We start from the raw sequence: 104381 nt of genomic DNA, 5'->3' as shown, positions 1-104381 counted from the left end.
CGGCAAGGAAACGACCCTTGCCAGCGTCTCGCGCCTTGCCTGGCACGCTCACAGTTCCAACGCGATCCGTCATTAACCGTCATCACGACCTAGTAGGAGCACCCATACATGAGCTTCGGCGCCGATGAAGAAATCCTTCAGGATTTTCTGGTTGAGGCCGGCGAGATTCTAGAGCAACTGTCCGAACAACTGGTCGAGCTGGAAAGCCGGCCGGACGATGCGGATCTGCTCAACGCAATTTTTCGCGGTTTTCACACTGTAAAAGGGGGCGCCGGCTTCCTCCAGCTCAACGAGCTGGTGGAGTGCTGCCACATCGCCGAGAACGTGTTCGACATCCTGCGCAAGGGTGAGCGTCGCGTCGACGCGGAACTGATGGACGTGGTGCTCGAAGCGCTGGACGCGGTGAACGGCATGTTTGGCCAGGTGCGCGAGCGTACCGAGATCACCGCCGCCACTCCGGAACTGCTGGCGGCCCTGGCCCGCCTGGCCGAGCCTGCCGGAGCCGAGGAGGTCGCCGCGCCGGTGGCCGAGGTTGAGACAGTTGTTGAGCCGGTTGCCGAATCGGCCGAAAGCGAGTCCGGCGATATCACCGACAGCGAGTTCGAGCAGCTGCTCGATTCGCTCAATGCCGCCAAGGCCGAGGCCGAAGCCCCGGCCGCTGTTGCCCCTGCTGCACCCGCAGCCGGTGGCGAAGCAGCCAGCGACGAAATTACCGACGCCGAGTTCGAGTCGCTGCTCGACCAATTGCATGGCAAGGGCCAGTTCGCACCGGATGCGGTGGCACCTTCGGCCACGGCGCCCGCTGCGGAAAAAGCCGCGGCCAGCGACGAAATCACCGATGACGAATTCGAAGCACTGCTGGATCAGTTGCACGGCAAAGGCAACTTTGCGGTAGAGGCGCTGGATTCCGCAGTGGCCGCGGCGGTACCGCCGGCTGCACCGAGTGCGGCCGCCGCCGGTAGCGACCTGATCACCGACCAGGAATTCGAATCCCTGCTCGACGAGCTGCATGGCAAGGGCAAGTTCTCTGAAGTAGCGGCTGCCGCCGCGACCAAGGGGAGCGCAACGGCGGTCACGGCTTCGGCGCCTGCCGCTGTCGCCAAGCCGGCAGTGAAGAAAGCCGAAGCCAAGGTCGAAGCACCGAAACCGGCAGCCGCCGCTGCTCCGGCACCTGCTCGTGCTCCGGCAGCCGCCCCGGCGGAAAAGCCGGTCAGCGAAGCCGAAACCACGGTGCGGGTCGATACCGCGCGGCTGGACGAAATCATGAACATGGTCGGCGAGCTGGTGCTGGTGCGTAACCGCCTGGTGCGCCTGGGGCTCAACAGCGGCGACGAAGCCATGTCCAAGGCCGTGTCGAACCTCGACGTGGTCACGGCCGACTTGCAGACCGCGGTGATGAAGACCCGGATGCAGCCGATCAAGAAGGTCTTCGGGCGCTTCCCGCGCCTGGTTCGCGACCTGGCCCGCCAGCTCAAGAAAGAGATCAACCTGGAGCTGGTCGGCGAAGAGACCGACCTCGACAAGAACCTCGTCGAGGCCCTGGCCGACCCGCTGGTGCACTTGGTGCGCAACGCCGTCGACCACGGTATCGAGTCGCCGGAAGAGCGCGAGGAGGCGGGCAAGTCCCGTGGCGGCAAGGTGGTGCTGGCGGCCGAGCAGGAAGGCGACCACATCCTGCTGTCGATCTCCGATGACGGCAAAGGCATGGACCCGAACGTCCTGCGCGCCATTGCGGTCAAGCGTGGGGTGATGGACAAGGATGCCGCCGATCGCCTGAGCGACACCGAGTGCTACAACCTGATCTTCGCCCCGGGCTTCTCGACCAAGACCGAGATCTCCGATGTGTCCGGCCGCGGTGTGGGCATGGACGTGGTGAAGACCAAGATTTCCCAGCTCAACGGTTCGATCAACATCTACTCGACCAAGGGCCAGGGCTCGAAGATCGTCATCAAGGTGCCGCTGACCCTGGCGATCATGCCGACCCTGATGGTGATGCTGGGCAACCAGGCTTTCGCCTTCCCGCTGGTCAACGTCAACGAAATCTTCCACCTGGACCTGTCGCGCACCAACGTGGTCGACGGCCAGGAGGTGGTGATCGTTCGCGACAAGGCGCTGCCACTGTTCTACCTCAAGCGCTGGCTGGTCAGTTCCGCGGCTCACGAAGAGCAGCGCGAAGGCCACGTGGTGATCCTTTCGGTCGGCACCCAGCGGATCGGCTTCGTCGTCGATCAACTGGTCGGCCAGGAAGAAGTCGTCATCAAGCCATTGGGCAAGATGCTCCAGGGAACTCCGGGCATGTCTGGCGCCACCATCACCGGTGACGGCCGCATCGCCCTGATTCTCGATGTTCCGAGCATGCTCAAGCGTTACGCCGCACGGCGTATTTGAATACCGGAGGGGCGGGGCCATTTGCCTTGCCCCGCCTAACGGAGTGTTTATGGCAGTCAAGGTCCTGGTGGTGGATGATTCGGGTTTTTTCCGCCGCCGCGTCTCGGAAATTCTTTCAGCGGATATCAATATCCAGGTCGTCGGTACCGCGACCAACGGTAAAGAGGCGATCGATCAGGCTCTGGCGCTCAAGCCGGACGTGATCACCATGGACTACGAGATGCCGATGATGGATGGCATCACGGCGGTGCGGCACATCATGCAGCGCTGCCCGACGCCGGTATTGATGTTCTCCTCGCTGACCCATGAAGGCGCCCGGGTGACCCTGGATGCGCTGGATGCCGGTGCGGTGGATTTCCTGCCGAAGAACTTCGAAGACATCTCGCGCAATCCCGAGAAGGTCAAGCAACTGCTGTGCGAGAAGGTCCACAGCATCTCGCGCAGTAACCGTCGTTTCAGCAGCTACAGCGCGCCGGCGCCACAACCGGCGGCGGCACCTGCGCCTGCTCCATCGAGCTCCAGCAGTTTCAGCGGCACGGCCCCGGCGCGTCCGGCTCCGGCGCCGGTTCCTGCCCGCGCGGCAGCCACTGGCTCGTCGGCGGCCCCCAAGCGCAAGGCCTACAAGCTGGTGGCCATCGGTACTTCCACCGGTGGCCCGGTGGCCCTGCAGCGGGTGCTGACCCAGTTGCCGGCCAACTTCCCGGCGCCGATCGTGCTGATCCAGCACATGCCGGCGGCCTTCACCAAGGCGTTCGCCGAGCGCCTGGACAAGCTCTGCCGGATCAGTGTCAAGGAAGCCGAGGATGGCGACATCCTGCGTCCGGGCCTGGCGCTGCTGGCACCGGGTGGCAAGCAGATGATGGTCGACGGCCGTGGCGCGGTGAAAATCCTCCCTGGCGACGAGCGTCTGAACTACAAGCCGTGCGTGGACATCACCTTCGGTTCGGCGGCCAAGTCCTACGGTGACAAAGTTCTGGCGGTGGTGCTCACCGGCATGGGCGCCGACGGTCGCGAAGGCGCGCGCCTGCTCAAGCAGGGCGGCAGCGCGGTCTGGGCCCAGGATGAAGCGAGCTGCGTGATCTACGGGATGCCGATGGCGATCGTCAAGGCGGAGCTGGCGGATGCGGTGTACGGCCTGGACGACATCGGCAAGCACCTGGTCGAGGCCTGTCTCTGATGGATGTGCTAAGCCTCATCGGGATCATCATGGCGTTCGTCGCCATCATCGGTGGCAACTACCTGGAAGGCGGTCATCTGTCGGCCCTGGCCAATGGTCCGGCGGCGCTGATCGTGCTGGGCGGGACCATCGGTGCGGCGTTGCTGCAGTCGCCGCTGAGCGCCTTCAAGCGGGCCATGCAGATCCTTGGCTGGATCCTGTTCCCGCCGCGGGTCGACCTGCCTGGCGGCATCGATCGCGTCGTCAACTGGAGCCTGATCGCCCGCAAGGAAGGCCTGCTGGGCCTGGAAGGCGTGGCGGATGCCGAGCCCGACACCTACTCGCGCAAGGGCCTGCAACTGCTGGTGGACGGCGCCGAGCCGGAATCCATCCGCAGCATCCTGGAAGTGGATTTCTACACCCAGGAAAGCCGTGACATCGAAGCGGCCAAAGTCTTCGAAAGTATGGGCGGCTACGCGCCGACCATCGGCATCATCGGTGCGGTCATGGGCCTGATCCATGTCATGGGCAACCTGGCCGACCCGTCGCAGCTGGGCAGCGGTATCGCCGTGGCCTTCGTCGCGACCATCTACGGCGTGGCCAGCGCCAACCTGGTGTTGTTGCCGATCGCCGCCAAGCTCAAGTCCATAGCCTTGCGGCAGTCGCGTTATCGCGAAATGTTGCTTGAAGGAATCCTGTCGATTGCCGAAGGTGAAAACCCTCGTTCCATTGAGTTGAAGCTGCAAGGCTTCATGGATTGATGGGAGTAATGGACTATGTCCCGTCGTCGCCGGCATGAAGAACATGTCAACCATGAACGCTGGCTGGTGTCCTACGCGGACTTCATCACCTTGCTGTTCGCCTTTTTCGTGGTCATGTACTCGATCTCCTCGATCAACGAGGGCAAGTACAAGGTCATTTCCGAAGCGCTGATCGGTGTGTTCACCGACTCGGACCGCGCCCTCAAGCCGATTCCCATCGGTGAGGAGCGGCCCCAGACCGTGACCCCGGCCAAGCCGCTGGTCAAGGACAGCGAGCAGACCGATGCCGGTATCGCCGGCGCCAGCGACCCGCTGAAAAGCATCGCCGACGATATCAGCGCAGCCTTTGGCGACCTGATCAGCTCCAACCAGATGACCGTGCGCGGCAATGAGCTGTGGGTCGAGATCGAACTCAACTCCAGCCTGTTGTTCGGCAGCGGCGATGCCATGCCCAGCGACCTGGCGTTCAACATCATCGACAAGGTGGCGGCGATCCTCAAACCCTTCGACAACCCGATTCACGTCGAGGGTTTTACCGACAACCAGCCGATCCAGACTGCGCAGTACCCGACCAACTGGGAGCTGTCGTCGGCCCGTTCGGCGAGCATCGTGCGGATGCTGGCGATGCAGGGGGTCAATCCGCAGCGCCTGGCGTCGGTCGGCTACGGCGAGTTCCAGCCGGTAGCCAATAACGCGACGGCCGATGGCCGTGCCCGCAACCGTCGGGTGGTGCTGGTGGTGTCGCGCAATCTCGATGTACGCCGCAGCCTGACAGGCACCGGCACCGCCCATGCAACACCGGATGCGGCATTGAAGCGGGCTGGCACACAAACTGCACCTACGCCAGTCAAGACGCCGGGACGCGAGAGTGCCGTCAATTCTCCGTCACCGGCTTTATAACTGGGTGCTATTTCTCGGTCGGCCCGCGCCTGCCGGGAGGAACAATCTGAATGAGAGTCTGGGCAGTTGCCAATCAAAAGGGTGGCGTCGGTAAGACCACCAGTTCCATCGCTTTAGCCGGGTTGCTGGCCGAGGCGGGCAAGCGCGTGGTCGTGGTCGATCTCGACCCCCACGGCTCCATGACCAGCTATTTCGGCTATGACCCCGACAGCCTGGAACACAGTAACTACGACCTGTTCCTGCACAAGGGCAGCGTTCCCGAGGGCTTGCCCGGGCAGTTGCTGCTGTCGACCAGCGACGAACGTATTTCCCTGCTGCCATCGAGCACCGCGCTCGCCACCCTGGAGCGCCAGTCGCCGGGGCAGAGCGGCCTGGGCCTGGTGATCGCCAAGAGCCTGGCGCAGCTGTGGCAGGATTTCGACTATGCGGTGATCGACAGCCCGCCGTTGCTCGGCGTGCTGATGGTCAATGCCTTGGCGGCGAGCCAGCAACTGGTGATCCCGGTGCAGACCGAGCACCTGGCGGTCAAGGGCCTGGAGCGCATGGTCAATACCTTGGCGATGATTAACCGCTCGCGCAAACAGGCGCTGCCGTTCAGCATCGTGCCGACCCTGTTCGACCGCCGGACCCAGGCGTCCCTGGGCACCTTGCGGGTGTTGCGCGACAAGTTCCCGGATGAGATCTGGCAGGGCTACATCCCGGTCGACACACGCCTGCGCGATGCCAGCCGGGCCGGGCTGACGCCTTCGCAGTTCGACGGCAAGAGCCGTGGCGTACTGGCCTATCGCGCCTTGCTCAAGCACTTGCTGGCCCAGCAACTTGTCCCGCAGGTGGCCTGACGTGGCGGAGCATTCAAGTCTGCTGCCGGTCTGGCCGATAAACCCTACAGGTCACTGTGCTGGGTTTTATCCGTGGGCATCCTCATGAACCGTCCTGTCGACGTTACGTCCCGGCCGCAGCTGGCGCTGCAGTCCTACCTGGACGCGTTGCTGCAGGACGCCACCGAAGAAGAATTCGCGGTTCCCGAAGCACTGCCGCAGGTTCAGGCAGCGGTAGAAGCAGTAGCGGTGTCGAGCGAAGTCCTGGATGAGTTCCAGGCCGCGGTGCTCGAAGAACAGGCTCGCGATGCCCGGGTCCAGCGTACGCCGCCAGCCGCGGCTGTAGTCGCGCCGGTAGCGCCGGTCGAGGAATCCGTGGTCGTCCCCATGCTGGAGGCGCCCGCGCCATTGCCGGCCACCTTGTCGACCGTTGCGCCCTTGCTGCAAGGCCTGGTCGAGCCGGTGGTCGAGGTGCATCGGCCACCCAGCAGCACACCACCCCCGGTGGCGGGTGACGACCGGCCGAGCTGGGCGGCGGAACCCTTCGAGTGCCTGCTGTTCGATGTCGCCGGGTTGACCCTGGCGGTGCCGCTGGTCTGCCTGGGGTCGATTTACTCTCTGGCGGGGCATGAACTGACGCCGTTGTTCGGCCAGCCGGAATGGTTCCTCGGGATCCTGCCGAGCCAGGCCGGCAACCTGAAGGTGCTGGATACCGCGCGCTGGGTGATGCCCGACCGCTACCGCGACGACTTCCGCCAGGGCCTGCAATACGTGATCTCGGTCCAGGGCTACGAGTGGGGGCTGGCGGTGCATCAGGTCAGCCGCTCGTTGCGCCTGGACCCGAACGAAATCAAATGGCGCAGCCACCGTGGCCAGCGGCCATGGCTGGCGGGTACGGTCATCGAGCACATGTGCGCGCTGCTGGACGTTTCCGAGCTGGCCGAGCTGATCGCCAGCGGCGGGGCGAAACACATGGCTATCAGCAAACCGGCGCCGAAGCCGATATAGACCAACAACAGGCTGCGCCGACGGTGCAGCCACACAGAACACACACCGTTTCCAACGGTTTTTTGAGGGGTCAGGGGTATGAATAAGTCGTCGTCTGCACAGAGTTCCGAAGATCCGATCCTGCAATGGGTAACCTTCAAGCTGGATAACGAGTCCTACGGCATCAACGTGATGCGCGTCCAGGAAGTCCTGCGCTACACCGAGATCGCGCCGGTGCCGGGTGCCCCGAGCTACGTGCTGGGCATCATCAACCTGCGCGGCAACGTGGTGACCGTGATCGACACCCGCCAGCGTTTCGGCCTGGTGCCGACCGAGGTCAACGACAACACCCGCATCGTGATCATCGAAGCCGACAAGCAAGTGGTCGGGATCATGGTCGACAGCGTGGCGGAAGTGGTTTACCTGCGTCAGTCGGAAGTCGAGACCGCACCGAACGTCGGTAACGAAGAGTCGGCCAAGTTCATCCAGGGCGTGTGCAACAAGAACGGCGAGCTGCTGATTCTGGTTGAGCTGGACAAGATGATGAGCGAAGAAGAGTGGTCGGAACTGGAGAGTATCTGATTGATTCTCGAGGTTGCGGTTATTGTCCTGTTCCTCTTTTGGGCAGGCACGCTGGCGATGTTCCTGGCCTACATCCGCGCTCAGCGGCAGATCGCCGCCCAGCAGGCCCATGGCGATGCGCTGCGCGATCAGCGCATCAAGGACCTGGCCAAGCGCGTCGACGATTACCAGAACGGTACGGTGCGCATGGGCGAGGACCTGCATGAGCTGCGCGCGGTGGTCGGCCCGTTGCCGGACAAGCTGGCCCAGCTGGAACAGCGCGATCCGTCGAGCCTGTCCTTCGCCCAGGCCGCGCGCCTGGTGGGCATGGGCGCCAGCGTCGACGAACTCACTCAGTCCTGCGGCTTGACCCAGGCCGAGGCCGAGTTGATGAGCAAGTTGCACAAAGGGTAAGAGCAAGCTTCAAGCTGCAAGTTATAAGCTGCAAGCTTGAAGCTTGCAGCTCCCACCCCTTCAGTAATCATCCCCGCTTTGCGTCACATCCTTCTCCAGCGCCGCTTCCTGCGGCTCATGCCCGGCCGGGAACTTGCCCTTGAGGTTCCAGGCGAAGGCGATGATTTCGGCGATGGTCCGATACAACTCCTCGGGAATGCTGTCGCCCAGTTCCATGCGCGCCAGCAGTTTCACCAGTTCGGCGTTCTCATAGATCGGCACTTCATAGTCGCGGGCGATTTTCAGGATGGCTTCGGCCAGTTCGTCGTCGCCCTTGGCGGTCAGCGTGGGGGCGTGCTGGCCGTCGTACTTGAGGGCGATGGCCTGGCGTGGCGGGTTGGGATTATTCATGCGGTTTCATCGACCCAGCGTTGTTCCAGTCGGGTTTTCGGGCCTTGCGGCGGCGTGCCGAGGTGACAGTCCAGGTCGCCGACATCCAGGCCGGACGCCAGCAGCCGTTCACGCAGGCTGCCCAGATGGCTTTCGATCAGGCTCGCGGTAAACGGTCGCTCGGCCCAGAGCTGGCTGGACAGGCGGCCCTTGAGCAATTGCGCCTGCACCTGCAGCGGGCCCAGGGGTTCGAGGTCGAACGCCAGTTCGACGCGCCACAGCTGCTGCTTCGGTTCGCGTTCCTGGCGTTTTTCCTCGGGCGGTTTTTCCGCCGGGTCTTCGCGCTGGAACTTGACCTGCAAGGGCACGACGTCCTGCATCGTGCGCATCGGGATTTCCAGTTGCCAGGTGGTCAGCAGCCGGCCGTCATCGGTCAGGCCGCTCTGTTCCAGGCTCGCCAGCTGATGGCTCTGCAAGCGCGAAACAGCGGCCGCGGCCAGGCGCAGCAGATGTTCCAGGTCGCCTTCCTCTTCGAGGCTTTGCAGCAGCCGCGAGGGCAGGGGGAAACCGCCCGGCTGGGGCCTGGCGCTGACCTGGCCGAGGGTGCCCAGGGCGCTGCGGACAAAGCTCGGCAGCACCTGGGCCAGGGTGTTGGCGGCAATGATCGCGTTGAAACTGGTGCTGCTCGGCAGGCCCGGCGTCATCTGGGCGATCAGCCGTAGCAGGTTGCCTTTCAGGTCGCTGGCCAGTGCCGGATTGTCACCGGCCAGCAGCCGCGATTCGAGGAAGGCGCCGCTGTTGCCCAGGGCCTGGGCCAGCGCCTTGGGGTTGCTCAGTTGCTGCAGGTCGGGCAGGCCGGCGAGCAGCTTGTCCACCGCGGCACGCAGCTCGCTGGAGGTACTGTCGGACGGCGGCAGATTCTGCAAGGCATTGATCAGGCCGGTCAGCGAGGCCTGGCGGCTTTGCTGGGTGGCCAGTTGCTGGGCGATCGCCAGTTGCTCCTGGCGCCCGCTCAGCTGAACGAAGTTCAAGCTCTGTGAGCCCTGCACCAGGGCGCTCAGCAGGCTGCCGATGCGCAAGGGCTGCGGGCTGTCGATGCTCAGGGTGCTGCCGCTCAGGGCGGTGTTGAGCAGACTCACCAGCGAGCGGTAGACCGCCGGTTGTCCGGCTGCCTGGGGTTGCAGCTGGGTGGTCAGCACCTTGCCTTGCAGCAGGGTGCCCACTGGAAGCTGCGCGGTGTCGATACGGGTCAGGGTGGCGACGCTGGCGGCAATCGCCTGCTGCACGGTGATGGCCAGGTTGCCGGCCGACGGCTGGGTCACCGCCAGGCTGGTGCCCAGGGGCAGCGGCTGGCTGCTGGTGGCCTGGACGGTGGTCTGCCGGCCGCTGTCGAGGGTCAGCTTGAGCAACAGCTGGAACGTCTGGTCCGCCTGCTTGAGCGACAGCACTTCGGCCTTGGCCGATTGGCCGGCGGCGATCAGGCCTTCCAGCGGCTGCAGCAATTTGAGCAGCTCACCGCTGATCGGCAGCGCGCGCACGGTTCCCGGCGTCAGCTGTGGCAGCGGAGGAAGGGTGATTTCGCCTGTCATCTGGACACAACCTGTGGAGAAATAAGCCCTCTTGAGAGTAGGGCATCGCATGTATAATGCCGCCCGTCTTCGGGGGGCGTGGCGAAAACATCGCAAAAGTTTGACGCAGCTCTCTGGAACAGGCCGCCGATGCGTTTATTCTGCATCTCTTTAACGGCTGCTCCACTGCCGACTTGAACCGTAAAGGCCCGCGATCATTTGACCAGTCCTCTTCTAGAAGCCGTAGCGCTTGCCTGTGAGCGCGACCTGCGGCTGCTCTTCGAAAAGCTCGAACTGCGTCTGGCCAGCGGCGACATGTTGCAGATCAGCGGCCCCAACGGCAGCGGCAAGACCAGCCTGTTGCGCCTGCTGGCAGGGCTGATGCAGCCGACCAGTGGCCAGGTGCTGCTCAATGGCCAGCCGCTCAACGCCCAGCGCGCGGAGCTGGCGCGCAACCTGCTGTGGATCGGCCATGCGGCCGGGATCAAGGACTTGCTGACCCCCGAGGAAAACCTCAGCTGGCTCTGCGCCCTGCATCAGCCCGCCGGGCGCGAGGCGATCTGGCAGGCCCTGGCGGCGGTCGGCCTGCGCGGCTTCGAGGATGTGCCCTGTCACACCCTGTCCGCCGGCCAGCAGCGCCGGGTGGCGCTGGCCCGGTTGTACCTGGACAGCCCGCCGCTGTGGGTCCTCGACGAACCCTTCACCGCCCTGGACAAGCAGGGCGTGGCGCAACTGGAAGAACACCTGGCCGGCCATTGCGAACGTGGCGGCATGGTGATCCTCACCACCCACCACACACTGAGCCGCATGCCGGCCGGCTATCGCGACATCGATCTGGGGCATTGGGCCGTATGAGTGTTTTCGGACTGCTGGTTGCCCGCGAATCCCGGCTGCTGTTCCGCCGTCCCGCCGAACTGGCCAACCCGCTGGTATTTTTCGCGATTGTCGTCTCACTGTTCCCATTGGCGGTGGGACCTGAGACACAATTGTTGCAAACCTTGTCTCCAGGGCTAGTCTGGGTAGCGGCCTTATTATCGGTTTTGCTCTCGCTGGACGGGCTTTTTCGCAGTGATTTCGAGGACGGATCCTTGGAACAGTGGGTCCTTTCGTCGCACCCCCTGCCTCTTCTGGTTCTGGCCAAGGTACTGGCACACTGGGCCTTTTCCGGCCTGGCACTGGTATTGCTTGCGCCCCTGTTGGCATTGATGCTCGGTCTGCCCACAGCCTGTCTGCCGGTGCTGTTGCTGTCCCTGTTGCTGGGCACTCCGGTGCTCAGCCTGCTGGGAGCGGTGGGCGCGGCGTTGACGGTAGGACTCAAGCGTGGCGGCCTGTTGCTGGCGCTGCTGATCCTGCCCCTGTACATCCCGGTATTGATTCTCGGCAGCGGCGCCTTGCAGGCGGCCTTGCAGGGCATGCCGGCGACCGGTTATCTGCTGTGGCTTGGTAGCCTGACCGCCCTGGCAGTAACCCTGACACCTTTTGCAATAGCAGCTGGCCTGAAGATCAGCGTCGGCGAATAATGAGGTCTGATCAAATTTTGATCAGTAAAGACCCTGGCCGTACGTGACAACGCGCGGCACCCGTGATGGAAACAGTATGAACTGGACCTGGTTTCATAAGCTCGGCTCGCCCAAGTGGTTTTACGGCATCAGCAGCAGGCTGTTGCCCTGGTTGAGCATCGCAGCGTTGCTGCTGATCACCGTCGGCGTCATTTGGGGCCTGGCCTTCGCGCCGCCGGACTATCAGCAAGGCAACAGCTTTCGCATCATCTACATCCACGTTCCCGCCGCCATGCTGGCCCAGTCGATCTACGTGATGCTGGCGGTGTGCGGGGTGGTGGGCCTGGTGTGGAAGATGAAACTGGCCGACGTCGCCCTGCAATGCGCGGCGCCCATCGGTGCCTGGATGACCGCCGTGGCGCTGGTCACCGGGGCCATCTGGGGCAAGCCGACCTGGGGCTCGTGGTGGGTCTGGGACGCACGCCTGACCTCCATGCTGATCCTGCTGTTCCTGTATTTCGGCCTGATCGCCCTGGGCAACGCCATCAGCAATCGCGACAGCGCCGCCAAGGCCTGCGCGGTGCTGGCCATCGTCGGGGTGATCAACATCCCGATCATCAAATACTCGGTGGAGTGGTGGAACACCCTGCACCAGGGCGCGACCTTCACCCTCACCGAAAAACCGGCGATGCCCGTCGAGATGTGGCTGCCGCTGTTGCTGACGGTGCTGGGCTTCTATTGTTTCTTCGGCGCCGTGCTGTTGCTGCGCATGCGCCTTGAAGTGCTCAAGCGCGAAGCCCGCGCCAGCTGGGTCAGGGCCGAAGTGCAGAACAGCCTGGAGGCCGCATCATGAGTTTCGCTTCCTTCGCCGACTTTCTCGCCATGGGCCATCACGGCCTGTATGTCTGGTCAGCCTACGGCATCTGCCTGGTGGTGCTGGTCCTCAACGTGGCGGTGCCGTTGCTGGCCCGCAAGCGTTACCTGCAACAAGAGGCGCGTCGTCTGCGCCGGGAGAACAATCAGTGAATCCGCTGCGTAAAAAGCGTCTGTTGATCATCCTCGGCGTGCTGGGCGGCGTGGGCGTTGCCGTCGGCCTGGCGCTGAGCGCCCTGCAACAGAACATCAACCTGTTCTATACCCCGACCCAGATCGCCAACGGCGAAGCCCCCCATGACACACGGATCCGCGCCGGCGGCATGGTGCAGATGGGCTCGCTGCAACGCTCGGCGGATTCGCTGGACGTGCGTTTCGTGGTCACCGACTTCAACAAGGCCGTGACCATCACCTACCGCGGCATCCTCCCGGACCTGTTCCGCGAAGGGCAGGGCATCGTCGCCCTGGGCAAGCTCAATGCCGACGGCGTGGTGGTGGCCGACGAAGTGCTGGCCAAGCACGACGAGAAGTACATGCCGCCGGAAGTGACCAAGGCCCTGAAAGACAGTGGGCAAATGGCGCCGGCTCCGGCCAAGGAGGGCTGACCGATGACATCCGCAATCTTCATTCCCGAGCTCGGCCATCTGGCGATGATCCTGGCCCTGTGTTTTGCCCTGGTCCAGGCCGTGGTGCCGCTGCTCGGCGCCTGGCGCGGCGACCGCCTGTGGATGGGCCTGGCGCAGCCCGCGGCCTGGGGCCAGTTCGCCTTCCTGACCTTCGCCTTCGGCTGCCTGACCTACGCCTTCATGGTCGATGATTTCTCGGTGGCCTATGTCGCCAGCAACTCCAACAGCGCCTTGCCCTGGTACTACAAGTTCAGCGCGGTGTGGGGCGCCCACGAGGGCTCGTTGCTGCTCTGGGCACTGATCCTCGGTGGCTGGACCTTCGCCGTGTCGGTGTTCTCCCGGCAGTTGCCGCAAGTGATGCTGGCGCGGGTGCTGGCGGTGATGGGCATGATCAGTACCGGCTTCCTGCTGTTCCTGATCGTCACTTCCAACCCCTTCGCGCGGATCCTGCCGCAGGTGCCCGGCGATGGCCGCGACCTCAACCCGCTGCTGCAGGACATCGGCCTGATCGTGCACCCGCCGATGCTCTACATGGGCTATGTCGGTTTCTCCGTGGCCTTCGCCTTCGCCATCGCCGCGCTGCTCGGCGGTCGCCTGGACGCGGCCTGGGCGCGCTGGTCGCGGCCCTGGACCATAGTCGCCTGGGCATTCCTCGGCATCGGTATCACCCTCGGCTCCTGGTGGGCCTACTACGAACTCGGCTGGGGCGGCTGGTGGTTCTGGGACCCGGTGGAAAACGCCTCCTTCATGCCGTGGCTGGTGGGCACCGCATTGATCCACTCGCTGGCGGTCACCGAAAAGCGTGGTGTGTTCAAGAGCTGGACCGTGTTGCTGGCCATCGCTGCGTTCTCCCTGAGCCTGCTGGGAACCTTCCTGGTGCGTTCCGGGGTGCTGACCTCGGTCCACGCCTTTGCCTCGGACCCCGAGCGCGGCGTGTTCATCCTGATCTTCCTGCTGTTCGTGGTCGGCGGTTCGCTGACCCTGTTCGCCTTGCGCGCGCCGGTGGTCAAGAGCCAGGTCGGTTTCAACCTGTGGTCGCGGGAAACCCTGCTGCTGGGCAACAACCTGGTGCTGGTGGTGGCGGCCTCGATGATCCTGCTGGGCACCCTGTACCCGCTGGTGCTGGACGCCCTGACCGGGGCCAAGCTGTCGGTCGGCCCGCCGTACTTCAACGCGCTGTTTATCCCGCTGATGGCGCTGCTGATGGTGGTGATGGCGATCGGCGTGGTGGTGCGCTGGAAAGACACCCCGGTCAAATGGCTGGTGAGCATGCTGACTCCGGTGCTGCTGGGCAGCGCCGCGCTGGCGGTGGTGGCCGGTATCGCCTATGGCGACTTCAACTGGGCGGTGCTGGCGACCTTCATGCTGGCGGCCTGGGTATTGCTCGCCGGGGTCCGCGACATCTTCGACAAGACCCGCCACAAAGGCCTGATCAAGGGCCTGCCGGGCCTGACCCGCAGTTACTGGGGCATGCAGCTGGCGCACCTGGGCATCGCGGTCTGCGCCCTGGGCGTGGTGCTGTCGAGCCAGAACAGCGCCGAGCGCGACCTGCGCCTGGAGCCGGGCGAGTCCATGGACCTGGCCGGTTATCACTTCATCTTCGAGGGCGCCAAGCATTTCGAAGGCCCCAACTTCACCTCCGACAAGGGCACGGTGCGGGTGGTCCGCGACGGCAAGGAAATCGCCGTTCTGCACCCGGAAAAACGTCTCTACACGGTGCAGAACTCGGTGATGACCGAGGCCGGGATCGACGCCGGTTTCACCCGTGACCTCTACGTCGCCCTCGGCGAACCGCTGGGCGAGGGCGCCTGGGCCGTTCGGGTGCACGTCAAGCCATTCGTGCGCTGGATCTGGTTCGGCGGCCTGCTCACCGGTTTCGGTGGCCTGCTGGCGGCCCTCGACCGGCGTTATCGGGTCAAGGTGAAGACCCGGGTGCGCGAAGCCCTGGGCATGACAGGAGCCACTGCATGAGACGCTGGATAATGTTGTTGCCGCTGGCGCTGTTCCTGCTGGTGGCGGTGTTCCTGTACCGCGGGTTGTACCTGGACCCGGCCGAGCTGCCGTCGGCGATGATCGACAAGCCGTTCCCGGAGTTCTCCCTGCCGTCGGTGCAGGGCGACAAGACCCTGACCCGCGCCGACCTGCTGGGCAAGCCGGCGCTGGTCAACGTCTGGGGCACCTGGTGCATTTCCTGCCGGGTCGAGCACCCGGTGCTGAACAAGTTGGCGCAGCAGGGCGTGAACATCTATGGCGTCAACTACAAGGACGTCAACGCCGACGCCCTGAAGTGGCTGGCCGAGTTCCACAACCCTTACCAGCTGGATATCCGCGACGAGGAGGGCACCCTGGGCCTGAACCTCGGGGTGTACGGCGCGCCGGAAACCTTCTTCATCGACGCCAAGGGCATCATCCGCGACAAATACGTCGGGGTGATCGACGAAACGGTGTGGCGCGAGAAACTGGCTGCCAAGTACCAGGCCCTGGCCGATGAGGCCAAGCCATGAAGCGCTGGCTGGCCGCGGCCGTCCTGGGCCTGAGCATCGCCGGTGTGGCCCACGCGGCGATCGATACCTACGAGTTCGCCAACGATGCCGAGCGCGAGCGCTTTCGCGAACTGACCAAAGAGCTGCGTTGCCCCAAGTGCCAGAACCAGGACATCGCCGACTCCAATGCGCCGATCGCCGCGGACTTGCGCAAGGAGATCTTCCGCATGCTCGGCGAAGGCAAGGACAACCAGCAGATCATCGACTTCATGGTCGACCGCTATGGCGACTTCGTGCGCTACAAGCCGGCCCTGACCGGCAAGACCGCCTTGCTTTGGTTCGGCCCCGCCGGCCTGCTGCTGGGGGGCGTGGTGATCATCGCCGTGATCGTCCGGCGTCGGCGCGTAGAGCGCAGCGACAGCCCGAGCACACTTTCCGCCGAGGAGCGTCAGCGCCTCGACCAACTGTTGGATAAAGACCGCGAATGATTGATTTCTGGCTCGCCGCAGGCCTGCTGCTCCTGGTAGCCCTGAGTTTTCTGCTGATCCCGGTTCTACGCGGCCGTCGCGCCCAGCGTGAAGAGGATCGTACCGCGCTGAACGTGGCGCTTTATCAAGAGCGCGTGGCCGAGCTGCAAGGCCAGCAGGCCGAAGGCGTGCTCAGCGCCGAGCAGATGGACAGCGGCCGGGCCGAAGCCGCGCGCGAACTGCTGGCCGACACCGAGGGCGCCGAACCGGCCCGGGTGTCTGGCCTGGGCAAGCCGCTGCCGTTGCTGGCGGCGCTGCTGGTGCCGCTGTTGGGTCTGGGTCTGTATCTGCATTTCGGCGCCAGCGACAAAGTCGAGCTGACCCGTGAGTTCGCCCAGGCCCCGCAATCCATGGAAGAGATGACCCGCCGCCTCGAGCGCGCGGTCGCCGCCCAGCCGGATTCCGCCGAGGGCCTGTACTTCCTCGGTCGTACCTACATGGCCCAGGACCGCCCGGCGGACGCGGCGAAGATCTTCGAGCGTACCGTGGCCCTGGCCGGGCGCCAGCCGGAACTGCTCGGCCAGTGGGCGCAGGCGCAGTACTTCGCCGACGGCAAACAATGGTCGGACAAGGTTCAGGCCCTGACCGACGAAGCGCTGAAGGCCGACCCGAAGGAAGTCACCAGCCTCGGCCTGCTGGGGATCGCCGCCTTCGAAGGCGAGCGTTATCAAGAGGCCATCGACTACTGGAACCGCCTGCTGGCGCAACTGCCGGCGGACGACAACTCGCGCGCCGCGCTGCAGGGCGGTATCGACCGGGCGACCGAGAAGCTGCTGGCCAGCGGCGGTAAAGTGGCCCAGGCGCCCGCGCCCAAGGCCGCCGCGCTGCTCAAGGTGCGGGTCGACCTGGCCGCCGATCTGAAAGCCAAGGTGCAGCCGGGCGACAGCGTGTTCATCTTTGCCCGCGCCACTTCCGGGCCGCCGGCGCCGCTGGCGGCCAAGCGCCTGACCGTGGCCGACCTGCCGGTGACGGTGGAGCTGGGGGATGCCGACGCGATGATGCCGCAGTTGAAACTGTCGAACTTCCCGGAAGTCCAACTGGTTGCACGCATTTCCCGCGCCGGCCAACCGACGGCCGGCGAGTGGGTCGGTCGCAGCAAGCCCCTGGCCAGCAGCACCACCGCGCCGCAACAACTGACCATCGACAGCCCGGATAAATAAGAGAAGCCGCCATGACCGCCATTGCCCGCATCACCCTGTTAACACTGGTCCTGGGGTTGAGCGCCTGTGCGGTCCAGGAGCCGATGCCGCCCGAGACCCTGCCACCGATTCCGCCCGCGCAGCCCAGCACCAAGCCGACGCAGCCCAGCACCCCGAGCAAACCCGCCACGCCGATCAAGCCGGCCAAGCCGCTGCCGCGCACTTCCGCGAGCTTCGCGCCGCCGCCGGGTGGCAATAGCCACTGGGATCCGCGCCTGGGCGTCTATGTGCTGGATAACCAGACCAACACTTTCTACCGCCAGCGCACCTACTACCGCTGGAACAACGGCTGGAGCCGTTCCATCAGCCCCGACGGGCCATGGGAAGAGACCGATATCCACGGCGTGCCGTCGGGGCTGGGGCGCCAGTTCCAGTAAGCGGCTTGCGGTAAGCCGCGACCACTGAGCGGACCGCGGGCGGGTCCGGTTCAAGCAGCCGGTTGGATGGCCGATACCCCGGGGTGTTCCTGAGTATCGCCATCCGAGCGCCCGATGAAGAAAAGCCTGAACAAACCCTATTTCGCGCCCATGGCCTTCTGGCTCTGTGTTGTCGCTGTCCTGCTCGCCCTGCATGGCTTCGCCGATGTCGAAGTGCCGCAGTTGATCTACTTCTCCCTGGCGCCGGTGTATCTGCTGGTGCTGTTCATCTTCCTCTACTACTTCTTCTGCTGGAGCTTCATCTCGGTCTTTCCCCTGGGCGAGGTCGGCTGGAAGCGCGTGGACTACGGCTGGCTGCTGCTGGCTTCGCTGGCGCTGATCAGCGAGACCCAGAACGTCAGGACCGAATGGTTCCAGAGCGACTATCGACTGGCCGAGTCCAATGAAGCCGCGACCCAGAGGCGCCTCAAGGCCGAGATCGACGATCTGTTGGGGCCGGATCATTGTCGTGCCGCCGCGACTGTCCATAGTGCCGCCGATGCCGCGCAGGTGAACGCGCTCTGTCAGCGTTTTGCTGCCCTAGAGAGAACGGCGCAGGGACAGCTGACGGCGCTCTCGGTGGGGACGGTGGTCCAGGCGCTGGATGAGCTTCGCGCCCGGTATTCGGCGCCGCCCGTCCTGGCCTGGCTCGGCCGGCTGGATGAAACCCTGGGCGACCAGCGCAAGGCCCGGGGCGAGGTGTCCAGGCTGTACCAACTGACCCGCGCCACCAACGCCGAGACCGTCTATCGCTACTTCGTTCCGGTATTGCTGGTAATTGCCCTGGCCCTGCGCGCCTCGAAGGTCACCGGCGAGGTGCTGCTCAAGGCTCCGCGCAAGCGCAAGGTGTGGATGATCATCAACCGGCGCATGGTGATCGACGGCCTGGGTTTTGTCCGCGGCGCCCGCAGCCGCTTCGACGAAGCGCTGCACAACTGGCGCGTGGCGAAGTGGGACGTGGTGCACCTGGCCTGTCCGTTCCTGCCCGAGGTCAGCGCCCAGGACACCCGGGTCGCGGTGGCGCCGGGGTTCTATGAAAACGAGTTCCAGCTGGCGTCTGTCAGCACCTTCGAGCAGTGCGGCTTCGTCGAGTGGGCGGCCAGGCAGTCGATCGAGACCCTGTACCTGGTGGGCGAGACCGATCTGGCGCTGATCGAGCGGGTGCGCCAGTGGGGCGAGGCGGCCAAGGTCGAAGTGCTGGTGCGCGAGCGGATCTGAATCCGCGCGCACCCCGGCTCAGCCTTGGGCAGCGTCTGGCCCGGGGCTGGCCAGTTGCTGCTGGACAAACTCGACGAAGGCCCGGGCCTTGGCGCTGGTCAGCCGTCCGGTGGGAAACACCGCCCATAGCTCCTGGCGGGGCAGCGTCCAGTCCGGCATGGCCTCGCGCACCGCGCCGCTGGCCAGCTCGGGAGCGAACATCCATTGCGAGGCCAGGGTCAGCCCCTGGTGGGCCAGCACCGATTCGCGCAGCCCCTCCGCGGCACTCACGCGAATCCGCCCGCGGACCGTCACCGACTGCTGTTCGTCACCCCGTTCGAAGCGCCAGTGGGCACCGCCGCCGAGGCTGTAGATGATCGCCTGGTGCTGGCCCAGGTCGGCGGGGCAGGCGGGTTCGCCGTGGCGGGCGAAGTAGTCGGGGGTGGCCAGCACCACGCGCCGGCATTCGCCGATCCGCCGCGCGGTCAGCCCGGAGTCGCTCAAGGGCCCCATGCGCAGGGCGACGTCGATGCCGGCTTCCACCAGATTGATATTGCGGTCATCCAGCACCACGTCGATGTCGAGGTCGGGATGGCGATCGAGAAAGGCCCCCAGGCGCGGCACGATATGCAGGCGGGCGAAGGTCACCGCGGCGCAGATCCGCAGCGTGCCGCTGAGCCCCGAACCGGCCCCACGCGCCGCGAGATCGGCTTCGTCGGCCTCTTCGAGGGCCCGCCTGGCGCGCTCGAAAAATGCCATGCCGGCCTCAGTGGGCGTCAGGCCGCGGGTCGAGCGCAGCAACAGCCGTACCGCCAGCCGCGCCTCCAGCTGGGCGATGGTTTTCGACACGGCCGGCTGGCCGATATCCAGAAGCCGGGCGGCGGCGGAAAAAGACCCGCTTTCCACCACATGAACGAAGGTTTGCATGGCTGCCAGCCGGTCCATCGAGACTCCTTGTGTTTGAACGATCGAGCATGGCCCCCCGGTTTGCGATCCGAGAGGATCAGGATGCACTCAGGCCGTGACGGGCAGGGCCTTCTGCGAGGTGCTCAGGAAACGCAGCAGGGCCAGCAGCGGCAAGGCGCTGCCGACACCGACTATGCCCAGCCAGCCGGCGTGTTCGTACACCGCGCTGGCAATCGACGAGCCGACGGCGCCGCCGATGAAGATGCTGGTCATGTACAGCGCGTTGAGGCGGCCGCGGCTATGGGCATCCAGCGCGTAGACCGCGCGCTGGCCAAGGACCATGTTCATCTGCACGCAGAAATCCAGGACCACGCCGGTCACCGCCAGGCCGATGACGCTGTAGGCCGGGTGGATAAAGGCCGGCAGAAAGCTCAGGGCGGCGAACAGCATGGCCAGCAACGAGGCGACGCGGGTGTGGCCGGCATCCGCCAGGCGCCCGCTGATGGGTGCGGCAATGGCCCCGATGGCCCCGACCAGGGCGAACAGGGCGATCTGGCTTTGCGACAGGCCGTGGTTGCGCGCCAGCTCTAGCGGCACCGCGGTCCAGAACAGGCTGAAGGTGGCGAACATGCAGGCCTGGTAAAACGCTCGCTGGCGCAGTACCGGTTGCTGGCGCAGCAGGGTGCCCAGCGAACCCAGCAGCTGGCCGTAGGTGGCGCTGTGGGCGGGCTGGCGCTTGGGCACGGTCAGCAGCAGGACCACACTGATGGCGGCCATCAGCACCGCGGCGGCAATGAACATCGCGCGCCAGCCGAACAGGTCGGCCACCACGCTGGACACCGGACGCGCCAGCAGGATGCCCAGCAGCAGGCCGCCCATGATGCCGCCGACCACCCGGCCACGGGATTCCTCCGGCGTCAGGTGCGCGGCCAGGGGAATCAGGATCTGCACCGACACCGAGCTGAAGCCGATCAGCAGCGAGACCAGCAGAAAGGCATTGGGCTGCTCGGTGAACGCGGCGCCCAGCAGGCTGGCGATGGCCACCAGGCTGGTGAGGATCATCAGCCGGCGGTTTTCCAGCAGGTCGCCCAGGGGCACCAGGAAGAACAGGCCCAGGGCGTAGCCGATCTGGGTCAGGGACACGATCAGGCTGGCCATGGTGCTGCTCAGGCCGATGTCCGGGGCGATCAGCTCGATGATCGGCTGGGCGTAGTAGATGTTGGCGACTATGGCGCCGCAGCAGAAGGCGAACAGCAGCACCATGCCGCGGGTCATGGTCGTGGTGGCGGCAGGCAGCCGCTGGGTCGTGGCAGTCATGGCGATTCTCGTTGCAGCGAAAGGGATGCGGGCGAGGCTAAGGGGCTGGCCCGTGACGCGGTAGAAGCTGACGAGCGATAGCATTCATGCCGTGCAGGAATAAATGCCTGGCGAGACCGGCGCAGAGCGGCAGACGACCGGTCTCGCGTTGCGATGATACATTTACTTACATTCAGTTCCATAGCTCGCTCATTGTCCCGCGGACGCTGGAGTGCTTTCGTTTCGACGTCTGTACCACCTTTCATCACAGGAAGTCCGTCCCATGAATCTGTGTCTTCGCCGCCTGCTCGGCGGCGCTCAAGCGATCACCCTCGGTGCACTGCTGCTGGCCGGCCCGGCCCAGGCCCAGGACGCGCCGGGCATGCGCATCGGCGTGCGCGGGGAAATCACCAGCATCGCCGGCGACGCGGTGCGGGTCCACGTCAACAGCGGCGAGAACGTCACCATCAACCTCACGCCGCAGACCCAGGTCCGCGCCGTGACCCTGGCCAACATCGAGGACATCAAGCCCGGCAGCTACATAGGTTCGGCCGCCGTGCCGCAGGCCGATGGCAGCCTCAAGGCGCTGGAGGTCCATGTGTTCCCGCCGCAGATGGCCGGCACCGGCGACGGTCATCGGCCCTTCGACCTGGTCACGGGCAGCAGCATGACCAATGGCAGCGTCGGCGACCTGGTGGTGAGCAACGGCCGGACCCTGACCGTCAACTACAAGGGCGGCCAGCAGACGATCCTGGTGCCGGACGATGTGCCCATCGTCAACCTGGTGCCGGGCGACCGCAGCCTGCTCAAGGTCGGGGTCAAGGTGGTGATGTTCGTGTCCCAGAGCGCGGACGGCACACTCACCGCGCAGTCGATCTCCGCCGGCAAGGATGGGGTGACGCCGCCGATGTAGCTGGCAGGCTGTTACGTTGCCGGGTGTTTCAACGGCCTGGTTTCGGATGGCCTTGGGCAGGGGCTTGGTTTAGGGTTTGCGGTCGTCTATCGCAGCGGAGTTCCCATGCACAAGTCAGTCTTCAATCCGCCCAGTGTCTTCAATTCCCTGCAGTACGGTTTCAGCCAGGCGGTGGAGGTACGCGGTGGGCGGCGCCTGCTGCTGTCCGGCCAGGTGGCTGTCGATGAGCGCGAGGTCTGCGTCGGCCCGGGGCTGCGCGAGCAGACCGAGCAGAGCTTCGACAATATCGCCCGGGTCCTGGCGGCGGCGGGCGGCGATCTGAGCCACGTGGTCATGCTGCGGATCTACATCGCCGAAGCGGCCCGCGAGCAGCAGGAGCAGATCAGCCAGGTGCTGCTGCAGCGTTTCCCCCAGCAGCCGCCAGCGTCTTCATGGATCATCGTCAGTGGCCTGTCCTTGCCCGAGTGGCTGATCGAGATCGAGGCCGAGGCGATGTTGCCGGAGCTGCAGCAGGCGGGGAAGGCAGTGTTGTTCGAAGCTGCCGCCGGGCTTTAGATCCCAGGCGACCCGAGCGTTAATACCAGTCAGTCAAGCGAAGGTGATTCTCTGTAGGAGCGAAGCTTGCTCGCGATGGTCGTTAACGATAGCGCGCACTTACTGGGTAAACGCAGTGCTCTCAAGTCCATCGCGGGCAAGCCTCGCTCCTACAATTTCCTTATTTTCAATTGATGGGCATTAACCCGAAGGTCGCTTTTTATGGCCGGCTGGTTATTTCCCACCGTAGATCTGGTCGAAGACCCCGCCATCGTTGAAGTGGGTCTTCTGCACGGTGCGCCAGTCGCCGAAGGTTTTTTCCACCGACAGGAAGTCGACTTTCGGGAAACGATCGGTGTACTTGGCCAGGACTTTCGGGTCCCGTGGGCGCAGGTAGTTGTTGGCGGCGATTTCCTGGCCTTGCGGCGACCACAGGTACTTCAGGTATTCCTCGGCCGCGGCGCGCGAGCCTTTCTTGTCAACCACCTTGTCGACCACCGATACCGGCGGCTCGGCTTCGGCGGAGACGCTCGGGTAGATGACTTCGAACTGATCGCGGCCGAATTCGCGGGCGATCATTTCCGCTTCGTTCTCGAAGGTCACCAGCACGTCGCCGATCTGGTTGGTCATGAAGGTGGTGGTGGCGGCGCGGCCGCCGGTGTCGAGCACCGGCGCCTGCTTGAACAGCTTGCCGACGAAGTCCTTGGCCTTGTTCTCGTCGCCGCCGTTCTTCAGCACATACCCCCAGGCCGACAGGTAGGTGTAGCGGCCGTTACCCGAGGTCTTCGGGTTCGGCACGATTACCTGCACGCCATCCTTGAGCAGGTCCGGCCAGTCTTTCAGGGCCTTGGGGTTGCCCTTGCGCACGATGAACACGGTGGCCGAGGTGAAGGGTGCGCTGTTGTTCGGCAGGCGGGTCACCCAGTTGTCCGGCACCAGCTTGCCGTTGTCCGCCAGGGCGTTGATGTCGGTGGCCATGTTCATGGTGATGACGTCGGCCGGCAGGCCGTCGATCACCGAGCGCGCCTGTTTGCTGGAGCCGCCGAAGGACATCTGCAGGGTGATGTTCTCGTTGTGCTCGGCCTGCCAGTGCTTCTGGAAGGCCGTGTTGTAGTCCTTGTAGAAGTCTCGCATCACGTCGTAGGAAACGTTGAGCAGGGTCGGGGCGGCCTGGGCGACGCTGCCCAGTGCCAGGCCGGCGGCCAGGAGAGAGGCGCTAACGAGTTTTTTCACTGCACATTCCTTTTTGTTGAGAGTGAAGTATTCGAGAGTGAAGGCAATTTGCCGCCGACTATAGCCGGGGCGGTATATCTCTTTAAAGATTAAAAAGTGCTTTGCTTATTCAGTTTTCATGGACCACTTTCGGGAACAACGCATTGCCACATCGCGAGCAGAACGCGGCGCCGTGCTCATGGTCGTTCTTCCTGCACACCGGGCAGTCGTGCTTGAGCTGTTCGCCGCGCAGGGCATTGGCCAGTTCCGCGGTGAAGATCCCGGTGGGCACGGCGATGATCGAGTAGCCGGTGATCATCACCAGGGACGAAATCACCTGGCCCAGCGGCGTCTTCGGCACGATATCGCCAAAGCCCACGGTGGTCAGGGTGACGATGGCCCAGTAGATGCCCTTGGGAATACTGGTGAACCCATGCTCGGGCCCCTCGACCACATACATCAGGGTGCCGAACACCGTGACCAGGGTCGACACGCTGAGCAGGAACACGATGATTTTCTGCTTGCTGCCGCGCAACGCCGACATCAGGTAGTTGGCCTGCTTGAGATACGGGCTGAGCTTGAGCACGCGGAAGATGCGCAGCATGCGGATCACCCGGATGATCAGCAGGTACTGGGCGTCGCTGTAATACAGGGCGAGGATCCCCGGCACGATGGCCAGCAGGTCCACCAGCCCGTAGAAACTGAAGGCGTAGCGCAGCGGCTTGGGCGAGCAGTACAGGCGCAGGCCGTATTCGATGGCGAAGATCAGGGTAAAACCCCATTCGATATAGGCCAGCACATTGGCGTAGTTCTGATGCACCTCGTCGATGCTGTCGAGGATCACGATCACCAGGCTGGCGAGGATGATCAGCAACAGGGTGCTGTCGAAGCGTCGACCGGCCACGGTGTCGGTCTGGAAAATCATGACGTAGAGACGCTCACGCCAGTGCCGGTTGTTGTCCGTGTTGCTGTCCATGCTGTTCGCCTGAATGGAAGGTCAGCGAAGCCTAGGGGGATTGGCCCCGGTAGCGCAAGGCGTGCTGTCCACGGCGGCCTGGCGCAGCACCCGCAGCGCGGCGCGGACCAGCCAGCAGGCGAGGATAAAGGGTGCGGTCAGAGCGGGCAGGCCCAGCGCGGCGAAGCCCGGGGTGAGCAGCAGCGCCAGGAGCATACCTGGCAGCGCCAGCCAGGACCGGCGGTGGTCCTGGCTCAGGGCCAGGGCCACCAGGGCGCTGTTGTAGCCGCCAAGGCCCAGCAGGGCGCCGGTAGGTTCCTGTTGCAGCAGGGCGAAGCCCAGGCCCGCCGCCGAGCCGAACAGCGCCCAGGCGACCGCCCGGCGATCAGCCAGCAGCAACCCCAGGGCAATCAGCACCCCGGCCAACGGATGTTCGAGGAACATCACCTGGCCGAGCCCCTGGAGCAGTACCTGCAGCAGCGCCAGCGCATTGGGTTCGGCCCAGGGCGCGTCGACGCTGGCGGGCAGCGGTGCGGCCAGGCCCAGCAGCAACCAGCCGAGGCCGACGAAGGGCGCGGTGTAGGCCGGTAGACAATATTGATCGCGGGCGCGTTTGAGCCATTGCTGGGTGAGGATCGCACTGAGGCCGCCGCAGGCGATGATCAGCGGTGGCAGCAGCACCGACCAGTCGAAGCGCAGGCCCAGGAGCAGGCCGAGCAGGACCCCGTTGTAGCTGAACAGCCCGGCTTGCCGGTCGGCCTTGGCATAGCCCCGGCGCTGTGCGGTGAGCAGCCCGGCCACGCCGCCCAGCAGCGCACCGCCGAGCAGCGCCGGAGCGCTCAGCAGGATGGCCAGCATGCACAGCAGGCCGCACAGCGGATGGCGCTGGAGGAAGATCTGGCTGAAGCCGTTGAGCAGGGCGGTGGCCCAGTCGGGGCAGTGGGCGTTGAAGTGTTCTGAAGGCATGGAAAGTTGACTCCTGTAGCCGCTGCCGAGCCTGCGAGGCTGCGATCGGGCGCGTAGCGGCCGTCAATCAGGCAATGCCGTGTTCCAGGCAAGTCCAGTGCTCGGGCCTGGCGAGGACTGCGTCGGAGTGCCGCCCACTTCGATCGCAGCCTCGCAGGCTCGGCAGCGGCTACAGGGCTCAGATCAGGGTTTCGATGCGCAGCGAGTTGGTCGAGCCCGGCTGGCCGAATGGCACGCCTGCGGTGATCAACAGGGTGTCGCCGCGTTTGGCCATGCCTTGCGCCTGGGCGATTTCCAGGGCGGTGGAGCAGACCTCGTCGACCTGGCGCAGGCGGTCGTTGACCACCGAGTGCACGCCCCAGGCCACCGTCAGGCGACGCGCGGTGGACAGGTTCGGCGTCAGGTTGAGGATCGGCACCGTCGGCCGTTCCCGGGCCGCGCGCAGGCTGGAGCTGCCGGACTCGCTGTAGTTCACCAGCACCGCCACCGGCAGGATGCTGCTGATGCGGCGGATCGCGCAGCTGATGGCATCGGACACCGTGGCTTCGGCCTGGGGCCGGCTGACGTCGAGCTGGGTCTGGTAGTCCGGGCCGCTTTCCACCTGGCGGATGATCTTGCTCATCATCTGCACCGCCTCCAGCGGGTATTCGCCGGAGGCGGTTTCCGCCGAGAGCATCACCGCGTCGGCGCCTTCGGCCACCGCGTTGGCCACGTCCGTGACCTCGGCCCGGGTCGGGGCGGGGGAGAAGCGCATGGATTCGAGCATCTGCGTGGCCACCACCACCGGCTTACCCAGCTGGCGGCAGGTGCCGATGATGTTCTTCTGGATCTGCGGCACGCTTTCGGCCGGCACCTCCACCCCGAGGTCGCCACGGGCCACCATGATCGCGTCGCTCAGTTCGGCGATCTCGCGCAATTGGGTGACGGCCGAGGGTTTCTCGATCTTGGCCATCAGGAACGCCTTGTCGCCGATTAGCGCGCGGGCTTCATGAATGTCCTCGGGGCGCTGCACGAACGATAGGGCGACCCAGTCCACCCCCAGTTCCAGGCCGAAGTCCAGGTCGCGGCGATCCTTGGCGGTCAGCGGGCTGAGGTCGAGCACCGCTTGCGGGACGTTGACGCCCTTGCGGTCCGACAGTTCGCCGCCGTTGAGCACCGTGGTGTCGATGGCGTCGGCGTGTTTGGCGGTGACCCGCAGACGCAGCTTGCCATCGTCCAGCAGCAGGTCCATGCCCGGCTCCAGGGCTTTGAGGATTTCCGGGTGGGGCAGGTTGACCCGGCGCTGGTCGCCCGGGGTGCTGTCCAGGTCCAGGCGCAGGGCCTGGCCGCGATGCAGCTGGACCTTGCCTTCGGCGAACGTGCCGACCCGCAGTTTCGGGCCTTGCAGGTCCATCAGGATGCCCAGCGGGTAGTTCAGCTGTTTTTCGACTTCGCGGATCCACTGGTAACGCTGGGCGTGATCGGCGTGGTCGCCATGGCTGAAGTTGAGGCGAAAGATATTCACCCCGGCCTGCACCAGCTCGCGGATGTCGTCGATGCCGTCGATGGCCGGGCCGAGGGTGGCGAGGATTTTGACCTTTTTGTCAGGCGTCATGTTTGGGGCTCTCGAGGATCAGGATGGCGCGGAAGTCGTTGACGTTAGTGCGGGTCGGTTCGGTGACGATCAACCCGTCCAGGGCCGCGAAGTAGCCATAGCCGTTGTTGTTGTCCAGCTCGTCGCTGGCACTCAGGCCCAGGGCGGCGGCGCGGGCGTAGCTGTCCGGGGCCATGATGGCGCCGGCATTGTCTTCGGAACCGTCGATGCCGTCGGTGTCGCCGGCCAGGGCGTAGACGCCGGGCAGGCCCTTGAGGCTTTCGGTGAGGCTCAGGAGGAACTCGGCATTGCGCCCGCCGCGGCCATTGCCGCGCACGGTGACCGTGGTTTCACCGCCGGACAGGATCACGCAGGGCGCCGCCAGCGGCTGGCCGTGCAGCACCACCTGGCGGGCGATGCCGGCGTGGACCTTGGCCACCTCGCGGGACTCGCCTTCCAGGTCGCCGAGGATCAGCGGGCTGAAACCGGCCTGGCGGGCTTTCACCGCGGCGGCCTCCAGCGACTGCTGTGGCCGGGCGATCAGCTGGAAGTGACTGCGGGCCAGGCTCGGGTCGCCGGGCTTGACGGTTTCCGACTCCGGGCTTTGCAGCCAGGTGCGCACCGCCGCGGGTACCTCGATGGCATAACGCTTGAGGATCGCCAGGGCCTCGGCCGAGGTGCTGGGGTCGGCCACGGTGGGGCCGGAGGCGATGACCGTGGCCAGGTCGCCCGGTACATCGGAAATCGCGTAGGTGTAGAGGGTGGCTGGCCAGCAGGCCTTGGCCAGGCGGCCGCCCTTGATCGCCGAGAGGTGTTTGCGCACGCAGTTCATCTCGCCGATGCTGGCGCCGGACTTGAGCAGGGCCTTGTTGATCGACTGCTTGTCCGCCAGGGTGATGCCCGCAGCGGGCAGGGCCAGCAGGGCGGAACCGCCGCCGGACAGGAGGAAAATCACCCGGTCCTGTTCCGACAGGTCGCTGACCAGTTCCAGCACGCGCTTGGCCACGGCCAGGCCAGCGGCATCGGGTACTGGATGGGCGGCTTCGACCACTTCGATTTTTTCGCAGGGGGCGCCGTGGCCGTAGCGGGTGACGACCAGCCCGCTGACTTCACCCAACCAGCAGCGTTCGACCACCTGGGCCATGGCCGCGGCGGCCTTGCCGGCACCGATGACGATCACCCGGCCGCTGCGGTCGCTGGGCAAATGGGCTTCGAGGACGTGCTGCGGGTGGGCGGCGTCGATGGCTGTGGCGAACAGCTCACGGAGGAATTGTTGCGGATCGACCGGCATGGCGGGCTCCCGGATTTCTTGTTATTCGAGGTGTGGCTGTCACGCAACCTGTAGCCGCTGCCGAAGGCTGCGATAAGGTTCGAAGAACCTTCCTGCGATGTGCAAGTGCACGCCTGCTGCGTCGGAGTGCCGCCCAAGTCGATCGCAGCCTTCGGCAGCGGCTACAGGGGATTTGCTGGCGTTCTCTTACTTGTCGCGGATCGAGAAGTTCGCCATGTGTTCCAGGCCCTTGATCAGCGCCGAGTGGTCCCAGTTGCTGCCGCCGATGGCCGCGCAGGTGCTGAACACTTGCTGGGCGTTGGCGGTGTTGGGCAGGTTGATGTTCAGCTCCTTGGCGCCTTGCAGGGCCAGGTTGAGGTCCTTCTGGTGCAGGCTGATGCGGAAGCCCGGGTCGAAGGTGCCCTTGATCATGCGCTCGCCGTGCACCTCGAGGATCTTCGAGGAGGCGAAGCCGCCCATCAGCGCTTCACGTACCTTGGCCGGGTCGGCGCCGTTTTTCGCGGCGAACAGCAGGGCCTCGGCCACTGCCTGGATGTTCAGGGCGACGATGATCTGGTTCGCCACCTTGGCGGTCTGGCCGTCGCCATTGCCGCCGACCAGGGTGATGTTCTTGCCCATGGCCTGGAACAGCGGCAGGGCACGCTCGAAGGCCTGGCTGTCGCCGCCGACCATGATGCTCAGGGTCGCCGCCTTGGCGCCGACTTCACCGCCGGACACCGGGGCGTCCAGGTACTGCGCGCCTTTCTCGTTGATCCTGGCGGCGAAGGCCTTGGTCGCGGTTGGCGAGATCGAACTCATGTCGATCACCACCTTGCCCGGGCCGACGCCCGCGGCCACGCCGTCGGCGCGCAGCAGCACGTCGTCGACTTGCGGGGTATCCGGGACCATGACGATGATGAATTCAGCTTCCTGGGCCACTTCCTTGGGGCTGGCCAGGGCGACCGCGCCGGCGGCGACCAGGTCGGCCGGGGCCGCGTCGTGGTGCTGGGACAGGAACAGGCTGTGACCGGCTTTTTGCAGGTTGGAGGCCATTGGGTGACCCATGATGCCGGTGCCGATGAATCCGATTTTAGCCATGAGAAAATCCTCTTTTTGTTAGGTAGCACGCCCTCTGTAGGAGCGAGCTTGCTCGCGAAAAATGGCAGGGCGCCGTGTTCATTCAGGATGCCTGCGTCATCGTTGACGACCTTCGCGAGCAAGCTCGCTCCTACAGCGATGAACGATGACGCGGTGTGCGATCAGATTGCGTTGTGGCTCTTGAGCCAGCCCAGGCCGGCTTCGGTAGTGGTCAGCGGCTTGTATTCGCAGCCGACCCAGCCCTGGTAGCCGATCTTGTCCAGGTGCCCGAACAGGAAGTGGTAGTTGATCTCGCCGGTGCCCGGTTCGTTACGCCCCGGGTTGTCCGCCAGCTGGACATGGTTGATCGCGTCCAGGTGGCCGGACAGGGTCCGGGCCAGGTCGCCCTCCATGATTTGCATGTGGTAGATGTCGTATTGCAGGTACAGGTTGCTGCTGGCGACCTGCTCGCGGATCGACAGGGCCTGGGCCGTGTTGTTCAGGTAGAAGCCCGGGATGTCGCGGGTGTTGATCGCTTCCATCACCAGCTTGATGCCCGCGGCCTGGAGTTTCTCGGCGGCGTACTTGAGGTTGGCGATAAAGGTCTTTTCCACCGTGGCATCGTCGACGCCTTGTGGGCGGATGCCGGCCAGGCAGTTGATCTGGGTATTGCCCAGTACCTGGGCGTAGGCGATGGCCAGGTCGACCCCGGCGCGGAACTCTTCGACCCGGTCCGGCAGGCAGGCGATACCGCGCTCGCCCTTGGCCCAATCGCCCGCAGGAAGGTTGAACAGCACCTGGGTCAGGCCGTGGGCGTCGAGTTGCGCCTTGATCTCGGCGGAGCTGAATTCGTAGGGAAACAGGTATTCGACACCACTGAAGCCTGCCTCGGCGGCGGCCTTGAAGCGGGCGAGGAAGTCCTGTTCGGTGAACAGCATGGACAGGTTGGCGGCAAAACGCGGCATGGTGGTCTCCTGTAGAGGTATCAATCCCTGTAGCCGCTGCCGCAGGCTGCGATAAGGCCGAAGGCCTTCGACGATCCTGAGATCTTGCGCATCCTGCGGATGCGATCGCAGCCTTCGGCAGCGGCTACATAGGGGTGTCAGTCAAGCAGGGAAATCGCAGTGGGGGCGTCGTTGCCAACCAGCGCCAGGTCTTCGAATTCGTTGACCGCGTTGATCTCGGTGCCCATGGAGATGTTGGTGACACGCTCCAGGATGATCTCGACGATCACCGGCACCTTGAACTGCTCGAGCATTTCCTGGGCCTGGCGCAGGGCCGGCTGGATGCCCGCGGGCTCGAATACCCGCAGCGCCTTGCAGCCCAGGCCTTCGGCGACCGCGACGTGGTCCACGCCGTAGCCGTTGAGTTCCGGGGCGTTGAGGTTGTCGAAGGACAGCTGCACGCAGTAGTCCATGTCGAAACCGCGCTGCGCCTGGCGGATCAGGCCCAGGTAGGAGTTGTTCACCACCACGTGGATGTACGGCAGCTTGAACTGCGCGCCCACGGCCAGCTCTTCGATCATGAACTGGAAGTCATAGTCGCCGGACAGCGCCACCACCTTGCGGCTCGGGTCGGCCTTGACCACCCCCAGCGCCGCCGGAATGGTCCAGCCCAGCGGGCCGGCCTGGCCGCAGTTGATCCAGTGGCGTGGTTTGTACACATGCAGGAACTGCGCGCCGGCAATCTGCGACAGGCCGATGGTGCTGACGTAGCAGGTGTCCTTGCCGAACACCTGGTTCATCTCTTCATACACACGCTGCGGCTTGACCGGCACGTTGTCGAAGTGGGTCTTGCGTTGCAGGCTCGACTTGCGCTGCTGGCAATCCTGCAGCCAGGCGCTGCGGTTCTTCAGCTTGCCGGCGGCCTGCCATTCGCGAGCGACTTCGATGAACACGGTCAGCGCCGAGCTGGCGTCGGAGACGATGCCCAGGTCCGGGGTGAACACCCGGCCGATCTGGGTCGGCTCGATGTCCACGTGGATGAACTTGCGACCCTCGGTGTAGACGTCCACCGAACCGGTGTGGCGGTTGGCCCAGCGGTTGCCGATGCCCAGGACCGCATCCGACTTGAGCAGGGTGGCGTTGCCGTAGCGGTGGGAGGTCTGCAGGCCGACCATGCCGACCATCTGCGGGTGATCGTCGGGGATGCTGCCCCAGCCCATCAGGGTCGGGATGACCGGGATGCCGGTCAGTTCGGCGAATTCCACCAGCAGTTCGCTGGCATCGGCATTGATGATGCCGCCTCCGGCAACCAGCAACGGCCGCTCGGCCTGATCCAGCAGGGCCAGGGCCTTTTCGACCTGGACTCGGCTCGCCGACGGCAAGGCCCGCGGCAGCGGCTGGTAGGCGTCGATGTCGAATTCGATCTCGGCCATTTGCACGTCGAACGGCAGGTCGATCAGCACCGGACCGGGACGGCCGGAGCGCATTTCATAGAAGGCTTTCTGGAAGGCGTAAGGCACCTGGCCCGGTTCCAGGACGGTGGTCGCCCATTTGGTCACCGGCTTGACGATGCTGGTGATGTCGACGGCCTGGAAGTCTTCCTTGTGCAGGCGGGCCCGCGGGGCCTGGCCGGTGATGCAGAGAATCGGGATCGAGTCGGCCGAGGCGCTGTACAGGCCGGTGACCATGTCGGTGCCGGCAGGGCCGGAGGTGCCGATGCACACGCCAATGTTGCCGGCTTTGGTGCGGGTGTAACCCTCGGCCATGTGCGAGGCGCCTTCAACGTGGCGAGCGAGGACGTGATCGATGCCGCCGACCTTTTGCAGGGCGGAGTACAGCGGGTTGATGGCGGCACCCGGGATGCCGAAAGCGGTATCGACCCCTTCACGGCGCATCACCAGAACGGCGGCTTCGATTGCTCTCATTTTGCTCATGGTTTTGTGCCTCTTACGTTTTGTAATTGTATACAAGTGGCTTTGCGCTGAGTGTATTCATGGCGAGTGTCGCAGGTCAATCCATTTTCTCTCGCGCTTGGATGCGTTCGTCCGGTGCCGATAAACAGGCTGCTTTTCGTCGGAAGCAGGGATTTGCGAAAATTATTGTATACAAAAACAAAGTTTGTTGTGTTCTATTTGTTGTATCGATCTTCTTATCGGAACACCCCAATTTTTCCCAATAACAAAATAAGGACGGCACCCATGAGCGCTTTAACCTTGAACGTTGCAGTCAGCCTGGCCGGCAAGGCCCTGGCCTTTGGCCGTGAGATCAGCGCGGCACCCTTGACCATTGCGGTGCTCGATGCCGGCGGGCATCTGGTGACCTTGCAGCGCGAAGACGGGGCCAGCCTGCTACGGCCACAGATCGCCATCGGCAAGGCCTGGGGCGCGATCGCCCTGGGCAAGGGCTCGCGCCTGCTGGCGCTGGATGCGCAGCAGCGGCCGGCCTTTATCGCCGCGCTCAATAGCCTGGGGCAGGGCAGCGTGGTGCCGGCGCCGGGTGGGGTGTTGATTCGTGATCAGCAGGGGGTGGTGGTGGGTGCGATCGGCATCAGTGGCGACACCTCGGACATCGACGAGCAATGTGCGATCAGCGCCATCGAGGCGCAGGGCTTGCGGGCGGATGCGGGTGTGAGTGCCTGATCTGTAGCCGTGTAGCTGCTGCCGCAGGCTGCGATCGCACACCACGGGTGCGCAAGATCTGAAGATCGCTGAAGACCTTCGGCCTTATCGCAGCCTGCGGCAGCGGCTACAGGGGCTGGCTTACTGGTCCGTTTCGCAGCCCTTGAGCACCAGGCGGATGATGGTCTGGGCGGCGGCTTCGTAATCGGACTCGTCCAGCTTGGCCTTGCCGGTCACCACCGAGATCTGCCAGTCGAAGTCGGCGTAGGTCTGGGTCGCGGCCCAGATGCTGAACATCAGGTGGTGCGGGTCGATGGGCGCGATCTGGCCACGATCGATCCAGGTCTGGATGCAATCGATGTTGTGCTTGGCCTGGGCGTTGAGCTGCTCGACCTGGTCCGGGCTCAGGTGTGGGGCACCGTGCATGATCTCGCTGGCGAACACCTTGGAGGCGAAGGGCAGGTCGCGGGAGATGCGGATCTTCGAGCGGATGTAGCCGCTCAGTACTTCGCTGGGCACGCCGTCGGCGTTGAACGGGGTCGAAGCCTGGAGGATCGGCTCGATGATGCTTTCCAGGACCTCGCGGTAGAGGTTTTCCTTGGATTTGAAGTAGTAGTAGACGTTGGGTTTGGGCAGCCCCGCCTTGGCCGCGATGTCGCTGGTTTTGGTCGCAGCGAAGCCTTTGTCGGCAAACTCTTCACTGGCGGCACGCAGGATCAGTTCTTTGTTGCGCTCGCGGATGGTGCTCATAAACCAGGTGATTCCTTGCCTGTTCGGGCGGTTGCGCATGGTAGCACCGGCCTTGCGCGAGGCTCAAGAATGCCCCGCCGGCCCTCGTTGCGCGCTATGCTTCGCAACATTTATGACCTCAAGGAACCCTGATCCATGGCCGGAAGCAGTTTGCTGGTGCTGATCGACGATATTGCCACGGTACTCGACGACGTGGCGCTGATGACCAAGATGGCGGCGAAGAAGACCGCCGGGGTGCTGGGGGACGACCTCGCGCTCAATGCCCAGCAGGTTTCCGGGGTGCGCGCCGAGCGCGAATTACCGGTGGTCTGGGCGGTGGCCAAGGGCTCGTTCCTGAACAAGCTGATCCTGGTGCCCGCGGCGCTGGCCATCAGTGCCTTCGCGCCCTGGCTGGTGATACCGCTGCTGATGCTCGGCGGTGCCTACCTGTGCTTCGAGGGCTTTGAAAAACTCGCCCACAAGTTTCTCCACAGCAAGGCCGAGGATCAGGCCGAGCACCAGCAACTGATCGAAGCCGTGGCGGACCCGGCCACCGATCTGGTGGCCTTTGAGAAGACCAAGATCAAGGGCGCGATCCGCACCGACTTCATTCTCTCGGCCGAGATCATCGCCATTACCCTGGGCACCGTCGCCGACGCGCCGTTGATGCAGCAGGTGGTGGTGCTTTCGGGCATCGCCATCGTCATGACCGTCGGCGTGTATGGCCTGGTGGGCGGCATCGTCAAGCTCGACGACCTCGGCCTGTGGCTGACGCAGAAGCCGGGCCAGGTCGCAAAAAGCATCGGCGGCGCGATCCTGCGCGCAGCGCCCTACATGATGAAAAGCCTCTCGGTGATCGGCACCGCGGCCATGTTCATGGTCGGCGGCGGCATCCTGACCCACGGCGTGCCGGCGGCGCATCACTGGATCGAGACTGTCACGGCGCACACGGCCGAGGTGGTTGGCGGGTTTTCGCTGATCATGCCGACGCTGCTCAATGCCGTGGCCGGCATTATCGCCGGCGCCGCGGTACTGGTCGTGGTGTCGCTGGGTGGCAAGCTGTGGCGCGCGGCCAGGGCCTGATTCGTTGAAGGCCCTCGCCGCTGCAGGACGAGGGGCGAGGGCGAGGGTCTGTCAGGCAGGGAGCAGTTGCGCGACCGCCAGGCCGATCTTGTTGATCGCCTGTTCGATCTTGCGGTTGGGCACGCCGGCAAAGTTCAGCCTGAGGCAATTGCGGTACTTGCCGGCCGCGGAAAAGATATTGCCGTTGGCGATCTGGATGTCCTCGGCTTCCAGCAGCCGGTTCAGGGTGTAGGTGTCGAACTCGTCCGGCAACTCCACCCACAAAGTGAACCCGCCCTGGGGTTTGCTGACCCGGGTGCCTTCCGGCAGGTAGCGGCTGACCCACTCGGTCATCAGGTCGCGATGGCGTTGGTACTGTTTGCGCATCCGTCGCAGGTGCGGCAGGTAATGACCCTTGGCAATGAATTCGGCCACCGCCAGCTGCGGCTGGGTCGCGGTGGTGCCGGAGCCGACGTATTTCATGTGCAGCACTTGCGGCAGGTAACGCCCCGGGGCGATCCAGCCGATCCTCAGGCCCGGCGCCAGGGTTTTCGAGAACGAACTGCACAGCAGCACGCGCCCGTCGTCGTCGAATGACTTCAGGGTGCGCGGCCGCGGGTAGCGGAACGCCAGGTCGCCATAGATATCGTCTTCGATGATCGGCACGTCGTAGCGCTGGGCCAGGCGGATCATCGCGCGCTTGCGATCGTCCGGCATGATGTAGCCCAGCGGGTTGTTGCAATTGGGCGTGAGCTGGATGGCCTTGATCGGCCACTGTTCCAGGGCCATTTCCATGGCTTCCAGGCTGATGCCGGTGACCGGGTCGGTGGGAATCTCCAGGGCCTTGAGGCCGGCGGCCTTGAGCAGCTGGATGATGCCGTGAAAGCAGGGGGAAGCGATGGCCACGATGTCGCCGGGTTCGCACAGGGCGCGGATGGCGATGGACAGGGCTTCCTGGCAGCCGCTGGTGACGACGATTTCCGCGGGCGTCAGGCGGCAACCGGAGTCGACGCCGAGGCGGGCAATCTGCTCGCGCAGGCTCAGCACACCTTGCAGGTGGTTGTATTGCAGGCTCGGGCTGTCGCTGCGCCGGCTGATTCGCGCCAGGGCGGTCAGCAGCGGCTTGAGGGTCGGCGCCGTAGTGTCGGGCATGCCGCAGCCCAGTTGAATGGCATTGGCGTTCTGCTCCTGGCGCATCAGGTCCTGCACCAGGTCCCACTGGGAGATATCCACAGGCCGCAACGACGGCCGTCCCATCTTCGGTAACTCCGGCAAACGCCGGCCGGCCGGGACGAAATAGCCCGACTTGGGCTTGGGGATAGCCAGTCCCGAGCTTTCCAGAACCCGATAGGCCTGTTGCACGGTGGTGAGGCTGACGCCGTGCTCGAGGCTCAGGGCCCGCACCGAAGGCAAACGCTCCCCCGGCCCGTATAACCCCTGCTCAATGCGGCTGCTGATGTATTCGGCGAGATTCAGGTATCGAGTCATGCGGGGGACTGTAGCGACTCATCTGTCGTATAAAAAGTTACAGATTCCACTTTTTTTGAAAATTTTTAGAGGCAAAAAAGCAATCTGTACTGAGAAAAATCATCCGGCGTGTACCTATAAGACAGTGGTTGCCTTTGGGAAGATGGCCCGCATCGCACTGTACTGGTTGTTCTTAAATACAGTTGCGACGCAATTCAGAGTCCCCCCGGGCAACGTATAACGGGCTTCCCCCTCAGGCTACTTTAGACGATGACTTCTCAAGGAAGAGCAGGGTAATGACGGCAAGGATCAAACTGACTCCACAGATGGCTGAGTACGAGCAGAAGTTCACCGACGGTGGTGAGGTTCGCTGGCTGCCTTATTTGATGTATTTCCATCCTACCGACCACCGTTCGGAGGTGGTCAATACAGATACCTCGGGCTTCCGCTATTCGGAACTGCTGGGCATACAGTATTCAGTGGCCAACAGCCGCCACGCCAAGAGCGTGCGGGTGCTGGCCGGTAGCTCGACCGTGTTTGGCATCGGTGCCAGTTCGGATGCCTGGACATTGCCTTCGCGCCTGGCCGAGAACGATCCGGACAGCAAGCCCTGGATCAACTTCGGCGGACGCAGTTTCAACTCGACCCAGGAACTGACGCTCTTCACCCTTTACCGTCATTTGCTGCCCAAGGTCGACGAAATCGTGCTGTTTTCCGGGTTCAACAACCTGGGGCTGGCCCGCCAGCCACAAAGCAGCCGTGGCGAACACGGCGCTTTCTTCAACTGCAACCAATTCTTCGACGCCATGCGTCCGGAGTCCCAGGCGCCCAAGCGCGGCATGTTCCGCGCCTTGCTCGGCAAGGAGCAGGAAGAGCCGACGCCCGAGCCGCCACCGACCATGGAAGAGCAGATCGACTACGCCGCCGACCTGACCCTGCGTCACCTGGATACCTGGCGCGCGCTGGCGGCCGACATGGGTGCCAAGCTGACCTTCATTCTGCAGCCGCTGGCCGGCTGGGTCCGGGAAAAGGGCTGCGACGAGGAAGAGCAGCTGTTCGCCGAGCTGGATCGCGCCGGCAGTTTCAGCGAGGTCTATGGCGACATCCTGCAACCCAGCGTCTGCGAGGCCTATGCCGCCCGCCTGCGCGAGGGCGCCCAGAAGATGGGCGTGCGTTTCGTGAACATTACGCCGCTGCTGTCCGAGGCCCTGCGGCCTGAACAGTGGTTGTTCGTCGACCGTATTCACTTCACCGACCAGGGGAATGATTTCGTCTCGAAAATCATCCTCGATGTTCTTTAAAGGAGTCTGCCATGAGTTACATCAAGAGCTTGTTCCAACGCCTCTTCGGCAAGAAGAAAAAGAAGAAGCCGGACTCTTCGATCTACCCGATGTTCTGATCTCGACACCCTCAGTCATTGCTTGCCGATGACTGAGGGCCGGCAATGGATTGCCTTGGTCTCCAACCTGGAAGGGAAGTAAACAGTATGTGGCGCCAGTTTTATCGATCAGTCAGCAAGCCCGAGAGCTTTCTGGGGGATGTCAGTATTCGGCGTCTGATGGGCCTGGCCGCACCGGGAGAAACCGGTGCGGAAGGTCTGTCCGGGGTGCGGGTGCAGATCGAACTCTGGCGTGACGAGCAGGCCCGGGTTTACCGCGAACTGGCCAGCCAGGCTGCGGAGCTGGGCAACCAACGGGAATTCGCCGAGGCCCTGCTGGTGCACTCGGCGCCATTGGCCTCGGTGCTGGGTTGCTGGCTGCAAGGCATGAGCGCCCCCGGGGTTTTCGAGGACAGCGCGCAGCTCAGGCTCATGGAGCTGCTGGCCCACGACGTCGGCGTCGGGCGGCCCCTGGCATCGCGCGCCGATCACTTCAAATCGCTGTTGGTGCAGGCAGGGCTGACCGCTTATGCGGTTTCGCCGTTCGAGCTTTCCACGCTCCCCGACCTGCCCGACGAACTGTTCGAATTACCGGCATTGCTGCAAGCGGTGAGCCGCCGCAGCGATGCCTTTGGCGACACCCTGTGCGGCATCGACTATGCCTGGCGTGCCTTGGGGCTGAGCCCCTGGTGGGCGGTGCTGGACGCGCAGCAGCTGGATGTCCGCCGACTCGACCTGAACCAACTGGATGAAAGCGCGGTCGACAGCTCGGCGCTGGAGATCTCCCTGTGGGTCTGCGAGCAGGTCGCCAATCAGGGCAACATTCGCCGCCTGCAACTGGAGGCGGGCGCCCAGTGGTTGTTCGCGGCCCTGAAGACTTTCAACGAGCGGCTGCTGGTGCACTGTCGGGCGGCGGTATCGCCCGAGCGCCTGATGGGCAAGATGATCCAGCGCATGGCCCGGGCCGGCGCGGTCTATCACCAGGATTACAAGATGGAAGGCCGCAGCCTGGCGCAGTGGCTGCGTGAGGCCCAGGTCGACCCGGTGCCGCTGCTGGAGATGCTTTCGCGCAGCCGCCTGATCGTGCCGGGCAACGCCGAGAAGAGTCTGCTGGTCAATACACTGGTCGCGCCGAACGGGCGCATGTTCCGGATCTTCAGCGAGGCCGACCTGAGCGTCATCCGCAAATGGATCGATGGCCTGTCCGGCCCGATCCAGCGCGCAGAAGCTGCCCAAGTACCAACGCCAAGCCCTTGCAATGCAGTGGTTCCACAGGTGCTGGGCGAGGGCATTCAGGAGCAGGGCCAGTGGCCCAAGAGCCTGCGCGAGGCCTATTTCGTCTTGCAGGGCAGGGCGCTGGCGCCTCGCACCCAGGCTTTTGCCCAGGCTTATGTGACGCGTTGGCTGGAGCAGTCGCGCCGCTCGCTGCAAAACTCCGAACGCACCTTGCCCGAGTCCTGGAATGTCGGCGTATTGCGCGAATGGCTACTGGACAAGCACGACCGCCACGGTCAGGAGTTCGAAGAAAGCGACCCGGCGGCCATGCCGTCGCGCGAAGAAATCGTCGATTCCACCCTGCAACTGGCACCGCTGACCCTGATCGACGGCGCCTGGCTGCAGGGTTTCACCGACCTGACGCTGGCCTCGTCCCATGTCGGTTACGCGTTGTTCCAGACTTACTGGGACGAGCTGGGCAACGGCTCCTATGCGTTGAACCATCCGAAAATCTACCGCGACGGCCTGCGCCAGATGGGGCTGGAGCTGGCGCCTACCGGTGCCCGCGAGTTCGCCGAGGATGAGCGGCTGCGCGAGGCCTCGTTCCGCTTGCCGGTCTACTGGCTGTGCCTGGGCAAGCTGCCGGTGACCTTCATGCCGGAAATCCTCGGCATGAACCTGGCGATGGAACTGTCGGGGGTGGGCGGCAGCTACCGTTCGGCCCGGCGCTTCCTCCGGCACTACGGCTTCAGCACGGCGTTCGTCGACCTGCACAACACCATCGATAACGTCACCACCGGGCATTCGGCCTGGGCGGTGGACGCCATCGACGCCTACATGCGCCAGGTCGCCGCGACGAAGCCGGCGGAACTGGCAGAACACTGGCTGCGGGTCCGCGTCGGCTACGAGTCCCTGGCACCGCAGCCGGACCGCTTGACGTCCTGGTTGCAGCGCCTGGGCATCGGCTCCGCGGGCGCGGTGCTGCCCCGGAGCAAGACGCGGGGCGAGGATCAGGCGCTGTTTCACCATGAACCTATTGTCCCTGCCGCGCCGGTTGGCGTAACGGCCTGAACATCAAGGAGTGTCCATGTCTCTGGTCAACGTGCACAACGAGTGGGATCCGCTGGAAGAAATGATCGTCGGCGTCGCCCAGGGCGCGCAGGTGCCGCGACCCGACCGCGGCCTGTTCGCCCTGGATTACAGCGAGCAGCATGACTACATCGAGGACATTCCATCCGGCCCCTATCCGCAGCAGGTGATCGAGGAAGCCAGCGAGGACCTGGACGCCTTTGCCGCCTTCCTGCGTTCCCACGGGGTCATAGTGCGGCGCCCGGACGTCACTGACCATCGCGCGGTATTCGGCACTTGGGCCTGGAAAACCGACGGCGAATACAACTACTGCCCGCGGGATGTGCTGCTACCCATCGGCCAGACCATCATCGAGGCGCCGATGGCGCTGCGCAGCCGCTACCTGGAACCGTTCGCCTATCGCCGGCACCTGGCCGAATACTTTGCCAGCGGCTCCAACTGGATTTCCGCGCCCAAGCCGCAGCTGCTGGACAGCACCTACCGGATCAACCCCAAGAACGGCTCGATCATTGCCAATGACGAGCCGATCTTCGACGCCGCCAACGTGATCCGCGTCGGCGAGGACATCCTCTATCTGGTTTCGCGCAGCGGTAACGAACTGGGTTGCCAGTGGCTGCAGCGGGTGCTGGGCGATCGTTACCGGGTGCACCCGGTGAGCGGCGTGTACGACGGCACGCACCTGGACACCACCATCACCGTGGTCCGCCCGGGGCTGGTGGTGCTGTGTCCGGAGCGGATCCGCAAGGACCAGGTGCCGGCGCTGTTCAAGAACTGGGACATCATCTGGGCGCCGGAAATGGTCGACACCGGCTATTGCTGGTCCTACCCGCGCGCGTCGATCTGGCAGGGCATGAACTTCATCATGGTCAACCCGGCGCTGGCGGTGATCAACGACCAGCAAGTGCCGCTGATTCGCGCCCTGGAGAAACACGGTATCGATGTGGCGCCGCTGAAAATGCGCCATGCCCGCAGCCTCAGTGGCGGCTTCCATTGCGTGTCGGTCGACATTCGTCGCCGCGGCACCCTTGAAGACTATCGTTGAGCGGAGCCTGGGGCATGCAGAATCTGGACTACTACGCCGTCATCCTGTTCGCGATTTCCACCTGCGTGACGCCGGGGCCGAACAACGTGATGCTGATGTCCTCCGGGGTCAACTTCGGCATCAGCCGCACCCTGCGCCACGTCGCGGGCATCAACATCGGCTTTCCACTGATGCTGATCGCGGTGGGGCTCGGCGCCGGCGCGGTGTTCCATCGTTATCCCAGCCTGCATGACATCCTGCAGGTGATCGGTGCCCTGTACATGCTGTACCTGGCCTACCGGATCGCCACGGCGCCCACGGTCGATCTCGACGACCAGGGCGGGCGCCCGCTGGGCTTCACCGGCGCGGCGCTGTTCCAGTGGGTCAACCCCAAGGCCTGGATCATGGCGGTGGGCGCGGTCCTGGCCTACACCACGCCGGTCGGTTCCTACAGTGCGCAGATCCTGCTGATCGCCTTGATCTTCTTTCTCTTCGGCTCGCCCTGCTCGATGGTCTGGGTGCTGTTCGGACGTTATTTGCGGCGCTTTCTCAGCGAGCCGAACCGGCTCCGGCTGTTCAACATTTCAATGAGTGTGTTGTTGGTGGTGTCGTTGATTCCGGCATTAAAAAGCCTGCCGGTCTCAAGTTGGTTGCACGGATGACGGACTGTGCACAGACACAGGGAATTTCCATGGATTGGCATGAAGCTATGAGGATGAGCGTTTAAATGGCTACTTACGTATTAGGGATTTCGGCGTTCTATCACGACAGCGCCGCGGCGCTGGTGAAGGACGGGGTGCCGGTGGCTGCGGCCCAGGAAGAGCGCTTCACGCGGGTGCGGCACGACGCGGCGTTTCCGGCCAATGCCATCAAGTACTGCCTGGACGCCGAGGGGATCGGCCTCGATGAGCTGACCGCCGTGGTCTACTACGAAGACCCGCAGGAAAAGTTCTCGCGGATGATTTCCTCCTTCGCCAGTGGCGGCATCAGCGGCGCGCGCACCTTCATCAGCACCATGCCGGAATGGATCCGCTGGAAGCTCAATGTGCTCAAGTTCATCGACGAGAAACTCGAGGAACTGGGACGTGGTACCGGACCGCTCAGCATCGCTTCGCAGCACCACCGTTCCCATGCCGCGGCGGCGTTTTTCCCGTCGCCGTTCGAACAGGCGGCGGTGCTGTGCATCGACGGCATCGGCGAATGGCATTCGACCACGATCTGGAAGGGCGACGGTTCCAAGCTCGACCTGATGAACTCGATTTCCTATCCGCACTCGGTCGGCCTGTTCTACTCGGCGTTCACCTATTACTGCGGCTTCAAGGTCGACTCCGGCGAGTACAAACTCATGGGCCTGGCACCTTACGGCCGGCCGATCTATGCCGACAAGATCCGCAAGGAACTGATCAACATCCGCGCCGACGGCTCCTTCACCCTGAACATGAAGTACTTCGAGTACCTGCGTGGCGAGCGCATGGTCGGCGAGGCGTTCGAGGAACTGTTCGGCGGTCCGGTGCGCAAGCCGGAGAGCCCGATCACCCAGCGCGAATGCGACCTGGCGGCCTCGGTGCAGCAGGTGACCGAGGAAGTGGTGCTGGGGCTGGCCACCGCGGCCGTGCGGCAGACCGGTTACCGCAACCTGTGCCTGGCCGGTGGCGTGGCGCTCAACTGTGTGGCCAACGGTGTGCTCAGCCGTTCCGGACGTTTCGACGCGATCTGGATTCAGCCCGCGGCCGGCGACGCCGGTTGTGCCCTGGGGGCGGCCATGGACTATTCGGTCAAACGCACCGGGCGTCCGCACCTGGGCAGCAAAAAGCTCGACGCCATGAGCGGCAGCCTGTTGGGGCCGGGCTTTGGCGATGAAGAGATCCAGGCGTTCCTCGACGCCAACCAGTATCCGTACCAGCGCTTCGAGGGGGCCGAGCTGTATGACGAAACTGCGCGGCACCTGGCCGACGGCGCCGTGGTCGGCTGGTTCCAGGGGCGCATGGAGTTCGGCCCGCGAGCCCTGGGCGCGCGCTCGATCCTCGGCGATCCACGCAATCCCGAGATGCAGCGCACCATGAACCTGAAGATCAAGTACCGCGAATCCTTCCGGCCCTTTGCCCCGGCGGTGCTGGACGAGGACGCCCAGATCTACTTCGACATCTGCGAGAAGAGCCCGTACATGTTGATGGTTTCCCAGGTCACCGATTCGATCAAGACCGCCGAGTCGTTGCAGCCCGGCGGCCCCGAGCGTGGCCTGGGCAGCATCAACTCGATCCGTTCGCAGTTGCCGGCGGTGACCCACGTCGACCTGTCGGCGCGGGTGCAGACGGTGACCGAAGAAAACAATGCGCCGTTCACCCATCTGCTGCGCAGTTTCAAGAAACGCACCGGCTGCTCGGTGCTGGTCAACACCTCGTTCAACGTGCGCGGCGAGCCGATCGTGTGCAAGCCGGAAGAAGCCTACGCCTGCTTCATGCGCACCGAGATGGATGTGCTGGTGCTGGGCAGCTTCATTCTCGAGCGCACGACCCAGCCGGAGTTCGTCGAAGAGGTCGACTGGCGCAACGAGATCCCGCTGGACTGATCGCTCACTCACTTTTTATTCAGGAGACAAGGCCATGCTCAGGTTGCTTTCGTTGTTGATGTTCGCTGTGGTGTTGCTACCGATCGGCTGGGCGCGCCGGATATTCAATTCCTCGCGCTTCAGCCAGCGTTTCCATCAAGGCTCGACGGCGTGGGACCACCCGGAAAACACCCGTTAGGCCGAATAACTGCAAGGGCTCGGATCCATGTCAACGGTCATCTACAAGAACTTGAATGCCTCACCGATTCACGCCGTCAATGGCGCTGGGGTCTGGCTTGAGGATGCTTCGGGCAAACGCTACCTCGACACGTGCGGCGGGGTGGCTGTTTCCAGCCTGGGACATGGACATCCACGGATCGCCGCGGCCATCGAGCAGCAGGCGAAAAAGCTCAGTTGGGCCCATGCCGGCAGCTTCACCACGGACGCCGCCGAGGAATTGGCTGACCTGCTGGTGGGGGCCTCCGGCGGCTTGGCCAAGGCGCAGTTTCTCTCCGGCGGTTCCGAGGTCATGGAACTGGCGATGAAAATTGCCTACCAGTATCAGTGCGAGCGCGGGCTGCCGGGCAAATCGATCTTTATCTCGCGCCAGCAGAGCTACCACGGCAGCACCCTGGGGACCCTGTCGATTTCCGGCAACCTGCAGCGTCGCGGGGTCTTCGAGCCGTTGCTCGGGTCCGCCGAATTCGTCTCGCCCTGTTATGCCTATCGCCATCAGGGCACTGATGAAAGCGACGAGCAGTACGGGACGCGCCTGGCGCTGGAACTGGACGAAAAGATCAGGGCGCTGGGCAGCGACAGGGTGGCGGCGTTTTTCGCCGAGACCGTGGTCGGCTCCACCAACGGCGCGGTGCCGCCGGTGCCGGGGTACTTCCGCAAGATCAAGGCGGTGTGCGAGCGCCACGACGTGCTGCTGATCCTCGACGAGGTGATGGCCGGCATGGGCCGCACCGGCAGGTTCTTCGCCTACGAAGACGACGGCATCGTGCCGGACATGGTCGCGGTCGGCAAAGGCCTGGCGGCCGGTTACCAGCCGATCTCGGCGTTGCTGGTCAGCAGCCAGGTGCATGAGGCCATGGCTGGCAACTCCGGGGTGCTGGGCAACGGCCAGACCCACGTCAATCATCCGCTGGCCTGCGCCGTTGCGCTGGAGGTGCAGCGGGTCATCCAGGACGAGAACCTGCTGCAGGCCGTGCGCCTGCGCGGCGAGCAACTGCGCCACGGCCTGCGCGAGTGCCTGGCGCGCTTCGAGCATGTCGGCGATGTGCGCGGACGCGGTCTGTTCGTCGGCGTGGAGTTCGTTCAGGACCGGGACACCCGCGAGCCCTATCACGGTGGCGGCCGTTACGCCGCGAGCCTCAAGGCGCAGGCGCTGGAACAAGGGCTGCTGATTTATCCGGGCAGCGGAACCGCCGACGGTGTTCACGGTAACCACGTGCTGTTCGCGCCGCCCTTCATCTCCAGCGAGGCGGAAATCGCCGAAATGGTCGAGTGCTTCACGGCGGTAGTCGAAGCCTGCCAGCAGGGTTAGCGGGGAGGGTGGACCGGGGGTGTTTTCGAAATGTACCAACAGCCAATAGTGGAAAAGACTATGCAGACCATCGAACCATGCAAGGACAAAGTTCTATTGTCGGTGTGCACCATGGACTGGTGCGATCACGGCGTTGAATTCGCCAAGACGGTTTTTTCCAACCTGGAAGTGTTCTGTTGGGACCCGGGCGACCCCTATCCGTATCACCTGGAAGACTGGGAAGGCGACTGGATCATTTCCTATCGCGGCGACTTCATCTTCCCGCCGAGCATCTATCAGCGGGCCCGCAAGGGCGCGATCAACCTGCACCCGGCGCCGCCCAAGTACCGCGGCCTGGGCAGCCAGCACTACGCGATCTACTACCAGGACGAAACCTACGGTTCGACCTGTCATCACCTGGCGCCCTCGGTGGACAGCGGCGACATCATCCATGTCGCGCGTTTCAACATCGCCCCGGCGGAAACCGCGTCTTCGCTGCGCCTGCATGTCGGCGCCTATTGCCTGCAGCAGTTCATCCATCTGTTGACCGACTACATCCTGCAAGGCCGTCCGCTGCCGGTGTCGCCCGAGCGCTGGGGCGAGCGGCTGTACAAGCAATCCGAACTCAAACCCTGGATGGAAAAGATCCGGGCCGAAGAACCCGATCATCGCTGCTTCAAGTAGCGAGGAGGGATGCCGGCCCGCGCGGGGCGGCATCCCGGTTGGTAAACCCTGCTCCCGCGACTTCTACGAGAGACCGTCAAATGTTTGATTTATCGAGCTTTGGTGCTGCTATGGCCGTTTATGTCATCGGAACCGCCAGCCCTGGCCCGGGTAACCTGGCGATTGCCAACACCTCGCTCAGCTACGGGCGTACCCCGGGGCTGGCGCTGGCGGCCGGGGTCATTTCCGGTTCGTTGTGCTGGGGCGCGATGACGGCCGCGGGCGTCTCGGCCTTGCTGATGTCCAACACCCAGGTGCTGGTCTGGCTGAAGATCCTCGGCGCCTGCTACCTGTTATGGCTGGCCTACAAATCCATCCGCGGCGCCCTGAGCGCGAGCGCGGTCAACCTCAATCGCGCCCGGGCCAAACAGAGCCGCACGCTGGGGTTCTACCTGCAAGGGCTGGGCATCCACCTGACCAACCCCAAGGCGGCCCTGACCTGGTTCACCGTGACCACCGTCGGCCTCAGCGCCACGGCGCCCTCCTGGGCCAGCTTCGTGCTGGTGGGCAGCTGTGCGGTCGCCGGCTTCGTGATTTTCTGTGCCTACGCCCTGGCGTTTTCCGCGCGTTCGGCGGAGCCGTTTTTCGTCCGCACGCGCAAGGCTTTCGGCCTGGTCTGCGGCGCGTTCTACGCCATGGTCGCCGCGGGCTTCATCGGGTCCTTGCTGTAAGCGTGGATAAGCCTCGCCCGTGGCGATCGCCGGGGCGAAAACAATGACTCAGGGCTCTGTTCGGAGCATGTACTTCTCAGGATGACTGTATGCCGTTGTCGATCGACTTGTTGTTGGCTTTCGCCTTGTTTGCCTTTGTCACTTCGGTGACCCCCGGACCGAACAACACCATGCTGCTGGCCTCGGGGGTGAATTTCGGGTTCCGCCGCACGGTGCCGCATATCCTCGGGATCAGTTCGGGGTTCCTGGTGCTGGTACTGGCCGTCGGCCTGGGCCTGGGCGCCGTGTTCGAGGCCTACCCGGTGCTGTACAAGGTGCTGCGCTATGTCGGTGCGGCCTACCTGCTGTACCTGGCCTGGAACATCGCCCGTTCCGGGCCGGTGTCCCAGGAAGTCGACGGCAAGGGCCGGCCGCTGGGGTTCTGGGGGGCGGCGGCGTTCCAGTGGGTCAACCCCAAGGCCTGGGTCATGGCGCTGGGGGCCATCAGCACCTATACGCCATTGCAGGGCTACTTTTTCAACGTGGTGGTGATCGCCAGCCTGTTTGCCTTGATCAACGCGCCGAGCGTCGGGGTCTGGGCCGGATTCGGCAGTGTGCTGCGCAATGTCCTGCGCGATCCGCGCTGGCTGCGCCTGTTCAACTACGGCATGGCCTTGCTGCTGGTGATTTCCTTGTTCCCGCTGCTGCAAGCCTGAGGGGCTTTCCCAGGGCGTTATGCCGCCACCCGCCGCAACCGGCGCGTGGCGGTTTTTTTGCCCGCTCATTGCCCCTGGGCGACAGCCGCCACGCCGGGTTCGTGGCGAGTCAGGCGGCACCATTTGTGCCAGGTGAATTGAAGTTGCAGCAGCGCCGCCCTGGCCATTTCCAGATCCTGTTCCGGCAGTTGCGGCGCCTGCTCCAGGGCCTTGAGCAGGGCGACGGTCGGAGCATCCAGTCGATCGCTGCGGCGTGGCGTCGGTCCGCCCGACTTGAGCTGCGTGGCGATGCTCTGCAGGTAGTGCCCGCGCTCGACGTCCAGGGCCCCGGTCGCGGCGCCCAGGCTGGCGCGCAATTGCAGCAGTTCGTCGCCCAGGTCGAGCCCGAGCAGGCCGTTGTCCCAGTGCTGGCGGCGTTCCTGGGGCAGGCTTTCGGAGTAGCGCGCCAGGCGGATCAAGCGGTCGGCCATGCGCCCGCCGAACCAGCTCTCGGCTTGCTCCAGCGGGCGCGAAGTGAGTTGCGCCAGGTCGAACAGCGAGGCGCGGAACATCCGCCGATAGTGATGTTCGCCGGGGTTGAGGCTGACCAGGCGAAACACCAGGACCGCGATGCCGACGCCGACCAGGGTCGCCATGGCCTTGTTGAGGAAGTTGGCCAGGTCGTAGGTCATCAGGTTGCCGGGGCCGACGTTGTTGACGAAAAAGATGCAGAACGCCGACGCGATTGGCGCCATCCGCGGTTTGCTCATGCACAGCGAAGCGCAAAACAGCGGCACCCCGAGCCCCACGCACAACAGCGGGAAACCATCCCAGCCGGGCAGCAATCCCAGGCCGACAAAGCCGGCGATCGGTACTGACAGGGCGATGCCCTTGAGGAAGTTGAGGCTGGAGGCGGAAGGGTTTTCCCGGCCGGCGAACAGGCTCAGCACCACCCCGCAGATCGATACCGCGCCCAGGCCGGAGGGCCAGGCCGAGAGCACCCAGAAGCCGGCCACGGCGAGAAACGCCAGGGCGCTGCGCAGGCCGCCGAGGATGCCTTGCTCGATATCCCGGTGCCAGGACAGGGCGCCAGGCGCGCCATGGGGTACCCGGCCCTGCTCGACGGCCTGCAGAGTCCGCGCGCTGCGTTCCAGCAGCGCCGGCACCTGGGCCAATTGCATCAGGCACAGATGTGCATCCTGCGACAGGCTGCGGTCCTGCAGTGCCTCTTGAAGGCGTGCCCACAGCTGGGCGATGTCTGCCTCGTGGCTGTGTTCCAGGGCCGTGGCCAGTTGTTCGATCAGCGGTGCCACCGCGGCATTCGCCGCGCTGTCGAGCATCAGCCGCTGGCGGGCCACGCCGCGGGCAGCACGCAACAGGCTCAGCAAGTCGCGGCTGAGCACCCGCAGGGCCTGGGAGCGCCGACGTCCCTGAGGCCCTTCGAACCAGGCGTGATCGCGCTGGGCATCGACCGCAACCAGCTTGCCGAGGGCTTCCAGCAATCCTTTGCGCTGGTCCTGGCCGATCAACTCGGAGGCCGCGGCGCGCATGCCGGCTTGCCAGGCGAGCTTGCCTTGGGTGGCCAGCGCCTGTTCGATCCGGCGCGGCCACAACACGGTGCTGGCGATCGCCGCGCAGATGATTCCCAGGCTGATTTCCGAACAGCGGGCCACGGCCTGGTCGAACACCAGCAGCGGATGGGTGGTGGCGGGCAGGGCGATGATCGCCGCGGTGTAGCCGGCCAGTACGAAGCCGTAGGAAGCATGATTGCGCAGCAGCGAAGCGCCGGTGGTGCAGAAGGCCAGCCACAGCGCCATCGCCAGCAGGAACAACAGGGGCGCCTGGCCGAACAGGCCGATCAGCAGGATCGAGGCCAGGGCGCCGCTAAAGGTGCCGAGCAGGCGGAAGGCGCCCTTGGCCAGGACCATGCCGCTGCTGGGCTGGCTGACGATGAACACGGTGGTCAGGGCCCATTGCGGCTGCTCGAGGTTGAAACGAAAGGCCAGGTACAGGGCGATGCCCCCGGCGATCATGTTCCTGATGGCGAACAGTAGGTCGTTGCGGCTGGGAGCCAGGACGGCCAGCCAGAAATCGGGGATTCGCAGGGTGGGGCTTTTCATTGGCAAGGCACATAGATAGCTAGCTAATGATTAGCATCGTATCTACTTGCCTGGGAAATTCCAATGAGGATTTTTCTGCTTCCGGAGAGGGTGCAGGTGCTGAGAAGGGCGAGGGTATCGGTGCGGCGAAGAAAAGGGCCCTGCACGAATGGCAGGGCCCTGGAGGGATCACTCGGCGATTTGCAGCTTGCGCGATTCGGTGTAGACGTAGCGGACTTTTTCGTACTCGAACGGCGAGTCCAGCTGGCCGTAGCGGAAGCTGGTCTGATAGCGCTTGTCGATACTGCGCAGGACCCAGAGTTCCGGGTGGTTCGAACTGACCTCGGAGACGTTGAGGAAGTTGATCGCCGACTCGGTGGTGTAGTCCACGGCCAATCCGGCGGTATCGCGAAGGTTCGAGGGGCCGAGGATCGGCAGGACGAAATAGGCGCCGCCCGGCACGCCGTAGAAGCCCAGGGTCTGGCCGAAGTCTTCGCTCTGGCGTGGCAGGCCCATGCTGGTGGCCGGGTCCCAGAGACCGCCGATACCGATGGTGGTGTTGACCAGCAGGCGGGCGGTGGTGTTCAGCGAGCGCTGGCCCTTGAACTGCAGCAGGCTGTTGACCAGGTTCGGCACGTCGCCCAGGTTGTTGAAGAAGTTGCTCACACCGGTGCGCAGGAAGCTCGGGGTGATGTAGCGGTAACCGTCGACCACCGGCAGGAACACCCACTGATCGAAGCGGTAGTTGAAGTGGTACACCCGGCGGTTCCACGACTCCAGCGGGTCGTAGACGTTCAGCGCGTTGAGGGTCGAGCGCTCGAACTCGCGCTGGTCCAGGCCCGGGTTGAACTTGAGCCGCTTGAGCGGTTGGGTGAAGCCATCCTCGTCTGCGACCACGGGTGTCGCGGTCTGGCCGTCGTCGGCATTGGCATAGCCTGCGCAGAATAACGCAGCGATGAGCAGGAGATGTTTAGCCACGGAAGAACTCCAGCATGGCGTCGCTGTTGACGCGGTAGTTGAGGTTGCCGCAATGGCCGCCATGGGGGTAGACCGTCAGCCGGTCGCCAAAGGTCTTGCGCAGGAACCCCAGGTCGCCGGGGCCGAGGATCACGTCGTCGGCGTTGTGCATCACGGCGATTTTCGGACTGTCCTGCAGGTAATCCTTGAGCGCGTACAGGCTCACCTGGTCGATCAGTTGCAGCACGCTGCCGCCGTCGGTGCGGGCGCGCCACATCGGGATCACCTGCTCGGTGAGGTAGCAGTCGAAGTCGCATTGCAGGGCGCGCTTGAGGAATGGCGTGAGGTTGGTGCCTTCGCTGATCGGGTACTTGGGCGGGGTGATCAGGCCGCGGCGGTTGATCAGGTCCGAGGTGAAGGCGATGTCGGCGGCGGAGAAGCGGAACGAGGTGCCGATCAGCATCGCCATCTGCTCGTTGCTCAGGTGCTGCTTGGACTGCTGGAAGTCGTAGAGCAGGGCATCGTTGAGATCGATGTAGCCCTTCTGCTGGAAGTAGCGGGTCAGCTTGTTCAGCACCAGCTCGTAGAAGGTGGTGGTGTTATTGATGCCCTTGACCTCGGTCTGCACCAGCTTGTCGAGGTTGGTGATGGAGGTATAGAGGTTGACCGGCGGGTTGAGCAGCAGGACTTTCTTGAAGTTGAAGCTGCGCCGGGTTTCGTCCAGCTTGCTGACGAAGGCCGCGTCCAGGGCGCCGAGGCTGTAGCCGGTGAGATAGAAATCGGTGATCGGCAGTTTCGGGTTCTGCGCGCGTACCGCCTGCATCACGCGGTATATGTCTTCGGCATCGTCCTTGGTCACACCCGGCGTGGCGAACCGCGAGGCGGCGCTGATGAAGTCGAAGCTGGTGGGCGAGGACAGCTGCACCACGTGATAGCCGGCCTGGTAATAGAGCTTCTTCAGGTATTCGTTGTGGCTGCTGTCGTAGCGCGCGCCGGTGCCGGCGATGAGGAAGATCAGCGGTGCGGCATGGTCCTGCTCGGCGATGCGGTAGGTGAGCTTCTTCACGGCCCAGAAGTTGTCCGGCAGGATGAATTCGCGCTCGGGGCGCAAGGTCAGGCTGCGGTCGGACTGATTGATATCGTCGTCACTCGGCAGCTTCGGACGCAGGTCCGGCGGAGTGGTGGCAATGGTCGCCTCGAACGGGTTGGTCAAGGGGTAGCCATAGCTGGCGGCGTCGATGTCGACCGCGAGCGCGGACGCACTCGAGATAAGGCCGCCAAACAGGGCAGCGAAGCGCAAGGAACGGAGCATGACTAAATCCCTGTAGAGGAAGGTGCCGAGTGAAGTTCGCAGGCTATGACCACCGGGTTGCTGCCGAAGTGCCATGGCACGGCACAAAAAACGATCAAGGCAGGGCAAAGCCGGATCGGCGGTAATAGTCGCCAGACGATACACTTTGTCGCTGTTTGCTCAACAGTTATCTGTGCAACACGCTTGCTTACCGGCCTCGGGCGATTATGCTGGGCGCCGTTTTCGCTTATCGGAGTGCTTCATGTCCCGCCGTCTTCCCGTGATTCTGCTGCTTGTTGTCCTGCCGTTGTGGCTGGCCGCCAGTTATGGCGTGCGCTACGGCTTCATGGAGGACGCTCGATGGGTCGGCGTCTGTGTCGACGAAGCCAGCCGCTGGGAGTGCCAGGCACGTTCCAGCCTGGGGCTGCTGATCCACTTCAAGGTCATGGGCTGGGCGGCGCTGGCGGCGGCCCTGATCGCCTTCGTGATACCGGGTCGTGCCGGCTGGAGCCTGGCGGTGCTGGCGCTGCTGTTCGGTTTTCCGGCGCTGGCGCTCTATAACACCAGCCTGGCAGTGTTTGCCATCGTCATCGGTGCCTTGCGGCTGGTAAGGGCGCCTCGCGCTGTTCTGTAGGAGCGAAGCTTGCTCGCGATCAACGATGACGCGGTATGACTGCTAAACCGCGGCGACGCCATCGCGGGCAAGCCTCGCTCCTACACGGTTCTGATCAGGCTTTGCGAGCCCGCAAGCTGCGCCACAGGGCGGCGACCATCAGCACGCTGACCAGGGCCCAACCCCAGGCCTGCTGGTTTTCCAGGCCTTCGCGATACAGCTGAGGAGCGATGCCGGCGCCGACGATAAAGGTCAGCAGGGCAATTTCGCGACGCGGCACCCGCACCGGGCGGCACAGGTAGACCAGGGCTGGCAGGAGCAGGGCGGCGCTGGGGAAACTGCGATAACGCGGGTCGAACACCAGCTCCAGCATCATCACCGCGGCGGCGAAACCGGCGGCGGCGAGCAGCCAGCCGGCACGTTTTTCCAGGCTGTCGAAAGCGCGCTGGCGCCAGCCGGTTTGGGGGCTCAGGCTCAGTGCCGCGTGGGCCAGCACCAACAGGTTCAGGGCCAGCAGCAGGCCTGCCCAGAACCATTCCCCGGCAAAGCGGCTGGTGACTCGCGCCAGCTCGCCCCAGGCGCCAATGGAGCAGGCGGCGAGGGCGCCGAGTAAAGGCAGGACCAAGGCCGCGCGAGTACCGCGGACCCGGCCACCGAGGATCAGCGTGGCGAGGAAGATCACCCCGCCCACGCCCAGCCACAATGGCCAGTAAGGCAGGTTCGATACCGGCCCGGCGAGCACGCCCTTGTCCTGGCGGTCGGCATCGAACAGTCCCCAGTAACCGCCGACGGCGCCTTCGCTGGCGCGTTTCCACGGCTGGTCGAAGGCTTCGATCAGGTTGTAATGCCAGCCATTCTGTTCGGCCATGACCACAAAACCACGGATGAACTTGGCCTCGTTGACCCGGCTCGGCAGGGCGGTTTCGCGCTGGCGGCCTTCGCTGGGCCAGCCGGTTTCGCCGATCATCACGTCCTTGGGCGCGAACTTGTTGCCGAACACCTGGCGCACCTGGGCCACATGGTTCAGCGCGGCGTCGATGTTGGACGGATCGTCTTCCCAGTAGGGCAGCAGGTGGATGGTCAGGAAGTCCACTGCTGGCGCGATTTCCGGGTGCTTGAGCCAGAACTCCCAGACATCCGCGTAGGTGACGGGCTGCTTGACGTGAGCCTTGACCTTGTTGATCAGCCTGGCCAGTTGCGGGCCGGTGACTTCCTTGCGCAGCAGGGCTTCGTTACCGACGATCACCGAGCTCACCACATCCGGGTTGGCATTGGCCGAGGCGATCAGCAGGTCGACCTCTTTTTCGCTGTCCACCGGGTTGCTGTTGATCCAGGCGCCGATCATCAGCTTCAGGCCGTGCTTGCGCGCCAGGTCCGGCAGGGCTTCGAGGCCGGTCATGGAATAGGTACGGATGCACTCGAAGCGGGTCGCCAGCAATGCCAGGTCGGCGTCCATGCGCTCCGGGCGCAACTTGAACGGCTGGTCGAAGGGCGACTGGTCCTTGTCGAACGGGGTGTAGGACGCGCATTGCAACTTGTGACTGGCGCTGGCGACATCCGGCAGCACCACCGGCTGGCCGAGGCCGTACCAGAAACCGCAGAGCGCGAAGACTCCCAGCAGGCAGGCGAATAGATAGGGCAGGAGCGGGAAGCGGGCAATCGAGGGCATGGTCAGGCCGTCAGGAAACGAAGCCGGGCATCTTACCCGGATTTGCCGCTGCCCAGGTGGCCTGCATGATTTTGACATGCAAAGTTCGGGCGGGATTGGGCGACTGTTTTGGGCATGCCCTGATTACTGGCGAACTGGTGTCGTTGCTGAATGTTTTGAGGTCGCAGTCAGAGCAGGTCACCTTTGGCGTCAGGTTGATGATCGACGCGTCAGGGCTCTCATAGGGCAATCGCGCTGATGTTCGAGCAAGTTGGTGGGGCGTGATGAGGGCGCTGTGCACCATAACAACAGGTTGACGCGGCTCGGCATCCGTCGGGCGCAGCACTTTCGGGGAAGTAACGATGAAGATGCGACGACTCTTAGGCGCAGGTGCCGGTCTGGTACTTGCGATCAGTTCAACCCTGGCCAGCGCCGATAGCAAAACCCTGAGCATCGGCTATGTCGACGGTTGGTCGGACAGTGTGGCGACCACGTATGTAGCGTCTGAGGTGATCAAGCAGAAACTCGGTTATGACGTGAAGCTGCAAGCCGTAGCAACCGGGATCATGTGGCAGGGCGTGGCCACCGGCAAGCTGGATGCCATGCTGTCGGCCTGGCTGCCGGTGACCCACGGCGAGTACTGGACCAAGAACAAGGACAAGGTGGTCGACTACGGTCCCAACTTCAAGGACGCGAAAATCGGCCTGATCGTGCCGGAGTACGTCAAGCCCAAGAGCATCGCCGACCTGAAGGATGACACCACCTTCAAGAACAAGATCGTCGGTATCGATGCCGGTTCGGGCGTGATGCTCAAGACCGACCAGGCCATCAAGGACTACGGCCTGGACTACAAGCTGCAAGCCAGTTCGGGCGCGGCGATGATTGCCGAACTGACCCGTGCCGAAGAGAAGAAGGACTCCATCGCGGTCACCGGCTGGGTGCCGCACTGGATGTTCGCCAAGTGGAAGCTGCGCTTCCTGGACGATCCGAAAGGTGTTTACGGCGCCGCTGAAACCGTCAACAGCATCGGCAGCAAAGGCCTGGAGAAGAAGGCGCCGGAGGTTGCGGCCTTCCTGAAGAAGTTCCAGTGGGCTTCCAAGGATGAAATCGGCGAGGTGATGCTGGCAATTCAAGAGGGCGCCAAGCCGGAAGCCGCGGCCAAGGACTGGGTGGCCAAACACCCTGAGCGCGTTGCCGAGTGGACCGCTAACTGATCGCGAGGCGTCTAGCTTGCAGGTCTCGAGGCCGCCGGGAGTTCGCACCCGGCGGCCTTTTGTTTTGCCCGGCGTAAAAGTGCCTGTCAGGGAGGCTGTCGTTCTAATACTAAGGTCGTCTGGAACCGGCTCCAGAGCTGCATAGAGTGGACTACGTTCCAACTAAAATCTGTGCTGCGAGGATAAAAACAATGAACGACAGCATTTACCTCTCGATTCAAAACAGCTCGCGTTTCAAGGAGCTGGTCAGCAAGCGCGAACGATTCGCCTGGATACTGTCGGCGGTCATGCTCGGGCTCTATTCGGGCTTCATCCTGCTGATTGCCTACGGACCCCATGTACTGGGGGCAAAACTCAGTCCTGAATCATCCATCACCTGGGGCATTCCCATTGGTGTCGGGTTGATTGTCGCGGCCTTTGTCCTGACCGGCATCTACGTGCGACGCGCCAATGGCGAATTCGACGACCTGAACAATGCGATTCTCAAGGAGGCTCAGCAATGATCCGGCGTCTATTGGCCTTTTTTAGCGTCGCGGCCTTTGCTCCAAGTCTCTGGGCGGCCGACGCCCTGACCGGCGAAGTACATAAACAACCCCTCAATGTCTCGGCGATCATCATGTTCGTGCTGTTCGTCGGGGCCACCCTGTGCATCACCTACTGGGCCTCCAAGCGCAACAAGTCGGCGGCCGACTACTATGCCGCGGGTGGCAAGATCACCGGTTTCCAGAACGGCCTGGCGATTGCCGGTGACTACATGTCGGCGGCGTCCTTCCTGGGGATTTCCGCCCTGGTGTTCACCTCCGGCTACGACGGCCTGATCTATTCGATCGGCTTCCTGGTGGGCTGGCCGATCATTCTGTTCCTGATCGCCGAGCGCCTGCGCAACCTGGGCAAGTACACCTTTGCCGACGTGGCGTCCTATCGCCTGGGGCAAACCCAGATCCGCTCGCTGTCGGCCTGCGGCTCGCTGGTGGTGGTGGCGTTCTACCTGATCGCGCAAATGGTCGGTGCCGGCAAGCTGATCCAGCTGCTGTTCGGCCTCGATTACCATGTGGCGGTGATCCTGGTGGGTATCCTGATGGTGCTGTACGTGCTGTTCGGCGGCATGCTGGCGACCACCTGGGTACAGATCATCAAGGCGGTCCTGCTGCTGTCCGGCGCTTCGTTCATGGCGCTGATGGTCATGAAGCATGTCAACTTCGACTTCAACATGCTGTTCTCCGAAGCCACCAAGGTTCACCCCAAAGGTGAAGCGATCATGAGCCCGGGCGGCCTGGTGAAGGATCCGATCTCGGCGTTCTCCCTCGGCCTGGCGCTGATGTTCGGTACCGCGGGCCTGCCGCACATCCTGATGCGCTTCTTCACCGTGAGCGACGCCAAGGAAGCGCGCAAGAGCGTGCTGTATGCCACCGGCTTCATCGGCTACTTCTACATCCTGACCTTCATCATCGGTTTTGGCGCGATCCTCCTGGTCAGCACCAACCCGGCGTTCAAGGATGCGGCGGGCGCTCTGCTCGGCGGCAACAACATGGCGGCGGTGCACCTGGCCAATGCCGTAGGCGGCAGCGTGTTCCTCGGCTTCATCTCGGCGGTGGCCTTCGCCACTATCCTGGCGGTGGTGGCTGGCCTGACCCTGGCCGGTGCCTCGGCGGTCTCCCATGACCTGTATGCCAGCGTGATCAAGAAGGGCAAGGCCAACGAGAAGGATGAAATCCGCGTCTCGAAGATCACCACCGTGTGCCTGGGTGTGCTGGCGATTGCCCTGGGTATCCTGTTCGAGAGCCAGAACATCGCGTTCATGGTCGGCCTGGCGTTCTCCATCGCGGCGAGCTGCAACTTCCCGGTACTGCTGCTTTCCATGTACTGGAAGAAACTCACCACCCGCGGTGCGATGATTGGCGGCTGGCTGGGCCTGGTCAGTGCCGTGGGCCTGATGATCCTCGGCCCGACCATCTGGGTGCAGATCATGGGGCATGAGAAAGCCATCTTCCCTTACGAGTACCCGGCGCTGTTCTCGATGATCATTGCCTTTATCGGGATCTGGTTCTTCTCCATCACCGACAAGTCCACTGCGGCTGACAATGAGCGGGCGCTGTTCTTCCCGCAATTCGTACGCTCGCAGACCGGCCTGGGCGCCAGCGGGGCGGTATCGCACTAAGGCCTTTGGGTATCGGCTTCTATATATAAGCTGAGTTGCAAACCAATGCCCCTGTCGAAAGACGGGGGCATTTTTATTGGTTCCAGGAATGGGCCGTCCCTTGTAGCCGCTGGCGCAGCCTGCGATCGAGCGCGCAGCGCTCGCAAGCTCTTCAGTGAGAGGGGGATGGAGTTGGCGTTCCATATCCGCTGTGCGGCCGAACACAGGCTGCTACAGGGAAATGGCGGGGGAGGGGAGCATAAACAAATACGGCCTCTATAAAGAGGCCGTATCCGCTGCAGTCAAGACGTTAGCGCAAGGCAACAGGTCTTACTTGCGGTCTTCCAGCTTGGTGATGTCGCGCGACTCGTAGCCGGTGTACAGCTGGCGAGGGCGGCCGATCTTGTAAGGGCTGGAGAGCATTTCTTTCCAGTGCGAGATCCAGCCGACGGTACGCGCCAGGGCGAAGATCACGGTGAACATGCTGGTTGGAATGCCGATGGCCTTGAGGATGATCCCCGAGTAGAAGTCGACGTTCGGGTACAGCGAGCGTTCGATGAAGTACGGGTCGGTCAGGGCGATCTCTTCCAGGCGCATGGCCAGTTCGAGTTGTTTGTCGTGCTTGATGCCCAGCTCTTTCAGCACTTCGTCGCAGGTCTGCTTCATGACGGTGGCGCGTGGGTCACGGTTCTTGTAGACGCGGTGACCGAAGCCCATCAGCTTGAACGGATCGCTCTTGTCCTTGGCCTTGGCGATGAACTTGTCGATGTTCGAGACATCGCCAATTTCGTCGAGCATGGTCAGTACCGCTTCGTTGGCGCCGCCGTGAGCCGGGCCCCAGAGTGCGGCGATACCGGCAGCGATACAGGCGAACGGGTTGGCGCCCGAGGAGCCTGCCAGGCGTACGGTGGAGGTCGATGCGTTCTGCTCGTGGTCGGCATGGAGGATGAAGATCCGGTCCATTGCCTTGGCCAGCACCGGGCTGATCGGTTTGATCTCGCACGGGGTGTTGAACATCATGTGCAGGAAGTTTTCCGCGTACGACAGGTCGTTGCGCGGGTACATCATGGGTTGGCCCATGGAGTACTTGTAAACCATCGCGGCCAGGGTCGGCATCTTGGCAACCAGGCGGATCGCGGAGATTTCGCGATGCTGCGGGTTATTGATGTCCAGGGAGTCGTGGTAGAAGGCCGAGAGGGCGCCGACTACGCCGCACATGACGGCCATCGGGTGGGCGTCGCGACGGAAGCCGTTGAAGAAAGTCTTCAGTTGCTCGTGAACCATGGTGTGGTTCTTCACGTTGCTGACGAACTGGGCCTTCTGTTCTGCGGTCGGCAGTTCGCCGTTGAGCAGCAGGTAGCAGGTTTCCAGGTAGTCCGACTTTTCAGCCAACTGTTCGATCGGGTAGCCGCGGTGCAACAGAATGCCGTTGTCGCCGTCGATATAGGTGATTTTCGACTCGCAGGAGGCGGTCGACATGAAACCCGGGTCAAAGGTGAAGCGGCCCGTGGCCGTCAAGCCCCGAACATCGATTACATCGGGACCAACGGTGCCGGTTAAAATGGGCAGCTCGACGGGGGCTGCGCCCTCGATGATCAACTGCGCTTTTTTGTCAGCCATGTGGCCTCCTATTTATGCTTGAAATCATCAGACAGACCCCCCACGCAGGGCCCGCACCACTATAGTGAGATAAATCCGAATGTCAATTTGCCTAAAGTCTTGCCCCAGAAGGCTTTAACCGTACTTTTTCCTCGAAATTCCCCGCCATTTACGCCTTTTATCCGCCTAACGCAATGAGCTATTAGGGGAAGGTGATTGCGTTGTCATTAGTAGCCTAACTGTCTATACTCGGCCACCGACCGCCATGGGCTTTCGGGCCCGGTTTGATGGGGGTCGTCACTCCCTGGGTGGTGGGTACCTGACCAGTGCACTCCCCAACAACTTTGCCCTGATTGTTAGGGGCTCTTCAGTGTGAAAAAAGCCGTGAATAGCCAACGACCTGTAAACCTAGACCTAAGGACCATCAAACTCCCAGTCACTGCTTACACGTCCATCCTTCACCGTATTTCCGGTGTCATCCTCTTTGTGAGCCTTGCCATCATGCTTTATGCATTGGACAAGTCGCTCAGCTCCGAGGAAGGCTTCGGCGAGGTGAAAGCGTGTCTGACCAGTCCGCTAGCCAAGCTAGTGATTTGGGGCATCCTGTCCGCCTTGCTGTATCACTTGGTTGCCGGTGTGCGCCATTTGATCATGGACATGGGCATCGGTGAGACGCTGGAAGGCGGCAAGCTGGGCTCTAAAATCGTTATCGCCGTATCCGTGGTGGTAATCGTTCTGGCAGGAGTTTGGATATGGTAACTAACGTCACGAACCTGTCGCGTTCGGGCCTCTATGACTGGATGGCACAACGTGTGTCTGCGGTCGTTCTCGCGGCTTATTTCATCTTCCTGATCGGATACCTCGTTGCGAACCCGGGCCTTGGCTACGAGCAATGGCACGCACTGTTCTCCAACAACTGGATGCGTATCTTCAGCCTGCTGGCCATGGTTGCTCTGGGCGCTCACGCCTGGGTCGGCATGTGGACCATTTCGACCGACTACCTGACGCCGATGGCGCTGGGCAAATCGGCGACTGCAGTACGTTTCCTTTTCCAGGCAGTATGCGGCGTTGCAATGTTCGCCTACTTCGTCTGGGGTGTGCAGATTCTCTGGGGTATCTGATTCATGGCTAACATTCCAACGATTTCTTTCGACGCCATCATCATTGGTGGCGGCGGCGCCGGCATGCGTGCCGCATTGCAGCTGGCCCAGGGCGGCCACAAGACTGCAGTGATCACCAAGGTGTTCCCGACCCGCTCGCACACTGTGTCGGCTCAGGGCGGCATCACCTGCGCCATCGCGTCGGCCGACCCGAACGATGACTGGCGCTGGCACATGTACGATACCGTCAAGGGTTCCGACTATATCGGTGACCAGGACGCTATCGAATACATGTGTCAGGAAGGCCCGGCCGCGGTTTTCGAACTGGACCACATGGGTCTGCCGTTCTCCCGCACCGAAACCGGTCGTATCTACCAGCGTCCTTTCGGCGGTCAGTCCAAGGATTACGGTAAAGGCGGCCAGGCTGCCCGTACCTGCGCAGCTTCCGACCGTACCGGTCACGCGCTGCTGCACACCCTTTATCAGGGCAACCTGAAAGCCGGCACCACCTTCCTGAACGAGTACTACGCCGTTGACCTGGTGAAGAACCAGGAAGGCGCGTTCGTCGGTGTGATCGCGATCTGCATCGAAACCGGCGAAACCACCTACATCCGCGCGAAAGCCACCGTATTGGCGACCGGCGGCGCGGGTCGTATCTATGCATCCACCACCAACGCCCTGATCAACACCGGTGACGGTGTCGGCATGGCGCTGCGTGCCGGCGTGCCGGTACAAGACATTGAAATGTGGCAGTTCCACCCGACCGGCATCGCCGGCGCCGGTGTACTGGTGACCGAAGGTTGCCGTGGTGAAGGTGGTTACCTGATCAACAAGCACGGCGAGCGTTTCATGGAGCGTTATGCTCCGAACGCCAAGGACCTTGCCGGTCGTGACGTTGTTGCCCGTTCGATGGTTAAAGAAATCATCGCCGGCAACGGTTGTGGTCCGAATGGCGACCACGTGATGCTCAAGCTCGACCACCTGGGCGAGGAAGTGCTGCACAGCCGTCTGCCAGGCATCTGCGAACTGTCCAAGACTTTCGCTCACGTTGACCCGGTGGTTGCTCCAGTACCAGTAGTTCCAACTTGCCACTATATGATGGGCGGCGTGCCGACCAACATTCATGGCCAGGCAATCACCCAGAACGCCGAAGGCGTGGATGAGATCATCCACGGTCTGTTCGCTGTGGGCGAAGTGGCTTGTGTATCGGTTCACGGTGCCAACCGCCTGGGCGGCAACTCGCTGCTCGACCTGGTGGTATTCGGCCGCGCTGCCGGCCTGCACTTGGAAAAAGCCTTGACCGACGGCATCGAATACGATGACGCGACCGACGCCAACATCGAGGCTGCACTGGCACGCCTGAACGCTCTCAACGAGCGTACTGATGGCGAAGATGTGGCTACCCTGCGTCGCGAGCTGCAAAGCTGCATGCAGAACTACTTCGGCGTATTCCGTACCGGCGAATACATGCAGAAGGGCATTGCCCAGCTGGCCGAGCTGCGTACCCGTATCGCCAACGTCAAGATCAACGACAAGTCGCAGGCGTTCAACACTGCACGTATCGAAGCACTGGAACTGCAGAACCTGCTGGAAGTGGCCGAAGCCACCGCCATCGCTGCCGAAGTGCGCAAAGAGTCCCGCGGCGCCCATGCCCGTGAAGACTTCGAAGACCGCGACGACGAAAACTGGCTGTGCCACACCCTGTACTTCCCGGGTGAGAAGCGCGTTGCCAAGCGTGCCGTTAACTTCTCGCCGAAGACTGTTCCGACTTTTGAACCAAAAGTCCGGACTTACTAAAGGGTGATCGATATGTTGCAAGTCGAAGTTTATCGTTACAACCCTGACACCGACTCCGCGCCGAAAACCCAGGTTTTCCAGGTCGACACCGGTGGCAAGGATCTGATGGTGCTGGACGTACTGGCGCTGATCAAAGAGCAGGACGAAGGTTTCTCCTATCGTCGCTCCTGCCGTGAAGGCGTTTGCGGTTCCGACGGCATGAACATCAACGGCAAGAACGGCCTGGCGTGCATCACGCCGCTGTCTGCCGTGGTAAAGAACAACAAGCTGGTTGTTCGTCCGCTGCCAGGTTTGCCGGTTATCCGTGACCTGGTCGTCGATATGAGCATCTTCTACAAGCAATACGAGAAGGTGAAGCCATTCCTGCAGAACGACACGCCGGCTCCGGCCATCGAACGTCTGCAGTCCCCTGAAGAGCGCGAAAAGCTCGATGGTCTGTACGAGTGCATCCTGTGCGCTTGCTGCTCGACTTCCTGCCCGTCCTTCTGGTGGAACCCGGACAAGTTCCTGGGTCCAGCTGCACTGCTGCAAGCCTATCGCTTCCTGGCAGACAGCCGCGACACCAAGACGTCCGAGCGTCTGGCTTCGCTGGATGATCCGTTCAGCGTATTCCGCTGCCGCGGCATCATGAACTGCGTCAACGTTTGTCCGAAAGGCCTGAACCCGACTAAGGCCATCGGTCACATACGTAACATGCTGCTCTCGAGCGGCGTGTGATTCAGCTGCTGTAACCCAGCTGTTGTAAAGGCAGGACCGCTGTACCCGTAGAGGCTACGGCGCAGGCTTCAACCGGCGCCGTAGTTTTAAGCTGAGCAGCAGCTCACAAAGTTGCCGCTCGTATTTTGAAGAAATGAGACAAGCAGGGGCATCCGGGCTGGTACCCGGACTATCAGCGTGATCCTAAGTGGCTTGTTTTGGTCGCTGCACTCGGACTTTTGCAAGTTTGCTCGGTGTCTTCGCCGGTGGTGTTCCCCTAACCGAGGGTGACCAAGCATGCAAGAAAGCGTGATGCAGCGCATGTGGAACAGCGCCTACCTATCCGGTAGTAACGCTGCCTATGTGGAAGAGCTCTACGAGCTCTACCTGCACGACCCTAACGCTGTGCCAGAAGAGTGGCGCACTTACTTCCAGAAGTTGCCTACCGACGGCAGCACTGCCATCGATGTTTCGCACTCGACAATCCGCGATCATTTCGTGTTGCTGGCAAAGAACCAGCGCCGCGCCCAGCCGGTATCCGCCGGTAGCGTGAGCAGCGAGCACGAGAAGAAGCAAGTTGAAGTGCTGCGATTGATCCAGGCCTACCGTATGCGTGGCCACCAGGCAGCCCAGCTTGACCCGCTGGGGCTGTGGCAGCGTCCTGCACCTGCAGACCTGTCAATCAATCATTACGGCTTGACCAATGCCGATCTTGATACGACCTTCCGTGCCGGCGACCTGTTCATCGGCAAAGAGGAAGCGAGCCTACGCGAAATTCACGAAGCGTTGCAGCAGACATATTGCCGCACCATCGGCGCTGAATTTACGCACATCACCGATTCCGAGCAGCGCCAGTGGTTCCAGCAGCGTCTGGAAAGCGTGCGCGGCCGTCCGACCTACTCCACGGATATCAAGGGTCACCTGCTCGAGCGCGTCACCGCAGCTGAAGGCCTCGAAAAATACCTGGGCACCAAGTACCCGGGCACCAAGCGTTTCGGCCTGGAAGGCGGCGAAAGCCTGATCCCGATGCTCGACGAGCTGATCCAGCGTTCCGGTTCCTACGGCACCAAGGAAGTCGTGATCGGCATGGCCCACCGTGGTCGCCTCAACGTCCTGGTCAACACCTTCGGCAAGAACCCGCGCGAGCTGTTCGACGAGTTCGAAGGCAAGAAGAAGGTCGAGCTGGGCTCCGGTGACGTGAAATACCACCAGGGCTTCTCGTCCAACGTGATGACCACCGGCGGTGAAGTTCACCTGGCCATGGCCTTCAACCCGTCCCACCTGGAAATCGTTTCGCCAGTGGTCGAGGGTTCGGTGCGCGCCCGTCAGGATCGTCGCAACGACCAGACCGGTGACAAGGTTCTGCCAATCTCCATCCACGGTGACGCTGCGTTCGCAGGTCAGGGCGTGGTGATGGAAACCTTCCAGATGTCGCAGACCCGCGGTTTCAAGACCGGCGGTACCGTGCACATCGTGATCAACAACCAGGTCGGTTTCACCATCAGCAACCCGCTGGACTCGCGTTCCACCGAGTACGCCACCGACGTCGCGAAAATGATCCAGGCGCCGATCCTCCATGTGAATGGTGATGATCCGGAAGCCGTACTGTTCGTGACCCAGTTGGCCATCGACTACCGCATGCAGTACAAGCGCGATGTGGTGATCGACCTGGTCTGCTACCGTCGTCGCGGCCACAACGAAGCGGACGAGCCAAGCGGCACCCAGCCTCTGATGTACCAGCAGATCGCCAAGCAGCGCACCACCCGTGAGCTGTATGCCGATCGTCTGGTCCAGGCCAATGTGCTCGACGCCGAGCGTGTTCAGGCGAAAGTCGACGAATACCGCAACGCGCTGGACAACGGCCTGCACGTCGTGAAGAGCCTGGTCAAGGAGCCGAACAAAGAGCTGTTCGTGGACTGGCGTCCATATCTGGGCCACGCCTGGACTGCGCGTCACGACACCACCTTCGATCTGAAGACCCTGCAGGAACTGTCCGCCAAGCTGCTGGAGCTGCCGGAAGGCTTCGTGGTTCAGCGCCAGGTCGCGAAGATCTACGAAGACCGTCAGAAGATGCAAGCCGGCGGCCTGCCGATCAACTGGGGTTATGCCGAAACCATGGCATACGCGACCCTGGCGTTCGAAGGTCACCCGATCCGCATGACCGGCCAAGATATTGGCCGCGGTACGTTCTCGCACCGTCATGCGGTCCTGCACAACCAGAAAGACGCCAGCACCTACATTCCGCTGCAGCACCTGTACGAAGGCCAGCCACGTTTCGATCTGTACGATTCGTTCCTGTCCGAAGAAGCCGTACTGGCGTTCGAATACGGTTACTCGACCACCACGCCAAACGCGCTGGTGATCTGGGAAGCCCAGTTCGGCGACTTCGCCAACGGTGCCCAGGTGGTGATCGACCAGTTCATCACCAGTGGCGAGCACAAGTGGGGCCGTCTCTGCGGTCTGACCATGCTGCTGCCGCACGGTTATGAAGGTCAGGGTCCGGAGCACTCTTCGGCTCGTCTGGAGCGTTACCTGCAGTTGTGCGCCGAGCACAACATCCAGGTCTGCATGCCGACCACCCCGGCCCAGATCTACCACCTGCTGCGTCGTCAGGTGATTCGCCCGCTGCGCAAGCCGCTGGTGGTCCTGACTCCGAAATCGCTGCTGCGTCACAAACTGGCCATCTCGACCCTGGAAGATCTGGCGGAAGGTTCGTTCCAGACCGTTATTCCGGAAATCGATGCCCAGGATCCAAAAGGCGTGAATCGTCTGGTTCTGTGCAGCGGCAAGGTCTACTACGACCTGCTGGAAAAACGCCGTGCCGAAGGCCGCGACGACATCGCCATCGTGCGTATCGAGCAACTGTACCCGTTCCCTGAGGACGACTTGAACGAAGTCCTGGCTCCGTACACCAACCTCAAACATGTCGTTTGGTGTCAGGAAGAGCCGATGAACCAGGGTGCCTGGTACTGCAGCCAGCACCACATGCGCCGCATCGTTGGTAATCACGACAAGTCGCTCGTACTCGAGTACGCGGGCCGTGAAGCCTCTGCTGCACCTGCATGCGGTTACGCATCGATGCACGCCGAGCAGCAGGAAAAACTGCTGCAAGATGCTTTCACTGTTTAACGCCTTCGCGCACCTGAAACCGAATTTAAGGAACCACAGATAATGGCTATCGAGATCAAAGCCCCCACTTTCCCGGAATCGGTTGCCGATGGCACCGTTGCCACCTGGCACAAAAAACCGGGCGACGCCGTCAAGCGCGACGAACTGATCGTCGACATCGAAACCGACAAGGTCGTGCTGGAAGTTCTGGCCACCGCTGACGGCGTGCTGGGCGCTATCGTCAAGAACGAAGGCGACACCGTTCTGTCCGACGAAGTACTGGGCTCCATCGCTGAAGGCGCTGCCGCTGCTGCTCCAGCCGCCGCTGCCGCACCAGCTGCCGCTCAGGCCGCAGCGCCTGCCGCCGAAGGCGAAGACGATCCAATCGCTGCTCCTGCTGCGCGCAAGCTGGCTGAAGAGAACGGCATCAACATCGCTTCCGTTGCCGGTACCGGCAAAGGCGGTCGCGTGACCAAGGAAGACGTGGTTGCAGCCGTTGCTGCCAAGAAAGCCGCTCCGGCTGCCGCGCCTGCCAAGGCTGCCGCTCCAGCCGCCGCTGCTCCGGTATTCGCTGCCGGCGACCGCGTCGAGAAGCGCGTTCCGATGACCCGCCTGCGGGCCAAGGTTGCCGAGCGTCTGGTCGAAGCCCAGTCGAACATGGCGATGCTGACCACCTTCAACGAAGTCGACATGACCGAAGTCATGGCCCTGCGTTCGAAGTACAAGGATCTGTTCGAGAAGTCCCACAACGGCGTACGCCTGGGCTTCATGTCGTTCTTCGTCAAGGCTGCTACCGAAGCGCTGAAGCGTTTCCCGGCGGTCAACGCCTCGATCGACGGCTCCGACATCGTTTACCACGGCTACGCCGACATCGGTGTTGCCGTATCCAGCGACCGCGGTCTGGTGGTTCCGGTTCTGCGTAACGCCGAACTGATGAGCCTGGCTGAAATCGAAGGCGGCATCGCCACCTTCGGCAAGAAAGCCCGTGACGGCAAACTGTCGATGGAAGAAATGACCGGCGGTACTTTCACCATCACCAACGGTGGTACTTTCGGTTCGATGATGTCGACTCCGATCGTCAACCCGCCGCAAGCGGCGATCCTGGGCATGCACAACATTCTGCAGCGTCCTATGGCGATCAACGGTCAGGTGGTTATCCGTCCGATGATGTACCTGGCTCTGTCCTACGATCACCGTTTGATCGACGGCAAAGAAGCAGTGACCTTCCTGGTTACCATCAAGAACCTGCTGGAAGACCCGGCTCGTCTGCTGCTGGATATCTGATTTCGTAGCATGGGCCGATCAGCGATGATCGGCCTTTCGCCGAAACGAACAGCTTCGTCCCACGACGGCCTCCACAAGAGGCCGTCCGGTTTGATTCGAGAAGGAATGACACATGACTCAGAAATTCGACGTGGTAGTGATTGGCGCAGGCCCTGGCGGCTATGTAGCTGCCATTAAAGCTGCGCAACTCGGCCTCACGACTGCCTGCATCGAGAAATATACCGACAAGGAGGGCAAACTGGCCCTCGGCGGTACTTGCCTGAACGTCGGCTGCATCCCTTCCAAGGCGCTGCTGGACAGCTCCTGGAAATTCCACGAAGCCCAAGACGGTTTCGCGATCCACGGTATCAGCCACGCTGGCGTGTCCATGGACGTGCCTGCGATGGTCGGCCGCAAAGCCAACATCGTGAAAAACCTGACCAGCGGTGTTGCCACCCTGTTCAAGGCCAACGGCGTGACCTCCATCCAGGGCCACGGCAAACTGCTGGCCGGCAAGAAAGTCGAAGTCACCAAGCCAGACGGCTCGGTGGAAGTGATCGAAGCCGAGAACGTCATCCTGGCGCCAGGCTCCCGTCCAATCGACATTCCACCAGCCCCGGTCGATCAGAAAGTGATCGTTGACTCCACCGGCGCCCTGGAATTCCAATCCGTACCAAAACGCCTGGGCGTGATCGGCGCTGGCGTGATCGGTCTGGAACTGGGTTCGGTATGGTCCCGTCTGGGCGCTGAAGTGACTGTCCTGGAAGCCCTGGACACCTTCCTGATGGCTGCCGACACCGCCGTCTCCAAGGAAGCGCTGAAAACCCTGACCAAACAGGGTCTGGACATCAAGCTGGGCGCTCGCGTCACCGGCTCCAAGGTCAACGGCGAAGAAGTGGTCGTGACCTACACCGATGCCAACGGCGAACAGAACATCACTTTCGACAAGCTGATCGTAGCCGTTGGTCGCCGTCCGGTGACCACTGATCTGCTGGCTGCCGATTGCGGCGTGACCCTCGACGAGCGCGGTTTCGTGCACGTTGACGATCACTGCGCCACCACCGTACCGGGCGTTTACGCGATCGGCGACGTGGTTCGCGGCATGATGCTGGCTCACAAGGCCTCGGAAGAGGGCATCATGGTCGTCGAGCGCATCAAGGGCCACAAGGCTCAGATGAACTATGACCTGATCCCTTCGGTTATTTATACTCACCCGGAAATCGCGTGGGTCGGCAAGACCGAGCAGGCCTTGAAAGCTGAAGGCGTTGAAGTTAACGTCGGCACCTTCCCGTTCGCAGCCAGCGGCCGTGCCATGGCAGCCAACGACACCGGCGGTTTCGTAAAAGTCATCGCTGATGCCAAGACTGACCGCGTACTGGGCGTCCACGTGATTGGCCCAAGCGCGGCGGAACTGGTTCAGCAAGGTGCGATCGGCATGGAATTCGGCACCAGCGCCGAAGACCTGGGCATGATGGTTTTCTCCCATCCGACCCTGTCCGAAGCGCTGCACGAAGCAGCACTGGCAGTGAATGGCGGCGCCATCCACATCGCCAACCGCAAAAAGCGTTAAGACAATAAGAAACCACGGCGGATTGCCCGTCGTGAGCCTTGCGAGCAAGACTCACCGCGGAACGTCCGCTGGACTCGACCTCACGGGAATCTTCAGGCGTCGTGCCGCAGCCCAGGTTGCGGATGCGGGGCAGGGGAGTCCGGTGAGGAGCGGTCACAGGTGGCGCGGCACTCATCAAGAGCGCAGCGCCGAATGCGCAGTACCTAACGAAGACGGTAAAAAGCATGAATCTTCACGAGTATCAGGGTAAGCAGCTGTTCGCTGAATACGGCCTGCCAGTATCCAAAGGCTACGCGGTAGACACCCCGGAAGAAGCAGCAGAAGCTTGCGACAAGATCGGCGGCTCCGAGTGGGTTGTCAAAGCCCAGGTTCACGCCGGTGGTCGCGGTAAAGCGGGCGGCGTAAAGCTGGTTCGCAGCAAAGAAGACGCTAAAGCATTCGCTCAACAGTGGTTGGGCAAGCGTCTGGTGACTTACCAGACTGACGCCAATGGTCAGCCAGTCACCAAGATCCTGGTTGAATCGTGCACTGATATCGCTAAAGAGCTGTACCTGGGCGCTGTCGTCGACCGTTCGAGCCGTCGCATCGTGTTCATGGCTTCCACCGAAGGTGGCGTGGACATCGAGAAAATCGCTCACGACACTCCAGAAAAAATTCTCAAAGCCACTATTGATCCACTGGTTGGCGCTCAGCCGTTCCAGGGTCGCGAGCTGGCTTTCCAGCTGGGCCTGGAAGGCAAGCAAGTTGCCCAGTTCGCCAAGATCTTCGTTGGTCTGGCCAAACTGTTCCAGGACCACGATCTGGCTCTGCTGGAAGTGAACCCGCTGGTGATCAAGGCTGATGGCGATCTGCACTGCCTGGACGCGAAGATCAACATCGACGCCAACGCCATGTACCGTCAGCCTAAGCTGAAGACTTTCCACGATCCGTCGCAGGACGATCCGCGCGAAGCGCACGCCGCCAAGTTCGAACTGAACTACGTGGCCCTGGAAGGCAACATCGGCTGCATGGTCAACGGTGCCGGCCTGGCCATGGGTACCATGGACATCGTCAACCTGCACGGCGGCAAGCCAGCCAACTTCCTCGACGTAGGTGGTGGCGCTACCAAAGAGCGCGTGACCGAAGCCTTCAAGATCATCCTGTCCGACACCAACGTCGCTGCAGTACTGGTCAACATCTTCGGCGGCATCGTTCGTTGCGACATGATTGCCGAAGGCATCATCGGTGCAGTGAAAGAAGTCGGCGTGAAAATCCCGGTTGTTGTTCGCCTTGAAGGCAACAACGCTGAACTGGGCGCTAAAGTACTGGCAGAAAGCGGCTTGAACATCATCGCTGCTACCAGCCTGACCGACGCTGCTCAACAAGTTGTCAAAGCTGCGGAGGGCAAATAATGAGCGTCCTGATCAATAAAGACACCAAAGTTATCTGCCAGGGTATTACCGGTTCGCAAGGTAGTTTCCACACCCAGCAAGCCATCGAATACGGCACCAAGATGGTTGGCGGCGTAACTCCGGGCAAAGGCGGCACCGAGCACCTGGGCCTGCCTGTCTTCAACACTGTGAAAGACGCTGTAGCTGCCACTGGCGCCACCGCCAGCGTGATCTACGTTCCAGCTCCTTTCTGCAAGGACTCCATCCTGGAAGCAGCTTTCGGCGGCATCAAGCTGATCGTCTGCATCACCGAAGGCATTCCTACCCTGGATATGCTGGATGCCAAGGTCAAGTGCGACGAGCTGGGTGTTACCCTGATCGGCCCTAACTGCCCAGGCGTGATCACTCCAGGCGAATGCAAGATCGGCATCATGCCAGGTCACATTCACTTGCCAGGCAAGGTCGGTATCGTTTCCCGTTCCGGCACCCTGACTTACGAAGCCGTCAAGCAGACCACTGACGCCGGTTTCGGTCAGTCCACCTGCGTCGGCATCGGTGGTGACCCGATCCCGGGCTCCAACTTCATCGACATCCTGAAGCTGTTCCAGGAAGACCCGAAGACCGAAGCGATCGTGATGATCGGCGAAATCGGCGGTTCGGCTGAAGAAGAAGCGGCTGCCTACATCAAGGCTAACGTGACCAAGCCGGTTGTTTCCTACATCGCTGGTGTGACTGCTCCTCCGGGCAAGCGCATGGGCCATGCTGGCGCAATCATCTCTGGCGGCAAAGGCACTGCAGACGAGAAATTCGCTGCTCTGCAAGACGCAGGCGTGAAAACCGTGCGTTCGCTGGCAGACATCGGCAAGGCCCTGGCCGAGCTGACTGGCTGGGCTGTCAAGTAAGCCTCGCGCTTAGCTTGCAACTCTGCTGACAAAGGCCACCTTCGGGTGGCCTTTGTTCGTTAAGAGCAGTTGCAAGCCTCAAGCGGCAAGCTGCAAGAGAAGCTTGTTGCTTGAAACTTGTATCTTGCAGCTGCTTTTAATATGTAAACGCGACACGCAAATGTCGCTTATCGGACAGTTCGCCCTCTAACAGTGCGTTTGTCTTACAAATTCGGTAGGCTAGCCGCCTCTTTTGCGTCTGCGTCCCACAAGGAAGCTGCGCGCTAAACGGGTCAGTCCTATACGGACCGACAGCATTTCCCTCACCCATAAGGGAAATCCCTCTCTAAATTCCGATTCAGTAGTGTGGTATTTCCTTAATGAAAGTGTTGAAAGGCCAGGACATTCTGGCACTGGGTTTTATGACCTTTGCCCTGTTCGTCGGGGCCGGCAATATCATCTTCCCGCCTATCGTCGGCTTGCAGTCCGGACCTAACGTCTGGATCGCGGCGCTGGGCTTTCTGATCACCGCCGTGGGCCTTCCGGTGGTGACCGTCGTTGCGCTGGCCAAGGTCGGCGGGGCGATGGACGCGCTGAGCAGCCCGATCGGCAAAATCGCCGGTGGCCTGCTGGCGGCGGTCTGCTACCTGGCGGTCGGCCCGTTGTTCGCGACGCCGCGTACCGCGACCGTGTCCTTTGAAGTAGGCCTGGCGCCCCTGACCGGCGAAAGCCCGCTGGCGCTGTTCCTCTATAGCTCGGCGTATTTCCTGCTGGTGTTTTTCATCTCCCTCTACCCGGGACGCCTGCTGGACACCGTTGGGCGTTTCCTCGCGCCGCTGAAGATCATCGCCCTGGCTGTACTGGGCATCGCCGCGTTCGCCTTGCCGGCCGGTGATATCGGTGTGGCGACTCCCGAGTACGTCGCGGCACCGTTCTCCCAAGGCTTCATCAATGGTTACCTGACCATGGATACCCTGGGCGCACTGGTGTTCGGCATCGTCATCGTCAACGCCATCCGCTCTCGCGGTGTCGAGTCGCCACGCCTGATCACTCGTTACGCGATCATCGCCGGGCTGATTGCCGGCGTCGGCCTGGCGCTGGTGTATGTCAGCCTGTTCCGCCTGGGCTCGGGCAGCCACGAAGTCGCGGTCGGCGCCACCAATGGCGCGGCGGTGCTGCACGCTTATGTGCAACACACTTTTGGCTCCCTGGGCAGCGGCTTCCTGGCCGTGCTGATTTCCCTGGCCTGCCTGGTGACCGCGGTCGGCCTGACCTGTGCCTGCGCCGAGTACTTCAGCCGCGTACTGCCGCTGTCGTACAAGACTCTGGTGATCATCCTGGCGGCGTTCTCGCTGCTGGTGTCCAACCTGGGCCTGACCAAGCTGATCGCTTTCTCCATCCCGGTGCTGACCGCTATCTACCCGCCATGCATCGCCCTGGTGGCCCTGAGCTTCTGCAAGGACTTCTGGCATGAGCAAGGCCGCATCGTCGGTCCGGTGATGCTGGTGTCTTTCCTGTTCGGCCTGATCGACGCCCTCAAGGGCGCCGGCCTGGCGGACTGGATGCCCACCCAGTTGATGCACCTGCCGCTGAGCGAGCAGGGCCTGGCGTGGCTGGTGCCTTCGGTCATGACCCTGGTAGTCGCTGTAGTCTGCGACCGCCTGCTGGGCAAGCGCAGCGAAGCCCTGGCCTAAACCGCTATCTGCCCGATGCCCGTCACGAGCGGGCACCGAGTAACCATAAAAAAATGCCCCGTATCCAGCGATGCGGGGCATTTTTTATGGGCGAGGGATGGTGTCTTTTTTCCTCGATCAACGTCGAAGCAGTGCCAGTTGTATCCGCACTCTGCCAACGCCTATCCGGGAACCTGCATGTCGTTCGTCGAAGCCAACCTGATCCATCTCATCGCCGCCCTCTGGTTTGTCATCTGCTGGGGTGGCTATACCCGCTACGCCACGTGGAAGGGCCGCGACACCGCGTGCCTGGCCAGCGTGCTGCACCTGTACCGGGAAGACTGGATGCGCCGCATGCTGCTGCGCGACAACCGCATCGCCGACGCCAGCGTGATCGGCAACCTGGAGCGCAATGCCTCGTTCTTCGCTTCCAGCACCCTGATTATCCTCGCCGGTATCCTTACCGTGCTCGGTGCTTCCGAGCGTGCGGTGTCGCTGCTGGCCGACATTCCCATGGTGCAGCAGGCCTCCCAGGGCATGTCGGAGATCAAGCTGCTGTGCCTGGCCCTGGTGTTCGTCTACGCCTTCTTCACCTTCAGCTGGTGCATGCGCCAGTACAACTTCGCCGCCATCCTCGTCGGCTCGGCGCCAATGATCGGTGAGCGACATGTTTCCGAACAGGAGCGAAAAGCCTTTGCCCTGCGGGCTGCGCGGGTGATTTCCATGGCCGCCAACCAGTTCAACTTCGGCCTGCGTTCCTATTACTTCGGCATGAGCATGCTGGCCTGGTTCGTCAGCCCCTGGCTGTTCATGCTGATGAGCGCGGGCGTGGTGCTGGTGCTGTACCGCCGGGAGTTTCATTCCGACGTGTTGGACGTGATGGTCTATACCCCTACAGAGGCGCCATTGCCTGAGGCGAACAAGGAGATAGCCTGATGAGTATCGCGTTCTGGTGTGTGTTTATCAGCGCACTGTTGATTTACGTGGCACGGATGCCGGTGGCCAGCGCCATGAAAGAGCAGGGCGGTTACGACAATCACCTGCCACGCCAGCAACAGGCGCAACTTACGGGATTCGGTGCCCGGGCGCTGGCGGCGCACCAGAACAGCTTCGAAGCCTTCATGTTATTCGCGGTCGGGGTGCTGATGGCCCATACCACCCAGACTCAGGGTTGGTTGATCGATGGGCTGGCGATTGTCTTTGTCATTACGCGGGTTATCTATCTGCTGTGTTATTGGGCGGATCTTGCCTGGCAGCGCAGTCTGGTCTGGTTTATCGGTCTGCTCTGTTCAATGTTGCTGATGCTTAGTCCGATTTTTCGCCGCCTGTTGGCTTAGAGGTTATTCCAGACAAAGTAAAGCCCGCACTAGGCGGGCTTTCTTTTTGCTGCACTAAAACCGGATTAGTTGGTTTTAGGAGCGGCTTCCTTGGCAGCTTCTTCAACAGCTGCTTTGCTCGATTCAACCTGATCTTTGGCTGCATCGACGGTTTCTTTTGCGGCTTCGTTCACTTTATCCTGAGCTTCGTTCAGTTTCTGTTGAGCTTGCTCAGCATGTTGGTTGGCATCTTGAGCTTTGTCCTCGGATTTTTTATCGCAGGCAGCGAGACCGAGGGAAGCGGTCAGCATCAGGGCAATAGCTAAAGTCTTACGCATGGGGTGTTTCTCCTTATTGAAGATATCTTCTGGCCTTTCGAGCATGGCTCTACAGGTTAAGTTCCTTGAAAGCTAAAGATATATAAAGTGCCAGCAATATGGAACTTTTACCGGCCTCGTTAACTGAGCGGTTTTGACATCAACTAGAGAATTGCCTTATGGAGCAAAACCCTGTTTTTGAGCGTGCGACGCGGTTTTTGTCGGCGCTGCGCCATTGCCAGGTATTGGCCATGAGCGTGCACAGCGCTTCAAAAGACGGCATCACCCTGACGCTGCCTTACAGCCCGCAGATAGTCGGCAACCCACAGACCGGAGTGATCCATGGTGGCGCGCTGACCTCATTGATGGACACCGCTTGCGGCATGGCCACCTTGTGCGTCCTGCCGGAGTTCGAAGTCTGCCCGACCCTGGACCTGCGCATCGATTACATGCATCCGGCGGAACCGGGCAAAAGCGTGTACGGCTTTGCCCAGTGCTATCGGGTGACCAGCGATGTGATTTTCACCCGCGGTTTTGCCTATCAGGACGATCCCGAGCACCCCGTTGCCCATGTGGTGGGCACCTTCATTCGCATGGGCAAGGGCATCAAGGGCAGCAAAGGTTTTGCTGGCGCCATCAAGGGTGAGCAGCCATGAGCGACGATTTCCAGGAGCAAGTGCAGCGTGCTCACCAGCAAGGCGATTACGCGGCACTGCTGCAAGTGATTCCCTACGCCAGGCTGATTGGTATCGAGTGTTCGCGGCAGGGCGATGAGTTGCTGTTTCGCCTGCCTGCCAACCGCGACAACATCGGCAACCCGTTGCTGCCGGCCCTGCACGGTGGGGTGATCGCCGGTTTCATGGAACTGGCGGCGGCCCTGCATCTGTTGATTGGTACCGGCTCACCCGGCGTGCCGAAGATCATCGACTTCTCCCTCGACTACCTGCGTGCCGGGCAGTTTCGCGATACCTATGCCAGATGCCAGGTCTGCCGCCAGGGCCGGCGGGTGGCGAACGTGGCCATCACCGCCTGGCAGAGCAGCGCGGAGGAGCCGATTGCCACCGCGCGAGCACATTTCAAGCTTGAAGAAAGTCCAGGCCCTTGAAATCTCAGGTATAGCCCCCAACTCTGTGGACATCCCGCCGTAAGCCCTCCGGGCGCGGCTTATGCCATCTGATTGGAGTTTGATGACCATGAGTGTGGAAACTCAAAAGGAAACCCTGGGCTTCCAGACCGAGGTAAAGCAACTGCTGCACCTCATGATCCATTCGCTGTATTCCAACAAGGAAATCTTCCTTCGCGAACTGATCTCGAACGCCTCTGACGCTGTCGACAAATTGCGCTTCGAAGCCCTGTCCAAGCCTGAGTTGCTGGAAGGTGGCGCGGAGCTGAAAATCCGTGTGAGCTTCGACAAGGACGCCAAGACCGTCACCCTCGAAGACAACGGCATCGGCATGAGCCGGGAAGATGTGATCACCCACCTGGGGACCATCGCCAAGTCCGGCACCGCCGACTTCATGAAAAACCTCACGGGCGACCAGAAGAAGGATTCGCACCTGATCGGTCAGTTCGGCGTGGGCTTCTATTCCGCCTTCATCGTCGCCGACAAGGTCGATGTCTTCACCCGTCGTGCCGGCCTCGCTGCCAGCGAAGGCGTGCACTGGTCCTCCAAGGGCGAAGGTGAGTTCGAAGTCGCGACCATCGACAAGGCCGACCGCGGTACCCGTATCGTCCTGCACCTGAAATCCGGTGAAGATGAGTTCGCCGATGGCTGGCGCCTGCGCAACATCATCAAGAAGTACTCCGACCATATCGCCCTGCCGATCGAGCTGCCGAAAGAGGCCGCTGCCGCCGAAGGCGAGGAGAAGCCTGCGCAGGAATGGGAAACCGTCAACCGCGCCAGTGCCCTGTGGACCCGTCCGCGCACCGAAATCAAGGACGAGGAATACCAGGAGTTCTACAAGCACATCGCCCACGATTTCGAGAACCCGCTGAGCTGGAGCCACAACAAGGTCGAAGGCAAGCTGGAATACAGCTCGTTGCTCTACGTGCCGGCCCGTGCGCCATTCGACCTGTACCAGCGTGAAGCGCCGAAAGGCCTGAAGCTGTACGTGCAGCGGGTGTTCGTGATGGACCAGGCAGAATCCTTCCTGCCGCTGTACCTGCGCTTCATCAAGGGTGTGGTCGACTCCAACGACCTGTCGCTGAACGTGTCGCGGGAAATCCTGCAGAAAGACCCGATCATCGACTCCATGAAGTCGGCGCTGACCAAGCGCGTGCTGGACATGCTGGAAAAACTGGCGAAGAACGAGCCTGAGCAATACAAGGGCTTCTGGAAAAACTTCGGCCAGGTGATGAAAGAAGGCCCGGCCGAAGACTTCGCCAACAAGGAAAAGATCGCCGGCCTGCTGCGCTTCGCCTCCACCCAGGGCGACGACGGCGAGCAGAATGTTTCCCTGGCCGAGTACCTGGCGCGCGCCAAGGAAGGCCAGGACAAGATCTACTACCTCACCGGCGAAACCTACGCGCAGGTCAAGAACAGCCCGCACCTGGAAGTCTTCCGCAAGAAAGGCATCGAAGTGCTGCTGCTGACCGATCGCATCGACGAGTGGCTGATGAGCTACCTGAGCGACTTCGACGGCAAGAGTTTTGTCGACGTGGCGCGTGGTGACCTGGACCTGGGCAACCTGGACTCGGAAGAGGACAAGAAGGCCGCGGAAGAAGTCGCCAAGAGCAAGGAAGGCCTGGTGGAGCGGATCAAGACCGCCCTGGGCGATACCGTCAGCGAAGTGCGGGTTTCCCACCGCCTGACCGACTCCCCGGCGATCCTGGCGATCGGCGAGCAGGACCTGGGCCTGCAGATGCGCCAGATCCTCGAGGCCAGCGGGCAGAAGGTGCCGGATTCCAAGCCGATCTTCGAATTCAACCCGGCTCACCCGTTGATCGAGAAACTCGACGGCGAGCAGAGCGACGAGCGCTTCGGCGACCTGTCGCACATCCTCTTCGATCAGGCGGCCCTGGCGGCCGGCGACAGTTTGAAAGACCCGGCCGCCTATGTGCGTCGTCTGAACAAGCTGCTGGTTGAACTGTCGGTTTAACTGCGTTGCATAAAAACCCGCTTCGGCGGGTTTTTTCATTCCGGTGTTTTTGAATCAGGAGTCTGAAATGAGCCAAGTCACTGTTCGTTCCCTGGTCTACCAGATTGATGGTCAATCCTATGAAAGCCGCCTGGCGTTCGATGCCAGCCAGCAGGGCCCGCGTCCGGGGCTGTTGATGGCGCCGAACTGGATGGGGGTCAGCGCCGGTGCCGAGAAGATCGCCGAGGCGGTGGCCGCCAAGGGGTATGTGGTGCTGATCGCCGACTTGTACGGGCAACAGGTCCGTCCGAGCAACGGCGACGAGGCGGGCGCCGCCATGATGCCGCTGAAGGATGACCGGGCCCTGCTGCGCAAGCGCATGCAGGCGGCCTTCGAGGCGCTGCAAAGCCAGCAGGAAGCCGCGGTGGACAAGGCCAGGCTGGCCACCTTCGGTTTCTGCTTCGGTGGTTGCTGCTCCCTGGAGCTGGCGCGCAGCGGTGCGCCGCTGAAAGCCGCGGTGTCCTTCCACGGCACGCTGGATACGCCGAACCCGGCCGACGCGCGGAACATCAAGGGCTCGGTACTGGTGCTGCATGGCGCCTCCGACCCGCTGGTGCCGAAAGAGCAGTTGCCGGCCTTCGAAGAAGAAATGAATGCCGCGGGCGTGGATTGGCAGTTGCTGAGCTACGGCGGCGCGGTGCATTCCTTCACCGATCCGCACGCCAATGTGCCGGGCATGATGATGTACGACGCCAGGACCGCGGGCCGTGCCTTCACCTCGATGCACAACCTGCTGGATGAAGTGTTCAAGGGCTGAGCCCCGGGAACGACAAGCCCGCCTGGCGATGCAATGCGGCTCTCAGCGAGCCGCCTTGTACGCCAGGCGGGCTTTTTGGTGCCTGTCAGCCATTCAGATCCGCGTCAGCGCCTGGGCCAGGTCGGCGCGCAGGTCCTCGACATCCTCGACCCCCACGGATAAGCGTACCAGAGCATCGCCGATGCCGAGCTGCGCCCGGGTTTCCGCGGGAATGCTGGCGTGGGTCATGATCGCCGGGTGCTCGATCAGGCTTTCCACCCCGCCCAGGCTCTCGGCCAGGGCGAAGATCCGCACGTTCTCGAGAAAACGCTTGGCGCCGGCCAGGTCGCAGTTCAGATCGAGGGAGATCATCCCGCCGAAAGCCTGCATCTGCCGTCGCGCCAGGGCGTGCTGCGGGTGGGACGGCAGGCCCGGGTAGTAGACCCGCGCCACCTGTGGCTGGCGTTCCAGCCATTGCGCCAGCTCCAGGGCGTTGCTGCAGTGGCGTTCCATGCGCAGGGCCAGGGTCTTCACCCCGCGCAGGGTGAGGAAGGCGTCGAACGGCCCGGCGATGGCCCCCACGGCGTTCTGCAGGAAGCCCAGGCGCTCGGCCAGGTCGGGGTTCTGGCCGACCACCGCAATGCCGCCGATCACGTCGGAGTGGCCGTTGAGGTACTTGGTCGTCGAGTGCAGCACGATATCGAAGCCCAGCTCCAGCGGGCGCTGGATCCACGGGCTGGCAAAGGTGTTGTCGGCGACGCAGATGATGCCCCGCGCGCGGCAGATGCGCGCGATGGCGGCGAGATCGGTGAGGCGCAGCAGGGGATTGCTCGGGGTCTCGACCATCACCATCCGGGTGTCGTCCTGCAACGCCGCTTCGAAGGCCGAGAGGTCGGACAGGTCGACGAAGCTGAAGCGATGCCCGGCGCTGCGCCGGCGCACCCGTTCGAACAGGCGGAAGGTGCCGCCATACAGGTCATTGCCGGAAACGATATGCGCGCCGGCGTCGAGCAGTTCGAGCACGCTGGAAATCGCCGCCAGCCCGGAGGCGAAGGCGAAGGCCTGGGTGCCGCCCTCAAGGTCCGCTACGCAGCGTTCCAGCGCCCAGCGCGTGGGGTTGTGCGAGCGCCCGTAGTCCAGGCCCTTGTGCACCCCGGGGCTCTGCTGGGCATAGGTGGAGTTGGCGTAGATCGGCGGCATCAGCGCCCCGGTGGAAGGGTCCGGCGTCTGCCCCGCATGGATTACCCGGGTAGCGAAGGCACGCGGCGCGCCGGTTTCATCCTGTTGACTCATGTTAGCGATCTCCGTAAGTGATTGAGCATGTCGACCCGGGTAATCAAACCGTGGAAGCCCGAGGCGTCGGCGATGATCGCCACGAAGCCACGGTCGAGTTCCGCCTCCAGTTCGGCCAGGCTGGCGCTGGGAGGCAGGGTTTCCAGCTGATCGCTCATGGCGCTGGCCACGGTCTGGCGAAAGTGCGAAGCGTCTTCGTGCACGCCCAGCAGGATGTCCGACTCATCGATCACTCCGACCAGCCGCTGCCCGTCCACCAGCACCGGCAGTTGCGAGACGTCGGCCAGGCGCATGCGCTGGAAGGCGGTGAGCAGGGTGTCGTCCGGCCCTACGCTGATCACCCGGCCGTCCTCGAAGCGCCGCGCGATCAGGTCGCGCAGGTCGCCGTAGCGCTTGCGCGCAAGCAGGCCCTGATCGTTCATCCATTGGTCGTTATAGATCTTCGACAGGTAGCGGGTGCCGGTGTCGCAGACGAAGCTGACCACCCGCTTCGGCTTGGTCTGCTCGCGGCAGTAGCGCAGTGCCGCGGCCAGCAGGGTGCCGGTCGAAGAGCCGCCGAGAATGCCCTCGGCGCGCAGCAGCTGGCGGGCGTACTCGAAGCTTTCCTCGTCGCTGATGGAATAGGCCTTGCGCACGCTGGAAAGGTCGGCAATGGACGGAATGAAGTCTTCGCCGATGCCTTCCACGGCCCAGGAGCCGGGCGTGCCCAGGGCGCCGCTGCGGCTGTATTCGGCCATCACCGAGCCCACCGGGTCGGCCAGCACCATCTCCAGGTCCGGCTGTACCCGGCGGAAGAAACGGGTCAGCCCGGTCAGGGTGCCGGCCGAACCGACGCCGACCACGATGGCGTCCACATCATGTTGGGTCTGGGCCCAGATTTCCGGCGCGGTGCTGCATTCGTGGGCCAGCGGGTTGGCCGGGTTGTTGAACTGATCGGCGAAGAAGGCGTCGGGAATCTCCTTGGTCAGCCGCGCCGCCATGTCCTGGTAGTAGTCGGGGTGGCCCTTGCCGACATCGGAGCGGGTGATGTGCACTTCGGCGCCCATCGCCTTGAGGTGCAGGACCTTCTCGGTGGACATCTTGTCCGGCACCACCAGGACCACCCGGTAGCCCTTGGCACGGCCGACCAGGGCCAGGCCCAGGCCAGTGTTGCCGGCAGTGGCCTCGACTATGGTGCCGCCGGGGCGCAGGCGGCCGTCGCGCTCGGCGGCGTCGATCATCGCCAGGCCGATACGGTCTTTGATCGAACCTCCGGGGTTTTGCGATTCAAGCTTGAGAAACAGCGTACAGGGGCCGGTATCGAAACGGCTGACACGCACCAGCGGCGTGTTGCCGATCAGTTCGAGCACGGCAGGACGGGAGTCGTTTGGCATGTGGTCACCTCGCTGCGCAACGTTGCGCTGGATGGACAGCGACCCACGGCGAATCATCGCGCGGCGGTCGCAGGCTATGCATCGCTTGGACCATAGGCCGGGATCCGGCTACCCGCAACCGCTCGCGCCGGCCGGTAGCTGGTTGCGCAGCCTGGCGGCGGTAGAGCCTGGGCCAGTACTTGACCTGCCCAGGCTATTGAACGCCCGGCGCTACAGAGGGGACGGCGAGCCTTTGCCCTTGGGCAGTTCGATTCGTTCGCTTTCCCCCGGCACCGTCGGCCAGTCGCCGGCGGCCCAGCGCTGGCGGGCTTCATCGATACGGGCCGGGTCGCTGGAGACGAAGTTCCAGTTGATCCGCCGTGGACCGTCCAGCGGCGCGCCGCCGAACAGCACGGCGTGGCAGTCGCTGTCGGCGAACAGGGTCGGGGTGGTGCCGGCCGGCAGGATCACCAGCGCATGGGGCTCGACGGGCTCGCCGTCCAGCTGGGCGTCGCCTTCGAGCACGTACAGGGCGCGCTCCTCATGTTCGGCGGGGATCAGCAGGGTGGTCGCGGTCTGCAGCTGTATTTCGGCATACAGGGTCGGGGAGAGCACCGGGACCGGCGATTCCAGGCAGAAACCGCTGCCGGCGATCATTCGGATCCTGACCCCGAGGTTGTCGCTGACCGGCAGGGTCGCGGCCGGGTGATGGCTGTAGTGCCCCGGGCCTTGTTCATGGGCCTTGGGGGAGGCCAGCCAGACTTGCAGGCCGTGCATGCTGAAGTCGCTGTCGATCAGCGCCTGCGGGGTGCGCTCGACGTGGGCGATGGCGCTGCCGGCGGTCATCCAGCTGACATCCCCCTGGTTCACCACCTGGTCGGAACCGAGGCTGTCCTTGTGCTGGATCTGCCCCTGGAACAGGTAGGTCAGGGTCGACAGGCCAATATGCGGATGCTGGCGGATATTCATGCCCTTGCCCGCGGGGTAGCGGGTTTGCAGCATGTGATCGAAAAACACGAAGGGCCCCACGCTGCGGCATTGGGCCGAGGGCAGCGGACGCAGGATGGGTTGGCCTTCGACGTCCTCGGCGCGAGGGCGAATCACGAGCGGTGTGTTCATGGTGCATTCCAGGCTGATCGGGTTATGCCCGGGAGCATAACCCGCTTGTGCAGCCCGTGGCGCTATTGGCTGAAGGCGCCTTCGGACAGGTGGGTCTCGATGCTCACCTCGGCGGTGGTCATCAGCTTGTGCACCGGGCAGCGGTCGGCGACGCGATGCAGTTCTTCACGCTGGGCGTCGGTCAGTACGCCTTTGAGGGTCAGCTTGACGTGCAGCGCGTATTTGCCTTTCTGCTCCTGGCTGTTGTCGTGCTTGACCTCGACCGTGACGCCAGTAAGCGGAATCTCTTTTTTCTGCGCGTACAGCTTGAGGGTCAGGGCCTTGCAGGCGCCCAGGGCAGCATCGAAAAAGTCGTGGGGTTCCGGCGCGGAACCTTCGCCGCCCAGGGTCTTGGGCAGGTCGGCGAACAATTGGTGGTCATCGATCTGGATGCTGTGGCGGAAACCTTCGCTGGATTCGGTGTTGACGGTGATAGTCATGACGGACCTCGGGCAGTGAGCAGTCGTTGAAAGGTGGTGCAGTTATAGAGCATTACGCTGGTTGTGCGTTCCCCTTTTTCTGAACCGCCGCCTCCGGGGTAGGGTCTACCCAGCGTGAATCGACAGGAGCCCACCCATGCGCTGGATCTACCTGAGCACCTTGCTGTTGCTGCTGCCGAGCGCCTGGGTCCAGGCCCGCGACTACGCCTACAGCGATGCCCACCTGCATTACGTCGACTTCTTCCAGGAGTCGGTGGGCATGGACAAGCTGCTCAAGGCCATGGCCGACAATCGCATCGAGCATGTGATGATTTCCGGTATCCCGGTGGCCAAGAAATGGCATGAAGACGAACCCAAGCGGCCGCGCTATTACGCCGGCGACGACGCCGATGCCTACTGGTACAGCGCTACCGATGTGATTGTCGCCGCCGCGGTGAATCGCCTGACGCCCGAGCAGCGCCGGCACTTCCATCCGTTCCTGTCGGGCTTCAACCCCAACGACAAGAACTCCGAGGCCCATATCCAGCGCATGCTCGACCTCAATCCGGGGTTGTGGCAGGGCATCGGCGAGGTCTTTACCCGCCACGACGACCTGACCGCGCTGACCTCCGGCGATACGCCACGGGCCAATAACGAGGCGATGACGCGGATCTATCACCTGGCGGCGGAAAACGACCTGCCGGTGATGCTGCATTCCAACATCACCTCCAAGCGCGAAAAGAACCCGCTGTACCTGACGGAAATCGAAGAGCCGCTGCGCAATCACCCTCACACGCGTTTTATCTGGGCCCACGCGGGCACCAGCATGGAGATCCACCGGCACCAGGTGCAGCTGAGTTTTCTCCTGCCGACCCTGGCGCGGATGCTCGAGTCCTATCCCAACCTGTATATCGACCTGTCCTGGAGCGTGCTCAGGCCGTACCTGCTGGATGAGCAGGGCGTGCCCCGGACGGAGTGGGTAAAGCTGGTGGAACGCTTTCCCGAGCGGTTCATGCTGGGTTCGGACGTTGTCGGGCGATTCAACAAGCTGGGACGGGAAATGCGCAGCTTCGAGCCCTTCCTCGATGCCTTGCCGGAGGACGTGGTGCGCAAGGTGGCCCGGGACAACTTCCTCGCCGTGCTGCCGTGCGCTCGTTGATCCTGGGTGGCGCCAGTGCGCGGGCGTTGCCAAGGCGCTGGCGATGCAGGTTTGTCATCAGCCTGTCATGCCTGCGTCATAGGCTCGCGCCATCTCAATCAAGGAGCGCGATATGCACCTCACCCGTTTAAGCGCATTGGCGGCGCTGATGATGCTCAGTGGCTTTGCCAGTGCTGAAGTCCGTGTCGAAGGCCCGGTGGAATATGGTGTGTTCGAGGGGCCGAAGGCCGCGTTGCAGTCGGGTGAGCGGGTGCTGCGGCGCAGCAACGAGAACATCGAGCAGACCGAGATCGTGCCTGCGCGGCTGGGCACCAAGTTCGGCCTGCGTTATCAGCTGGCCGGCAAAGTGGCCGAGGATGTGCCGCTGACCCTGCTGTATTTCACACCGGGTATCCGCACCCCGGATGGCCAGCGTCACGACAAGCTCGAAGTGACCCAGAAACTGGTGCCGGGCGCGCCGCAGGACATCATGGCCTATGAGTTCACCGAGAGTCATGAGGTGATCCCCGGCGAGTGGCGCTTCATGGTGTTCCAGGGCGACCGTTTGTTGGTCCAGCAGCGTTTTACCGTACGCTGAATCGTTTACGCCCAGGCATCGGAGTGCTTGGGCGTTTTGATATCACGTTTTCGTCTTAAGCAAATTTTCCGCGACCCGATACTTTCAACAGCAGCCCGCTGCATGGCGAATGCAGCGCTTTTGGAAGGAACCGGAGAATGAGCATCAGGAGTCTCAACATTGCACCGCGCGCAGGCCTGGGCTTCGGCCTGCTGGCGTTGATGGTGTTCGGCCTGGGGGCGTTCGCCCTGCTGCAGATGGCGAACATGCGCGCGCAGTCCGACGAGGTCGACAACAACTGGCTGCCCAGTGTGATGTCGGTGGGCGAAATGAATCAGGACCTGCTGCGGGTCCGCGCGCTGACCATGCGCTTGCTGCTCAACCGCAGCCCCCAGGCCCTGGCGCAGAACGAAAGCAAACTCAATGAAATCAAGCGCGGCATGACGGTGGCCCAGGAGCGCTATAACGCGCTGATTGTGCTGCCGCAAGAGCGTGTGCTGTTCGATCGCTACAAAGCCGCCGAGAAGCGCTACCTCGAGCATCAGAACCAGGTAATGGCACTGTCGCAACAGGGGCGGGTCGAGGATGCGGTCGCGGTGGTCAATGGCGAGATGAGCCAACTGGCCGATGAGCTGGCGGGCACCCTCAATGAGTTAGTGGCCCTGAACCGGCACAACGCCAACCTGGCCACCGAGCTGGCCAGGGCGGTGTTCAGCAACGCCAAGGTCTGGGTAGTCGTGATGGTCGTGGTGGCTGGCCTGATGACCATTGTCCTGGCCCTGTTGCTGACCCGCAGCATCGTACTGCCGCTCTCGCAATCGCTGAACGTAGCCGAGGTGGTGGCCGGCGGCGACCTGACCGAGGACATCCGCATCAGTGGCAAGGATGAGCCGGCGCGCCTGCTGCAGGCGCTCAAGGCCATGCAGCACAGCCTGCGGGAGACCATCCGGCGCATCTCCGACTCTTCCAGCCAGCTGGCTTCCGCTTCGGAGGAACTCAGTTGCGTGACCGAGGACGCCACGCGCGGCCTGCACCAGCAGAGCCAGGAAATCGAGCAGGCGGCGACGGCGGTGAACCAGATGACCGCTGCGGTGGAGGAGGTGGCCAGCAATGCCGTGGCGACATCCGAGGCCTCCCGCCAGTCCGACCTGATTGCCCAGCATGGGCGCGAGCAGGTGCGACAGACGGTGCAGTCCATCGAGTCCCTGGCCGACGACGTGACCGCCAACGCCTCCCAGGTCGAAGAGCTGGCGCAGAAGGTCTATGGCATCAGCAAGGTGCTGGATGTAATTCGTTCGGTGGCCGAGCAGACCAACCTGCTGGCCCTGAATGCCGCCATCGAGGCGGCGCGGGCCGGGGATGCCGGCCGCGGGTTCGCCGTGGTGGCCGACGAGGTGCGGGCGCTGGCTCATCGCACCCAGCAATCGACCCAGGAGATCGAGCAGATGATCGGCGGCATTCAGCTGGGCACCGAGCAGGCCGTCAGCTCCATGCAGCAGAGCAACAGCCGGGCCCGTTCGACCCTGGAGCTGGCCAAGGCGGCGGGGGCGGCGCTGGAGGAAATCGCCGGGGCGATCACCCTGATCAACGAGCGCAACACGGTGATTGCCAGCGCCTCGGAGGAGCAGGCGGCGGTGGCTCGGGAGGTGGACCGCAACTTGATGAACATCCGCGACCTGGCCATGCAGACCTCGGCCGGGGCCAACCAGACCAGTGCCGCGAGCCAGGAGTTGTCACGGCTGGCGGTGGACCTGAACACCCTGGTGGCGCGTTTTTCGGTGTAAGGGCTTCCGGAAAACAGTCGCCCAATAAAAAACGCCCCGAACCAGTCGGGGCGTTTTTCATGTTGCGAAGCGGCGGGGCTTACTTGCCCTGCCAGCGCTTCAGGACCAGGGTGGCGTTGGTGCCGCCGAAGCCGAAGCTGTTGCTCATCACGGTGTTGATGGTGGCGTCTTCGCGAGTCTTGGTCAGGATCGGCATGTCGGCCACTTCCGGATCCAGCTCTTCGATGTTGGCGGAACCGGCCATGAAGTTGCCTTCCATCATCAGCAGGCAGTAGATCGCTTCGTGAACGCCGGCGGCGCCCAGGGAGTGACCCGACAGGCTCTTGGTGGAGCTGATGGCTGGAGCCTTGTCGCCGAACACTTCACGCACGCCTTTCATTTCCGCGACGTCGCCGACCGGAGTCGAGGTGCCGTGGGTGTTCAGGTAGTCGATCGGTGCGTCGACGGTGGACATGGCCATCTGCATGCAACGGATTGCACCTTCGCCGCTTGGCGCCACCATGTCGTAGCCGTCGGACGTCGCGCCGTAGCCAACGATTTCGGCGTAGATCTTCGCGCCGCGGGCCAGGGCGTGTTCGAGCTCCTCGACCACCACCATGCCGCCACCGCCGGCGATGACAAATCCGTCACGGTCGGCGTCGTAGGCGCGGGAGGCTTGTTCCGGGGTGTCATTGCGCTTGCTGGACAGGGCGCCCATGGCGTCGAACAGGAACGACTGGCTCCAGTGTTCTTCTTCACCGCCGCCGGCGAACACGATGTCCTGCTTGCCCATCTGGATCTGTTCCATGGCGGTACCGATGCAGTGGGCACTGGTGGCGCAGGCAGACGCGATGGAGTAGTTCAGGCCCTTGATCTTGAACGGAGTGGCCAGGCACGCGGAAACGGTGCTGCTCATGGTCCGCGTGACACGGTATGGGCCAACGCGCTTGACGCCTTTCTCGCGCAGGATGTCCAGCGCTTCCATCTGGTTCAGGGTCGAGGCGCCGCCGGAGCCGGCGATCAGGCCGGTACGCGGGTTGGAAACCTGCTCTTCGGTCAGGCCGGAGTCGGCGATGGCGTCTTTCATGGCCAGGTAGGCGTAAGCCGCCGCGTGGCCGACGAAACGATAGATCTTGCGATCGATCAGCTCTTCGAGGTTGAGGTCAATGGAGCCGGAAACCTGGCTACGCAGACCCATTTCGGCATATTCCGGGTTGAAGCGGATGCCAGGGCGACTTGCACGCAGGTTAGCGGAGACGGTCTCTTTGTCATTGCCCAGGCACGAAACGATGCCTAGACCAGTGATAACGACGCGGCGCATGCGGATAACCCTTAGAAGTTGTCAGTGGAGGTGAAAACGCCGACCCGGAGGCCTTCGGCGGTGTAGATTTCGCGGCCGTCGACGCTGACCGAACCATCGGCGATGGCCATGTTCAGCTTGCCCTTGAGGACGCGCTTGATATGAATGTTATAGGTGACTTTCTTGGCGGTCGGCAGCACCTGGCCAAAGAACTTCACTTCGCCCGAACCCAGGGCGCGACCGCGGCCCGGCAGGCCTTGCCAGCCCAGGAAGAAGCCAACCAGTTGCCACATGGCGTCGAGGCCCAGGCAGCCTGGCATCACCGGATCGCCTTCGAAGTGGCAGGCGAAGAACCACAGGTCGGGGGTGATATCCAGCTCGGCGACCAATTCACCTTTGCCGTACTTGCCACCCTCTTGGCTGATATGAGTGATGCGATCCACCATCAGCATGTTCGGGGCGGGCAGTTGCGCGTTACCTGGGCCGAACAGCTCACCGCGACTGCAGCGCAGCAGATCTTCCCGAGTAAAGGCGTTTTGTTTGGTCATGCGAGCTCCTCAATAGTCCCATGCGGCAGGGTGGGGCAAATCTTCCCGGCCGATCGAAGCGTTCATGCCTCGAGCCGGCAGCCTACTCATAGACTATTGCGTTGTGGTGAAAGTCACAGCACAAGGGACATGAATGTACACTTGTGCACTGAAATTATTATACAGGCCCTGTGAGGGGCCTGTTCGGGTGCCTAAGACTGCCGCACTTTCGCCCTTCACGCCAGTCGCAGATGGTCGATAAATGGCCGCTACTGCACCCAACGTTGGAGTATTTGCTGCAGATCCGTGCGTTTGAACGGCTTGGCCAGGTAATCGTTCATTCCCGCCGACAAACACGCTTCGCGGTCGCCCTGCAAGGCGTTGGCGGTCAGGGCGATGATCGGCAGGTCGGCGCATCCGGGCAGTTGGCGGATCTGCCGGGTGGCCTCGTAACCGTCGATCAGCGGCAGTCGGCAATCCATCAGGATCGCCTCGAAAATCAGGCTTTCGGCGCTGCGAATGGCCTGGGCGCCGTCGGTGGCGATGCTGACCGTGAAGCCCAGGCTGCGCAGCATGGCCTGGATCACGGTCTGGTTGACCGGGTTGTCTTCCACCAGCAGCACGTTGCGTCCTTCGCCATGGGCATGCCCGCTGTGCACTCGCGGCGCCAGCACCGGCAGGCTTTGCTGGTACAGCGCCAGCGGGATCTCCAGGGTGAACACCGAGCCGCGGCCTTCCTCGCTCTGCGCGCGCAGGGTGCCGCCCATGCGTTCGGCCAGGGTGCGGGCGATCGGCAGCCCCAGGCCGGTGCCGCCATAACGCCGGGAAATCGAACTGTCGGCCTGCTGGAAGGCGTTGAACATCAGTTCCAGGCTTTGCGGGCTGATGCCGATCCCGCTGTCGCGCACGCTACAGGTGAACCACAGCAGTTCATGGTCCAGGGCCTGCCATTGCGGCTCGATGGTGACGCTGCCTTGTTCGGTGAACTTCAAGGCGTTGCCGATCAGGTTCACCAGGATCTGCCGGATGCGCGTCGGGTCGCCTTTGACTTGCAGCGACTCCATGCCGGGCGGCAAGCGCAGTTGCAGGTCCAGCCCGCGCTGCGCGGCGCTGTGCTGGAAGGCCTGGGCCGAGCTGCTGATGAGTTCGGCGAGGTTGAACGGGATGTGCTCCAGCTCCAGGGCCGAGCGCTCGATGCGCGAGAAGTCGAGGATGTCGTTGATCACCTTGAGCAGGTGCTCGGTGGATTCGGAGGCCAGCGCCGCGTATTCGTGCTGCTCATCGGTCATTTCGGTGGTTTCGAGCAGTTGCAGCATGCCCAGCACGCCGTTCATGGGCGTGCGCAGTTCATGGCTCATCATCGCCAGGAAGTCCGACTTGGCGTTGTTGGCCCGCTCCGCTTCTTCGCGGGTCTGGATCAATTGCGCCATGGCCTGGTGCTGCTCGCGGCTGGCCTGCTCGAGGCCGGCGGCGAGGTTGTTGATATGCCGCGAAAGATCGCCCAGCTCGGCATCGTCGACGATCGGCAGCGGAGTCTTGAAGTCACCCTGTTGAATGGCCTTGACCGCGGTGCCCATGGCGCTGATCGGCTGCGACAGGCTGGCCGCCAGGCGGCGGGCCAGGAGGAAGGTGAACAGCAGGGCGAACAGCGCGAGGATGCCGGCCTTGAATAGGATCTCCTGCTGGCGCTGGCTGAAGGCGTCGTTGGACATGCCGACGATCACCCGCCCCAGGTAGTCCGCGTTGGGGGTAGCGCTGGCGCCCGGGTCGTCCTGGAAGAAGTCGTTGCTGAGCTGGATGCGTTGCAGGCGTACCGGGGCCTGGAACACTTCTACCTGCTGGGAACGGTTGTGGGTCTCCGAAGGCTGCTCGACGTACACCAGGATCTTGTTGCGGCTGTCCTGGACTTCGAGAAAGCGCACATGGGGCGTGGCCAGGGTGGCCTTGAGCAGGCTCTCGAGGCCTTCGCTGTTGCCCGAGATCACCCCGTACTCGGTGGCCGGCGCCAGCTGGTTGGCGATCAACTGGCCAGTGTGGTTGAGCTCCTGGCGCAGATCCTGGATCCGCACGAAGGTAAAGAAGCTGATCAGCAGCAGGGTCAGCAGCAGCGCCGGGCCGAGACAGATGATCTGGGTGCGGGTACTGATGTCCCAACGGCGACGGAAGGTCATGGGCGTTTTTCTCCTTCGGCCAGCTGGGTCGCCACCGATTGCTCGTCAATCGGTTCGACACCCAGGGAGCGTGCCACTTGCGGGTTGCTCAACACCTTGAACGGTTGCGGATACAGGGTACGCGGCCAGTGGGTCGTGGGCCGGTCCAGCAAATCGTCGAGCACCTGCAACCAGTCGTCCTGGTCGCTGTAGGTGCTGGCCAGGCTGCCAGCCTTGACGAAACCGGCATTGGGGCCAATCAGCGCCAGCTGCCGGGCATAGCTGCTCAATAACAGGTTCTTCGCGGTTTTCGGGTTGTACAGCTGTGGGTCGTCCAGCCCCAGCAGGACGTCGCTGCTTTTCAGCAGGCTTTGCAGCGGGCGACTGTCATTGGTGTCGTCCCAGCGCTCGGCGACGATTTCCAGCCCCAGGGGATGGGCGGCCTGGTGCAGTTCCTTGAGCAGGAATTCACTGTCGGCGCCGTAGAGCACGCCGATCCGCCGGGCCTGGGGGAGGATCTTGCGGATCAATTGCAATTGCCGAGCCAGCGGCGGGTCGCTCCATAACAGGCTCAGCCGGGGCGAGGCCGTTGCCCCAAGGCGCTGCTGGGCCTGGATCCGGCCGATGCGCAGTACCAGGGTGGCCGGGCCCTGGGTATCTTTCTGGCGCCACTCCAGGCTCGCCGGGTCGAGCAGGATCAGCCGGGTCCCCGCCGGCAATTGACCGGGGGCAGGCAGGTTGGCCAGGAGTTCGAAGCGCACTTCGTCCTGTGGCCTCTGTTGCGCCAGTGCCTGGGCGAAGGCCCGTACGCCGGTGCTGTCTTCGGCGCCGGTCAGCAACACCTGGGCCGCCCATGCGGGGAATGCACCCCAGAGGCAGCAGAACAGCAGCAGGCGAACCCGGAATCGGCTCAAGGCTGGCGTCATCCCTGACTGACGGTGGCTCATGCTAGAACGTCAACTCCGCACTGAAGTAGAGGACGTGTTGCGAGTCATAGTTGTTGTCGACAAAGGTGGTGGGCTCGTCGTCGAGCCGTTGCTGGAACACGCCGGCCAGCTCCAGGCTGCCCTTGCCCAGGGGGATGCGCTTGGCGACGCGGGTATCGACCCGTTCGAAGCGGTAACCGTTGAGCGCGCTGGAACCATAGTAGAAGAGCGCGCTGGACCAGCCCTGGCCCCAGTCGCGCAACCAGCCTGCCGAACCGCTGTGGCGCGCGGTCAATTGCTCGTCCAGCGGGTTGCTGGCCTTGGCGTCGACATAGGCGTACGTCAGGCGCAGCCGGTCCGCCGGGTCCAGGCGCCAGTCGAGCTGGGTTTCAGTGCCGGCGAAGCGTGAGGAGTTGCTGTTGCTGGCGATGTACTGGTTGTTGCGCAGCGGCTCGCTGATCATCCCGCTGATTTCGTCGTAGAACAGCTTCACATCGAGGTTCAGCCCGAGATCGGCGAAAAGGCCGTTGTAGCCCAGCTCCCGCGAGCGCATGCGTTCCTGGTCGAGGTTGCCCGGGCCGCGGGTCTTGACGAAATACTGGGCGCTGGGCTGGCCGTAGGCGGTCGGGCTCAGCTTGGTGACCCGGTAGCTCCAGTTGACGTTGTTCTCGAACATGTCCGGCGAGCGGATCGCTTCCGAATACACCGCCCGCAGGCCGTGGCGCGGGTTGATCAGGTAGTTGACCGCCACCCGCGGGGTCAGCGAGCTGCCGCTCAGTTGCGAGTCCTCGAACATGGCGCCGCCCTGCAGCAGCCAGTGTTCGGTGGCGCGCCATTCCAGCTGGCCGAACGCGCGCCAGGTGCTGTCGTCGAGGGTGCCGTTGAAATAGGTTTCCGAGTCGGCGCGGTCGTAGCGATAGTTCAGGCCGCTGACCAGGCGCACGCCGTCGGACAGGCTCAGGGTGTCCTGCAGTTCGAGGTCGTAGCGCGATTCACGGGCGCTCTGGTCGATATCCCCGCAGACCGTGCGCTTGGCGCCGTCCTTCCATTGCGTCAGCACCTGGTTCGCCAGGGCCTGTTCGGTCGCGGTGCCCGGAGGGGCGCCGGAGCCGGTGAAATTCTCCATGTGCCGGGCCAGCACTTCGGCGTAGTTCGGGTTGAGCTGCCAGAGGCGGGTCAGTTCCGGGCTGAACGACACTTCGGCGTCACAGGCGCGCCAGTTCTGCTGGCGGTCCCAGTGCTGGGCCGAGCCTTGTATATAAAGGCTATGGTCCGGGTTGATGTCGAGGTTCCAGCGCAGCGAGCCGGCATAGTCCTTGGCGATCACGTCGGAGTTGTAGCCGGCCGAGGTGATACCGGAGAACACCGGGCGGTAGGTATAGGGGCGCTGGTTGCTGCCTTCCTTGGCGCTGAGCTGCCAGTCGATGCTCTGCTGCTCGTTGAGCATCTGGCTGACCGACAGGCTGAAGCGGTTCAAGCGCCGGCTGTCGCGGTAGTCGGCGCCGTTGCGATCGCTGTCGAAACCGTCGTCTTCCTGCCCGGAGAGCGAAAGGCGCAGGTCGCCGCTGTCCCAGCCGGTGCCCTGGCTGGCGTACCAGTCGCTGATACCGCGCTGGCCGCGGGTGACCTTGACCCGCGTGCCGTGGCTGTTGGCGGGCGAGCGGGTAATGATGTTGATCACCGCCATCAGCGCATTGGCGCCGTAACTGACGGTATTGGGGCCGCGGAACACCTCGATGCGCTCGATGTCCTCCATGGCCACCGGAATGTCGCTCCAGTCCACGGTGGCCAGGCCCGCCCGGTACACCGAGCGCCCGTCGATCAGCACCTGCATGCGCCGCGCTTCGCTGGCATTGGTGCCGTGATAGTTCACCGCGGCCTGGTTGCCGTTGATATTGCCGACCATCATCCCCGGCACCAGGCGCAGCAGCTCGCTGATGTCGCGGGCGCCGCTGGCGTTGATCAGTTCGCTGTCGAGCACGGTCATGCTGCCGGGCACGGCCGCGGGGGACTGTTTCAGACGGGTGGCGGTGAGGATTTCCGGCAGCGGCTGGCTGTCCAGGAACAGATCGTCGGCCAACGCCGGGGTGCTGCAAAGCAGCGCCAGCAAGAGCGATGGGCGGGAGAGGGGAGGGCCAGGATACACGGCACAGCCTTGATAACGGATAATTGCCGCGCATGTTAACCGAGATGACCGGGTTTTCCAGTCGATAACCCCGACAATCCGGGGTCTAATCGGCGTTTTCCCGGCATTTGTGCCTAATTGTTCACGGGGCTGGCCGCCGCAGGGCCGCCCCGTATAATGCCGCCATCGCCACTGTATGGATTGACGGATTGCATATGACTGAACAGCGCCCTATCGCGGTCCTGGGAGGCGGAAGCTTTGGTACCGCCGTGGCCAATCTGCTGGCCGAGAACGGTCACCGGGTGCGGCAGTGGATGCGTGACCCGGAGCAGGCGGAGGCCATTCGCATTCATCGCGAAAATCCGCGTTACCTCAAAGGCATCAAGATTCATCCGGCGGTGGAGCCGGTGACCGATCTTCTGGCCACCCTGAACGACAGTGATCTGTGTTTTGTCGCCTTGCCCTCCAGCGCTCTGCGCTCGGTGCTGGCACCCCATGCGCAGCTGCTCGCCGGCAAGCTGCTGGTCAGCCTGACCAAGGGCATCGAGGCGCAGACCTTCAAGCTGATGAGCGAAATCCTCGAAGAGATCGCGCCCCAAGCGCGGATCGGCGTGCTGTCCGGGCCGAACCTGGCCCGTGAAGTGGCCGAGCACGCCTTGACCGCCACCGTGGTCGCCAGTGAAGACGAAGAACTCTGCCAGCGCGTGCAGGCGGCCCTGCATGGCCGTACCTTCCGCGTCTATGCCAGCGCCGACCGCTTCGGCGTCGAGCTGGGCGGGGCGTTGAAGAACGTCTACGCGATCATCGCCGGCATGGCCGTGGCGCTGGGCATGGGGGAAAACACCAAGAGCATGCTGATTACCCGGGCGCTGGCGGAAATGACCCGTTTCGCCGTCAGCCAGGGCGCCAACCCGATGACCTTCCTCGGCCTGGCGGGGGTTGGCGATCTGATCGTCACCTGCTCGTCGCCCAAGAGCCGCAACTATCAGGTCGGTTTCGCCCTGGGCGAAGGCCTGAGCCTGGAAGAGGCGGTGGACCGGCTCGGCGAGGTGGCCGAAGGCGTGAACACCCTCAAGGTGCTCAAGGTCAAGGCACAGGAAGTGGGCGTATATATGCCGCTGGTGGCCGGATTACATGCCATCCTGTTTGAAGGTCGCACGCTGAATCAGGTCATCGAGCTGCTGATGCGCGGCGAGCCGAAAACCGATGTCGACTTTATCTCCCCCAGTGGTTTCAACTGAGCAGGACAGGAGCGAGACATGAACGATACGAATTCCGAAGCCAAGTACGAATCCATCCTCCTGCGTGTGCTGTGGATGCTGGTGTTCGTGCTGGTCTGGCAAGTGGCGCAATTCATCCTCGGCGCGTTGGTGCTGGTGCAGTTGATCTACCGGCTGATCTACGGCTCGCCAAGTGCCAGCCTGATGAACTTCGGCGACAGCCTGAGCCAGTTCCTGGCGCAGATCGGCCGCTTCGGCAGTTTCCACACCGACCAGAAGCCTTGGCCGTTCGCCGACTGGCCGGCCCCGCGCGCCCCTGAAGGCGAAGCGCCGCACGTGGTGCCACCGGCGCCCCATCCGGTGCGCGACGAGGAGCCCAAGCTGTGAAGCTCTGGGTGTTGCGCCACGGTGAAGCCGAGCCGCATGCACGCAGCGATGCCGAGCGCAACCTGACCGAGCATGGCCGCGAGGAAGCGCTGCGCAGCGCCGCGCACCTGATCGGCCAGCCGCTCAGCGCGATCATCGCCAGCCCTTATGCGCGGGCGCAGCAGACGGCGAAGCTGGTGCGCGAAGCCCTGGGCTTCGAAGCGGATATCCGCACCGTGTCCTGGCTGACGCCGGACAACAACCCGCTGTCGGTGGTCGCCCAGCTCGATTCGGCGGACAACGTGCTGCTGGTCAGCCACCAGCCGCTGGTGGGTAACCTGATCGGCCTCCTGCAGCATGGCCATCTGCGCAATCCCCAGCCGATGCACACCGCAGGCCTGGCGGAACTCGAAGGCGACTGGCCGCTGGCCGGCCTGATGACCCTCAACAGCATCAAGAATCCCTGAACCGTAGGAGCGAGGCTTGCCCGCGAAGGAAGCGGCGCGGACTGTCTGAAGCAGCGCGTTCCTCTTATTGCGGGCAAGCCTCGCTCCCACGACGATCTGGGCTTTTCGCTACATTTCTTAACTTGCAGCGTTCCTTTGTGCGTGGAATAGTCGCCCGAGCAAGTGCTTGGTTGGCTAGCCTCACGATCAGAACAAAAACAAAGGAGCGAGTCGCATGTCTGCTGCTTTTCGTTTGCCGCTGGAAGTGTTCTACGAGCGCGAAGCTCGTCATCCCCGCCAACGTTTCCTGGTCCAGCCCCTGGGTGGTGGCCGGGTCGAAGAGCTGACCTGGGCCGACGTCGGCCACCAGGCCCGCCGCGCCGCTCACTGGCTGCGCGCCCGCGAGCTGCCGCCGGGCAGTCATGTCGCGATCATTTCCAAGAACTGCGCCCACTGGATCATCGCCGACCTGGCGATCTGGATGGCCGGTCACGTTTCCGTGCCGCTGTATCCCAACCTGACCGCCGATTCGGTGGCTCAGGTGCTGGAGCATTCCGAGTCGGCCCTGGTGTTCATCGGCAAGCTCGATGACTGGCCGGCGATGGCCCCCGGCGTGAAACCCGGGCTGCCGACCATCAGCCTGCCGATCTGCCCCGAAGGCCGCTTCGACTTCACCTGGGACCAGTTGCAGCAGTGCTCGCCGATCCAGGACGACCCCAACCCCGCCGCCGAGCAACTGGCGACCATCATTTACACCTCGGGCACCACCGGCCTGCCCAAGGGCGTGATGCACAGCTTCGGCACCCTGGGTTTTGCGGCGACCCGCGGCACCCAGCTGTTCGGCCTCGGGCCGACGGACCGGCTGTTGTCCTACCTGCCGCTGTGCCATGTGGCCGAGCGCATGTTCGTCGAGCTGGCGGCGATCTATACCGGGCAGACAGTGTTCTTCGCCGAGAGCCTGGAGACCTTTCTCACCGACCTGCAGCGGGCGCGGCCCACGGCGCTGTTCGGTGTGCCGCGGATCTGGACCAAGTTCCAGATGGGCGTGTACAGCAAGGTTCCGGCCAAGCGCCTGGACTTCCTGCTGGGTCTGCCGTTCATCGGCAAGCGGGTCGGGCACAAGGTGCTGGCCGGGCTGGGGCTGGATGCACTGCGGGTCGCCTTGTCCGGCGCCGCGCCGGTGCCGCAGACCCTGTTGGGCTGGTACCAGCGCCTGGGCCTCGACGTGCTGGAGGTGTACGGCATGACCGAAAGTTGCGGTTATTCTCACATCGGCCGCAGCGGCCAGCATGTACCCGGCTGGATCGGTCGGCCTTGCCCGGACGTCGAGGTGCGGATCGACGAGGCCGGAGAGGTCCAGGTGCGCAGTGGGGCGACCATGCTCGGCTACTTCAAGGACCCACAGAAGACCGCGGAAACCGTCACCGCGGATGGTTTCCTGCGCACCGGCGACAAGGGCGAGCAGGACGCCGATGGCAATCTGCGCCTGACCGGGCGGCTCAAGGAAATCTTCAAGACCAGCAAGGGCAAGTACGTGGCCCCGGCGCCGATCGAGAACCGGCTGGCGGTGCATTCGCGGATCGAGCAGGTGTGTGTGGTCGGCGATGGCCTGAGTGCGCCGCTGGGCCTGTGCGTGTTGTCCGCGGCCGGTTTGCAGGACGCCGCCGGCGGTGCCCGTGGCGGCCTGCATGCGAGCCTGGAAAACCTGCTCGATGAGGTCAACGGCGCGCTCGATAAACATGAACGCTTGCACCGCCTGGTGGTGGTGAAGGACAGTTGGGCGGTGGAAAACGGCTTTCTGACCCCGACCCTGAAGATCAAGCGCAATGTCATCGAAGCCACCTACGGCGAGCGCTTCAAAGAGTGGAGTGAGCGCTCCGAAGCGGTGCTGTGGCAGGATTGAGCGCGGTTAACCCCCCTAAAGGATGCAGTGATGAGCCTATGGCGTACCACCCCGAACATCGAGCAACTGAACGCGATCCAGAAAAACACCATCGGTGAGGTGCTGGACATCCGCTTCGAGTCCTTCGACGACGAATCCCTGACCGCTAGCATGGTGATCGACCATCGCACCCACCAACCCTATGGCCTGCTGCACGGCGGCGCCTCGGTGGTGCTGGCGGAAACGGTCGGCTCCATGGCCAGCTACCTGTGCATCGACGCCAGCAAGTTCTACTGCGTGGGCCTGGAGATCAACGCCAACCATCTGCGCGGCCTGCGTTCCGGCCGGGTGACGGCGGTGGCCAGGGCGATTCATATCGGGCGTACCACCCATGTCTGGGATATTCGCCTCTGCAGCGACGAAGGCAAGGCCAGTTGCGTATCGCGCCTGACCATGGCCGTGGTGCCGCTGGGGCAGACGCCGCCGGCGCGTTGAGCGGTACCCATAGGCTGAAGCGGAGTGTCATCATTCTTGACCGTTACTGTCATTGCCGTCGGGCAATGGCGTGCGGACAATCAGCCATCGTTTTTTGTTCATGAGTTAGCCGGTATGTCGCAACAGGTGTTTTTCGCTCACGCCAACGGGTTTCCCTCGGGGACCTACGGCAAGTTGTTCGCCGCCCTGGCGCCCGAGTATCAAGTGGCGCACTTGCAGCAGCACGCCCACGATCCGCGCTTTCCGGCGGATGACAACTGGCTCAACCTGGTGGACGAACTGATCCACCATCTGCAACAGCAGGCCGAACCGGTGTGGGGCGTCGGCCATTCCTTCGGCGGCGTCCTGCACCTGCACGCGGCGCTGCGTTGCCCGGAGCTGTATCGCGGGGTGGTGATGCTCGACTCGCCGGTGCTGACCCGTGCCGATCAATGGGTGATTCGCGCCGCCAAGCGTTTCGGTTTTATCGACCGCCTGACCCCCGCCGGCCGGACCCTGGGCCGGCGCGAGGAGTTCAGCGACCTGGAGTCGGCGCGCAAGTACTTTGCCGGCAAGACCCTGTTCCGCGGCTTCGACCCCGAGTGTTTCGACGCCTACCTGCAACACGGCCTGCATCAGGTCGACGGCCGTTTGCGGCTGCGCTTCGACCCGGCCACCGAGATCAGCATCTATCGTGGCGTACCGCACACCAGCCCGGGCCGCCCCCGGCAGTTGAAGGTGCCGCTGGCGGTGGTGCGCGGGCGTCAGAGCCGGGTGGTGATGAAGCATCACGCCAGCAGTGTCGGGCGCATGCCCCATGGCGAATCCCTGAGCATGCCGGGCGGGCACATGTTCCCGCTGGAGCGCCCGCAGGACACCGCGGCCCTGCTGAAAAAACTCTTCAGCCGCTGGGAAACCCGCGCCGAACGGAGCTGCGCATGAGCGCCGCGGTGGAAGAAGTCCGCCTGAGCCTGCCGCATATCGAGCTGGCGGCGCACCTGTTCGGCCCCGAGGACGGTTTGCCGGTCATTGCCTTGCACGGCTGGCTGGACAACGCCAACAGCTTCGCGCGGCTGGCGCCCCGGCTGCGCGGCTTGCGCATCGTCGCCCTGGACATGGCCGGGCATGGCCATTCCGGGCACCGCCCCCTGGGTGCCAGCTATGCGCTCTGGGATTATGTGTATGACGTGTTGCAGGTCGCCGAGCAGTTGGGCTGGAAACGTTTTGGCCTGCTCGGGCATTCCCTGGGCGCGATCGTCTCGCTGGTGCTGGCCGGCTCGTTGCCCGAGCGGGTAAGCCACCTGGCGTTGATCGACGGGGTGATTCCGCCGACCGCCACCGGTGAGAATGCCGCCGAGCGCATGGGCATGGCCCTGCAGGCCCAGCTGGACCTGCGGGAAAAGCGCAAGCCGGTCTACGCCACCCTGGACCGCGCCATCGAAGTGCGGATGAAGGGCATGGTCGCGGTCAGCCGCGAAGCCGCCGAACTGCTCGCGCAACGTGGCCTGATGCCGGTTCCGGGGGGCTACACCTGGCGCAGCGACAGCCGCCTGACCCTGGCTTCGCCGCTGCGCCTGACCCAGGAGCAGGCCATGACCTTCGTCCAGCGCCTGTCCTGTCCGACCCATCTGGTGGTGGCGGCCGACGGCATGCTGGCCAAGCACCCGGAGTTGCTGGAGCGGCTACCCTTTAGCCGGGAACAGCTGCCTGGTGGCCATCACCTGCACTTGAACGACGAAGCCGGCGCGAGCCTTGTTGCAGACTGTTTCAATAGGTTTTTCGCCGTTTCTTGACTTGCAGCGGGCAACTGTCGAGGCTGGGCGGGTTGAAATGGGAGACAACCATGATAGATCTCTACACCGCTGCGACCCCGAATGGCCACAAGGTCTCTATCGTGCTCGAGGAACTCGGCCTGCCTTATACGGTGCATGCCCTGAGTTTCGACAAGAAGGAACAAAAGGCTCCAGGCTTTCTCAAGATCAATCCCAATGGCCGGATTCCGGCGATTGTCGACCGCGCCAACGGCGATTTCGCCGTGTTCGAATCCGGCGCGATTCTCCTCTATCTGGCTGAACTCAGTGGGCAGTTGCTGCCCAGCGATCCCAAGGGCCGCTCCCGGGTGATCCAGTGGCTGATGTTCCAGATGGGCGGCATCGGCCCGATGCAGGGCCAGGCCAATGTGTTCTTCCGCTACTTTCCGGAAAAGCTCCAGGGCGCCATCGATCGTTACCAGCATGAAACCCGGCGCCTGTACGAGGTGCTCGACACCCGCTTGCAGGAGGTCGAATTCCTCGCCGGCGACTACAGCATTGCCGATATCGCCACCTTTCCCTGGGTACGCGGCCATGAATGGTCCGGGGTTCCGGTGGAGGGGCTGACGGCCCTGCAACGCTGGATGGCGACCCTTGAGGCGCGACCGGCGGTGCAGCGCGGGCTGCTGGTTCCGCAGCGCACGGATGACGCCAGTGTCATCAAGGGTGCCCAGGCCATGCTGATCCGATGAGAGCATCCATGCGTTTATTCAGTGTCCTGCTGCTGTCCTGTGCCAGCCCCTTGCTCCTCGCCGCCGACTTGCCCGGCAGCCATGACTTGCCGATCGTGCCGCGCATGCCTGACGCGCAGATCGTCGACTACCGCCCGGCGGCCGAGATGGAGCGGATCTATCCCATGGGCTCGATCCGCAAGATCAGCGGCCAGCTGCGTTTCGATGGCCAGGTCGGCGCGCGCGGCACCGCGACGTCGGTGACCTACGAGCTGCCGCCGGAGCATTCCTCGACCGCGGCCTTTACCGCTGCCCGCGAAGCCTTGCAGAAGCAGGGCGCCGAACTGTTGTTCTGGTGCCAGGCCCGGGATTGCGGGGAAAGCAGCCTGTGGGCCAACGAGGTGTTCGGCAACGCCAAGCTGTACGGCGCCGATGTCCAGCAGGCCTACCTGCTGTTGCGCCTGGCCGCGCCCAACGACAACTCGCTGGTGGCCCTGTACAGCATTACCCGTGGCAATCGCCGGGCGTACCTGCATGTCGAGCAGTTCGACGCCAGTACTCCCCTGGGCGAGTTGTTGCCGACCTCGGCTACCCTGTTGCGCCAGCTCAAGGACACCGGCGAACTGGACCTGCCCAAGCTCGGCGGCGAACCCCAGCCCACCTGGCTGACCTTGCTGTCACGCGGGTTGAACCTCGATGCCACCTTGCGGGTCAGTGTTTCCGGGCCGAATGCCGAGGCCTGGCGCCAGGCCCTGATCGGCCAGGGCGTGCGGGCGGCCCGCATGGAAACCGGCGGCAGCGAGGCTCCAGGCCTGCGCCTTGAGCTGCTGCGCTGAACTGCTGCATTGAACGGGCGCAGGCGAACGGGCGATCCGCCTTTCGCCTACGCTTGGTGAGTTGACCTTTCTCGAGATCCTACATGCTCAATAATGATCGCCTGTTGGTGCAGATCCTGCTTCTGGTGCTGTTCGGCGCCAGCTTCTGGGTCATGGCGCCGTTCTGGTCCGCGTTGTTCTGGGGGGCGGTCCTGGCGTTTGCCAGCTGGCCGCTGATGCGCCTGCTGACCCGCTGGCTCAATGGCCGCGAGTCCCTGGCCGCGGCCGTGCTGACCCTGGGCTGGATGCTGCTGGTGGCGGCGCCGCTGGTCTGGCTCGGTTTCAACCTGGCCGACCATGTGCGCGATGCCACCGCCTTTATCAAGGATGTGCAGGTCGACGGCCTGCCCGAAGCGCCGAGCTGGCTGGCCGGCGTGCCCTTCGTCGGTGAACGCCTGGTGGGGCTGTGGGACAGCATCGACCAGCAGGGCGCGGCGATGATGCTGGCGATCAAGCCTTACCTGGGGCAGGTCGGCAATTGGCTTCTGGCCCGCAGCGCGCAGATCGGTGGCGGGATCCTCGAACTGACCCTGAGCATCGTCTTCGTGTTTTTCTTCTATCGCGACGGCCCGCGCCTGGCGGCGTTCGTCCATGGGCTGCTGGAGCGCCTGATCGGCGACCGCGCCGGCTACTACATCGAGCTGGTGGCCGGTACGGTGCAGCGGGTGGTCAACGGGGTGATCGGCACCGCGGCGGCCCAGGCGATCCTGGCCCTGATCGGCTTCCTGATCGCCGGCGTGCCGGGCGCGCTGGTACTGGGGATTGTCACCTTCCTGCTCAGCCTGATTCCCATGGGCCCGCCGCTGGTGTGGATTCCAGCCACCGCCTGGCTGGCCTGGAAAGGCGAATACGGGATGGCGGTGTTCCTCGGTATCTGGGGCACCTTCATCATCAGTGGCGTCGACAACGTGCTCAAACCCTACCTGATCAGCCGGGGCGGCAACCTGCCGCTGGTGATCGTGCTGCTCGGGGTCTTCGGCGGGCTGATCGCCTTCGGCTTCATCGGCCTGTTCATCGGCCCGACCCTGCTGGCCGTGGCCTACAGCCTGTTGACCGACTGGAGCGCCAGCCAGGCGCGGGTCGAAGACAAGCGCTGATCCATGCAGAACGCGGGTATTCGTGCCCGCTCCTGTAGCCGCTGCCGAGCCTGCGAGACTGCGATCGACCGCGAAGCGCCGTAAAACCAGGCCATGCATTCTTCCAGGCAGAAACCTGATGCTCACAAACGCAGCATGGGTAGTCTGCCGGAGCTAAGGTGTTGACTGGTTTACGACCGCTACGTCGGAGTGCCGCCCAAGCCGATCGCAGCCTCGCGCTGCTCGGCAGCGGCTACGGTGACGGCGGCGCTCAGGCGGCGAGGTGTCGTGGGTATGTGAGCGTTGTACCGGTCGGTACACACCGGCGGTTCAGGCGCGGGGCAGGCGCACCACGGTGGTCAGGCCACCGCCTGGGGTTTCTTCCAGGTGCAGTTGCCCGCCCAGGCGTTCGGCGGCCTCGCGGGCGATGGTCATGCCCAGGCCGACGCCGCCGGAGTTGCGGTTGCGCGAGCCTTCCAGCCGATAGAAGGGTTCGAACACCGCTTCGCGCTGGTCTTCGGCGATGCCCGGGCCATGGTCGATGACCCGGATCAGCACCTGCTCGCGGCTGTCCTGCAGGCTGATGCGGGCATGCCCGGCATAGCGCAGGGCGTTGTCCAGCAGGTTGTTCAGGCAGGAACGCAGGGCCATCGGCTGCACTTGCAGGGGCGCGCAATGGCCGCTGGTCTGCACGTCGGCGCCCTGGTCCTGGGCGTTTTCACAGAGCGATTCCACCAGCGCCTGCACATCCATCCACTGCACAGCTTCACTGGTGCGCTGTTCGTGCAGGTAGCTCAGGGTCGCGTCGAGCATGCTGATCATGTCGTCGAGGTCCTGGCGCATCTGGCCCTGCAGCCTGTGGTCTTCGATCTGTTCCAGCCGCAGCTTGAGGCGCGACAGGGGCGTGCGCAGGTCATGGGAAACCGCGCCGAGCATGCGCCCGCGCTGCTTGACCTGCTCCTGGATGCGCCGTTGCATCAGGTTGAAGGTGTGGGCCGCCTGCCGCGCTTCCCGCGGGCCGGACTCGTCCAGCGGCGGGCTGTCGAGGTCTTCGCTGAGGCGCTCGGCGGCGTCGCTCAGGCGCTGGATCGGTCGGGTCAGCAGCTTGGCACCGTACCAGGCGGCGATGATCAGCGAGATGAACTGGAAGGTCAGCGGTACGATCGGCCCGCCGAACCAGGGCCGCGGCGGCCGCGGTTCGAAGCGCCCGTTGCCGGGTTGTGGCTGGCCGCTGAATTCGCTGGCCGACGGACGCGGATGCGGAGGCGGGCCGTAGAGGCGGAACCAGAAGAGGGCGAGCAGGTGGGCGAGCACGATCGCGATCAGCAATACCCCGAACAGGCGGCCGAACAGCGTATCGAAGCGCCCGCGCATCAGCCGATGTCTCGGGCGTCGAACAGGTAGCCTTCGCCGCGTACGGTCTTGATCAACTGCGGCGATTTCGGGTCGTCGCCGAGCTTCTGCCGCAGGCGCGAGACCAGCAGGTCGATGCTGCGATCGAAGGCTTCGATGGAGCGGCCACGGGCGGCGTCCAACAGCTGTTCGCGGCTCAGCACCCGGCGCGGGCGTTCGATGAACACCCAGAGCAGGCGGAACTCGGCGTTGGACAGCGGTACGACAAGACCGTCGGCGGAGATCAGCTGGCGCAGCACGCTGTTCAGGCGCCAGTTGTCGAAGCGGATATTGGCCCGCTGTTCGGTGCGGTCGTCGCGGATCCGGCGCAGGATGGTCTGGATCCGCGCCACCAGTTCCCGGGGCTCGAAGGGCTTGGCCATATAGTCGTCGGCCCCCAGCTCCAGGCCGATGATCCGGTCGGTGGGTTCGCAACGGGCGGTGAGCATCAGGATCGGGATGTCCGATTCGTTGCGCAGCCAGCGGCACAGGGACAGGCCATCCTCGCCGGGCAGCATCAGGTCGAGCACCACCACGTCGAAGTGTTCCGCCTGCAAGGCCTGGCGCATCGCCGCTCCATCGCTCACGCCGGTGGCGTGGATGTTGAAACGGGCCAGGTAGTCGATCAGCAGTTCGCGGATCGGTATGTCGTCGTCGACGATCAGCGCCCGGGTGTTCCAGCGCTTGTCGTCACCCGTGCCAGGTGCTTTCTGATCGTCATTGAGGGGAGCTGGAGTGTTATGCATGCGTGCGATCATCTGCCAGGTAGGCTGCCTGCCACAAAGAGGGGCGGCGAGGTGGTGGCTTCAGCATAGGCGTCCGGCCCTGGGGCTGGAAGTGCTGTTCGGGAGTGTTGCGGCTGGCGAGGGTAGCCGGGCTGGTTGTTGCCGGCGTGTCGGGAGTGTATCGGGCTCGACACAATTGCCGCCAGGCGCGGGCATTTGCACGGTTTTGTCGCTACGCAAGCTGCCGTTGGCGATGAATTACCGATCATCGGGTCCCGGAGCGCCGTCGCTTGCGCTACAATCCGCGCCGATTTCGACTTGCCTGAGAGCCCCCTTCATGTCCGCTTGCCAGACTCCTATCATCGTCGCCCTGGACTTTCCCACCCGTGACGCCGCACTGAAACTGGCTGATCAGCTGGACCCCAAGCTGTGCCGGGTCAAAGTCGGCAAGGAACTGTTCACCAGTTGCGCCTCGGAAATCGTCGGCACTCTGCGCGACAAGGGTTTTGAAGTCTTCCTCGACCTGAAATTCCATGACATCCCCAACACCACCGCGATGGCCGTCAAGGCTGCTGCGGAGATGGGCGTGTGGATGGTCAATGTGCACTGCTCCGGCGGCTTGCGCATGATGGCGGCCTGCCGCGAAGTGCTCGACCAGCGCAGCGGCCCGAAACCGCTGCTGATCGGCGTGACCGTGCTGACCAGCATGGAGCGAGAAGACCTGGCTGGCATCGGCCTGGATATCGAACCGCAGGAGCAGGTGTTGCGCCTCGCCGCCCTGGCGGAAAAGGCCGGCATGGACGGTCTGGTCTGTTCGGCCCTGGAAGCCCAGGCGCTGAAGGCCGCGCACCCGTCGCTGCAACTGGTGACCCCGGGGATTCGTCCGGCGGGCAGCGCCCAGGACGACCAGCGACGCATCCTTACTCCGCGCCAGGCGTTGGATGCCGGCTCCGATTACCTGGTGATCGGCCGTCCGATCAGCCAGGCGGCGGACCCGGCCAAGGCCCTGGCGGCCGTGGTGGCCGAGCTGGCGTAAGCGCGCTTCGCGCTATCGCGAGCAAGCTCGCTCCTACAGGGGACGC

98 protein-coding genes and 1 pseudogene are annotated in these 104381 nt (G+C 63.3%); 68 read left to right on the top strand and 31 right to left on the bottom strand.

Annotation, left to right across the window (positions count from 1 at the left end; all coding sequences use genetic code 11):
* The first annotated feature begins 108 nt into the window (after positions 1-108).
* The 8 genes from PVZ78_RS01390 (at position 109) to PVZ78_RS01355 (ending at position 7985) form a co-directional block, all read left to right on the top strand.
* Positions 109-2388 (top strand): chemotaxis protein CheA, encoded by a 2280-nt coding sequence (locus tag PVZ78_RS01390; RefSeq protein ID WP_103331180.1) that lies wholly within the window; start codon positions 109-111, stop codon positions 2386-2388.
* A gap of 49 nt (positions 2389-2437) precedes the next feature.
* Complete coding sequence (locus tag PVZ78_RS01385; RefSeq protein ID WP_053268494.1) at positions 2438-3565, top strand: protein-glutamate methylesterase/protein-glutamine glutaminase; 1128 nt, start codon at positions 2438-2440, stop codon at positions 3563-3565.
* Positions 3565-4305 carry a flagellar motor protein gene (locus PVZ78_RS01380; RefSeq protein WP_273828134.1) on the top strand — a complete coding sequence of 247 codons (741 nt, stop codon included), beginning with the start codon at positions 3565-3567 and terminating at the stop codon, positions 4303-4305. Before PVZ78_RS01385 ends, PVZ78_RS01380 begins: the two co-directional genes overlap by 1 nt.
* A gap of 15 nt (positions 4306-4320) precedes the next feature.
* Positions 4321-5205, top strand: a complete 885-nt coding sequence (motD, locus tag PVZ78_RS01375; protein WP_009047719.1) for a flagellar motor protein MotD — start codon at positions 4321-4323, stop codon at positions 5203-5205.
* Positions 5206-5255: 50 nt separating this feature from the next.
* Positions 5256-6044 carry a ParA family protein gene (locus PVZ78_RS01370; RefSeq protein ID WP_007922498.1) on the top strand — a complete coding sequence of 263 codons (789 nt, stop codon included), beginning with the start codon at positions 5256-5258 and terminating at the stop codon, positions 6042-6044.
* Between the two features lie 84 nt (positions 6045-6128).
* On the top strand, positions 6129-7031 hold the full coding sequence (locus PVZ78_RS01365; protein WP_273828133.1) for a CheW domain-containing protein: 903 nt from the start codon (positions 6129-6131) through the stop codon (positions 7029-7031).
* Between the two features lie 78 nt (positions 7032-7109).
* Positions 7110-7592 carry a chemotaxis protein CheW gene (locus PVZ78_RS01360; protein ID WP_007922496.1) on the top strand — a complete coding sequence of 161 codons (483 nt, stop codon included), beginning with the start codon at positions 7110-7112 and terminating at the stop codon, positions 7590-7592.
* Positions 7593-7985 carry a DUF2802 domain-containing protein gene (locus PVZ78_RS01355; protein WP_016702241.1) on the top strand — a complete coding sequence of 131 codons (393 nt, stop codon included), beginning with the start codon at positions 7593-7595 and terminating at the stop codon, positions 7983-7985.
* Positions 7986-8045: 60 nt separating this feature from the next.
* Here the strand turns inward: PVZ78_RS01355 and PVZ78_RS01350 are convergent, their stop codons facing one another.
* On the bottom strand, positions 8046-8375 hold the full coding sequence (locus PVZ78_RS01350) for an EscU/YscU/HrcU family type III secretion system export apparatus switch protein (RefSeq protein WP_016702240.1): 330 nt from the start codon (positions 8373-8375) through the stop codon (positions 8046-8048).
* A complete protein-coding gene (gene fliK / locus PVZ78_RS01345; protein ID WP_038631028.1) occupies positions 8372-9943 on the bottom strand; it encodes a flagellar hook-length control protein FliK in 1572 nt (523 codons plus the stop codon). The genes PVZ78_RS01350 and fliK overlap by 4 nt, the downstream gene beginning before the upstream one ends.
* A 198-nt stretch (positions 9944-10141) precedes the next feature.
* Here fliK and ccmA point away from each other — a divergent pair, with 198 nt between their 5' ends.
* From ccmA to PVZ78_RS01290, 11 genes are all read left to right on the top strand, one after another.
* Entirely contained in the window at positions 10142-10777 is a 636-nt protein-coding gene (gene ccmA / locus PVZ78_RS01340) for a cytochrome c biogenesis heme-transporting ATPase CcmA (protein ID WP_016702238.1), read from the top strand.
* On the top strand, positions 10774-11442 hold the full coding sequence (gene ccmB / locus PVZ78_RS01335) for a heme exporter protein CcmB (protein ID WP_009047725.1): 669 nt from the start codon (positions 10774-10776) through the stop codon (positions 11440-11442). Before ccmA ends, ccmB begins: the two co-directional genes overlap by 4 nt.
* A 76-nt stretch (positions 11443-11518) precedes the next feature.
* Positions 11519-12274, top strand: a complete 756-nt coding sequence (locus PVZ78_RS01330) for a heme ABC transporter permease (RefSeq protein WP_009047726.1) — start codon at positions 11519-11521, stop codon at positions 12272-12274.
* Positions 12271-12447 carry a heme exporter protein CcmD gene (gene ccmD / locus PVZ78_RS01325; protein ID WP_009047727.1) on the top strand — a complete coding sequence of 59 codons (177 nt, stop codon included), beginning with the start codon at positions 12271-12273 and terminating at the stop codon, positions 12445-12447. Before PVZ78_RS01330 ends, ccmD begins: the two co-directional genes overlap by 4 nt.
* Positions 12444-12899, top strand: coding sequence for a cytochrome c maturation protein CcmE (ccmE, locus tag PVZ78_RS01320; RefSeq protein ID WP_009047728.1), 456 nt, complete (start codon positions 12444-12446; stop codon positions 12897-12899). The genes ccmD and ccmE overlap by 4 nt, the downstream gene beginning before the upstream one ends.
* 3 nt (positions 12900-12902) lie before the next feature.
* Entirely contained in the window at positions 12903-14891 is a 1989-nt protein-coding gene (locus PVZ78_RS01315; RefSeq protein WP_009047729.1) for a heme lyase CcmF/NrfE family subunit, read from the top strand.
* Entirely contained in the window at positions 14888-15424 is a 537-nt protein-coding gene (locus PVZ78_RS01310; RefSeq protein ID WP_009047730.1) for a DsbE family thiol:disulfide interchange protein, read from the top strand. Before PVZ78_RS01315 ends, PVZ78_RS01310 begins: the two co-directional genes overlap by 4 nt.
* A complete protein-coding gene (locus PVZ78_RS01305) occupies positions 15421-15891 on the top strand; it encodes a cytochrome c-type biogenesis protein (RefSeq protein ID WP_009047731.1) in 471 nt (156 codons plus the stop codon). The genes PVZ78_RS01310 and PVZ78_RS01305 overlap by 4 nt, the downstream gene beginning before the upstream one ends.
* On the top strand, positions 15888-17090 hold the full coding sequence (gene ccmI, locus PVZ78_RS01300) for a c-type cytochrome biogenesis protein CcmI (RefSeq protein ID WP_016702236.1): 1203 nt from the start codon (positions 15888-15890) through the stop codon (positions 17088-17090). Before PVZ78_RS01305 ends, ccmI begins: the two co-directional genes overlap by 4 nt.
* An 11-nt stretch (positions 17091-17101) precedes the next feature.
* Positions 17102-17506 (top strand): hypothetical protein, encoded by a 405-nt coding sequence (locus PVZ78_RS01295; protein WP_009047733.1) that lies wholly within the window; start codon positions 17102-17104, stop codon positions 17504-17506.
* Between the two features lie 114 nt (positions 17507-17620).
* On the top strand, positions 17621-18763 hold the full coding sequence (locus PVZ78_RS01290; protein WP_038631032.1) for a hypothetical protein: 1143 nt from the start codon (positions 17621-17623) through the stop codon (positions 18761-18763).
* A gap of 18 nt (positions 18764-18781) precedes the next feature.
* On the opposite strand, the gene PVZ78_RS01285 is transcribed toward PVZ78_RS01290, so the two are convergent.
* Positions 18782-19687, bottom strand: coding sequence for a LysR family transcriptional regulator (locus PVZ78_RS01285; protein ID WP_101282000.1), 906 nt, complete (start codon positions 19685-19687; stop codon positions 18782-18784).
* Between the two features lie 69 nt (positions 19688-19756).
* Positions 19757-20965: an MFS transporter gene (locus PVZ78_RS01280; protein ID WP_009047736.1), complete on the bottom strand. Its 1209-nt coding sequence runs from the start codon at positions 20963-20965 to the stop codon at positions 19757-19759.
* 262 nt (positions 20966-21227) lie between these two features.
* On the opposite strand from PVZ78_RS01280, the gene PVZ78_RS01275 reads away from it, so the two are divergent.
* The gene (locus PVZ78_RS01275) at positions 21228-21857 is read left to right on the top strand and encodes a DUF5666 domain-containing protein (protein ID WP_273828132.1); all 630 of its coding nucleotides are present in this window, start codon (positions 21228-21230) and stop codon (positions 21855-21857) included.
* A gap of 105 nt (positions 21858-21962) precedes the next feature.
* Positions 21963-22412, top strand: coding sequence for a RidA family protein (locus tag PVZ78_RS01270; RefSeq protein ID WP_041987153.1), 450 nt, complete (start codon positions 21963-21965; stop codon positions 22410-22412).
* A 213-nt stretch (positions 22413-22625) separates the two neighbouring features.
* Here the strand turns inward: PVZ78_RS01270 and PVZ78_RS01265 are convergent, their stop codons facing one another.
* From PVZ78_RS01265 to gcl, 8 genes are all read right to left on the bottom strand, one after another.
* Positions 22626-23624, bottom strand: a complete 999-nt coding sequence (locus PVZ78_RS01265) for a sulfate ABC transporter substrate-binding protein (protein WP_009047739.1) — start codon at positions 23622-23624, stop codon at positions 22626-22628.
* Positions 23625-23733: 109 nt separating this feature from the next.
* Entirely contained in the window at positions 23734-24579 is an 846-nt protein-coding gene (locus PVZ78_RS01260) for an ion transporter (RefSeq protein ID WP_016702229.1), read from the bottom strand.
* A gap of 21 nt (positions 24580-24600) precedes the next feature.
* The gene (locus PVZ78_RS01255) at positions 24601-25524 is read right to left on the bottom strand and encodes an urea transporter (protein ID WP_273828131.1); all 924 of its coding nucleotides are present in this window, start codon (positions 25522-25524) and stop codon (positions 24601-24603) included.
* A gap of 178 nt (positions 25525-25702) precedes the next feature.
* Complete coding sequence (gene pyk, locus PVZ78_RS01250; protein WP_009047742.1) at positions 25703-27118, bottom strand: pyruvate kinase; 1416 nt, start codon at positions 27116-27118, stop codon at positions 25703-25705.
* Entirely contained in the window at positions 27108-28388 is a 1281-nt protein-coding gene (locus PVZ78_RS01245) for a glycerate kinase type-2 family protein (RefSeq protein ID WP_273828130.1), read from the bottom strand. Before PVZ78_RS01245 ends, pyk begins: the two co-directional genes overlap by 11 nt.
* A gap of 186 nt (positions 28389-28574) precedes the next feature.
* The gene (locus PVZ78_RS01240) at positions 28575-29465 is read right to left on the bottom strand and encodes a 2-hydroxy-3-oxopropionate reductase (protein ID WP_009047744.1); all 891 of its coding nucleotides are present in this window, start codon (positions 29463-29465) and stop codon (positions 28575-28577) included.
* A 161-nt stretch (positions 29466-29626) separates the two neighbouring features.
* Entirely contained in the window at positions 29627-30409 is a 783-nt protein-coding gene (gene hyi, locus PVZ78_RS01235) for a hydroxypyruvate isomerase (protein ID WP_053268503.1), read from the bottom strand.
* 137 nt (positions 30410-30546) lie between these two features.
* Positions 30547-32322 carry a glyoxylate carboligase gene (gene gcl, locus PVZ78_RS01230; protein ID WP_273828129.1) on the bottom strand — a complete coding sequence of 592 codons (1776 nt, stop codon included), beginning with the start codon at positions 32320-32322 and terminating at the stop codon, positions 30547-30549.
* A gap of 264 nt (positions 32323-32586) precedes the next feature.
* Between gcl and PVZ78_RS01225 the strand changes: the two genes are divergently transcribed.
* A complete protein-coding gene (locus PVZ78_RS01225; protein WP_009047747.1) occupies positions 32587-33027 on the top strand; it encodes a GlcG/HbpS family heme-binding protein in 441 nt (146 codons plus the stop codon).
* A 120-nt stretch (positions 33028-33147) separates the two neighbouring features.
* Here the strand turns inward: PVZ78_RS01225 and PVZ78_RS01220 are convergent, their stop codons facing one another.
* Positions 33148-33756 (bottom strand): TetR/AcrR family transcriptional regulator, encoded by a 609-nt coding sequence (locus PVZ78_RS01220; RefSeq protein ID WP_009047748.1) that lies wholly within the window; start codon positions 33754-33756, stop codon positions 33148-33150.
* Positions 33757-33891: 135 nt separating this feature from the next.
* On the opposite strand from PVZ78_RS01220, the gene PVZ78_RS01215 reads away from it, so the two are divergent.
* On the top strand, positions 33892-34818 hold the full coding sequence (locus PVZ78_RS01215; protein ID WP_016702222.1) for a DUF808 domain-containing protein: 927 nt from the start codon (positions 33892-33894) through the stop codon (positions 34816-34818).
* Between the two features lie 51 nt (positions 34819-34869).
* Here the strand turns inward: PVZ78_RS01215 and PVZ78_RS01210 are convergent, their stop codons facing one another.
* The gene (locus PVZ78_RS01210; RefSeq protein ID WP_009047750.1) at positions 34870-36285 is read right to left on the bottom strand and encodes an aminotransferase-like domain-containing protein; all 1416 of its coding nucleotides are present in this window, start codon (positions 36283-36285) and stop codon (positions 34870-34872) included.
* 275 nt (positions 36286-36560) lie between these two features.
* On the opposite strand from PVZ78_RS01210, the gene PVZ78_RS01205 reads away from it, so the two are divergent.
* The 10 genes from PVZ78_RS01205 to PVZ78_RS01160 all read left to right on the top strand — a co-directional run bounded on the left by PVZ78_RS01205 (position 36561) and on the right by PVZ78_RS01160 (position 47132).
* Positions 36561-37565, top strand: a complete 1005-nt coding sequence (locus PVZ78_RS01205; RefSeq protein WP_009047751.1) for an inducer of phenazine A — start codon at positions 36561-36563, stop codon at positions 37563-37565.
* A 185-nt stretch (positions 37566-37750) separates the two neighbouring features.
* Complete coding sequence (locus tag PVZ78_RS01200) at positions 37751-39928, top strand: iron-containing redox enzyme family protein (RefSeq protein WP_273828128.1); 2178 nt, start codon at positions 37751-37753, stop codon at positions 39926-39928.
* A gap of 16 nt (positions 39929-39944) precedes the next feature.
* On the top strand, positions 39945-40988 hold the full coding sequence (locus PVZ78_RS01195) for an inosamine-phosphate amidinotransferase 1 (protein ID WP_110176703.1): 1044 nt from the start codon (positions 39945-39947) through the stop codon (positions 40986-40988).
* Between the two features lie 14 nt (positions 40989-41002).
* Positions 41003-41629 (top strand): LysE family translocator, encoded by a 627-nt coding sequence (locus tag PVZ78_RS01190; RefSeq protein ID WP_009047754.1) that lies wholly within the window; start codon positions 41003-41005, stop codon positions 41627-41629.
* Positions 41630-41694: 65 nt separating this feature from the next.
* Complete coding sequence (locus tag PVZ78_RS01185) at positions 41695-43536, top strand: carbamoyltransferase family protein (protein ID WP_273828127.1); 1842 nt, start codon at positions 41695-41697, stop codon at positions 43534-43536.
* A gap of 34 nt (positions 43537-43570) precedes the next feature.
* Positions 43571-43714 (top strand): hypothetical protein, encoded by a 144-nt coding sequence (locus tag PVZ78_RS01180; protein ID WP_007931463.1) that lies wholly within the window; start codon positions 43571-43573, stop codon positions 43712-43714.
* 27 nt (positions 43715-43741) lie between these two features.
* Positions 43742-45064, top strand: a complete 1323-nt coding sequence (locus tag PVZ78_RS01175; RefSeq protein ID WP_135006328.1) for an aspartate aminotransferase family protein — start codon at positions 43742-43744, stop codon at positions 45062-45064.
* Positions 45065-45124: 60 nt separating this feature from the next.
* Positions 45125-45727 (top strand): formyltransferase family protein, encoded by a 603-nt coding sequence (locus tag PVZ78_RS01170; RefSeq protein ID WP_007931465.1) that lies wholly within the window; start codon positions 45125-45127, stop codon positions 45725-45727.
* An 80-nt stretch (positions 45728-45807) separates the two neighbouring features.
* The gene (locus PVZ78_RS01165) at positions 45808-46437 is read left to right on the top strand and encodes a LysE family translocator (protein WP_009047757.1); all 630 of its coding nucleotides are present in this window, start codon (positions 45808-45810) and stop codon (positions 46435-46437) included.
* Between the two features lie 89 nt (positions 46438-46526).
* Positions 46527-47132 (top strand): LysE family translocator, encoded by a 606-nt coding sequence (locus PVZ78_RS01160; protein ID WP_009042782.1) that lies wholly within the window; start codon positions 46527-46529, stop codon positions 47130-47132.
* A 65-nt stretch (positions 47133-47197) separates the two neighbouring features.
* Here the strand turns inward: PVZ78_RS01160 and PVZ78_RS01155 are convergent, their stop codons facing one another.
* From PVZ78_RS01155 to PVZ78_RS01145, 3 genes are all read right to left on the bottom strand, one after another.
* Entirely contained in the window at positions 47198-49231 is a 2034-nt protein-coding gene (locus PVZ78_RS01155) for an FUSC family protein (RefSeq protein WP_273828126.1), read from the bottom strand.
* 168 nt (positions 49232-49399) lie between these two features.
* Positions 49400-50188: an MlaA family lipoprotein gene (locus PVZ78_RS01150; RefSeq protein WP_009047759.1), complete on the bottom strand. Its 789-nt coding sequence runs from the start codon at positions 50186-50188 to the stop codon at positions 49400-49402.
* On the bottom strand, positions 50181-51479 hold the full coding sequence (locus PVZ78_RS01145) for a serine protein kinase PrkA (protein WP_009047760.1): 1299 nt from the start codon (positions 51477-51479) through the stop codon (positions 50181-50183). The genes PVZ78_RS01150 and PVZ78_RS01145 overlap by 8 nt, the downstream gene beginning before the upstream one ends.
* Positions 51480-51720: 241 nt before the next feature.
* Here PVZ78_RS01145 and PVZ78_RS01140 point away from each other — a divergent pair, with 241 nt between their 5' ends.
* Positions 51721-52092, top strand: coding sequence for a hypothetical protein (locus PVZ78_RS01140; RefSeq protein ID WP_009047761.1), 372 nt, complete (start codon positions 51721-51723; stop codon positions 52090-52092).
* 94 nt (positions 52093-52186) lie between these two features.
* On the opposite strand, the gene PVZ78_RS01135 is transcribed toward PVZ78_RS01140, so the two are convergent.
* Positions 52187-53740, bottom strand: a complete 1554-nt coding sequence (locus PVZ78_RS01135; protein ID WP_036985168.1) for a glycoside hydrolase family 17 protein — start codon at positions 53738-53740, stop codon at positions 52187-52189.
* 341 nt (positions 53741-54081) lie between these two features.
* Here PVZ78_RS01135 and PVZ78_RS01130 point away from each other — a divergent pair, with 341 nt between their 5' ends.
* From PVZ78_RS01130 to PVZ78_RS01120, 3 genes are all read left to right on the top strand, one after another.
* Positions 54082-54933: a glycine betaine ABC transporter substrate-binding protein gene (locus tag PVZ78_RS01130; RefSeq protein WP_009047763.1), complete on the top strand. Its 852-nt coding sequence runs from the start codon at positions 54082-54084 to the stop codon at positions 54931-54933.
* A gap of 191 nt (positions 54934-55124) precedes the next feature.
* The gene (locus PVZ78_RS01125) at positions 55125-55436 is read left to right on the top strand and encodes a DUF485 domain-containing protein (RefSeq protein WP_007931481.1); all 312 of its coding nucleotides are present in this window, start codon (positions 55125-55127) and stop codon (positions 55434-55436) included.
* Positions 55433-57091: a cation acetate symporter gene (locus tag PVZ78_RS01120; RefSeq protein ID WP_016702212.1), complete on the top strand. Its 1659-nt coding sequence runs from the start codon at positions 55433-55435 to the stop codon at positions 57089-57091. Before PVZ78_RS01125 ends, PVZ78_RS01120 begins: the two co-directional genes overlap by 4 nt.
* Before the next feature lie 309 nt (positions 57092-57400).
* Here PVZ78_RS01120 and gltA read toward each other — a convergent pair whose 3' ends face one another.
* The gene (gene gltA, locus PVZ78_RS01115) at positions 57401-58690 is read right to left on the bottom strand and encodes a citrate synthase (protein ID WP_009047765.1); all 1290 of its coding nucleotides are present in this window, start codon (positions 58688-58690) and stop codon (positions 57401-57403) included.
* A 351-nt stretch (positions 58691-59041) separates the two neighbouring features.
* On the opposite strand from gltA, the gene sdhC reads away from it, so the two are divergent.
* The 12 genes from sdhC to PVZ78_RS01055 all read left to right on the top strand — a co-directional run bounded on the left by sdhC (position 59042) and on the right by PVZ78_RS01055 (position 73464).
* Positions 59042-59428 carry a succinate dehydrogenase, cytochrome b556 subunit gene (gene sdhC, locus PVZ78_RS01110; RefSeq protein WP_169915034.1) on the top strand — a complete coding sequence of 129 codons (387 nt, stop codon included), beginning with the start codon at positions 59042-59044 and terminating at the stop codon, positions 59426-59428.
* Positions 59422-59790, top strand: coding sequence for a succinate dehydrogenase, hydrophobic membrane anchor protein (gene sdhD, locus PVZ78_RS01105; protein WP_007931497.1), 369 nt, complete (start codon positions 59422-59424; stop codon positions 59788-59790). Before sdhC ends, sdhD begins: the two co-directional genes overlap by 7 nt.
* Before the next feature lie 3 nt (positions 59791-59793).
* Positions 59794-61566 (top strand): succinate dehydrogenase flavoprotein subunit, encoded by a 1773-nt coding sequence (gene sdhA, locus PVZ78_RS01100; RefSeq protein ID WP_009047766.1) that lies wholly within the window; start codon positions 59794-59796, stop codon positions 61564-61566.
* Between the two features lie 12 nt (positions 61567-61578).
* Positions 61579-62283, top strand: coding sequence for a succinate dehydrogenase iron-sulfur subunit (locus PVZ78_RS01095; RefSeq protein ID WP_007931501.1), 705 nt, complete (start codon positions 61579-61581; stop codon positions 62281-62283).
* A gap of 276 nt (positions 62284-62559) precedes the next feature.
* Positions 62560-65391, top strand: coding sequence for a 2-oxoglutarate dehydrogenase E1 component (locus PVZ78_RS01090; RefSeq protein ID WP_009047767.1), 2832 nt, complete (start codon positions 62560-62562; stop codon positions 65389-65391).
* Between the two features lie 42 nt (positions 65392-65433).
* Entirely contained in the window at positions 65434-66654 is a 1221-nt protein-coding gene (gene odhB / locus PVZ78_RS01085) for a 2-oxoglutarate dehydrogenase complex dihydrolipoyllysine-residue succinyltransferase (protein ID WP_101282007.1), read from the top strand.
* 112 nt (positions 66655-66766) lie between these two features.
* On the top strand, positions 66767-68203 hold the full coding sequence (gene lpdA / locus PVZ78_RS01080; protein ID WP_007931507.1) for a dihydrolipoyl dehydrogenase: 1437 nt from the start codon (positions 66767-66769) through the stop codon (positions 68201-68203).
* A 224-nt stretch (positions 68204-68427) separates the two neighbouring features.
* Positions 68428-69594 (top strand): ADP-forming succinate--CoA ligase subunit beta, encoded by a 1167-nt coding sequence (gene sucC, locus PVZ78_RS01075; RefSeq protein ID WP_009047768.1) that lies wholly within the window; start codon positions 68428-68430, stop codon positions 69592-69594.
* Entirely contained in the window at positions 69594-70475 is an 882-nt protein-coding gene (sucD, locus tag PVZ78_RS01070) for a succinate--CoA ligase subunit alpha (protein ID WP_007931513.1), read from the top strand. The genes sucC and sucD overlap by 1 nt, the downstream gene beginning before the upstream one ends.
* A 359-nt stretch (positions 70476-70834) precedes the next feature.
* Positions 70835-72148 (top strand): branched-chain amino acid transport system II carrier protein, encoded by a 1314-nt coding sequence (gene brnQ, locus PVZ78_RS01065; RefSeq protein WP_009047769.1) that lies wholly within the window; start codon positions 70835-70837, stop codon positions 72146-72148.
* A 177-nt stretch (positions 72149-72325) separates the two neighbouring features.
* Positions 72326-73063, top strand: coding sequence for a DUF599 domain-containing protein (locus PVZ78_RS01060; RefSeq protein WP_009047770.1), 738 nt, complete (start codon positions 72326-72328; stop codon positions 73061-73063).
* Positions 73063-73464 carry an MAPEG family protein gene (locus PVZ78_RS01055; protein WP_053268509.1) on the top strand — a complete coding sequence of 134 codons (402 nt, stop codon included), beginning with the start codon at positions 73063-73065 and terminating at the stop codon, positions 73462-73464. Before PVZ78_RS01060 ends, PVZ78_RS01055 begins: the two co-directional genes overlap by 1 nt.
* A 65-nt stretch (positions 73465-73529) precedes the next feature.
* On the opposite strand, the gene PVZ78_RS01050 is transcribed toward PVZ78_RS01055, so the two are convergent.
* Positions 73530-73781 carry a hypothetical protein gene (locus PVZ78_RS01050; RefSeq protein ID WP_009047772.1) on the bottom strand — a complete coding sequence of 84 codons (252 nt, stop codon included), beginning with the start codon at positions 73779-73781 and terminating at the stop codon, positions 73530-73532.
* Between the two features lie 158 nt (positions 73782-73939).
* On the opposite strand from PVZ78_RS01050, the gene PVZ78_RS01045 reads away from it, so the two are divergent.
* From PVZ78_RS01045 to PVZ78_RS01030, 4 genes are all read left to right on the top strand, one after another.
* Positions 73940-74416: a PaaI family thioesterase gene (locus PVZ78_RS01045; RefSeq protein WP_053268510.1), complete on the top strand. Its 477-nt coding sequence runs from the start codon at positions 73940-73942 to the stop codon at positions 74414-74416.
* Positions 74413-74865 (top strand): PaaI family thioesterase, encoded by a 453-nt coding sequence (locus tag PVZ78_RS01040; RefSeq protein WP_273828125.1) that lies wholly within the window; start codon positions 74413-74415, stop codon positions 74863-74865. Before PVZ78_RS01045 ends, PVZ78_RS01040 begins: the two co-directional genes overlap by 4 nt.
* Positions 74866-74953: 88 nt before the next feature.
* Positions 74954-76858, top strand: coding sequence for a molecular chaperone HtpG (gene htpG, locus PVZ78_RS01035; RefSeq protein ID WP_273828124.1), 1905 nt, complete (start codon positions 74954-74956; stop codon positions 76856-76858).
* A 67-nt stretch (positions 76859-76925) separates the two neighbouring features.
* Positions 76926-77654 (top strand): dienelactone hydrolase family protein, encoded by a 729-nt coding sequence (locus PVZ78_RS01030; protein ID WP_038631063.1) that lies wholly within the window; start codon positions 76926-76928, stop codon positions 77652-77654.
* A gap of 93 nt (positions 77655-77747) precedes the next feature.
* Here PVZ78_RS01030 and PVZ78_RS01025 read toward each other — a convergent pair whose 3' ends face one another.
* The 4 genes from PVZ78_RS01025 to PVZ78_RS01010 all read right to left on the bottom strand — a co-directional run bounded on the left by PVZ78_RS01025 (position 77748) and on the right by PVZ78_RS01010 (position 81876).
* Entirely contained in the window at positions 77748-78926 is a 1179-nt protein-coding gene (locus PVZ78_RS01025; protein ID WP_028681905.1) for a trans-sulfuration enzyme family protein, read from the bottom strand.
* Complete coding sequence (locus PVZ78_RS01020) at positions 78923-80299, bottom strand: pyridoxal-phosphate dependent enzyme (protein WP_273828123.1); 1377 nt, start codon at positions 80297-80299, stop codon at positions 78923-78925. Before PVZ78_RS01020 ends, PVZ78_RS01025 begins: the two co-directional genes overlap by 4 nt.
* Positions 80300-80509: 210 nt before the next feature.
* Entirely contained in the window at positions 80510-81397 is an 888-nt protein-coding gene (locus PVZ78_RS01015; protein ID WP_038631067.1) for a pirin family protein, read from the bottom strand.
* A 62-nt stretch (positions 81398-81459) separates the two neighbouring features.
* Positions 81460-81876, bottom strand: coding sequence for an OsmC family protein (locus PVZ78_RS01010; protein ID WP_007931549.1), 417 nt, complete (start codon positions 81874-81876; stop codon positions 81460-81462).
* Between the two features lie 136 nt (positions 81877-82012).
* Between PVZ78_RS01010 and PVZ78_RS01005 the strand changes: the two genes are divergently transcribed.
* From PVZ78_RS01005 to PVZ78_RS31695, 4 genes and pseudogenes are all read left to right on the top strand, one after another.
* Positions 82013-83014 carry an amidohydrolase family protein gene (locus tag PVZ78_RS01005; protein ID WP_273828122.1) on the top strand — a complete coding sequence of 334 codons (1002 nt, stop codon included), beginning with the start codon at positions 82013-82015 and terminating at the stop codon, positions 83012-83014.
* 112 nt (positions 83015-83126) lie between these two features.
* Positions 83127-83591: a DUF3859 domain-containing protein gene (locus PVZ78_RS01000; RefSeq protein ID WP_009047781.1), complete on the top strand. Its 465-nt coding sequence runs from the start codon at positions 83127-83129 to the stop codon at positions 83589-83591.
* Positions 83592-83728: 137 nt separating this feature from the next.
* A pseudogene (locus PVZ78_RS31700) lies at positions 83729-84499 on the top strand (MCP four helix bundle domain-containing protein); the annotation flags it as partial.
* Positions 84491-85354: a methyl-accepting chemotaxis protein gene (locus tag PVZ78_RS31695; protein WP_371356849.1), complete on the top strand. Its 864-nt coding sequence runs from the start codon at positions 84491-84493 to the stop codon at positions 85352-85354. The pseudogene PVZ78_RS31700 and the gene PVZ78_RS31695, both read left to right, overlap by 9 nt.
* A gap of 79 nt (positions 85355-85433) precedes the next feature.
* Here PVZ78_RS31695 and fabB read toward each other — a convergent pair whose 3' ends face one another.
* From fabB to PVZ78_RS00970, 5 genes are all read right to left on the bottom strand, one after another.
* A complete protein-coding gene (gene fabB / locus PVZ78_RS00990; RefSeq protein WP_025805277.1) occupies positions 85434-86654 on the bottom strand; it encodes a beta-ketoacyl-ACP synthase I in 1221 nt (406 codons plus the stop codon).
* Positions 86655-86665: 11 nt separating this feature from the next.
* On the bottom strand, positions 86666-87181 hold the full coding sequence (gene fabA, locus PVZ78_RS00985; RefSeq protein ID WP_007931558.1) for a 3-hydroxyacyl-[acyl-carrier-protein] dehydratase FabA: 516 nt from the start codon (positions 87179-87181) through the stop codon (positions 86666-86668).
* Between the two features lie 248 nt (positions 87182-87429).
* Positions 87430-89331, bottom strand: coding sequence for an ATP-binding protein (locus tag PVZ78_RS00980; RefSeq protein WP_273828121.1), 1902 nt, complete (start codon positions 89329-89331; stop codon positions 87430-87432).
* Positions 89328-90257: an ABC transporter substrate-binding protein gene (locus PVZ78_RS00975; RefSeq protein WP_174248194.1), complete on the bottom strand. Its 930-nt coding sequence runs from the start codon at positions 90255-90257 to the stop codon at positions 89328-89330. Before PVZ78_RS00975 ends, PVZ78_RS00980 begins: the two co-directional genes overlap by 4 nt.
* Position 90258: 1 nt before the next feature.
* Positions 90259-92382, bottom strand: a complete 2124-nt coding sequence (locus PVZ78_RS00970) for a TonB-dependent receptor plug domain-containing protein (RefSeq protein WP_273828120.1) — start codon at positions 92380-92382, stop codon at positions 90259-90261.
* A gap of 194 nt (positions 92383-92576) precedes the next feature.
* On the opposite strand from PVZ78_RS00970, the gene PVZ78_RS00965 reads away from it, so the two are divergent.
* The 10 genes from PVZ78_RS00965 (at position 92577) to PVZ78_RS00920 (ending at position 101203) form a co-directional block, all read left to right on the top strand.
* Positions 92577-93602: an NAD(P)H-dependent glycerol-3-phosphate dehydrogenase gene (locus PVZ78_RS00965; protein WP_009042808.1), complete on the top strand. Its 1026-nt coding sequence runs from the start codon at positions 92577-92579 to the stop codon at positions 93600-93602.
* 18 nt (positions 93603-93620) lie between these two features.
* The gene (locus PVZ78_RS00960) at positions 93621-93968 is read left to right on the top strand and encodes a DUF4389 domain-containing protein (RefSeq protein WP_007931570.1); all 348 of its coding nucleotides are present in this window, start codon (positions 93621-93623) and stop codon (positions 93966-93968) included.
* Positions 93965-94414, top strand: coding sequence for a phosphohistidine phosphatase SixA (gene sixA / locus PVZ78_RS00955; RefSeq protein WP_009047787.1), 450 nt, complete (start codon positions 93965-93967; stop codon positions 94412-94414). Before PVZ78_RS00960 ends, sixA begins: the two co-directional genes overlap by 4 nt.
* A gap of 214 nt (positions 94415-94628) precedes the next feature.
* The gene (locus tag PVZ78_RS00950) at positions 94629-96296 is read left to right on the top strand and encodes an AMP-binding protein (RefSeq protein WP_028681898.1); all 1668 of its coding nucleotides are present in this window, start codon (positions 94629-94631) and stop codon (positions 96294-96296) included.
* 30 nt (positions 96297-96326) lie between these two features.
* Complete coding sequence (locus PVZ78_RS00945) at positions 96327-96770, top strand: hotdog fold thioesterase (RefSeq protein WP_007931583.1); 444 nt, start codon at positions 96327-96329, stop codon at positions 96768-96770.
* A gap of 114 nt (positions 96771-96884) precedes the next feature.
* Positions 96885-97691, top strand: a complete 807-nt coding sequence (locus PVZ78_RS00940; RefSeq protein ID WP_009047789.1) for an alpha/beta fold hydrolase — start codon at positions 96885-96887, stop codon at positions 97689-97691.
* Positions 97688-98542, top strand: a complete 855-nt coding sequence (locus PVZ78_RS00935; protein WP_009047790.1) for an alpha/beta hydrolase — start codon at positions 97688-97690, stop codon at positions 98540-98542. The genes PVZ78_RS00940 and PVZ78_RS00935 overlap by 4 nt, the downstream gene beginning before the upstream one ends.
* 50 nt (positions 98543-98592) lie before the next feature.
* Positions 98593-99252 carry a glutathione S-transferase family protein gene (locus PVZ78_RS00930; RefSeq protein WP_023968388.1) on the top strand — a complete coding sequence of 220 codons (660 nt, stop codon included), beginning with the start codon at positions 98593-98595 and terminating at the stop codon, positions 99250-99252.
* A gap of 8 nt (positions 99253-99260) precedes the next feature.
* Positions 99261-100067, top strand: coding sequence for a DUF4892 domain-containing protein (locus tag PVZ78_RS00925; RefSeq protein ID WP_038631081.1), 807 nt, complete (start codon positions 99261-99263; stop codon positions 100065-100067).
* 83 nt (positions 100068-100150) lie between these two features.
* The gene (locus PVZ78_RS00920) at positions 100151-101203 is read left to right on the top strand and encodes an AI-2E family transporter (RefSeq protein ID WP_009047793.1); all 1053 of its coding nucleotides are present in this window, start codon (positions 100151-100153) and stop codon (positions 101201-101203) included.
* 309 nt (positions 101204-101512) lie between these two features.
* Here PVZ78_RS00920 and PVZ78_RS00915 read toward each other — a convergent pair whose 3' ends face one another.
* Both PVZ78_RS00915 and PVZ78_RS00910 read right to left on the bottom strand, forming a co-directional pair.
* On the bottom strand, positions 101513-102556 hold the full coding sequence (locus tag PVZ78_RS00915) for a sensor histidine kinase (RefSeq protein ID WP_016702192.1): 1044 nt from the start codon (positions 102554-102556) through the stop codon (positions 101513-101515).
* On the bottom strand, positions 102556-103320 hold the full coding sequence (locus tag PVZ78_RS00910) for a response regulator (RefSeq protein WP_273828119.1): 765 nt from the start codon (positions 103318-103320) through the stop codon (positions 102556-102558). Before PVZ78_RS00910 ends, PVZ78_RS00915 begins: the two co-directional genes overlap by 1 nt.
* 316 nt (positions 103321-103636) lie before the next feature.
* Here PVZ78_RS00910 and pyrF point away from each other — a divergent pair, with 316 nt between their 5' ends.
* Positions 103637-104335, top strand: coding sequence for an orotidine-5'-phosphate decarboxylase (pyrF, locus tag PVZ78_RS00905; RefSeq protein WP_007931610.1), 699 nt, complete (start codon positions 103637-103639; stop codon positions 104333-104335).
* Positions 104336-104381: the final 46 nt, after the last annotated feature.

Source organism: Pseudomonas sp. SBT1-2, assembly GCF_028640875.1.
GTDB lineage: Bacteria > Pseudomonadota > Gammaproteobacteria > Pseudomonadales > Pseudomonadaceae > Aquipseudomonas > Aquipseudomonas chlororaphis_I.
Note: the sequence above shows the minus strand (reverse complement) of the source record. Positions and strands in the feature narration are given on the sequence as shown.

What these genes read in the sequence shown, in the direction of transcription:
- PVZ78_RS01390 (WP_103331180.1), top strand. Translation starts at nt 109, where the DNA reads ATGAGCTTCGGCGCCGATGAAGAAATCCTTCAGGATTTTCTGGTTGAG.
- PVZ78_RS01385 (WP_053268494.1), top strand. Translation starts at nt 2,438, where the DNA reads ATGGCAGTCAAGGTCCTGGTGGTGGATGATTCGGGTTTTTTCCGCCGC.
- PVZ78_RS01380 (WP_273828134.1), top strand. Translation starts at nt 3,565, where the DNA reads ATGGATGTGCTAAGCCTCATCGGGATCATCATGGCGTTCGTCGCCATC.
- motD (WP_009047719.1), top strand. Translation starts at nt 4,321, where the DNA reads ATGTCCCGTCGTCGCCGGCATGAAGAACATGTCAACCATGAACGCTGG.
- PVZ78_RS01370 (WP_007922498.1), top strand. Translation starts at nt 5,256, where the DNA reads ATGAGAGTCTGGGCAGTTGCCAATCAAAAGGGTGGCGTCGGTAAGACC.
- PVZ78_RS01365 (WP_273828133.1), top strand. Translation starts at nt 6,129, where the DNA reads ATGAACCGTCCTGTCGACGTTACGTCCCGGCCGCAGCTGGCGCTGCAG.
- PVZ78_RS01360 (WP_007922496.1), top strand. Translation starts at nt 7,110, where the DNA reads ATGAATAAGTCGTCGTCTGCACAGAGTTCCGAAGATCCGATCCTGCAA.
- PVZ78_RS01350 (WP_016702240.1), bottom strand. Translation starts at nt 8,375, where the DNA reads ATGAATAATCCCAACCCGCCACGCCAGGCCATCGCCCTCAAGTACGAC.
- fliK (WP_038631028.1), bottom strand. Translation starts at nt 9,943, where the DNA reads ATGACAGGCGAAATCACCCTTCCTCCGCTGCCACAGCTGACGCCGGGA.
- ccmB (WP_009047725.1), top strand. Translation starts at nt 10,774, where the DNA reads ATGAGTGTTTTCGGACTGCTGGTTGCCCGCGAATCCCGGCTGCTGTTC.
- PVZ78_RS01330 (WP_009047726.1), top strand. Translation starts at nt 11,519, where the DNA reads ATGAACTGGACCTGGTTTCATAAGCTCGGCTCGCCCAAGTGGTTTTAC.
- ccmD (WP_009047727.1), top strand. Translation starts at nt 12,271, where the DNA reads ATGAGTTTCGCTTCCTTCGCCGACTTTCTCGCCATGGGCCATCACGGC.
- PVZ78_RS01315 (WP_009047729.1), top strand. Translation starts at nt 12,903, where the DNA reads ATGACATCCGCAATCTTCATTCCCGAGCTCGGCCATCTGGCGATGATC.
- PVZ78_RS01310 (WP_009047730.1), top strand. Translation starts at nt 14,888, where the DNA reads ATGAGACGCTGGATAATGTTGTTGCCGCTGGCGCTGTTCCTGCTGGTG.
- PVZ78_RS01305 (WP_009047731.1), top strand. Translation starts at nt 15,421, where the DNA reads ATGAAGCGCTGGCTGGCCGCGGCCGTCCTGGGCCTGAGCATCGCCGGT.
- ccmI (WP_016702236.1), top strand. Translation starts at nt 15,888, where the DNA reads ATGATTGATTTCTGGCTCGCCGCAGGCCTGCTGCTCCTGGTAGCCCTG.
- PVZ78_RS01295 (WP_009047733.1), top strand. Translation starts at nt 17,102, where the DNA reads ATGACCGCCATTGCCCGCATCACCCTGTTAACACTGGTCCTGGGGTTG.
- PVZ78_RS01290 (WP_038631032.1), top strand. Translation starts at nt 17,621, where the DNA reads ATGAAGAAAAGCCTGAACAAACCCTATTTCGCGCCCATGGCCTTCTGG.
- PVZ78_RS01285 (WP_101282000.1), bottom strand. Translation starts at nt 19,687, where the DNA reads ATGGACCGGCTGGCAGCCATGCAAACCTTCGTTCATGTGGTGGAAAGC.
- PVZ78_RS01280 (WP_009047736.1), bottom strand. Translation starts at nt 20,965, where the DNA reads ATGACTGCCACGACCCAGCGGCTGCCTGCCGCCACCACGACCATGACC.
- PVZ78_RS01275 (WP_273828132.1), top strand. Translation starts at nt 21,228, where the DNA reads ATGAATCTGTGTCTTCGCCGCCTGCTCGGCGGCGCTCAAGCGATCACC.
- PVZ78_RS01270 (WP_041987153.1), top strand. Translation starts at nt 21,963, where the DNA reads ATGCACAAGTCAGTCTTCAATCCGCCCAGTGTCTTCAATTCCCTGCAG.
- PVZ78_RS01260 (WP_016702229.1), bottom strand. Translation starts at nt 24,579, where the DNA reads ATGGACAGCAACACGGACAACAACCGGCACTGGCGTGAGCGTCTCTAC.
- PVZ78_RS01255 (WP_273828131.1), bottom strand. Translation starts at nt 25,524, where the DNA reads ATGCCTTCAGAACACTTCAACGCCCACTGCCCCGACTGGGCCACCGCC.
- pyk (WP_009047742.1), bottom strand. Translation starts at nt 27,118, where the DNA reads ATGACGCCTGACAAAAAGGTCAAAATCCTCGCCACCCTCGGCCCGGCC.
- PVZ78_RS01245 (WP_273828130.1), bottom strand. Translation starts at nt 28,388, where the DNA reads ATGCCGGTCGATCCGCAACAATTCCTCCGTGAGCTGTTCGCCACAGCC.
- PVZ78_RS01240 (WP_009047744.1), bottom strand. Translation starts at nt 29,465, where the DNA reads ATGGCTAAAATCGGATTCATCGGCACCGGCATCATGGGTCACCCAATG.
- hyi (WP_053268503.1), bottom strand. Translation starts at nt 30,409, where the DNA reads ATGCCGCGTTTTGCCGCCAACCTGTCCATGCTGTTCACCGAACAGGAC.
- gcl (WP_273828129.1), bottom strand. Translation starts at nt 32,322, where the DNA reads ATGAGCAAAATGAGAGCAATCGAAGCCGCCGTTCTGGTGATGCGCCGT.
- PVZ78_RS01225 (WP_009047747.1), top strand. Translation starts at nt 32,587, where the DNA reads ATGAGCGCTTTAACCTTGAACGTTGCAGTCAGCCTGGCCGGCAAGGCC.
- PVZ78_RS01220 (WP_009047748.1), bottom strand. Translation starts at nt 33,756, where the DNA reads ATGAGCACCATCCGCGAGCGCAACAAAGAACTGATCCTGCGTGCCGCC.
- PVZ78_RS01215 (WP_016702222.1), top strand. Translation starts at nt 33,892, where the DNA reads ATGGCCGGAAGCAGTTTGCTGGTGCTGATCGACGATATTGCCACGGTA.
- PVZ78_RS01210 (WP_009047750.1), bottom strand. Translation starts at nt 36,285, where the DNA reads ATGACTCGATACCTGAATCTCGCCGAATACATCAGCAGCCGCATTGAG.
- PVZ78_RS01205 (WP_009047751.1), top strand. Translation starts at nt 36,561, where the DNA reads ATGACGGCAAGGATCAAACTGACTCCACAGATGGCTGAGTACGAGCAG.
- PVZ78_RS01200 (WP_273828128.1), top strand. Translation starts at nt 37,751, where the DNA reads ATGTGGCGCCAGTTTTATCGATCAGTCAGCAAGCCCGAGAGCTTTCTG.
- PVZ78_RS01195 (WP_110176703.1), top strand. Translation starts at nt 39,945, where the DNA reads ATGTCTCTGGTCAACGTGCACAACGAGTGGGATCCGCTGGAAGAAATG.
- PVZ78_RS01190 (WP_009047754.1), top strand. Translation starts at nt 41,003, where the DNA reads ATGCAGAATCTGGACTACTACGCCGTCATCCTGTTCGCGATTTCCACC.
- PVZ78_RS01185 (WP_273828127.1), top strand. Translation starts at nt 41,695, where the DNA reads ATGGCTACTTACGTATTAGGGATTTCGGCGTTCTATCACGACAGCGCC.
- PVZ78_RS01180 (WP_007931463.1), top strand. Translation starts at nt 43,571, where the DNA reads ATGCTCAGGTTGCTTTCGTTGTTGATGTTCGCTGTGGTGTTGCTACCG.
- PVZ78_RS01175 (WP_135006328.1), top strand. Translation starts at nt 43,742, where the DNA reads ATGTCAACGGTCATCTACAAGAACTTGAATGCCTCACCGATTCACGCC.
- PVZ78_RS01170 (WP_007931465.1), top strand. Translation starts at nt 45,125, where the DNA reads ATGCAGACCATCGAACCATGCAAGGACAAAGTTCTATTGTCGGTGTGC.
- PVZ78_RS01165 (WP_009047757.1), top strand. Translation starts at nt 45,808, where the DNA reads ATGTTTGATTTATCGAGCTTTGGTGCTGCTATGGCCGTTTATGTCATC.
- PVZ78_RS01160 (WP_009042782.1), top strand. Translation starts at nt 46,527, where the DNA reads ATGCCGTTGTCGATCGACTTGTTGTTGGCTTTCGCCTTGTTTGCCTTT.
- PVZ78_RS01155 (WP_273828126.1), bottom strand. Translation starts at nt 49,231, where the DNA reads ATGAAAAGCCCCACCCTGCGAATCCCCGATTTCTGGCTGGCCGTCCTG.
- PVZ78_RS01145 (WP_009047760.1), bottom strand. Translation starts at nt 51,479, where the DNA reads ATGCTCCGTTCCTTGCGCTTCGCTGCCCTGTTTGGCGGCCTTATCTCG.
- PVZ78_RS01140 (WP_009047761.1), top strand. Translation starts at nt 51,721, where the DNA reads ATGTCCCGCCGTCTTCCCGTGATTCTGCTGCTTGTTGTCCTGCCGTTG.
- PVZ78_RS01135 (WP_036985168.1), bottom strand. Translation starts at nt 53,740, where the DNA reads ATGCCCTCGATTGCCCGCTTCCCGCTCCTGCCCTATCTATTCGCCTGC.
- PVZ78_RS01130 (WP_009047763.1), top strand. Translation starts at nt 54,082, where the DNA reads ATGAAGATGCGACGACTCTTAGGCGCAGGTGCCGGTCTGGTACTTGCG.
- PVZ78_RS01125 (WP_007931481.1), top strand. Translation starts at nt 55,125, where the DNA reads ATGAACGACAGCATTTACCTCTCGATTCAAAACAGCTCGCGTTTCAAG.
- PVZ78_RS01120 (WP_016702212.1), top strand. Translation starts at nt 55,433, where the DNA reads ATGATCCGGCGTCTATTGGCCTTTTTTAGCGTCGCGGCCTTTGCTCCA.
- gltA (WP_009047765.1), bottom strand. Translation starts at nt 58,690, where the DNA reads ATGGCTGACAAAAAAGCGCAGTTGATCATCGAGGGCGCAGCCCCCGTC.
- sdhD (WP_007931497.1), top strand. Translation starts at nt 59,422, where the DNA reads ATGGTAACTAACGTCACGAACCTGTCGCGTTCGGGCCTCTATGACTGG.
- sdhA (WP_009047766.1), top strand. Translation starts at nt 59,794, where the DNA reads ATGGCTAACATTCCAACGATTTCTTTCGACGCCATCATCATTGGTGGC.
- PVZ78_RS01095 (WP_007931501.1), top strand. Translation starts at nt 61,579, where the DNA reads ATGTTGCAAGTCGAAGTTTATCGTTACAACCCTGACACCGACTCCGCG.
- PVZ78_RS01090 (WP_009047767.1), top strand. Translation starts at nt 62,560, where the DNA reads ATGCAAGAAAGCGTGATGCAGCGCATGTGGAACAGCGCCTACCTATCC.
- odhB (WP_101282007.1), top strand. Translation starts at nt 65,434, where the DNA reads ATGGCTATCGAGATCAAAGCCCCCACTTTCCCGGAATCGGTTGCCGAT.
- lpdA (WP_007931507.1), top strand. Translation starts at nt 66,767, where the DNA reads ATGACTCAGAAATTCGACGTGGTAGTGATTGGCGCAGGCCCTGGCGGC.
- sucC (WP_009047768.1), top strand. Translation starts at nt 68,428, where the DNA reads ATGAATCTTCACGAGTATCAGGGTAAGCAGCTGTTCGCTGAATACGGC.
- sucD (WP_007931513.1), top strand. Translation starts at nt 69,594, where the DNA reads ATGAGCGTCCTGATCAATAAAGACACCAAAGTTATCTGCCAGGGTATT.
- brnQ (WP_009047769.1), top strand. Translation starts at nt 70,835, where the DNA reads ATGAAAGTGTTGAAAGGCCAGGACATTCTGGCACTGGGTTTTATGACC.
- PVZ78_RS01060 (WP_009047770.1), top strand. Translation starts at nt 72,326, where the DNA reads ATGTCGTTCGTCGAAGCCAACCTGATCCATCTCATCGCCGCCCTCTGG.
- PVZ78_RS01055 (WP_053268509.1), top strand. Translation starts at nt 73,063, where the DNA reads ATGAGTATCGCGTTCTGGTGTGTGTTTATCAGCGCACTGTTGATTTAC.
- PVZ78_RS01050 (WP_009047772.1), bottom strand. Translation starts at nt 73,781, where the DNA reads ATGCGTAAGACTTTAGCTATTGCCCTGATGCTGACCGCTTCCCTCGGT.
- PVZ78_RS01045 (WP_053268510.1), top strand. Translation starts at nt 73,940, where the DNA reads ATGGAGCAAAACCCTGTTTTTGAGCGTGCGACGCGGTTTTTGTCGGCG.
- PVZ78_RS01040 (WP_273828125.1), top strand. Translation starts at nt 74,413, where the DNA reads ATGAGCGACGATTTCCAGGAGCAAGTGCAGCGTGCTCACCAGCAAGGC.
- htpG (WP_273828124.1), top strand. Translation starts at nt 74,954, where the DNA reads ATGAGTGTGGAAACTCAAAAGGAAACCCTGGGCTTCCAGACCGAGGTA.
- PVZ78_RS01030 (WP_038631063.1), top strand. Translation starts at nt 76,926, where the DNA reads ATGAGCCAAGTCACTGTTCGTTCCCTGGTCTACCAGATTGATGGTCAA.
- PVZ78_RS01025 (WP_028681905.1), bottom strand. Translation starts at nt 78,926, where the DNA reads ATGAGTCAACAGGATGAAACCGGCGCGCCGCGTGCCTTCGCTACCCGG.
- PVZ78_RS01020 (WP_273828123.1), bottom strand. Translation starts at nt 80,299, where the DNA reads ATGCCAAACGACTCCCGTCCTGCCGTGCTCGAACTGATCGGCAACACG.
- PVZ78_RS01015 (WP_038631067.1), bottom strand. Translation starts at nt 81,397, where the DNA reads ATGAACACACCGCTCGTGATTCGCCCTCGCGCCGAGGACGTCGAAGGC.
- PVZ78_RS01010 (WP_007931549.1), bottom strand. Translation starts at nt 81,876, where the DNA reads ATGACTATCACCGTCAACACCGAATCCAGCGAAGGTTTCCGCCACAGC.
- PVZ78_RS01005 (WP_273828122.1), top strand. Translation starts at nt 82,013, where the DNA reads ATGCGCTGGATCTACCTGAGCACCTTGCTGTTGCTGCTGCCGAGCGCC.
- PVZ78_RS01000 (WP_009047781.1), top strand. Translation starts at nt 83,127, where the DNA reads ATGCACCTCACCCGTTTAAGCGCATTGGCGGCGCTGATGATGCTCAGT.
- PVZ78_RS31695 (WP_371356849.1), top strand. Translation starts at nt 84,491, where the DNA reads ATGCAGCACAGCCTGCGGGAGACCATCCGGCGCATCTCCGACTCTTCC.
- fabB (WP_025805277.1), bottom strand. Translation starts at nt 86,654, where the DNA reads ATGCGCCGCGTCGTTATCACTGGTCTAGGCATCGTTTCGTGCCTGGGC.
- fabA (WP_007931558.1), bottom strand. Translation starts at nt 87,181, where the DNA reads ATGACCAAACAAAACGCCTTTACTCGGGAAGATCTGCTGCGCTGCAGT.
- PVZ78_RS00980 (WP_273828121.1), bottom strand. Translation starts at nt 89,331, where the DNA reads ATGACCTTCCGTCGCCGTTGGGACATCAGTACCCGCACCCAGATCATC.
- PVZ78_RS00975 (WP_174248194.1), bottom strand. Translation starts at nt 90,257, where the DNA reads ATGAGCCACCGTCAGTCAGGGATGACGCCAGCCTTGAGCCGATTCCGG.
- PVZ78_RS00965 (WP_009042808.1), top strand. Translation starts at nt 92,577, where the DNA reads ATGACTGAACAGCGCCCTATCGCGGTCCTGGGAGGCGGAAGCTTTGGT.
- PVZ78_RS00960 (WP_007931570.1), top strand. Translation starts at nt 93,621, where the DNA reads ATGAACGATACGAATTCCGAAGCCAAGTACGAATCCATCCTCCTGCGT.
- PVZ78_RS00950 (WP_028681898.1), top strand. Translation starts at nt 94,629, where the DNA reads ATGTCTGCTGCTTTTCGTTTGCCGCTGGAAGTGTTCTACGAGCGCGAA.
- PVZ78_RS00945 (WP_007931583.1), top strand. Translation starts at nt 96,327, where the DNA reads ATGAGCCTATGGCGTACCACCCCGAACATCGAGCAACTGAACGCGATC.
- PVZ78_RS00940 (WP_009047789.1), top strand. Translation starts at nt 96,885, where the DNA reads ATGTCGCAACAGGTGTTTTTCGCTCACGCCAACGGGTTTCCCTCGGGG.
- PVZ78_RS00935 (WP_009047790.1), top strand. Translation starts at nt 97,688, where the DNA reads ATGAGCGCCGCGGTGGAAGAAGTCCGCCTGAGCCTGCCGCATATCGAG.
- PVZ78_RS00930 (WP_023968388.1), top strand. Translation starts at nt 98,593, where the DNA reads ATGATAGATCTCTACACCGCTGCGACCCCGAATGGCCACAAGGTCTCT.
- PVZ78_RS00925 (WP_038631081.1), top strand. Translation starts at nt 99,261, where the DNA reads ATGCGTTTATTCAGTGTCCTGCTGCTGTCCTGTGCCAGCCCCTTGCTC.
- PVZ78_RS00920 (WP_009047793.1), top strand. Translation starts at nt 100,151, where the DNA reads ATGCTCAATAATGATCGCCTGTTGGTGCAGATCCTGCTTCTGGTGCTG.
- PVZ78_RS00915 (WP_016702192.1), bottom strand. Translation starts at nt 102,556, where the DNA reads ATGCGCGGGCGCTTCGATACGCTGTTCGGCCGCCTGTTCGGGGTATTG.
- PVZ78_RS00910 (WP_273828119.1), bottom strand. Translation starts at nt 103,320, where the DNA reads ATGCATAACACTCCAGCTCCCCTCAATGACGATCAGAAAGCACCTGGC.
- pyrF (WP_007931610.1), top strand. Translation starts at nt 103,637, where the DNA reads ATGTCCGCTTGCCAGACTCCTATCATCGTCGCCCTGGACTTTCCCACC.